We start from the raw sequence: 115,343 nt of genomic DNA, 5'->3' as shown, positions 1-115,343 counted from the left end.
GCGTTGCCGACGAGCTCGGAGACCAGGAGCACCGCGTGCTCGGCGAGCGTGGGCGACAGCGCCCACTGGCGCAGCACCACGGACTGGGTGATCCGGCGGGCGCTCGCGGCGGACTCGGGGCGCGAGGGCAGCCGCACCTCGCCCTCCGTCGGATTCCCGAACAACTCCAGCGCCTTGAGCGCCAGTTCGTCGTCGGCGGACGGCATCCATCGCGCCGCGGTCGCGCTCACGCGCTGCGCCGGTTGTTCCACACCCTCCAGCCCCGCCATGCCACCATCATGGCGGCCCGGGGCGGACTCCGGGGGCGTTCCGAAGGAATCGCCCCTGCGGAACGTGACGTTCCGCAGGGGCGCCATGGCATATGACAGAGGCAGCGGAGAGACGTGCGCCCCACCGTTGACCTGCGATGACGCGACGCGTTCGCATGATCACGAAGCGTTCCGCAGAGGTTTTCCTTAAGGTTGCCTTAAGGCTGTGCTAATCCCCCCACAGGGTGTACACCCCGCCCTCACATGTACAGCGTCCGTTGACGCCGTGCCTCAACTACCCCGCGTTCAGAGGAACTTGGCCTTGCCCGGGCCGTCCTCGACGAAGCTGCGCATGCCCCGCTCGCGGTCCTCGGTGGCGAACAGCGCCGCGAACCAGGTGCGTTCGATGGCGAGCCCGGTGCCCAGATCCGTCTCGAGCCCGGCGTCGATCGCCTCCTTGGCCGCGCGCAGCGCGATGGCCGGGCCCTTGGCGAGCCGCGCGGCCCAGGCGTGCGCCCGCTCGTACACCTCGGCGGCGGGCACCACCTGGTCGACCAGGCCGATGGCCAGCGCCTCGTCCGCCTTGACCTGCCGCCCGGTGAAGATGAGGTCCTTGGCCCTGGAGGGGCCCACCAGGCGGGCCAGGCGCTGGGTGCCGCCCGCGCCGGGGATGAGGCCGAGCAGGATCTCGGGCTGGCCCAGCTTGGCGTTGTCGCCAGCGACACGGATGTCGGCGCAGAGCGCGAGCTCGCAGCCGCCGCCGAGCGCGTAGCCGGTGACGGCCGCCACGACGGGCTTGGGGATGTTCGCCACGGCGGTGAAGGCGTCCTGGAGCGCGCCGCCGCGCGCGACCATGGCCGCGTGGTCCATGGCCCGCATCTCCTTGATGTCCGCTCCCGCCGCGAACAGCTTCTCGCCGCCGTACAGGACCACGGCCCGCACGTCCTCGCGCCGGCCCGCCTCCTCGGCCAACTCGCGCAGCCGGTCCTGCGTCGCGACGTCCAGGGCGTTCATCGGGGGCCGGTCGATGCGGATCGTGCCGACGCCTTCGGAAACTTCGAGGTTCACAGTCATGCAGGCAGGTTAACGGTCACTAACGACGGCGGGCCCGGCGCGTGAGCGATCGGGGTTCTCCCCCGGCCACCGCACGCCCCGGGCCCGTGGGCCGCCGCGCGTCGACGGACTACTTGGTCCACTCCGACCACGACAGGTTCCAGCCGTTGAGACCGTTGTCGGGCTGGATGGTCTTGTCCTTGGAGTTCTTCACGACGACCACGTCGCCGATGAGGGAGTTGTTGTAGAACCAGGCCGCCGGGGTGGACGGGTCGCCCGCGCCGCGCGCGTCCCGCAGACCGACGCAGCCGTGGCTGGTGTTGGCCGAGCCGAAGACCGAGGGGTCGCCCCAGTAGTTGCCGTGGATGAACGTGCCCGAGCCGGACAGGCGCATCGCGTGCGGCACGTCCTTGATGTCGTACTCGCCGCCGAAGCCGACGGTGGCGCCGTTCATCCGGGTCACCTCGAACTTCTCGCTGATGACCATCTGCCCGTTGTACGTGGTGTTCTGCGGGGAACCCGCGCTGATCGGGATGGTCTTGAGGGACTTGCCGTCGCGCTCGACCTTCATCGTGTGGGCGCTCGCGTCGACCGTGGAAACCTGGGAGCGGCCGATGGTGAAGTGGATCGTGCGGGTCTGCTTGCCGTAGACCCCGGGCCGGCCCTCGACGCCGTCCAGGTTCATCTTGACGGTGACCTTGGTGCCGGGCGCCCAATAGTTCTCGGGGCGGAAGTCCAGACGGTCGTTGCCGAACCAGTGGCCCTGAACCGGTACGGAGGGCTCGGCCGTCACGGTGATCGCCTTCTCGACGGCCTCCGGGTTGGTGATGCCCCGGCTGAAGTTGAGCGAGACCGGCATGCCGACGCCGACGGTGGAGCCGTCCTCGGGCACGTACTGCCCGATGAAGGTGTTCTTCGGGACGAGCGTGGTGAAGGTGGTGTCCTTGGCGGACTCACGGCCCTTGGCGTCCTTGGCGACCGCGTGGACCTTGTACTGCGTGGCGGAGGCGAGGTGCTGGTCGGGAACCCAGCCGACGCCGTCGGGGGATATCTTCCCTGCGACCGCGTTGCCCTTGCTGTCGGCCACCGCGACGGCGGTCAGCTTTCCCTTGTCGGCGGATATCTTCAGCGCGCCGTTGGTGGCCACGTCCTTGGCGTTGTCGGCCGGGGCGATGGTGACCACGGCCTCCGAGGCCTTGGTGTCCTCGCCGGCGCCCGCGCTGCCCGCCTTGGACTTGGAGCCGCCGCCACCGCCGCCGCAGGCGGTGACGAGCAGCAGCATCGCCCCGAAGATGAGGGCCAGCAGTGCGCTGCCCCGGCGCCCGCGCCGACCGGATCCGGCCGATGCCCCCGAAATAGGCTGCCCGTTCAAGACTGTTCTCCCCTCGCGCGGCGTGGCCTCGCCACCGCCGCACTCACTCACCCCCGTACGCGTCCTCGCGCGCACACGGCGCTAGATAATCACACCGGATGCGGCCCGATCTCCCTTCCCATGTCACCGTTCAGTCCCAAATCTTCCTGGAACCCTCAGGTGAAACACAGAAACCGTTCCCGGTTGCTTAACCGGGAACGGTTTGAGGGACCGAGAACGGTCGGGGGCCGTGTGCCGTGGGGGCGATGGACGCGCGGACGCGATTCAGGAGAGCGCGGAGCCCGCCTTCCACTTCGCCCAGTCCATGTTCCAGCCACCGAGCCCGTTGTCCGGAGCGACCTGGCGGTCATGGGAATTGACCACCTCGACGACATCGCCGATGAGGGTCCGGTCGAAGAACCAGCCCGCCGGGGTGTCCGAGCTGCCGCCCTTCACATCGCGCAGCCCCACACAGCCGTGGCTGGTGTTGGTGTTGCCGAACGTGCTGGAGGGAGCCCAGTAGTTGCCGTGCAGGAAGGTGCCGGTGTTGGTCAGCCGGATGGCGTGCGGAACGTCGGGGATGTCGTACTCGCCGCCGAAGCCGACGGTTTGACTGTTCATCCGCGTCACGTCGTACATCTCGCTGACCACCATCTTGCCGTTGTACGTGGTGTTCTTCGGCGACCCCGCGGAGATGGGCAGCGTGGACACGAGCTCGCCGCCGCGCCGCACCTCCATGGTGTGCGCCTCCGCGTCCACCAGGGACTGCTGGTCGCGGCCCACGGTGAAGCCGATCGTCTTGTCCTGGATGCCGTACACCCCGGGGGCCGCCAGGACGTCGCGCAGGCGCAGGTCGACGGTGACCTTGGTGCCGGGCGCCCAGTACCGCGCGGGCCGGAAGTCGAGCCGGTCCTTGCCGAACCAGTGGCCCCGCACCTCCACCGGCGGCTGCGAGGTGATCCTGATGGCCCGCTCGACGGCCGCCCTGTCCTTGATCGCCTGGTTGAAGTTGAAGGAGACGATCATGCCGACGCCCACCGTGGAGCGGTTCTCGGGTTTGAAGTAACCGATGAACCGGTGCTCCGGCACGAACGTGGTGAAGGTGGTGTGGCGGGCCTGGCGGTGGCCGTGCCCGTCGAGCGCCACGGAGTCCACCGTGTACAGCGCGGCCAGCTGGAGCGCCCCCGCCGTCGGCGTCCACGTCAGCCCGTCCTCGGAGATCTTCCCGGGCACCTCCTCGGGCTGCGCGTCCTCCGTCTTCATCACCTTGACCCGCTCCAGGCGCCCGCTCGGCACCCGCACCCGCACCTTCTGGTCCGCCGCGACGCCCTTGGCGCCGTCGTCCGGGGTCACCAGGATCGCCTCCCGGGGTGTCAACGGCTTGCCGCCGATGTCACCGATGTCCAGGGCGCCCCCCGAGCACCCGGTCAGCGCGGCCACCAGGACCGCCGTCAGTCCTGCCCATGCCAGGGCGGCGGCCGTGCCCGCCCCTGCCCGCTTCAGTACGTCTGTCACGACCGGCCCAACGACCGCGCCCCGCCCAGGGAAACGTGAGTACGAGGGCTGTTGCGGGAAGAACAGGTGCAGGGACACGCACGGGGAGCCGCGGCCGGGACGCCGCGGCTGCCCTGTGCCAAGCCGCGGGAGGCCGTCAGGTGTCGAGCGCAGCCGAGCAGGAGGCAGTGCGGGGTGGCCCCGAGGGGGTGCCCGATCTCAAGGGCGCGCCCGGCGTGGAGGTGCGCCGGAGGGTGAACGGCCACCGGGGTGAACCGGGGGCCCTGCGCCCCCCTGTGTGGCCGGGCGCGCCCACCCCGCTCGGCGCCCGCTACCGGGTCGGCCCTGACGGGGTGGCGGGCACCAACTTCGCGCTGTGGGCGGGGGGCGCGGAAGCGGTCGAGGTATGCCTGTTCGACGCGGCGGGCACCGAGATCCGGCTCGCGCTCACCGAGCTGACCCACGAGATCTGGCACGGGTTCGTGCCGGGCGTCCAGCCCGGCCGGCGCTACGGATTTCGGGTGCACGGGCGCTGGGACCCGTGGACGGGCGCCCGCTGGAATCCGGCGAAGCTGCTCCTGGACCCGTACGCGCGAGCCGTGGACGGAGACTTCACGCTGCCGCCCGAGGTGTACGGGCACGTGCGCGACTGGCCGCAGCAGCACGTCGCCGACACCGTGCGCGACGACCGCGACTCGGCGCCGCACGTCCCCAAGGGCGTGGTCGTGCAGGACGACGACGACTGGGCCGACGACCACCGGCCCAAGACGCCCTGGTCCGACTCCGTCATCTACGAGCTGCACGTGCGCGGCTTCACCCGGCTCCACCCGGGCGTCCCCGAGCATCTGCGCGGCACCTACGCGGGCCTGGCCCATCCGGCCGCCGTCGAGCACCTGGTGCGGCTCGGCGTGACGGCGGTGGAACTGCTTCCGGTGCACCAGTTCGCCCACGAGGACCATCTGCTGCGGCGGGGGCTGCGCAACTACTGGGGCTACAACTCCATCGGATACTTCGCCCCGCACGCCGCGTACTCGGCGAGCGGGAGCACGGGGCAGCAGGTCGGCGAGTTCAAGCGGATGGTGCGGGCGCTGCACGCCGCCGGCATCGAGGTCATTCTCGACGTGGTCTACAACCACACCGCCGAGGCCGGCGAGCTGGGGCCCACTTTGTCGCTGCGCGGCATCGACAACCGCGGCTACTACCGCCTCCAGGCCGACGCCCGCCGCTACGCCGACTACACGGGCTGCGGCAACACCCTGCACGTGGTCCAGCCCCAGGTGCTGCGGCTGATCACGGACTCGCTGCGCTACTGGGTGACCGAGATGGGCGTCGACGGTTTCCGCTTCGATCTGGCGGCCGCGCTCGCCCGCTCGATGCACGACGTCGACATGCTCTCCCCCTTCCTCGCCGTGATCGCCCAGGACCCGGTCCTGCGCCGGGTCAAACTGATCGCCGAGCCGTGGGACGTGGGCAACGGCGGCTACCAGGTGGGCTCCTTCCCACCGCTGTGGACGGAGTGGAACGACCGCTACCGGGATGCCGTACGCGACTTCTGGCGCGGCGCCCTGCCCGATGTGCGCGACCTCGGCTACCGGCTCTCGGGCTCCAGCGACCTGTACGCCTGGGGCGGCCGGCGCCCGTACGCGTCGATCAACTTCATCACCGCGCACGACGGTTTCACCCTGCGCGACCTCGTCACCTACGAACGCAAGCACAACGAGGCCAACGGCGAGGGCAACCGGGACGGCACCCACGACAACCGGGCCTGGAACTGCGGAGCGGAGGGCGAGAGCGACGACCCCGATGTCACCGCGCTCCGCCGCCGCCAGCTGCGCAACCTCCTCACCACGCTGCTGGTCTCCACGGGCGTGCCCATGCTGGTCGCGGGCGACGAGATGGGCCGCACCCAGGGCGGCAACAACAACGCCTACTGCCAGGACAACGAGGTGAGCTGGGTCGACTGGTCGCTCCTGGACGAGCCCGGCCCCCGCGCGCTGCTCGAACTGACCACGCGGCTGGTGGAGTTGCGCCACCGCCACCCCGTCCTGCGCCGCCGCGCCTTCTTCTCGGGGCGCTCGCAGGGCGCCGACGGGCTGCGGGACCTGGCCTGGTTCACCCCGCTCGGCGAGGAGATGACGGAGCGGGACTGGTACGCGCCGGCCGCCACCATCGGCCTGTACCTGTCCGGCCGTGACATCCCCGGGCGCGACGCCAGGGGCGCCCCGGTGGTCGACGACAGCTTCCTGATCCTGCTGCACTCCGGGGATGGCCCGCGCGAGTGCGTGCTGCCGGGCCCGCCCTGGGCCGGCTCCTACGAGCTGGTGGTGGACACCTCGCTGGAGCAGCAGGACCGGGCGCCCGGACAGGTGCACCGGGGCGGCCGGACGGTGACGCTGCCGGCCCGGTCGCTCCTTGTCCTCAAAGTGGTGGAGTAGATCCCGGGCGCTGGGGCTGGGGCAGGGCCTAGCCGAGGATCTTGCGGTCGTACGCCACCGCGACCGCCGCGGCCCGGTCCTTGACGCCCAACTTGCCGTAGATGTGGGTCAGATGGGTCTTCACGGTGGCCTCGCTGATGAACAGGGCCCGGGCGATCTCCCGGTTCGAGGTGCCCCTTGCGACCAGCTGGAGCACTTCGCGCTCACGGGCCGAGAGCGGTTCGCCGACCGGGACCGAGGGCGTGCGCACCGCCGTGACCAGCCGGGAGGCGACGGCGGGCGAGAGCACGGTGCGTCCCTCGGCGGCGGCCCGCACCGCGGTGAACAGCTCCTCGCGGGGGGCGTCCTTGAGCAGATACCCGGTGGCGCCCGCCTCGATCGCGGGCAGCGTGTCGGAGTCGGTGTCGTACGTGGTCAGGACGAGGACCTTGGAGCGAAGACCGCGCCGGGCGAGCTCGGCGATCGCGGCCACTCCCCCGCCGCCGGGCATCCGCAGATCCATCAGGACGACGTCCGGGTCGAGTTCCTGCGCGAGGTCGACGCCCTGGACGCCGTCGGATGCCTCGCCCAGGACGTCGAAGCCGTCGGCCGAGGCGAACATGCCGCGCAGACCGTCCCGCACCACGGGATGGTCGTCGCAGATCAGGAGGGTGATGGTGGCGTCAGTGGTCATGGGGGACCAACGGTACGCGGGCCGAGACGGCGGTGCCATGGCCGGGCTCGGATTCCACGGTGAGGGCGCCCGCGATGCGTTCGGCGCGGGCCCGCATGCCGTCGAGGCCGAAACCGCCGGCGCCGGAACGGGCCGGCAGGCCGAGCGGGTCGAAGCCCTGGCCGTCGTCGCGGATGTCGAGGGAGACCTCCTCGCCCATGAAGGAGAGGGTGACGCCGACGCGGGAGGCGTGGGCGTGACGGCTCGCGTTGGCCAGGGCCTCCTGGGCGATGCGCAGCAAGGTGGCCTCGATCTCGTCGTGGAGCTGGACGGCGGTGCCGGTCACGGTGAAGTCGGCGCGCGCTGCGTGCCGGGCGCCCCAGTCGGCGACGGTCTTCTTCAGCGCCTCGTGCAGGGCGTCGTGTTCGAGGTCGAGGGGGCTGAGGTTCTGCACCGAGCGGCGGGCCTCGCCCAGACTGTGCCGGGCCAGTGACTGGGCGCTGGCGAGGTGGTCGCGCACGAGGGCGGGGTCGGTGGCGCCCGCGACCACCTGGAGCTGGGCGATGATGCCGGCCAGGCCCTGGGCGATGGTGTCGTGGATCTCGGCGGCGAGCCTGCGGCGTTCGTCGGCGACGCCCGCCTCCCTTGCCTGGAGCAGGAGTTGGGCGTGCAGGGCGGCGTTCTCGTCGAGGGCCTGCTGGAGGCGGGCGTTGGTGGTCTCCAGCTCGGCGATGGTCTCGCCCTGCACGCGGGCCCGCTCGTCCTCCTGGGCGGCGAGGTGGCTGAACACGGTGAGCAGGACGCAGTTGATGACGAGCACCGCGCCGAACACCACCCACCCCATGGTCCCCTTGGGTGGCAGCCCACCGGACTGCGAGCCGGCCATGATGACGGCGGTCGCGAACAGGCCGATCCGCACCAGGCGGCGGGGCAGCAGCGCCTGCGCTCCGAAGTAGCCGCACACGGCGTAGAAGGCGAAGAACGGGTTGAGCCAGGTGAGGGCGAAGGCGAAGGCCCAGCGCAGGAAGTAGTAGACGGCGCCCGCGGCGCTCGGCCCCGGCCGCGTCCGGCGCAGCCGGTCCCAGCCGGTCTGGAGCAGCAGGGCGCCGCCGGCCAGGGCGACGGCGGCCCAGCGGGTGGCGGGGCTCATCAGCAGGTCGGCGGTGGCTGCGGCGGCGAGGCAACCGATGAACAGGAGTCCATAGGGGCCCCAGCGGTGGAACGTCTCCCAGCGTTCCTCCACCATGTCCCGCTTCGCCGTGCTCGCCCCGTCGTTCATGGCCCCAGTCTCGTCCACGGCGCGCCCGGCCACCGTCTCGCCCCATCCGGGCGCCGCCGTCACTGCCACCGGAACCAGCGGGTCGCGGCCACCGAGAGCAGTACGGGCCACAGGGCCAGGATGCCGAGGTGGTCCCAGCCGGGCCAGGTGCCGGCCGCGGCCTCGGTCAGCGCCTGGGCGGCGGCGCCGAAGGGCAGCAGTTCCACGATCCGGCCCAGGGTGTCGGGCATGGCCTGGACGGGCAGCCAGACGCCCGCGCTGAACATCATCGGGAAGAACACCGCGGAGCCGACCGCGTTGGCGATCTTGGAGGTACGCGAGAGCGCGGCGACGAGGGCGCCGAGGGCGAGCGCGCTCAGGACGGCGAGCAGCAGCGCGAGGGCGTACCCGAAGAGCTGGCGGGGCAGTGCCACGTCGAAGGCGAGCCTGCCGACCGTGAGGGACAGGACGGCGGAGACCAGGGCGGCCGCGCCGTGCAGCCCCACCTGCGCGCCGAGCACGGCGGAGGGACGTACGGGGGTGGCCGACATCCGGCGCAGGATGCCGCGTTCGCGGTAGCCGGTGATGACCGGCGGCATCGCCTGGAGCCCGGCCATGATCATGGACAGGAGGACGGCGACGGGTACGTAGGCGTCGACGAAGCGGATGCCGCCGAGCGCCTTGTCGGGGTCGCGGAAGCCCGGGATCGAGCCGAGGACCACCAGCAGGACGGTCGGGAAGACCATGATCCAGAAGAGGCCGGCGGGCTCGCGCCTGAAGAGCGTGGCCTCGGTCCGCAGCACGGCCGCGGCGGCCGGGCGGGCGGGGCGCGGCGGGGTGAGGGTGCTGCTGGTCATGCCGAGGCCTCCGTCAGGTCGAGGAACGCGTCGTCGAGGGTGGCCTCGGACACACGCAGTTGGTGGGCGGTGATGTGGTGCCGGGCGAGCAGGGTGATCACGGCGTTGACGGTGTCGTCGGTGCCGTGGATGGTCACCCGGCCGTGCTTCTCCTCCACGGCGGCGGCCCCCGGCAGCGCGGGGAGCGCGAGGTCGTCCAGGGGCGCGGAGGGCGTGAAGGAGATGATGGTGGAGCCGGCCGCGCGCCGGATCAGACCCGAGGGCGTGTCAAGCGCGGCGATCCGCCCCTGGTCGATGACGGCGACCCGGTCGCACAGCCGCTGGGCCTCCTCCATGAAGTGGGTCACGAGCAGGACGGTGACCCCGCCGCGCCGTACGTCCTCGATCAGCTCCCAGGTGTCGCGCCGGGCCCGGGGGTCGAGCCCGGTGGTCAGCTCGTCGAGCACCACCACGCGCGGGTTGCCGATCAGGGCGAGCGCGATGGACAGGCGCTGCTTCTGGCCGCCCGACAGCTTGGCGAAGCGGGTGGACAACTTCTCGGTGAGCCCAAGCCGTTCGGCGAGCGGGCGCCAGTCGGCCGGGCGGGGATAGAAGGCGGCGTACAGCTCCAGCGCCTCGCGCACGGTGAGCTTGGGCTGGAGCTCGCTCTCCTGGAGCTGGGCGCCGAGGACTTGGGTCACCTCGTCGTGGTCGGCGACCGGGTCGTACCCGGCCACCTCGACCGCCCCGGCGTCCGGGACGCGCAGCCCCTCGACGCACTCGACGGTGGTCGTCTTGCCGGCACCGTTGGGGCCGAGGATCCCGAAGATCTCGCCCTCCTCGACGGTGAAGCTGACGCCGTCGACCGCGGCCCTGCGGCCGTACGCCTTGCGCAGCTCGTTGACTTCGATGATTGCCATGCCTTGAGAATCCCGGTCGGCCGGGGCCCGCCGCATCGGCCATCGCGCTCGACCCGCGATCAACCGATCGGTTGACGGGCGCTACGACCCCGGCGCGGCCCCCGGTCCCAGGACCGGACCAGCGGCACCCGTCCCAGGGCCGGCGGACCAGCGGCGTCGGTCCTAGGACCAGCGGACCAGCGGCACCCGTCCGAAACTCGGTGGGCACTGTCCGTGCCCGTCCGTAGGCTCACCCCTGATGTCCGAAACACACGCAGCCACCCAAGACCAGTCGGCCACGCGCTCGCTCCTGAGGCTCTGGCCGTACGTGCGACCTGTGCGAACGCGCTGGTTCTGCGCGGCCTTCATCGCCGTCGTCGCCTCCTGCCTCGGCCTGGTGATCCCGCTCGTCCTGAAATGGATCGTCGACGGGCCGGTCGCGGAGCGCGACCCCGGCGGCGTGTGGCTCGGCGCGCTGTATCTGCTGCTGCTCGGGCTCGCCGAGGCGCTTCTGTTCGGCTTGCGGCGCTGGCTGGTCGCGCGGCCGCTCGCGGGGGTCGAGGCGGACATGCGGGCCGATCTGTACCGGCGCGTGCAGCGCCTGCCGGTCTCCTTCCACGACCGCTGGTCCTCGGGCCAGCTCCTGTCGCGCGGCACCACGGACCTCATGCTGCTGCGGATGTTCCTGGCCTTCCCGCTGACGTTCCTGATCGTCAACGGAGTCACGATCCTGGCCGGGTTCGCGATCCTCATCTCCCAGGACTGGACCCTCGGCCTGGTGCTGCTGGTCCCAGTCGTCCCGCTGGTGGTCGTCTGCTCGCTCTTCGAGACGCGGTACGCCCTGGTCGCCCGGCAGGCGCAGGACCAGGTGGGCGACGTGACGACGGTGGTCGAGGAGAGCGTGCTCGGCATCCGGATCATCAAGGGGTTCGGCCGGCACCGCGCCCAGGCCGTGGCCTTCGGCGAACTCGCCCGGCGGCTGCGCGGCACCGAGCTCGCCAAGGCGCGGCTGCTGGCCGGGATCTGGGGCCTGATCACCGCGATCCCCGAACTGGCCATCGCAGCGGCGCTGGTGCTGGGCACGGTGCGGGTGGCGGACGGGGAGCTTTCGGCGGGCACGCTGGTGGCGTTCCTGTCCACTGCGCTGGCCCTGCGCTGGCCGGTGGAGTCGATCGGCTTCCTGCTGGCGATGAGCCAGGAGGCGGCGACGGCGACGACGCGGTTCTTCGAGGCGATGGACGAGGACGGGGAGGAGGCCGAGGAAGCGGAGGAATCCGAGGGAGCGGCTGAAGGAGCCCCGCAGGAAGCCCCGCTGGGAGCCGCGTCGGGGCCGGGCGGCACGGGAGCGGCATCGGACGGGGTCCGGTTCGAAGGGGTGGTGTTCTCGTATCCCGACGCGCCGGCGGACAGCGTGCCCGTGCTCGACGGGGTCGATCTGCACATACGGCCCGGCGAGACCATGGCGCTGGTCGGGGGGACCGGATCGGGCAAGACCACGCTCACCGCGCTCGTGCCCCGGCTCTACGAGGTCTGCGGCGGCCGGATCACGCTCGACGGGCAGGACATCGCCAAGATGCCACGTGAGCGGCTGCGGGGGCTCGTCTCCGTGGCGTTCGAGGAACCCACCCTGTTCTCGGCGTCCGTCGGCGCCAATGTGGCGATGGGCGGCGGGAGTTCACCCGATGTGGAGCGGGCCATCGACATCGCGCAGGCCCAGTTCGTACGGCGGCTGCCGCAGGGCCTCGACACCCAGGTCGGCGAGCAGGGGCTGAGCCTGTCGGGCGGTCAGCGCCAGCGGCTCGCGCTGGCGCGGGCGGTCGTGGGGCGGCCCAGGTTCCTGATCCTGGACGACCCGCTCTCCGCGCTCGACGTCCACACCGAGGCCCTGGTCGAGGCCGCGCTGCGCCGCGTGCTCCAGGACACCACCGCGCTGGTCGTCGCCCACCGCCCCTCGACGGTGATGCTGGCCGACCGGGTGGCGCTCCTTTCGCGCGGACGCGTCGCCGCCGTCGGAACCCACCAGGAACTGCTGCGCGACAACGCCGAATACGCCTGGCTGATGTCGGGCGCGGACGACCACCACCACGACGAGCCGGAGGACACCCGATGACCACGACGGTCGGCAAGGAGGTGGCCACCGGCGACGAGGCGGTGGCCGAACCGGGCGCGGGCACCGACCCGTTCGACCGGGACGAGCTGCCCGCGCCGCCCGGCGCGACCGGCGCGCTGCTGCGGTCCCTGCTGGCGCCGCTGCGCCGGCGCGTGGTGCTCGCGACGCTGACGCTCGTGGTGCAGCAGGCGGCGGCCCAGGCGGGCCCGCTGCTCGTGGCGTACGCCATCGACCGGGGCGTACCGGCATTGCGCGCGCACGACTACGGCCCGCTCGTCGGCGTGGGCGCCGGCTATCTGCTGTGCGCGCTGGCCTCGGGGTTCTTCCAGTACGCCTTCATCCGGATCTCCGCCGGCGTCAACCAGGACGTGCTGCTCGACCTGCGGGGGCGCATCTTCCGGCACGCGCAGGCGCTGAGCGTGGACTTCCATGAGCGCTACACATCGGGCCGGCTGATCTCGCGCTCCACCACGGACGTCGAATCGCTGCGGGAACTGCTCAGCGAGGGGCTTCAGGAGCTGATCGGGGTGGTCCTCTCCTCGGTCTACATCTGCGCGATGCTGCTCTGGCTCGACTGGGGCATCGGCGCGCTCGCCGTCGCCTCCTATCTGCCGCTGCACTTCCTGATCCGTGGCTACCGGCGCCGGGCCGGGGAGATCTACGGGGTCCGGTCCACGGCGATGGCCGCCGTGATCGTCAAGTTCGCGGAGACCCTGAACGGCATCCGTCCGGTGCGGGCCTTCCGGCGCGAGCGGGCCAACGACGCCGAGTTCCAGGAGCTGAACCGGCGGCACGAACGCAGCAACGGTGACGCGCTGCTCGAGATGGCGCGCTATGTGGTGGGCTCACGACTCGTCGCCAACACCGCGGTCGCGGCGATGGTGCTGTGGGGTGCGACGAGGGTCGCGGACGGCACCCTCGCCCTGGGTGTGCTGGCGGCGGCGGTCCTGTACCTGCGTCGTCTGTACGACCCCATCGACCGGCTCGGCATGTTCCTCAACTCCTACGAGTCGGCCGCCGCCTCCCTGGCGAAGGTGGCCGGCCTGCTCTCCCAGGTGCCGTCCGTCCCCGAGCCGGTGCGGCCGGCGGCCCTGCCGGAGCGGGCGAGCCATCTGCCGGGCCGGCGCGTCGACTTCGAGGGGGTCGGCTTCTCCTACCGCACCGGCGGCGAAGTGCTGCCCCGGTTCGATCTCGCCATCCCCGCCGGCCAGACCGTGGCGGTGGTCGGCTCGACGGGCGCGGGCAAGTCCACCCTCGCCAAACTCCTGGCCCGCTTCTACGACCCGACCACCGGCCGCGTCCTGCTCGACGGCACGGACCTGCGCGAGCTGTCCGTGCGCGAGCTGCGGCGCGGGGTGGTCATGGTCACCCAGGAGGCGTTCCTGTTCTCCGGCACGGTCGCCGAGAACATCGCCATCGGCCGCCCGGACGCCTCCCGCGAGGAGATCGAGCAGGCCGCGAAGGCGATCGGCGCGCACGACTTCATCGCGGACCTGCCGCAGGGGTACGACACGGACGTACGCAAGCGGGGTGGCCGCATCTCCGCCGGACAGCGCCAACTGGTCGCGTTCGCACGGGCGTTGCTTGCCGACCCGGCGGTGCTGATCCTCGACGAGGCGACCAGCTCCCTCGACGTCCCGGGCGAGCGCGCGGTGCAGCGCGCCATGCACACGGTCCTGGGGGGCCGGACGGCGGTGGTGATCGCGCACCGGCTGTCCACGGTCGAGATCGCGGACCGGGTCCTGGTGATGGAGCACGGTCGCGTCGTGGAGGACGGCGCCCCCGCCGACCTGATCGCGGGCACGGGCCGCTTCGCCGATCTGCACCGGGCCTGGCGGGACAGCCTGGCCTGACACCCCCCGGGACGCGGGTCCGCGGCTTCGTGCGCACTGCCGGCGGATCATGAGCACTGTCCGGGTAGCTCCGGACGATCATGGGCAACGGTCCGTGACGATGGCTGGGGCTAGCCTGGCGGCATGCAAGCAATCCTGGTCAGCGCGTGTCTGCGCGGGGTGCCATGCCGATTCGACGGGCAGCACAAGGCGTCTTCGGAGATCGAGGAAGTGGTGGCAGGTCGCGAAGTCGTCTCCTTCTGCCCCGAAGTGGCGGGTGGGCTCGCGACGCCTCGGCGGCCCGCGGAGCTGGTGGGCGGCGACGGGCACGACGTGCTCGACGGGGCGGCACGGGTCGTTGAGGACACTGGACGTGACGTGACAGCGGAGTTCGTGGACGGAGCGCGGCGCGCACTGGCGGCGGCACGGCACGGAGGCTGCACGGAGGCGCTGTTGATGCCGCGCAGTCCGTCGTGCGGACGTGGCGCGGTCCACGACGGCTCGTTCGCGGGGGAGCTGATGCCAGGAGACGGGGTGACGGCGGCGCTGCTCGAGCGGAACGGGATTACCGTGCGGCCCGCGCCCGGGGTGTGAAGCGATCACGAGCCGGCCCCACCTCAACCGGCCACTGACCGTGAGCAGCAGCGGGAACGACGGTGCCTTCCGGAATGCTCGGCCCCGTCGCCACGCCCGGTCTGCTCAGCGCGCGCGGATTCCGACATTCCCGCAGGACCCGGTGCTCACGGAATCGTGGACCCCACACCGGGCCCCGCCCCAGCCCTCGTCCGCCCCTTCGGACAGGTTGCCGCCCCGCACCCACCTGCCGCCGCGCCGGCCGGGACCGGTTTCGTAGGATCGGGGGGTGGCAACGGCAACGGGGATCAGCTGGGCGGCACCGACGGAGACGGAGTGGCTGCTGCACTCCGCGGGGCTGCGCGGCGACATGGAGGCGCAGCTGCGGGTGCTGGCCCGCGAGGTGCTGTACATCGCCGCGCCGAAAGCCGAGGTCGACGCGAGCCCCGACCGGGTCCGCTGGCCCGCCTACCGGGACGCGGCGGGGCGCCCCTGCAAGCCGGTGCTCACCCGAGGCATGCTCCCGCCGTGGCACCCGGACTGGGTCTTCCACGGGGTCACGCTCGGGTGGATCGCCGGGTCGGGTCTGCTCGGCGGGCGTACGCTGCTCGCGGTCAACGCGGGCACCCCGGCCCAGTTGTTCCTGCCGACGGGCGCCGACCATCTGGACCGGTGGCGCCGCCTCCACGCGGAGGCCGAGCGCCCCGAGCGGCTGACGGGCCTGCGGCACGGCGCGCTGCACGGCCCGCTCGCTTACGGGCTGGCCTGCGGCGCGCATCTGGCGGTCACCCACGACGTGCCGTGGAACGAGGTGGGCTCCCTCTACCAGGAGTACACCGCCGAGGTCCGGATGCTCCGCGACTCCTGGGGCATCACCGACCCGGCGAGCTGGCGCCGGCAGGTGGACGCCCTGCTCGACGCGCGCAACAGCCCGCCCGAGCACGGCTTCGTGCTGCGCGTGCGCGAAGAGCTGCGGGCCGGGCTCGGTGAGGCGCCGCCGCCCGAGCTGTGGCGCGAGACGGCCGCCGGGCACGCCCAGGACATCGGGGTGGGGCACGCCGCCGTCACGGAGATCGAGGAACTGGTGCGGCGCGTCATGCGCTACGAGGCCCGGTTCCGCGCGGACGGCCTGCTCCCGCCGGACGGCCGGGTCACCTCGGTCGTCGCCTACGACTACGGGCGCGCGGTGAACCTGGCGCGCTGGGGGCTCTCGGCCCGGCTGTGCACACCGCACGAGGCGGAGCAGGTGATCGTGCACGCGGGCGCCCTGAGCAAGGCGGCCTACCGCTCCTGGGAGGACTTCTCGGCGGGGTACGCGCTCGGGCGCGTGCTGCGCTTCGACCAGGAGTCGTACGGGAGTTACTACCGGCAGAACGTAACCGCGCACCGGATCCTCACCGACCACGAGGGCAGCCCCTGGCGCAACCTCCCCTGGCGCTGACCCGGGGCCCCGCGCGACGCTCCGTCTCAGGCGCCCACCACTCCGTCGATGCCCTCCCGCACGAGGTCGGCGTGGCCGTTGTGCCGACCGTACTCCAGGATCAGGTGCGGCATCACCATGCGCAGCGACACGTCCTCACCCCAGCGCGGCTGGTGACCGGCGAGGTCGAGGGACGGGGCGTCGCGCTCGATGCGCCGGGAGTGCTCGACCTCGGCGCGCCAGGCCGCGAACGCCTCGTCGGCGGTTGCGCCGGTGGTGTCGTACGCGGCCTGGAAGTCGACCTTGTCCGACCACACCATCGGCACGTCGTGATCCTCGAACACCCGGCGGAACCAGGCGCGTTCGACTTCGGCCATATGCCGGACGAGCCCGAGCAGGGAGAGGGTGGAGGGCGGCATCGAGGGGCGCCGCAGCTCCTCGTCGCCGAGCCCGTCGCACTTCATGGCGAGCGTGGCCCGCTGGTAGTCGAGAAAGGCGCGGAGTGTCTCGCGCTCGGTGCCGAAGTGGGGCGGGCCTGTGCGGGGGTCGGTCATGGGGTGCGCTCCTAGCCGGTCGATACTTCCGGCAGCGTACGCACCCTGCCTCTGGCCTCCCACTCCCCAGGGGCGCGGGGAACTGCGCGAGGAACCCACGGCCACCCGCGCCCGAACGCACCCGAGTTGGACCCTCTCACTTCTGCCGCAGCCGCAACGACAACACCGCCGCCCCCGCCATCAGCACCGCCGCCCCCACCGCCGCCGCATCCAGGCCCCGCGTGAACGACGCGAACGCGACCGTCAGGTCGGCGCCCCGGAGTGACGCCACCGCACCCCCCAGCGTCTCGCGTGCCGACGCCGGCGCGTGGGCCATGCCGTGGCGGTAGACCGCCGCGCCGAGGGAGCCGAGCACCGCCATGCCGAGCGCCCCGCCCAGCTCCTGGCCGGATTCCAGGACCGCCGCCGCCGATCCGGCCCGCTCGGGCGGCGCCGCGCCGAGGGCGAGTTCGTTGGCCAGGGCCATCGCCGCGACGAGCCCGCAGGTGTAGACGGCGCAGGCGGTGAGGGTGAACCACAGCGGCGTGTGGGTGCGGACCTGGGACAGCGCGAGGAATCCGCAGGCGGAGACGGCGAAGCCGGCCGCCATGACGTAACCCCGGTCGAAGCGCCGCGCGAGCGCGGCCCCGCCGGGCGCCCCCGCGAACGCCCCCACCGCGGGCACCAGGCTCCACATCGCCGCGCGCAGGGGGCTGTTGGCGAGCACCGTCTGGAGGTACTGGGTGAGGAAGACCGCCATGCCGACCGTCGCCCCTATGGCGAAGAGGTTGGCCAGCACCGCGCCGCCGAAGGCACGCCGGCGCAGCAGCACCAGGTCGACCAGCGGGTGGGCAAGGCGCGACTGGCGGCGTACGAAGACGTACAGGAGGGCGAGCCCGCCGAGGACGGAGACGGCGGGCAGCAACTCCAGGCCGTCGCGGGCGAGTTCCTTGACGCCCTGGATCACGGGCAGCAGCCCGGCGAGCGACAAGACCGCGCTCGGCCAGTCGAAGCGGCCCGGCGCCGGCTGCTTCACCTCGGGCAGCAGGAACGGCGCGAGGACGAGCAGCAGGAGCATGGCGGGCAGGTTGATGAGGAACACCGAGCCCCACCAGAAGTGTTCGAGCAGCGCGCCGCTGACGACCGGGCCGAACGAGATGCCGACGGTCATGACGCCGGTCCAGGCGGTGACCGCCTTGGCGCGCTGGCGCTCGTCGTGGAAGAGGTTGCGGATCAGCGCGAGTGTGGAGGGCATGAGCGCGGCCCCGCCGACGCCGAGCAACGCTCGCGCGGCGATGAGGAGTTGGACCGAGTCCGCGTAGGCGGCGGCGACCGAGCCAAGGCCGAAGACGGCGGCGCCCGCGAGCACGAGCCGGCGCCGCCCCACACGGTCACCGAGCGCGCCCATCGTGATGAGCAGTCCGGCCAGCACGAAGCCGTACATGTCGAGGATCCACAGCTGCCCGGTGGAGCTGGGCGCGAGGTCCTGGCTGATGAAGGGGATGGCGAAGTAGAGGACGGAGACGTCCATCGAGACGAGGAGCAACGGCAGCATGAGGACGGCGAACGCGGTCCATTCCCGGCGCCCGGCACGCGGCGGGGCGGGGTCGGCGCGGCCCGTGAAGGGGCCGAGGGTGGTGTCCATGCGGGGAGCGAAGCAGGGCCCCGCGTACGCCGCTACCGGCGGCCTAGTGCACCGACCCCGTACCCCGGGTGACGGGCCAGGACGGCGTACGGCGCACTAGTACACTGCCCGCCGTGACCGCGGATCCGCCCTACCTGTCCATCGCCGCCGGCATCCGGCGCCGCATCGCCTCGGGCGAGCTCGCCCCGGGCGACCGGGTGCCCTCGACGCGGGCCATCGTGCGGGAGTCGGGCGTGGCGATGGCGACCGCGACCAAGGCGCTCGCCGTGCTCGCGCGGGAGGGCGCGGTGCGGGCGGTGCCGGGGGTGGGCACGGTGGTGGCGGAGGCCGTCTCGGCGCGCGGCCCGCAGGGGGCGGCGCTCAGCCGCGAGGCCGTCGTGGCCGCGGCGCTCAGGATCGCGGACGCCGAGGGGCTTGCCGGGCTCTCGATGCGCCGGGTCGCCGGGGACCTCGGCACGTCCACGATGGCCCTGTACCGGCATGTGCCGAGCAAGGGCGAGCTCGTACGGCTGATGACGGACGTGGCCTTCGACGAGGCGGACCTGCGGCGCCCCGCCGGCGACTGGCGGGCCCAACTGACGCACGCCTCGCACCAGTTGTGGGGCGTCTACCGCCGCCACCCCTGGATGGCGCGCGCGATGGCCTCCTTCATCCGGCCGGAGCCGATGCCGGAGGCGATGACGTACACCGAGTGGGTGCTGCGGGCCCTGCGCGGTACGCCGTTGAGCGTGCACCAGGTGATGCTCACGCATCTGACGCTCATCGCCTTCGTCCAGGGCCTCGGCATGGCCATGGAGTTGGAGGGCCACGCCCTTGAGGACACCGGCGTGTCCAACGACGAGTGGATGGACCGCAACGGGGGGCGGTTTGCGGCCATCGTGTCGAGCGGCCGCTACCCCGTCCTTGCGACCATTTTCGAACACGAGCCGTTCGGCATGGACTTGGACTCGCTCTTCGCCTTCGGGCTCGACCGTCTCCTCGACGGTATCGCGGTGAGCATCCGCGAAACGTCCGCTTAACGAACGACGACCTTCGGACAACGGACGTTTTTCGGCCAACTTGTTGACGCGCTCCTGACAGACGTTCTCCGCTGCTGGCACTCTTCCCCCGTTCCACGCACACAGTTTTCCCGCACAACATCTCGTTGCCGCACCTGCTCCGCTTTGCTCTGCCCGGCCGACCCCACCCAGTCGGACCGGATCCCCCTCGCAGAAGGAGTTCGCGTGAGATCCACGCATCGTCGTCGTGCCACCGCCACCGGCGCCCTGTTCGCCGCGGCCGCCATGCTCAGCGTCGGCTTCCAGGCCGGGTCGGCCAGCGCACAGCCCGACGACTCCGCGGCCACCGCGGCCCTCAAGGCCCAGGCGGTACGCAATCCGGGCGCCCTGCCCGTGAGCCTCACCCCGTCCCAGCGGGCCGACCTGATACGCAAGGCCAACGCGACCACGGCGGACACCGCCAAGGCGCTCGGCCTCAGCGCGCAGGAGAAGCTCGTCGTCCACGACGTGTCCCAGGACAAGGACGGCACGGTCCACACCCGCTACGAGCGGACCTACCAGGGCCTGCCCGTGCTCGGCGGCGACCTGATGGTCGACTCCGCGGCCGGCAAGACCAAGGACGTCATCAAGGCGAACAGCGCCCAGCTCAAGGGGGTCTCCACCGCCGCGCCGTCCGACGCCGCCGCCACCGCCGGCGCCCAGGCCCTCAAGGCCGCCAAGGCCGCCGGCTCCAAGGCGGACAAGGCCGACAGCGCCCGCAAGGTCATCTGGATGGTCAAGGGCGCGCCGACCCTCGCGTACGAGACGGTCGTGGGCGGGCTCCAGGACGACGGCACCCCCAACCAGCTGCACGTCATCACGGACGCCAAGACGGGCGCCAAGCTGCACCAGTGGCAGGGCATCGAGACCGGCGTGGGCAACACCCACTACAGCGGGCAGGTCACCCTCGGCACCTCGCAGTCCGGTTCCAGCTACACGCTGAACGACACCGGCCGCGGCGGGCACAAGACGTACAACCTCAACCACGGCACGTCCGGCACGGGTTCGCTGTTCACCCAGTCCACGGACACCTGGGGTGACGGCACCAACTCCAACGCCGCGACCGCGGGCGCCGACGCCGCGTACGGCGCCGGGGTCACCTGGGACTTCTACAAGAACGTCTTCGGCCGCTCCGGCATCCGGGGCGACGGCGTCGCGGCGTACTCCCGCGTCCACTACGGCAACTCGTACGTGAACGCGTTCTGGGACGACAGCTGCTTCTGCATGACGTACGGCGACGGGTCCAACAACAACGACCCGCTGACCGCGCTCGACGTGGCCGGCCACGAGATGTCGCACGGCGTCACGGCCGCCACCGCGGGCCTGAACTACGCGGACGAGTCGGGCGGCCTCAACGAGGCGACCTCCGACATCATGGGCACGTCGGTGGAGTTCTACGCCAACAACCCCTCCGACCCCGGTGACTACCTCATCGGCGAGAAGATCGACATCAACGGCGACGGCACCCCGCTGCGCTACATGGACAAGCCGAGCAAGGACGGCGGCTCCGCCGACAGCTGGTACTCCGGCGTCGGCAACCTCGACGTCCACTACTCCTCCGGCCCGGCCAACCACTGGTTCTACCTGGCGTCCGAGGGCAGCGGCGCCAAGGTCATCAACGGCGTGAGCTACAACTCGCCGACCTCCGACGGCCTGCCGGTCACCGGCATCGGCCGCGACAAGGCCCAGCTCATCTGGTACAAGGCCCTCACCACCAAGTTCAACTCCAGCACGGACTACGCCGGGGCCCGCGCGGGCACCATCGCGGCGGCGACCGAGCTGTACGGCGCGGGCAGCGCCGAGGTCAACAACATCACCGACGCGTGGGCGGCCATCAACGTCGGCGCCCGGCACGGCGGCGGCACCGACCCCGGTGGCAAGGTCTTCGAGAACACCGCGAGCGTGGCCATCCCGGACTACCCGGGCAACGCCATCACCGACCCGGTCACCGTCTCCGGCGTCTCGGGCAACGCGCCGAGCACCCTCAAGGTCGGGGTGAAGATCACCCACACCTACATCGGTGACCTCCAGATCGACCTGGTGGCCCCGAACGGCAAGTCGTTCCGTCTCCAGAACTCGTCCTCGGACTCGACGGCGAACATGGACAAGACGTTCACCGTCAACGCCTCCAGTGTCGCGGCCAACGGCGTCTGGAAGCTGAAGGTCCAGGACATGGGCCGGTACGACACCGGCACCGTCACGGACTTCAAGCTCAGCTTCTGAGCCCGTCCGTGACCGCACCGCCCCGAAGGCTCACCTTCTGACCAGGCGGCTGGCCGGAAAGTGAAGGTGCCCGGAGCCCTTGAGGCTCCGGGCACCGCCCATGTCCGCGTCCGCGCGGGGCGGACTCAGCGCATCAGCACACCCGCGCCCTCCCCCGTGGCCTCCGTCGGGCCGGCGACCAGGCCGAGCTCCGCGTGGGTCGCGAGCCGACGATGGGCCGGCAGGATCCGGACGGTGTAGCCGAACGGGCCGGTGCGGTCCAGGGCGAGCGGACCCTCGTAGATCCAGCGGCCCTCCAGGTCGGGGCCGCCCGCCGGTTTCAGCGCGAAGGCCGCCGCGTCCGCGATGGCGTCGGCCGCGTCCACCCGGCCGGCCACCGCCTGCACCTCGACGTCCTCGGGGCCGAGCTCGCCCAGTGCCACCCGCACCCGGAGCGCCAGCGTGGAGCCGAGCTCCGCGGTGCCGTTCGGGGCCGCCGCGTCGGGCGCCACCGCCTCCACGTGGTCGACGGCCACCCGTGGCCAGGCACCCCGCACCCGCGCCTTCCACTGCGCGAGCTCCCGCGCCGTGTCGGCGTCCATGGCGCGGTGGGCGGCGGCGGCCGGCGCGTAAAGCCGGGTGACGTACTCCCGCACCATTCGCCCCGCGAGCACCTTGGGCCCCAGGGTGGTCAGCGTCCGGCGGACCATCTCGATCCAGCGGTCGGGAAGCCCGGAGGGCCCGCGGTCGTAGAAGCGCGGGGCGACCCGGTCCTCGATGAGGTCGTACAGGGCGTTGGCCTCCAGCTCGTCGCGGCGGTCCTCGTCGGTGGCCGCGCCGTCCGCGGTGGGGATGGCCCAGCCGAAGTCCGGCTCGAACCATTCGTCCCACCAGCCGTCCAGGACCGACAGGTTGAGGCAGCCGTTGAGCGCCGCCTTCATCCCGCTCGTCCCGCACGCCTCCAGGGGGCGCAGCGGGTTGTTGAGCCACACGTCGCAGCCGGGGTAGAGCTTCTGCGCCATCCTCATGCCGTAGTCCGGCAGGAACACGATGCGGTGGCGCACCCGGGGGTCGTCGGCGAACTTCACCAGCTCCTGCACGAGCCGCTTGCCGCCGTCGTCGGCGGGGTGCGCCTTGCCCGCCACGACGATCTGCACCGGCCGGGTCGGGTGCAGCAGCAGCTCTGTCAGGCGCTCGCGGTCGCGCAGCATCAGGGTGAGCCGCTTGTAGGAGGGCACCCGCCGGGCGAAGCCGATGGTGAGCACGTCGGGGCTCAACACCGAGTCGATCCAGCCCAGTTCGGCCGAGCCCGCGCCGCGCTGGCGCCAGGAGGCGCGCAGACGTTCACGGGTCTCGGTGACCAGTTGCTCGCGCAGTTCCCTGCGCAGCTCCCAGATCTCCGCGTCCGCGATGCCGCGCACCACGTCCCAGCGATCGGTCGCGCCGACGGTCAGCGCGTCCTCGGTGCGGGCCGCGCCGATCCGGCGGGCGCCGAGCCGGAAGACCTCGGGCGCGACCCACGTGGGCGCGTGCACGCCGTTGGTGACGGAGGTGATCGGCACCTCCTGGGCGTCGAAGCCGGGCCACAGACCCGCGAACATCTCCCGGCTGACGGCGCCGTGCAGGGTGGAGACGCCGTTGGCGCGCTGGGCGAGGCGCAGGCCCATCACGGCCATGTTGAACAGGTTCGGCTCGCCGCCGGGGTAGGTCTCCATGCCGAGCCGCAGGATCTTCTCGACCTCTACGCCGGGCAGTTCGCCGTCGTCGCCCAGATGGCGGGCGACCAGCTCGCGGTCGAAGCGGTCGATGCCGGCCGGTACGGGGGTGTGGGTGGTGAAGACCGTGCCGGCCCGCACCGATTCGAGCGCGGCGTCGAATTCGAGCCCCTCGCCCGCGAGTTCACGGATGCGCTCGAGGCCGAGGAATCCGGCGTGGCCCTCGTTGGTGTGGAACACCTCGGGCGCCGGGTGGCCGGTGAGGCGGCAGTACGTCCGCACCGCGCGCACCCCGCCGATGCCGAGCAGCATCTCCTGGAGCAGGCGGTGTTCGCTGCCGCCGCCGTAGAGGCGGTCGGTGACGTCGCGTTCGCCGGGGCCGTTGTCCTCGACGTCCGAGTCGAGCATGAGCAGCGGCACCCTGCCGACCCGTGCCTGCCAGATGGCGGCGTGCAGGGCCCGGCCCCCGGGCAGCGCGAGCGCGACCTTGGCCGGGGCGCCGTCCGGTTCGCGCAGCAGCTGGACCGGCAGCTCGTTGGGGTCGAGCAGGGGGTAGTGCTCCTGCTGCCAGCCCTCGCGCGAGAGCGACTGACGGAAGTAGCCGTGCCGGTAGAGCAGGCCGACCCCGATGAGGGGTACGCCGAGGTCGCTGGCGGATTTCAGATGGTCGCCGGCGAGGATGCCGAGGCCGCCGGAGTACTGCGGAAGGGCGGCGGTGACACCGAACTCGGGCGAGAAGTAGGCGATCGCGGACGGGAGTTCACCGCTGTGGTCCTGGTACCAGCGGTGGCCGTGCAGATAGTCGTCGAGATCGTCGGCGGCCGCGGTGAGGCGGCGCAGGAAGCGGCGGTCCTGGGCGAGCGAGTCGAGCCGGGCGGCGCTGACGGCGCCGAGCAGCCGGACGGGGTCCTCGCCCGCCGCCCGCCAGCCGTCGGGGTCCAGGGCCTGGAAGAGGTCTCGGGTCTCCGGGTGCCAGGACCAGCGCAGGTTGTGCGCGAGGTCGCTGAGCGGACGAAGGGCGTCGGGCAGGACGGGGCGTACGGTGAATCGACGGATTGCCTTCACGCTTCCACCTTCGCAGGGGACGTACAGAGCGGGGCGGCCACACCGCGATGTGCGCCCCTCCTTCACTCCCGAAGGTAGTGCCGGTGCGCCCCGTACCACGACTGTGCCCCGCGGTCGGGCGCGGCCGGAATGTCCGGCGCCCCGGCGTCGCGCTCTTCCCTGATACGGCGTCACCTCACCTTGGGGGAGGCAAAGTTTGCGCCGTTGTCGGCCCAAGGACGGGCGGATTCCTTGTCTCAACCGTTACGCGCAGGTAGTTAACAACCTGCCGGAATGCCCACCCGTACACCGTGGAAGGCTCACTCGGTAACGCCTTCCCGCAGTGTTTCCCGCACGCCATTCGAGTGAACGCGGACAGGAGCGGCCATGCCCGCAGCCGGTCAGTCGCCAAGGGAGCAGCTAAAAAGGACAGACTCCCGCAAACGCGGCAAACCATACCAATCATCCGCAGGTGAACCCGTGAACCCGAACCCGTCCATCGGACGCATCCCCGTTCTCGACGTGCGCCCCGCCGTCGAGTGCGGCACCAGGCCGGCGAAGGCGGTGGTCGGGGAGACCTTCCAGGTGACCGCCACCGTCTTTCGCGAAGGCCATGACGCCGTGGCCGCCAATGTCGTCCTGCGCGATCCCGGGGGCCGCCGGCGCCCCTTCACCCCGATGCGCGAACTCGCTCCCGGCACCGACCGCTGGGGCGCCGAGGTCACCCCGACCTCCGAGGGCCGCTGGACGTATTCGGTCGAGGCGTGGGGCGATCCGCTCACGACCTGGCGCCACCACGCCCACATCAAGATCCCGGCGGGCCTGGACACCGAGCTCGTCCTGACCGAGGGCGCGGCGCTGTACGAACGGGCGGCGGCCGGGGTGCCCAAGGCCAAGGGGCGGCGCGAGGCGGTCCTCGCGGTGGCGGACGCCCTGCGCGACACCTCCCGCTCCCCCGGTGACCGCCTCGCCGCCGCCGCGTCGCCCGAGGCCGACGCGGCCCTCGCGGCGTATCCGCTGCGCGATCTGGTGACCGCGTCGGCCCCGATGCCGCTGCTGGTGGAGCGCCAGCGGGCCCTGTACGGGTCGTGGTACGAGCTGTTCCCGCGCTCGGAGGGCGCCGTCCTGGCCGAGGGGAAGCCGCCGGTCTCCGGCACCTTCCGCACGGCCGCCGCGCGTCTGCCCGCCGTCGCCGCCATGGGCTTCGACGTTGTCTACCTGCCACCGGTCCACCCCATCGGGACCACCTACCGCAAGGGCCCCAACAACAGCCTGGAGGCCGGGCCTTGGGACGTGGGCGTGCCCTGGGCGATCGGCTCGGCCGAGGGCGGACACGACGCCATCCACCCCGACCTCGGGACGCTGGACGACTTCGACGACTTCGTGGCCGCCGCCCGCGACCTGCGCCTGGAAGTGGCCCTCGACTTCGCCCTCCAGTGCTCCCCCGACCACCCCTGGGTCGACAAGCACCCCGAGTGGTTCCACCACCGGGCGGACGGGACGATCGCGTACGCCGAGAACCCGCCGAAGAAGTACCAGGACATCTACCCCATCGCCTTCGACCGGGACATGCCGGGCCTGATCGAGGAGACCGTGCGGCTGCTGCGGTTCTGGATGGGGCACGGCGTACGGATCTTCCGCGTCGACAATCCGCACACCAAGCCCGTGGTCTTCTGGGAGCGGGTCATCGCCGAGATCAACGGCACCGACCCGGACGTGATCTTCCTGGCCGAGGCGTTCACCCGGCCCGCGATGATGCGCACCCTGGGCACCATCGGTTTTCAGCAGTCCTACACCTACTTCACCTGGCGTACCACCAAGCACGAGCTCACCGACTACGTCACCGAGCTGGCGACCGGGACCGCGCACCGCATGCGGCCCAACTTCTTCGTGAACACCCCGGACATCCTGCACGGCTACCTCCAGGACGGCGGCCGCCCCGCCTTCGAGGTGCGCGCCGTGCTCGCCGCGACGCTCTCCCCCTCCTGGGGTGTATACGCCGGATACGAGCTGTGCGAGAACACCCCGGTCAGGCCCGGCAGCGAGGAGTACCTGCACTCCGAGAAGTACCAGCTGCGCCCCCGTGACTGGGAGGCGGCCGAACGCGAGGGCCGCTCCATCGCCCCGCTGATCACCACGCTCAACCGCGTCCGGCGCCGCCATCCGGCGCTGCGGCAACTGCGCTCGGTCCACTTCCACGACACCGACAACGACGCGTTGATCGCGTACAGCAAACGTTCGGGATCGAACACCGTTGTGGTGGTCGCCAACCTCGACCCCCACCACACCCAGGAGGCCACGGTCTCGTTGGACATGCCGGCGCTCGGCCTCGCCTGGGACGAGTCCTTCCCGGTGCGCGACGAGCTCACCGGAGAGACCTACCACTGGGGCAGGGCCAACTACGTGCGCCTGGAACCGGGCCGAGCGCCCGCGCACATCCTGGTCCTGCGACCGTCCCCGCCGATCGGAGGGTCACCCACACCATGATCGTCAATGAGCCCGTCCACGACACCTTCGAGGACACCCCGGCCAAGGACCGCGACCCCGAGTGGTTCAAGCGCGCGGTGTTCTACGAGGTGCTTGTGCGGTCCTTCCAGGACAGCAACGGCGACGGCGTCGGGGATCTCAAGGGCATCACCGCCAAGCTGGACTATCTGCAATGGCTGGGTGTCGACTGTCTCTGGCTCCCGCCGTTCTTCAAATCCCCTCTGCGCGACGGCGGTTACGACGTCTCGGACTACACCGCGGTGCTGCCCGAGTTCGGTGACCTCGCCGACTTCGTGGAGTTCGTGGACGCCGCCCACCAGCGCGGCATGCGCGTGATCATCGACTTCGTGATGAACCACACCAGCGACCAGCACGAGTGGTTCCAGGAGTCGCGCCGGGACCCGCGGGGCCCCTACGGCGACTACTACGTCTGGGCCGACGACGACAAGCAGTACCAGGACGCCCGGATCATCTTCGTGGACACCGAGACGTCCAACTGGACCTTCGACCCGGTCCGCAAGCAGTACTACTGGCACCGCTTCTTCTCCCACCAGCCCGACCTCAACTACGAGAACCCGGCCGTGCAGGAGGAGATCGTCTCCGCGCTGCGCTTCTGGCTCGACCTCGGCATCGACGGCTTCCGGCTCGACGCGGTGCCCTACCTGTACCAGGAGGAGGGAACCAACTGCGAAAACCTTCCGGCAACGCATGAATTCCTCAAGCGGGTGCGGGCCGAGATCGACGCGAGCTACCCGGACACCGTGCTGCTCGCCGAGGCCAACCAGTGGCCGGAGGACGTCGTCGACTACTTCGGCGACTACGCCAAGGGCGGCGACGAGTGCCACATGGCGTTCCACTTCCCGGTCATGCCGCGCATCTTCATGGCGGTGCGCCGCGAGTCCCGCTACCCCGTCTCGGAAATCCTCGCCAAGACCCCGGCCATTCCGAAGAACGCCCAGTGGGGCATCTTCCTGCGCAACCATGACGAGCTCACCCTCGAAATGGTCACGGACGAAGAGCGCGACTACATGTACGCCGAGTACGCCAAGGACCCCCGGATGCGGGCCAACATCGGCATCCGGCGCCGCCTCGCCTCGCTCCTGGACAACGACCGCAACCAGATCGAGCTGTTCACCGCGCTGCTGCTCTCGCTGCCCGGCTCGCCGATCCTGTACTACGGCGACGAGATCGGGATGGGCGACAACATCTGGCTCGGCGACCGTGACGCGGTGCGCACCCCGATGCAGTGGACCCCCGACCGCAACGCGGGGTTCTCCTCCTGCGACCCGGGCCGGCTCTTCCTGCCCACGATCATGGACCCCGTCTACGGCTACCAGGTGACCAACGTCGAGGCGTCCATGGCCTCGCCGTCCTCGCTGCTCCACTGGACCCGGCGGATGATCGAGATCCGCAAGCAGAACCACGCCTTCGGACTCGGCTCCTACACCGAGCTCGCCTCCTCCAATGCGGCCGTCCTGGCCTTCCTGCGCGAACACGGCGACGACCTCGTCCTGTGCGTGCACAACTTCTCGCGCTTCCCCCAGCCCACCGAGCTGGACCTGCGGGCGTTCAGCGGGATGCACCCGGTGGAGCTGATCGGCGGGGTGCGCTTCCCCGCCATCGGCGAGCTGCCGTATCTGCTCACCCTGGCGGGGCACGGTTTCTACTGGTTCCGGCTGCGGAAGGACCCCACCCCTCCCGTCACCGTCTGACCGGAGCCCGGGCGGAGCGGTTTCCAGCGCTCCGCCCGGGGCACTCTGAACCCCGACCCCCGCGCGCCGCCGGACAGCTTCTGTTGCAATCCGGGACACTCTGCGCAACTTGATTGTGTGCCCGGGGAAAGGACGCGCCGCCATGCCGAAGGCCGCACCGCCCCGTACCACCGGCCTCCCCCTCACCAGGCTGCTGACCTCGCTCGCCCCTCTGCTGCACGAATGGCTGCCGCGGCAGCGCTGGTTCGCCGGCAAGGGGCGGCCCGTCGCCGACTTCGCGCTGCTCACCGCGACGGAGCTGCTGCCGGGCTTCCTCCATCTGCTCGTCCGCACCGAACACTGCGCGCCCCCGCCACCCCACGACGGCGCGGCGCCGCCCGCCGACTGCTACCAGCTCCTCGTCGGTGTCCGCGACCAGCTGCCGCCCCGCCTCGCGCCCGCCCTGATCGGCCGCGCGAGCCAGGGCCCGCTCGCCGGACGCACGGTGTACGACGCGCTCCAGGACCCCCAGTCCGCCGGGCTGCTCCTGGAGCGGCTGCGCAACCCCGGCACCGTGGGCCCGCTGTGCTTCGAGCGCGACCCTAAGGTGACGGTGCCGCCGGGCCTCGCGCCGCGGCTGCTCGGCGTGGAGCAGTCCAACTCCTCGCTGGTGTACGGAGATACGTTCATTCTCAAGGTGTTCCGGCGGGTGCAACCGGGCGTCAACCCCGATCTGGAGCTGCCCTGGGCGCTGGCCCGGCAGGGCTGCGACCGGGTGCCCGCGCCGGCCGCCTGGTTCAGGACCGCCGAGCCCCAGGAGACCACGCTCGGCGTGCTCCAGCCGTATCTGCGCGGCGCCGACGACGGCTGGACGCTCGCGCTCGCCTCGCTCGCCGAGAAGCGCGCCTTCACCGACGAGGCGTACGAACTGGGGCGGGCCACCGCCGATGTGCACCTCGCCCTCGCCGACGCCTTCCCCACCGTCTCGCTCGGTCGCCCCCAGACCGCGCTGATCGCGGCCGCGATGACCGAGCGCCTTGACGCCACCGCCCAGGCGGTGCCCGCGCTCGCGCCCTACGTCCCGGGGCTGCGGGCCGCCTTCGACGCCGTCGCCGGACTCGATTCGGCCGGCACGGCGCAGCGCGTCCACGGCGATCTCCATCTGGGCCAGGCCCTGCGGGCCGGCACGGGCCCCTGGTCGGTGATCGACTTCGAGGGGGAGCCGAGCCGCCCGCTCGCCGAGCGCCGCCGCCCGCAGCCGCCGGTGCGCGATGTCGCCGGCATGCTGCGCTCCTTCGACTACGCGTCCTGTTCCGTCCGTCCGGTGAACCCCGCCTGGGCCGGGGAGTGCCGGGCCGCGTACTGCGCGGGCTACGCGGCGCGCTCGGGCCGCGACCCCCGCGAATCGCCCGAGCTGCTGCGCGCGTACGAGACCGACAAGGCGGTCTACGAAGTGCTCTACGAGGCCCGGCACCGTCCCGACTGGCTGCCCGTGCCGATGGCGGCGATCGACCGCCTGGCCGGCGCCTGAACCCACCCGCGCACGACGCCCTTGAGGAGGCAGTCCCCGTGACCCCCCGCTCCGCCCGCAACTCCTCCGAACCCGCCCCACGCGCCGGGGCCCCCGCGGCCACGGCGGCCAAGCCGGCCAAGGCGCCGCCCGCGCCGCGCCGGGCCGCGAGTCGCGGCGTACGGCCCGCTCCCGCCCTCACCTCGGCGGACCGGGGGCGTCTGCTCTCGGGCGGCCACCACGATCCGCACTCCCTGCTCGGCGCGCACCTGGTGCGCGGCGGTGTGGCGATCCGCGCCCTGCGCCCCTACGCGCAGGCGGTGACCGTGCTCGGCAAGGGACTGCGGGCCGAGCTGCACGACGACGGGGACGGCCTGTTCTCCGGGGTGCTGCCGCTGCGCACGGTCCCGGACTACACGTTGCTCGTCACCTATGACGACAACGAGATCGAGGTCCACGACCCCTACCGCTTCCTGCCCTCGCTCGGCGACCTCGATCTGCATCTGATCGGTGAGGGGCGCCACGAGGAGCTGTGGAAGGCGCTGGGGGCCCGCCCGATGACGCACCAGGGCGTGAGCGGCACCCGCTTCACGGTGTGGGCGCCCAACGCCCAGGGGGTCAGGGTCACCGGCGACTTCACCTACTGGGACGGCGCCGCGCACCCCATGCGCTCGCTGGGCTCGACCGGTGTGTGGGAGCTGTTCCTGCCGGGCGTCGGCGACGGCGCGCTCTACAAGTTCGACATCATGCGCCCCGACGGCAGCCACACCCTGCGTTCCGACCCGATGGCCCGGCGCACCGAGGTGCCGCCGGCCAACGCCTCCATCGTCACCGAGTCCCACCATGTCTGGCGCGACGAGGCGTGGATGGCGCGCCGCGGCGCGCGCCCGGTGCACGAGGCGCCGTTCTCGGTCTACGAGGTCCACCTCGCGTCCTGGCGCCCCCGCCTGACCTACCGCCAGCTCGCGGACCAACTCCCGGCGTACGTCAAGGACTTGGGCTTCACGCACGTGGAGTTCCTGCCGGTGTCCGAGCACCCCTTCGGCGGCTCCTGGGGCTATCAGGTCACCGGCTTCTACGCGCCCACCTCCCGCATGGGAACCCCCGACGACTTCCGCCACCTGGTCGACGCGCTGCACGAGGCGGGCATCGGCGTGATCGTGGACTGGGTGCCCGCGCACTTCCCCAAGGACGACTGGGCGCTCGCGGAATTCGACGGGCGCACCCTGTACGAACACCAGGATCCCACCCGCGCCGAGCACCCCGACTGGGGCACCCTCGAATTCGACTACGGCCGCAAGGAGGTGCGCAACTTCCTGGTGGCGAACGCGACGTACTGGTGCGAGGAGTTCCACGTCGACGGCCTGCGCGTGGACGCGGTCGCCTCGATGCTGTATCTGGACTACTCGCGCGAGGACGGCGAGTGGAGCCCCAACGAGCACGGCGGGCGCGAGAACCTGGACGCGGTGGCCTTCCTCCAGGAGATGAACGCGACGGTCTACCGGCGCTGCCCCGGTGTCGTGACCATCGCGGAGGAGTCCACCGCGTGGGACGGCGTGACCCGGCCCACCGACCACGGCGGTCTCGGCTTCGGCCTGAAGTGGAACATGGGCTGGATGCACGATTCGCTCGGCTACGTCCAGCACGAGCCGGTGCACCGCAAGTACCACCACAGCGAGATGACCTTCTCGATGGTGTACGCGTACAGCGAGAACTACGTGCTGCCGATCTCGCACGACGAGGTGGTCCACGGCAAGCGGGCCCTGGTGTCGAAGATGCCGGGCGACTGGTGGCAGCAGCGCGCCACCCACCGCGCCTACCTGGGGTTCATGTGGGCCCACCCCGGCAAGCAACTCCTTTTCATGGGGCAGGAGTTCGCGCAGGGCGCGGAGTGGTCCGAGGAGCACGGCCCCGACTGGTGGCTGCTCGACCCGTCCTACGGCGCCGAGCCCGACCACCGCGGTGTACGGGATCTGGTGCGCGACCTGAACCGGGTGTACGCGGACCTGCCCGCGCTGTGGGAGCGCGACACCGACCCGGCGGGCTTCTCCTGGATCGCGGGCGACGCGGCGGAGGACAACGTCTTCGCCTTCCTGCGCCACGACGCGGCGGGCTCGCCGCTGCTGTCGGTGTCCAACTTCTCTCCCGTGGTCCGGGCGGAGTACCGCCTGGGTGTGCCGGACACGGTCTCCGCCTGGCAGGAGCTGCTGAACACCGACGACGCCCGCTACGGCGGGGGCGGCGTCGGCAACCCGGGGCCGCTGAAGCCCGAGCCGACGCCGTCCCACGGCCGCCCGGTCTCCCTCGGTCTGACCCTGCCGCCGCTCGCCACGGTGTGGTTCCGGCCGGCGTGAGACCGGCTGACACCGCGCGCCGGGCCTGGCGCGGCGCGCGGTGGACGCGCCGCGCTAGGCCCGGCGCAGCCGCAGCGTGCGCAGCTCGAACGGCCTCAGCTCGACCTCGACGGCGCCTTCCTTCAACTCGCCCTGCGACAAAGGGCGTTCCAGAAGGTCCGTCACGATGACGCTCGCGGCGGCGAACCCGGGTGTCAGCACCGCCCGGGCCCGGCCGCCGTGCGCCTCGTGGAAGCGGACCACCACGTCGCCGCTCCCGTCGTCCGCGAGCTTGACCGCCGTCACCACCACCGCGTCGTTGTCGACGGTGACGAGCGGCGCGACCGGGCCGGCCCCGGGCACGGTCCGCTCGGGCAGGTTCACCCCGTACCCCTCGCGCACGGCGTCACCGATCGTCGCGCCCGGCACGAGGGCGTGCCGGAAGCGGTGCGGGCCCTGGTCGGTCTCGGGGTCGGGGAAGCGGGGGGCCCGCAGGAGCGAGACGCGCAGGGTGGTGGTCGTGCCCGCGTCGGGCCGTACCGTACGCGTCACGTCGTGGCCGTAGGTCGAGTCGGTGACCAGGGCGATGCCCCAGCCCGGCTCCTCCAGGTGCACGAAGCGGTGGTTGCAGGCCTCGAACTTGGCCGACTCCCAGCTCGTGTTGGTGTGCGTGGCCCGGTGGAAGTGGCCGAACTGGGTCTCAGAGGCGTACCGCTCGGCGTGCACGTCCAGCGGGAAGGCCAGTTTCAGGAACTTCTCCGTCTCGTGCCAGTCCACCTCGGTCACGATGTCCAGGCGCGCGGAATCCGGCTCCAGGGTCAGGGTCTGGGTGACCTTCGAGGACCCGAAGGAGCGCGTCACCCGCACCGACGCGCCCTCGCCCGCCACCACCTCGTCCGCCTCGACCAGGTCCGTCACGGTGTTGCGGTAGAACGCGTCGACGTCCCACGCGTCCCACATGTTGGGGAAGTCGGGGTGGATCTGGAGCAGGTTCGCGGGGCGGTCCGGTGCGATCGTCTCGCGTCCGGCGGCCAGGTCGTACGCCGAGACGACCAGGCCACGCCCGTCGATCTCCACCCGCAGCCGCTCGTTGGCCAGGACGAACCCGCCGCCGGGGCGCTGGGAGAGCGCCGGCTTCTCGCCCCTCGCCCGGACCGCCGCGCCGCCCGCCGCCACGCCGTGCCGCCGGTGCGGGGTGGCGTTGAAGACCAGGGCCTGGGTGCCCTCTCCGGCCAGTGCGCGCTGGGCCCGCTCGATGAGGGCGGTCAGTTCGCCGGCGAGCGCCGCGTAGGTCCGCTCGGCCTCGCGGTGCACCCAGGCGATGGAGGAGCCGGGCAGGATGTCGTGGAACTGGTGCAGCAGGACCGTCTTCCAGATACGGTCCAACTGCTCGTAGGGGTAAGGGAATTCGGGCTCCCGCAGGGCGGCGGTCGCCGACCACAGCTCGGCCTCCCGCAGCAGGTTCTCGCTCCTGCGGTTGCCCTGCTTGGTCTTGGCCTGGCTGGTCAGGGTGGCCCGGTGCAGCTCCAGATACAGCTCGCCCACCCATACCGGCGGGTTGGCGTACTCCGCCTGCGCCTTGGTGAAGAAGTCGGCCGGGGTCTCCCAGACCACCCGCGCGCTGCCCTCCAGGTTCCGCAGGCGCGCCGCCTTCGCGATCATCTCGCGGGTGGTGCCGCCGCCCCCGTCGCCCCAGCCGGTCGGCGCGAGCGAGTGCCGGGCGACACCCTTGTCCTTGAAGTTCCTGGCCGCGTGCGCGATCTCGCTGCCCTTCATCGCGCAGTTGTAGGTGTCCACGGGCGGGAAGTGGGTGAAGATCCGGGTGCCGTCGATGCCCTCCCACAGGAAGGTGTGGTGCGGGAACCTGTTCGTCTGGGACCAGGAGATCTTCTGGGTGAGCAGCCACTTCGAGCCGGCCGCCTTGATGATCTGCGGCAGGCCGGCGGCGAAGCCGAAGGTGTCGGGCAGCCACGCCTCCTCGTTCTCCACGCCGAACTCGTCGATGAAGAAGCGCTTGCCGTGCACGAACTGGCGGGCCATCGCCTCCGAGCCCGGCATGTTGGTGTCGGCCTCCACCCACATGCCACCGGCCGGCACGAACCGGCCGTCGGCGACCGCCTTGACGACCTTGGCCCACACCTCGGGCCGGTGTTCCTTGATCCACGCCCACTGCTGGGCCTGCGACATCGCGAAGACGAACTCGGGCTCGTCCTCCAGGAGCGCCGTCATGTTGGAGGTGGTGCGCGCCACCTTGCGTACGGTCTCGCGCAGCGGCCACAGCCACGCCGAGTCGATGTGGGCGTGACCGACGGCGCTGACGCGGTGGGCCGAGGGCTCGGCGGGGCTCGACAGGACCTCGGTGAGCCGGTCGCGGGCCGCGGCGGCCGTGCTGTTGACGTCCTGGAGGTCGAGTGCGTCCAGGGCGCGGTCGACGGCGCGCAGGATGTCCCAGCGCCGTCCCGAGTCGACGGGCAGCTCGTGCATGAGCTCGCCCAGCACCTCCAGGTCGATGACCAGCGCCCACACCGTCTCGTCGAAGACGGCGAGGTCCATCCGGGCCAGCTTGTAGAGCGGGTCCTGGTGCGCGGTCTCGATGTCGCCGAGCCGGGTGGGCACGAAGGGGTGGTAGTCGAGCAGGACCGGGTTGGAGGCGGCCTCGATGTGCAGGCACACCTCTTCGCCGCCCTCGGCGGGGGCGCCGATACGCACCCACTGGTTGCGCGGGTTGAGGCCCTTCACCGGGGTGCCGTCGGGCCGGTAGACCAGGCCCTCGCACTGGAAGCCCGGCATGTTCTCGTCGAAGCCGAGGTCGAGGACGGCCTCGACCGTCCTGCCCGCCCACTCCTTCGGCACCCGTCCCGTCACCCGGAACCAGCTGGTGCCCCAGGGCGCGCCCCACGCGTCACCGACCGCGACCGGCACCACCTCGGCCGCGAGCCCTTCCGCCACCGCCACCGTTCCCCGATCTCTCGACTGCGCTCGATCGGGGGAGGCCCCAACCCCCGGAGCCACCCACACGGCGACCTCGAGCGGCACCGACTCCGGGTACACGGCGGGACGGACGCGCTCGTCCAGAACGCGCTTGAGGCGGGCTTCGACCAAGCCGCGGTCGTCATGCATGGGGGTGCTCCGTTTCGGAAGGGGTGGGACTGCCGGGGGTGGAACTACCAGGGGTGGACGGCTGTGGCGGGAGCGGAGACGGTGTAGAGCTCGCCCACCGCCCGCACTTCGAAGCATGCCGACTTCTCGCCCGGTTCGGGTAGCACGCCCGGCACGAAGTAGGCGCTCTGGCAGGTGCCGCCGGCAAAGCGCCGGGAGCCGTCGGGCAGCACCCGGTGCAGCTCGTAGTGGCGTACGTGACCGGGCGCGGGGCGCCAGGTGAAGCGAAGACCGTCGGAGCCCGCGCCGATTCTCAACTTGGCCGGTTCGCAGGGCACTTGACCGTGGTCGCGGACCGCGAGCGCGCCGATGCGGTAGTCGAGCGCGCCCGGCGCGGTCAGACGCACCCCGATCGCGCGTACGGAGCCGGACAGGCCGGCCAGGGAGACGCGCGCGGTGGTCCAGTCGCCCGCCTTCAACGTCCCGGCGGGCAGCAGGCGGTAGGGGTGCGGTTCGCCCGGCCGGGCGGGCTCGGCGGTCGCGACGGCCAGCTCGACGGTGACATCCGCCTGGGCGCGGTGGGTGAGTTCGACGACCGTACGCCGGGAGAGCGTGAGCCGCGTGGTGTACAGGTCGAGCGTGACCGGGGCGCCCGGCTCCCCCGCGACGAGGACACTGCTCCCGCCGCGCCAGGCGTCCTCGAAGTCGAAGGCGACGGCGGGGTGGTGGCCGCTGGTGCGGGTGACCCAGCGCCGGGCCGGGAGGCGGTCCTGGAGGCCCAGGTGGTTCCACGCGGTAGTGGACGTCACCTTGCCGCCCTCGTACCAGCGCACACCGTGGCCGGTGTTGAAGGTGGTGGCGAAGGGCAGCGCGGTGACGGTGGAGCGGTCGGCGACGAGGGCGGCGGGCGCCCGCCAGGGGCCGTCCGTCGCGGGACGCGAGGGGTCGAGTGACGCGCCGGTCCAGAACCGGTCGTCCGCCGCGTGGAAGTCGCCCGGGGTGTGGCCATCGGGCAGGTGGCCGCGGGTCCACTCGGGCCGGTAGAAGCCGATCGAGGCCGTGTGCGGCTTCCCGGCCGGCGCGATGGCGGCCCAGTCCACGGAGGTGTCGTAGCCGTGGGACTCGACGTCCACACCGGCCCACAACTCGTAGCGGTCCCGGTCCAGTCGCTCCGCCTTGGCGCCGGACGCCGCCAGGGTGGCGGACGTCCAGCGGAAGTCGAGGAACATGGCGTCGGCGGCCCGGAAGAACGTCTCGTTCCGCTCGTTGAGCGCGCCCTGCCAGCTCACGGAGCCGTTCGCGGTCATCGAGTCGTACCAGGTGACGCGCTGCCCCTTGGCGGCGCCGAGCTTCTTCAGCTCGGCCACGAAACCGCGCGCGTCCAGGGCGAGCGCCGTGTTGCCGCCGTCGGTCTCGGCGTTGATGAACCACCCGTCGAAGCCGTACGCGGCGGCGACCGCGACGAGCCGTTCGGCCAGCGGGTAGCGCCCGGCGGCGTCCTTGCGCACGAGGTCGCGGGTCCACTGGAGCTGACCGCCGTAGGCGGCCGGCGGCAGGAAGACGGTGCCGAGCACGGGCACGCCGTGCCGGTGGGCGGCGTCCACGACCGGCGCGTTCGGCGCGAGGATCAGGCCCTCGCCGGACGAGCCGCCCCAGAAGACCAGCTCGTCCAGGTAGGCCCAGTGGGTGAGGGCGTAGTAGTCGGCGGTGGGTGAGCCCTGCGACGGGTTGGAGGCGGTGGGCCCGAAGGAGACCAGCGACTGGACGCGGGCCTGCCCCGCGCGGGCCGCGGTGTTCACCGGGGTGGGTGTGAAGCGCCGCGCCAGCGGGACCGACGCCGCGTTGAACGCCAGGTCGGTGTCGTCCGCCGCCCGCCAGGACGACAGGCTGCGCCAGGTGATGCCCTCGCCCGGGCTCCCCGGGGGCAGCGAGTCCGGGTACCAGTAGGAGGCGTATGGCTGAACTGGCAGGCGACCGGCGGCAGTTGGGGTGTCCGGTGCGGTGGTGTCCATCGGGGTGGCGTGCGCGGGCAGCGCCGGAGCGAGGGCGGCGGCCGCGCCGGCGATGACCACGGCGCGTCTGGTGGGGTGGTGGTGCACGGGGTGCCTCCTGGCGGGAGCGTTACCGGACCTGGTCGGGGGTGAGGACGTCGGTGATGCCGCGCGCGGCGAGGTGGGCCCGGTCCTCGGCGCGGCTCGCGAGGACGGTGGTGGGGCGGGCGCCGTCGGCGGTGAGCCCGAAGAACGCTTCGAAGACGGCGCCGCCGGGGGCGCACGAGGAGCGGGACGCGGGGGCGTCGGGCACCACGAGGGCGGTGGACCGGGGGGCGGGGGCGTAGGCGCGGGCGCCCTCCCGCAGCGCCCTGGCGGTCCCGGCGAGCACCCGCGCGGTGTCCTTGGGGTGCCCGTCGTTGGTCAACAGGCCGAGCCCGTACTCGAGTTCGGGGAAGTCGGCCAGGTCGCGCGAGACGTCGTGCGAGCTCCACCAGGTGATGCCCCACAGGCCCGGGCAGTCCAGGGTGTTCTCGACGGTCGCCTCGGTGAAGGCGGCCGCGTGCGCGGGCGGCACCAGGGGCGCAGGCGCGCCGACCTCCTGGAGCCAGACCGGGCGGTGCGCGTCCAGCGCCCAGGCCTTGGACAGTTCCACCAGGTAGGCGGCGTGGTGCTCGACCGGCACCGAGAGGCGTCCGTGGAGCTGCGCGGTGCCGTTGAAGACCCAGGAGTGCACGGCGGTCACCGCGCCGCGCCGGGCGGCCTGGGCCGGGGTGAACGGCATGTCGTCCTGGTACCAGCACGCGTCGTACTCCGCGTGCAGATGGAGCCGCCCCGGCGCGCCCTCCTCGCAGGCCGCGAGCATCCGTGCGAGCCACGCGTCCACCTCGTCGGGGCCGGCGCGGTCGGGGTCGGGGTGGGGCCCGGCCGAGAACTGGTTGATCTCGTTGCCGACCGTCATGCCGATGAAGTTGGGCCGGCCGGCGAGTGCGGCGGCCAGGGTCCGCAGATAGGCGGCCTGCCCCTCGACCACCTCGGGGTCGGTGAACAGGTTGCGGCGGTGCCAGGTGCGGGTCCAGGCGGGCAGGAAGTCGAAGCTCGACAGGTGCCCCTGGAGCCCGTCCACGTTGACGTCGAGGCCGCGCTCGGCGGCGGCGTCCACGAGGTCGAGCAAGTGCTCGATGGCGCGGGGCCTGATGAGGGTGCGGTTGGGCTGGAAGTAGGGCCACAGCGGGAAGACCCGTATGTGGTCCAGGCCTAGCGCGGCTATCGCGTCGAGGTCGGCGCGCACGGCGTCCGGGTCGTAGTCGAGCCAGTGGTGGAACCAGCCTTGGCTGGGCGTGTAGTTGACGCCGAAGCGCGGGGCTGCCATGGATGGACTCCAAGGTCGGTCTGGGAAAGGTGAGTTGGGGGGCGGGAACGGCGGCGCGGTGGTCAGCCCTTGACCGCGCCCTCGCCGACACCGCGGAAGAAGAGCCGCTGGAGGAAGGCGAACATCACGATCAGCGGGGCGACGGCGATGATGGTGCCCGCCGCGACGACGCGCTGGTTGTCGGAGAACGTGCCGTGCAGGAAGTTCAGGCCGACGGTGAGCGTGAAGTGTTCGGAGTCGGAGAGCACGATCAAGGGCCACAGGAAGTCGTCCCAGGCGCCCATGAAGGAGAAGATCGCGACGACCGCGAGAGTGCCCTTGACGGCGGGCAGCGCGATGCGGGTGAAGCGCTGCCAGACGTTGGCGCCGTCCACGATGGCCGCCTCTTCGATCTCGTACGGGATGGCGCTGAAGGCGTTGCGCATCAGGAGCACGTTCATCGCGCCGATACAGCCCGGCAGCACCACGGCGACCAGGGTGTTGTTGAGGCCGAGCGAGCGCATGGTGGCGAACTGGGCCAGCATCGTGGCCTCCATCGGCACCAGGAGGGCCAGGACGAACACGGTCCTGGCGGCGGCGCGGCCCTTGAAGCGGAGCCGGGCGAGCGCGTAGCCGGCCATCGCGGCGCCGACGACGTTGGTCGCCACGTTGCTGAGCGCGACCTTCACGGAGTTCCAGATGAAGTCCCAGACCGGGATGATCTCGGCGACGTGGCGGTAGTTGTCGACCGTGGGGTGCTGGGGCAGCAGCCGGGGCGGCGAGGTGTAGATGTCCTCGGTGGCGCCCTTGAGCGAGGTGGACAGCTGCCACAGGAACGGGCCGGTCATGACGAGCAGCACGACGACGAGGGCCAGGTAGCGCAGGGCGAAGCGCCAGCGGCGGGCGCGGACGCGGCGGGGCCCGGTGGGGCGCTGGGCGACGGCGGCCATCAGTCCTTGTCCTTCCGGTCGGCCCGCAGCACGAGCAGCATCAGGACCAGGGTCAGCAGGAACAGCACGATCGACAGGGCGGAGGCGTAGCCGGTGCGGCCCTGGAGCCCGGTGCCGGCCCGCTGGATGAGCATGACGAGCGTGGTGTCGGCGCCGCCGGGCCCGCCGGTCGGCCCCGCGATCATGAAGACCTCGCTGAAGACCCTGAACGCGGAGACCGCCGAGAGCGCGCCGACCAGGACCATCGTGGAGCGCACCGAGGGCATCGTGACGGACACGAAGCGCCGCAGCGGCCCCGCGCCGTCGACCTCGGCGGCCTCGTGGAGCTCCCGGGGTACGTTCGCGAGCGCGGCCAGGTAAATGATCATGTAGTAGCCGAGGCCCTTCCACACGGTCAGGGCCATGGAACTGAGCAGCAGCAGCCACTGGTTGGACAGGAACGGCACCGGGTCCACGCCCAGCGCGCGCAGCACGCCGTTGATGAATCCCCGGTCGTCCAGCATCCACACCCACATCAGGGCGACGACGACCACCGACGCCACGACCGGCGTGTAGTAGGCGGACCGGAAGAACGCGATGCCGGGGATGTGCCGCTGGACCAGGAGCGCGAGCAGCAGCGGCAGCAGTACGAGACAGGGCACGACCAGGACCACGTACAGCGCGCTGTTGCGCAGCGCCACCCAGAACTGGTCGTCGTGGAGCAGCGCGGTGAAGTTGTCGAACCCGACGAAGGTGCCGGGGGTCAGGGTGCGGGCGTCGGTGAACGACTTCCACACCGTGGCGAGGAAGGGGTAGAGGTTGAAGGCGAGGGTGACCAGGAGCCCGGGCGCCAGGAACAGCCAGGGGCTGAGGGCGCGATGAGTGCGCCCGGCGGGGCGACGCCGCCCCGGACGCCGCGCGGGGGCGGCGTCGCGGGGAGGGCGCGCGGCGTCCTTGGCGGGGGCGGCCGGCATCGACGCACTCATCGGCGAACCCGGGTCGCGGGGGCGGCGGGGCACACGCCCCGGTCCCGGGTCGCGGGGGCGCCGGGGTTCATATCCGGGTCCCGGGTCGCGGAGGCGGCGGGGCACACGCCCCGGTCCCGGGTCGCGGGGGTGGCGGGGTTCATATCGGGGTCCCGGGTCGCGGGGGCGGCGGGGGTCACGGCCCCGTTCCCGGGCGGGAGTGTCGCGGGGTTCATCCGGGTGCACCGTGTCACTTCTGCTGGATGAGCTTGGTCATCTGGCTCGCCGCGCTGTCCAGGGCCTCCTTGGGCGACTCCTTGCCCTGGAGGCACTTGGCTATTTCGTTGCGCAGGATCGTCTTCATCTCGTCGCTGAACAGCACCGGCGTGTAGTTGACGGCGGTCGGCAGCATCTTGGCCGAGGCGACCCGGATCTTGCCCTCCTCGCTGCCGTCGGCGGTGGTCCAGTACTCCTTGTCCAGCGAACCCTTGGTGCTGGGGAAGACGGCGACCTTGTGGCCGAAGTCCTCCTGGTTCTTCTGGTCGGTGACGAAGTGCGCGAAGGCGAGCGCGGCCGCGGCGTGCTTGCTCTGGGAGTTGACCGAGAGACCCTGCAAGTACATGTTCTGCTTGCCGGTGTTGGTCGGTACGTCGGTGATGCCGAGGCTGCCGTAGAGCGAGGGGGCGTTCTTCTTGAAGGTGTCGAGGTCGTGGGCGCTGCCCGGGTTCATGGCCACCTCCTGCTGGAGGAACTTCTGCCCGGCCGTCTCCGCGGTGAGCGTGAGCGCCTGCTTGTGCAGGCCGCCTTCCTTGAACATCGTCTGATACTTGGTCAGGAACTCGACGCCCTTGGCGTCGTTGAAGGTGAACTTCGTCCCGTCCTTGCTCATGATGTCGACGCCGTAGCGCCCGAAGTCCTCCACGGTCGGCGGCTGGGCCAGCGTGGCCTTGCCGTTCTTCGCCAACTGGGCGGCGTCGGTGAAGAGTTCGTCGAACGTCTTCGGCGCCTTCTCAGGGTCGAGACCGGCGTCCTTGAACATGGTCTTGTTGTAGAAGAGCGGGCCGGTGTTCAGATACCAGGGCAGCGCGTACGAGCCGTCGAGCCCCGGCATGTCGAAGCCGTGCCAGGCTCCGTCCAGGTACTCGGGCTTGAACTTGGCGGCGACCTTGTCCTTGTCCAGGTTGAGCAGGGTGCCCGCCTTGGCCAGCGGATAGGCGAGGTCCGGGGAGAGGTTCACGACATCGGGCAGCGTGCCGGCGGTGGCGTCCGCGCTCAGCTTGTCGGCGTAGTTGTCGGCGGGCTGGTCCACCCACTTCACCGTGGTGCCCGGGTTGGCCTTCTCGAAGTCCTTGATCACGCCTTCGAAGTAGTCCTTGAATTTGGCGCGGAGGTTCCAGGTCTGGAACTTGATCTCGCCCTCGATCTTCCCGTCGGTGGCCGACCCCTTGCCGTCACCGCCGCCCCCGCACGCGGTGAGCAGGGTGAGCGAGAGGGCCGCGCCGAGACCGACGGCCGTCCGGATCGCGACACTGCGATGAATGGACATGAGTGGCTGACTCCTTCGCCTCGTCCCGATGACGTTGCGGCACACCATGCAGCGCGCTTGAAATGGCCGTCAATACCGGACAAGCGACCGAATTCACTAAACTCGCAGGCCAGACCCACTAAAAAGGACTAAAGACCTGAATGTTGGGGACGAACTAAGGCGGTTTAGTGACCTTGCGCTAAACCGCGTTACCATCACGCCATGAGCGAGATCGAAACCGATACGCCGCCACCCCGCCGCCCGACCATGAAAGACGTGGCCAGAGAGGCGGGCGTCTCCACGAGCGCGGTCTCCTTCGCCCTCAACAACCGGCCCGGGGTCTCCGACGCGACCCGGCGCCGGGTCATACGGGTCGCCGACCGGCTCGGCTGGCGGCCGAGCTCCGCGGCGCGGGCGCTGTCCGGCGAGAACGCGGGGGCGATCGGGCTCGTGCTCGCCCGCCCGGCGGACAGCCTGGGCGGGGAGTCGTTCTTCCTCCAACTCGTCTCGGGCATCCAGGCGAGCCTCGCGCCGCGCGACCAGGCTTTGGTGTTCCAGATGGTCGACGACGTCCAGGCCGAGTGCGAGCTGTACCGGCGCTGGTGGGCGGAGGGAAGGGTGGACGGGGTCATCGTGGTCGACCCCCGCGTCTCGGACCCGCGCCCCGAGACCCTGGCGGTCCTCGGCCTGCCGGCCGTGGTCATCGGCGGCATGGAGGCGCCAGGCAGCCCCGACGCGCCCCAACTCCCGCGCCGGGCAAGGATCTCCAACATCTGGGCGGACGACTCCGGCGCGATGGACCTGATCGTGCGTCACCTGTACGCGCTCGGGCACCGCCGCATCGGGCACATCGCGGGGACGCCCGGCTTCGCCCACACGGCACGCCGCATCGCCTCACTGCGAGCGGCGGCGCGGCGCCTCGACCTCGACCACGCGGTGTCCGTGACCACGGACTTCACCGACCGCCAGGGCGCGAAGGCGGCCCGCCGCCTGTTCTCGGCCGCCACCCCGCCCACCGCCCTCATCTGCGACAACGAGGTGATGGCGGTGGCGGCGGTCAGCGTCGCGGCGGAGCGGGGGCTGCTGATCCCCCGGGACGTGTCGGTGGTGTCCTGGGAGGACTCCGTCATCTGCCACACGCTGCACCCCCAGCTGACCGCGCTGGTCCGCGAGGCGGACGAGTTCGGACACCGCGCGGCAACGCAACTCCTGTCTCTCCTGGACGGCGCGTCCCCCCGCCAACTCCAGGACCCCCTGCCGAGGTTGCTCCCCCGGGAGAGCACGGGCCCGGCGCCGACGGGGTGACGGGTTTCCCGTCCCCCACTCGTGCGCCCGGGCCGCCGCCGGATGCTCAGGGGCGCGCGCGACCCGCAGGAGAGACCCAAGGCGTCAGGCCGGCCAGGGCTGTCGGCAGCGCGCCCGCGTGCAGGACGGCCATGCGTCGCGTCGCCCGGGTCAGTGCGACGTACAGGTCGCTCACCCCGTACTCCCCCGGCTCCACCACCAGCACCACGTCGAATTCGAGCCCCTTCGCCTGGCGGGGGTCGAGCAGGGCGACCTCGGATGTGAGGTCCGGCGTGGTTCCGTGTGCCGCGTCGGGCAGCGCGGGCCGGAGCGTCGCGTGCAGGCGGGCCGGGGCGATCACCGCTAGGCGCCCCGTGCCCCGTTCGTCGGCCACCGCCCGCGCAACCGCCGAGGCCAGTTCGCCGGGCTCGACGTGTCGCGCCCACGGCCGCACCCCCGTGGACCGCACCGAGCGTGGCGGCACGAAGGACGGGTCGGCCGACCGGCACACCTCGGCCGCCACCTCCATGATCTCGGCGGGCGTACGGTAGTTGACGCCGAGCCGGGCGTGCTCCCAGTGCCCGGCGGCGACGTACGGCTCAAGGATCCGCTCCCAGGACCCGACGCCCGCCGGGTCCGCGGTCTGCGCCGGGTCCCCGACGAGCGTCATCGAACGGGTCGGGCAGCGCCGCATCAGCAGCCGCCACGCCATCGCCGAGAGCTCCTGCGCCTCGTCCACGATGATGTGCCCGAACGCCCACGTCCGGTCCGCCGCCGCCCGCTCGGCCGCGCTGCGGTGGTCGGCCTCCTCGTGCCGCTCTGCCATCCGCTCGGCGTCGATGATGTTGTGCGCGGCCAGCACTTCGGACTCCTCGTCCTCGAACTCGTAGGACTCCGAGCCCTCGGAGAGGTCGAGCACGCCCTGCGCGTAGGCGATCCGTTCCTGGCGTTCGGCCTCGGCGGCCGCGCGGGCCGCGCTGTCGTCCTCGCCGAGGAGTTCGGCCGCCTCGTCCAGGAGCGGCACATCACCCGGCGTCCACGCGCCGCCCTCGCGCCGGATCAACTCGGCTTCTCCGTCCGGGAGATGGGAGGGGTCGGCGAGGAAGTCCGCCACGAAGGCCGCCGGGGTCAGCTTCGGCCATAGCTCCTCGATGGCCGCGTGGACCTCGTGGCTCATGGCGATCTCCTTGCCCATCTGCGCCGCGTCGTCGGGGCCGAGGAGGTTCGGCCCGCCGAAGGGGTCGGCGCCGACGCGTTCGACGAGCTGCGCGGTGAGCGCGTCGATGATGTGGAAGGCGAAGTGCGGCAGGGCCAGGTTGTGCGGGAGTCCGCTCCCCCGCGCCTTCCACCGGGCGTCCTCGGCCATCGCCCGGTCGAGCGTGAGCGTCCCGTAGCCCTCGTGCGGGATCTCGATGGCCGTCCCGGGCACGGTCTGACGGTCGCGTACGGCCGCCGCGAGCACCTCGGCCATCGAGGCGCGGCCCTTGATCTCGGCCGCCCGAGCGGTGTCGGTGCCGGTGGCGCGTACGCCGGGGAACAGCTCGGCCATGGTCGACAGGAGGACGCCCGTCTCGCCGAGCGAGGGCAGCACGTCGCCGATGTAGCCGAGGAACGCCGGGTTGGGGCCGACGACGAGCACCGCCCGCCGGGCCAGCAACTCCCGGTGCTCGTAGAGGAGATACGCCGCCCGGTGAAGGGCGACGACGGTCTTTCCGGTGCCGGGGCCGCCCTCGACGACGAGTACGCCGCGGTGCGGGGCGCGGATGATGCGGTCCTGTTCGGCCTGGATGGTCCGCACGATGTCGTGCATCCGGCCGGTGCGGGCGGCGTCGAGCGCGGCGAGCAGCACCTCGTCGGCGTCGGCGCCCTCGTGTCCGGTGCGCTCGGTGTCGGTCAGGTCGAGGAGTTCGTCGTGGAGCGCCGTGACGGTGCGCCCCTCCGTGCTGATGTGCCGGCGGCGGCGCAGTCCCATCGGGCAATGCCCGGTCGCGAGATAGAAGGGACGGGCCTTCTCCGCACGCCAGTCGATGACAAGAGGCGTGCGCTCTCTGTCGTTGTCGCGGATTCCGATGCGGCCGATGTGGTGCGTCGCGCCGTCCCGGAAATCAAGCCTCCCGAAGCACAGCCCATTCTCGCCCGCGTTGAGCGCGCCCAGCAGCCCGGACTGCTCCGCGACCAGCACGTCTCGTTCCAGCCGGGCCTGGAGACCCGTGCCGGTCTGCGACAACGCCGAACGCACCGCGCCCTCCGCCTGAGCCCGCAGGTCGTCGAGGCGGGCGTAGAGACCGGTGATGAATTGCTGTTCCTTCCGGAATTCCTCGGTTGACAATTCCACTCCTGACGCGATACACTGCATTCATAAGGCTTGTTCGTGTCCCGGTTGCGCCCGGACGCGAAACATCCAATATACGCAGGAGAATGCCCCGGATGCCAATTCATCCGGGGCATTTTCTTTATGGTTATGGCCTTGTGCGCGCGGGGCGCGGCGCGCGGTGTCGCGCTCAGCGCCCGGGGCGGGCTCAGATCACGTCTGCCAGCTCCTGGAGCAGTCGCCGCTTGGGCCGTGCGCCCACCATCGCCTTCACCGGCTCGCCCGCGCGGAAGACCATAAGGGTGGGCATCGACAGGACGCCGTACCTCGCGGTCGTCACCGGGTTGGTGTCCACGTCCAACTGGACGATCTTCATCCGGTCCGCCTCCTCCACGGCGAGGGCGCTCAGAACGGGCGCGATCTGCCGGCATGGCGGGCACCAGTCCGCCGTGAATTCGACCAGGACCGGAAGCTCGGCCTCCATCACCTCGGCGTGAAAGGTCTCGTCGGTGACCTCGTCCACGTGCGCTGCCTTGATCACTGTCTCGTCTCCCCTGTCGCCGGCCCCGCGTGCGGTGGCGCGTGCCGTTGGCTTTGCCGTTCGGCCGGTGGTTGCGCGTGCCGTTCGGTTTGCGGTTGCGCGTGCTGACGCGTGTGCGGTTCCGCGTGCTGTCGCGTGTGCGGCGGGCTCAGTTCGCAGAGCGGGTCGGGGCCGCCGGGGACCTGCGCCGCCGCCATCACCTCGGCCCGCGCCAGCTCCTCGCCCACCTGGGCGCGCACGGCGGTGAGTTCACCGATCAGCGCGTCGAGATCGCTCAGCTTGCGGCGGTACACGGCGAGCGAGGCGGGGCAGGTGTCCCCGGCCGGGTGGCCGGCCCGCAGGCACTCCACGAAGGGCCGCGTCTCCTCCAGGTCGAACCCGAAGTCCTGAAGCGTCTTGATCTGCTGGAGCAGCCGCAGGTCGTTCTCGTCGTACGTGCGGTAGCCGTTGTCGGTCCGCCGCGCGGCCAGCAGGCCGCGCGACTCGTAGTACCGAAGCGTGCGGGTGGTCGTCCCTGCCCGCGCCGCGAGCTCGCCGATGCGCATGACAAGGACGGTAATCCTTGACGCCGACGGCAAGGCAAGCACGAGGGCAATCCCGGGTGCCGGCGCCCCGCACCGCACCGCACCGCACCGCACCGCACCGCACCGCACCGCACCGGCCCGCCTTACCCCGGCCCGCCTTACCCCGGCCCGCACCGCACCGGCCCGCACCGCACCGGCCCGCGCCGCACCGGCGCCGAGCGTCAGCCCGCCACCGGCGGCAGCAGCGGCTTCCCCTCGCGGCCGCCGACCGGCGACGACAGCACGATCGACGTCGTCGTACGCCCCAGCGCCGACGTCTGCTCCAGGACCTCCTCCAGATGGACCGTGTCGGCGACGGCCACCTTGAGGATCCAGCAGTCCTCCCCCACCACGTGGTGCACCTCGGTGATCTCCGGGCGCTCCATCAGCTCCAGGGTCCTGGGGTGCTTCAGGCTGTAACCGCCGTGCGGACTGACCCGGATGAACGCCTGAATGCCGTAGCCGAGCCGGGCCGGATCGACCCGCGCCCCGTACCCCGTGATCGCGCCGCCCGCCTCCAGGCGGCGCAGCCGCTCGGTGACCGCGGCCGGGCTCAGCCGCACCCGCCGGCCGAGCTCGCTGAGCTTGATCCGGCCCTCCCGCTGGACGACTTCGAGCAACTGCCGGTCCACCGCGTCGAAGCCCGCTGACGAATCGTTGGCGATGGCGCGCGAATGCCGTGGTTGTTTCGGTACCGCCGCGAGATCTCCCATGTTTCCCCCTTCAGTCCATGGGCCGTCAACGTAACACTGGTATCGGGAGAAACCGCAGGTGGGAAGGGGATGGAGAACATGCGTGAGGTTCTGGTCATCGGGGGAAACCGCTACTTCGGCAAGCGGCTCATCGCGCGGCTGCTCGCGGCGGGTGACCGGGTCACGGTCCTGAACCGGGGTTCGACCCCGCCACCGCCGGGCGTGCGGCAGCTGATCGCCGACCGCGACGACGAGGCCTCGCTGGCCGCCGCCGTGGGCGAGCGCGTCTTCGACGTCGTGGTCGACCAGGTCTGCTACACCCCCCGCCAGGCCGCGATCGCCCGGCGGGTGTTCACCGGCCGCACCGCGCGCTACGTCATGACCTCCACGGTCGAGGTGTACGAGTACGAGGACTGCGCGGAGCCGGTGTCCGAGAGCGCGCTCGACGCGTCAACGGTGGTGGTCACCGGGGAACTCCCCTGGCACGAGCCGGAGTTCGTCGCGGAGTACTACGGCGAGGGCAAGCGACAGGCGGAGGCGGTGTTCGCCGCCGACCCCCCGTTCCCTCATGTCGCGGTGCGGGTGGCCCATGTCCTGGGCGGGGCCGACGACTTCACCGGACGCCTGCCGCATTACGCCGACCGGATCCGCGCCGGGGAGCCCGTCGCGGTCGCCGTGCCCAACTGCCCGGCGACGTACATCGACGTCGAGGAGATCGCCGCGTTCCTGTTCTGGGTGACCCGCCAGGACTTCACCGGACCGGTGAACGCCGCCTCGCACGGACCGCTGGGCACCGAGGACATCGTGGCGGCGGTCGCCGGCGCGCTCGGTGGCGGCCACCCCGCCGTCCGCTACCAGCCCGTCGAGGTCGGGGCGGTGTCGCCGTTCTCCTTCGCCCGCTCGTACGCGATGGACAACGCCCGCGCCGAGTCGCTGGGCTTCACCTTCTCCCACACCAAGGACTGGCTGACGCGCGCCGTCGCCGAGACGATCGGAGTCAACTGACATGCTCTACCGCACCATTGGACCCTTCAAGGTCGGCGCGGTCGGATACGGGGCGATGCCGCTGTCCATCGAGGGGCGTCCGGACGAGGCGCGGGCGCTGTCCACCGTGCACGCCGCGCTGGACGCGGGGATCACGCTCATCGACACCGCCGACTCCTACTACGCGCCGGGCGGCGAGCCGGGCCACAACGAGCTCCTGATCGCCCGGGCCCTCGCGGCCTACGGTGGCGCGACCGATGAGGTCCTGGTCGCCACGAAGGGCGGGCGGGGGCGCACCGACGACGGTGACTGGACGGTACGGGCCGACCCGGGCCATCTGCGGCGGGCCGCCGAGGCCTCCCTGAAGCGGCTCGGCGCCGAGGCGATCGGCCTCTACCAGCTGCACAAGCCCGACCCCGGGGTGCCGTTCGCGGAGTCCGTCGGCGCGCTGCGCGAGCTCGCCGAGGAGGGCAAGGTCCGGGCGGTGGGGCTCTCCAATGTGGACAGTGAGCAGATCCGCGAGGCGCGGGAGATCCTGGGCGACCGGCTCGTCAGCGTGCAGAACCGCTTCTCGCCCGCCGTCCGCGACAGCGGGCCCGAGCTGCGGCTCTGCGCGGAACTCGGGCTCGCGTTCATGCCGTGGAGCCCGCTCGGCGGGATCTCCCGCAGCGCGCTCGAGGGTCCCGGCGGCGCTCCCACGCCCGAGTCGCCCTTCCACGCGGTGGCGCGCGAGCGGGGCGTGAGCCCTCAACAGGTGGTACTGGCCTGGCTGTTGAGCCTGGCGCCGGTGGTGCTGCCGATTCCGGGCGGCAGCCGCCCCGCGTCGGTACGGGACTCGGCCGGTGCGGCCGATCTCGTACTGAGCGGGGCGGAGCTGGCGCTGCTGGGCTGAGCCGTACGGGCCGGGCGCCGAGCCGTACGGGCCGGGTACTCAGCCGTGCGGGCCGGGTCCTGAACCGTGCGGGCCGGGCGCTGGGCGGCGCGGGTCAGACCGTGACGCTCTCGCGCTCCTCTGCGCTCTGCCCGGCCTGCTCCTCGCCCTTGCCGCGGCGCGGCAGGAGCACGGCGACCAGGACCGTGCCGACGCCCAGGATCACGGCGCCGACGAGACTGGTGCGGGCGACCGCGTCGGAGAAGGCGGAGCCGACGGCGTGGCTCATCTGCTGGGCCCCGGCGGCCAGTTGCTCGGCCTGGGCCTTGAGCTGGGCGGCCTGCTGCGGGGTGCCCGCGTGCAGGGCCTGAGCGCCGAGCTGCTTGGCCTGGTCGCCGATGCCCTGGGCGACGGCGTATCCGGCGCCGACCGAGTCCTGGGCGGTGCTGAGCGCGGAGGCGGGCAGCTTCGTACCGGCGGTGGCGTCCGCGAGGTGCGAGGAGTACGACTTGGCGAGCACCGAGCCGAGGATGGCGATGCCGAGCGAGCCGCCGAGTTCGAGCGAGGTGTCGTTGACGGCGCCGCCGACGCCGAGTTCGGCCTCGGGGAAGGCGCCCATGATCGCGTCGGTGCAGGGCGACAGGGCGAGGCCGATCGCGACGCCGAGGATGATCAGCGGGGCGAGGAAGTCGCCGTAGCCGGAGGCCGAGTCGACGCGGGTGAGCAGCGCGAGCGCGACGGTTCCCGCGACCATGCCGGCGGTGACCGTGACCTTCATGCCGAGCCGGGGCGTGAGGAACCCGGTCAGGGCCGATCCCACGAAGACCGCGCCGGCCAGCGGCAGCATGCGGACGCCGGTCTCCAGCGGGGTGTAGCCGAGCACGAACTGGAGGTGCTGGGTGAGGTAGTAGAACGCGCCGAAGACGGCGAGGAAGAACAGCGCGACGGCGAGCAGCGAGCCCGAGAACATGCGGTGCGCGAAGCGGCGTACGTTCAGGACGGGCCGGGGGTGGCGCAGCTCCCACACCACGAAGGCCACGAGTCCGAGACCGGCGATGACGGCGGCGCCGATCGCCTTGGCGTCCCAGCCGAAGTGCGGGCCCTGGATGATCATGTAGACCAGGGCGCCCACGGAAACCACCGAGAGCAGGCCGCCGACGTAGTCGATGCGGTCGTGGTGGGCGGCCTTGGACGGCGGTACGAGGACGAACGCGCCGACGACCGCGATCAGCGCGATCGGCACGTTGATGAGGAACGTCGAGGCCCAGCCGTGGTTCTCCAGGAGCGCGCCCGCGACCAGCGGTCCTGCGGCGATGGCGATGCCGGCGGTCGCGGTCCACAGCAGGATCGCCTTGGCGCGCTCGGCGCGCGGGAACGTGGAGGCGAGCAGCGACAGGGTCGCTGGCATGATCAGCGCGGCGCCGACGCCCATGACGGCGCGGGAGGCGATGACACCGGTGGAGCTGTCGACCAGCGAGCCGACCACGGAGGCGCCGGCGAAGACGAGGAGGCCGAGCACGAGCGCGCCCCGGCGGCTGTACTTGTCGCCTATCGCGCCGAGCAGCAGCATCAGGGCGGCGTAGGGGACGGTGTAGCCGTCGATGACCCACTGGAGGTCGGAGCTGCTGAGCCCCAGGTCCTTGGTCATGTCGGGGGCGGCGACGGTGAGGGCGGTGTTCGCCATCACGATGATCAGCAGGCTGAGACAGAGCACGAGCAGCGCCCACCAGCGCCGCCGGTAGGGCGTCCCCATCTGCTCGACGGGCTGATTGATGACGAGACTCACGCGTCTCACCCTTCCTGTGCCTTGCTTCGGTTCGCGTTCCCCGGCCCGGCGTCCGGCGGGACCCGAGTCGGCGTTCGCCGGGACCCGACCAGGGAGATCCAATTGCACATTGATGTGCAATTACACACTGCTGTGCAATTTACGCCCCTGCACGGCGCTGTGCAAAATGGGGCTGTGACTGCTACCCCCGCCGCCGCCCCCTCCCCCTCGGGCGGCCGCGCCGACGCGAACCGCCGCCGCATCATGGAGGTGGCCTTCGCCGAGCTGGTCCGCGACCCGGATGCCTCGATGGACCAGATCGCCCGGTCGGCGGGGGTCGTACGGCGCACGGTGTACGGGCACTTCCCGAGCCGGGACGCGCTGATCGCGGCGCTCGTGGACGAGGCGGCACAGACGGTCGCCGAGGCGCACCGCGAGGGGCGCGAGGGCATCGCCGACCCGGCCGAGGCGCTGGCCCGTGCGACGCTCGCGGTCTGGGAGATCGCCGACCGCTACCGGCTCCTGGTCGCCCTCGCCCAGCGCAGCGTCACCATGGCCGGCATCAAGCAGCGCCTGGCCCCGGTCCGCAAGGAGTGCGTGGACCTGCTCCAACTGGGGCTCCTCAAGGGCGTGTTCGCCTCCCACCTGCCGCCCGCCGCGCTCGCCTACGTCCACGAGCAGTCCCTGTTCGGGCTCATGGAGGCGGTCAACGAGGGCGCCCTGCCCGCGTCCGAGGCGGGCCGCGCGGCGGCCACGACCCTGCTCCTGTCGGCGGGCGTCCCGCCGGAGCGGACGGCCGACGTGGTGGCGGCGGCACTGAGCCGGTAGGCGCACGGAGCGGCCCCGCGCCCGCGCGGGTCACGACCGGCGTGGCCACGACCAGGACGGCCCCCAACGGGCAGGCACCCGGGTGGCGACCGCGACCTTCGCCTGCCCGACATCCGCATTTCAACTGAACCTATGGCGCGCGCATGGCCCGTGGAGCCAGAGTGACGGCACATCAATTGCCGGACACTCCACGGAGGTTCAGGATGCGCCGTCGTACCGCCCTCAGCATGACTGCCGTAACGGCGCTCACGCTCGCCGCACTGGCCACCGCCCCGGCCCAGGCCGCCCCGGCCGACAAGGCGCAGGTGCTCGCCTCCTTCACCCAGACCGACGCGGCCAGCTCGAACGCGTTCCAGGCCGCCCGCGCCGACCAGTCCCGCTGGTCGGCCTACGGCTTCGACTGGTCGACCGACTACTGCTCGAAATCCCCCGACAACCCCTTCGGCTTCCCCTTCAAGTCCTCCTGCGCCCGCCACGACTTCGGCTACCGCAACTACAAGGCGGCCGCCCAGTTCCCCGCCAACAAGCCCCGCCTGGACAGCGCGCCCTGTACGAGGACCTGAAGCGCGTGTGCGGCGCGTACGGCAGCGCGAAGAAGGCGTCGTGCGACGCGACGGCGTGGACGTACTACCAGGCGGTGAAGGCCCTGGGCACGTGACCAGGCCCGGGCGGAGTCGGGCCGGGGTGCGTCCGGCCATGCGTGCCTCCGGCCGTGCGTACCGGGGCCGTGCGTCCCCTACCGTGGACGGCGCAGCCGTCAGCAGGACATCCGCGGGAGGACTCGATGAGCGTCGGCGAGTGGGTCAGCAGTTCGTTGCCGTATCTGGCTGTGCACGGCGGTGGCTCCGCGGCCGACGCCTGGAAAGCCGAGGGTGCCGCCCGGGGCGGCACCGGGCGACAGCGCATCGTGTACGCCGGGGAGGTGGCCGCCCCGGCCGAGGTCTCGGTGGCCTTCGAAGGGCCCGAGGGGATGCCGGTCGTCATCCGGCGCAGGGTGATGTACCTCGATGAGCAGCCTTGCGAACTGACCGACAGCTACTACCCGTTGAGCATTGCCCGCGGTACGCCCCTCGCCGGCACCGCGAAGATTCGCGGCGGCGCGGTACGGCTGCTGGCCGAACTCGGCCACACGGGTGTCAGGGTGCGCGAGGACGTCCTCGCGGCGCTCCCCGACGACGAAGCCCAGGACGTACTGGGGCTCGCCCCCGGCGCACCGGTCCTGCGGATCGTGCGCACCACCATGGACGCGGACGACCGGGCCATCCAGGTCGACATGATGACCATGCCCGCCGCGCTTCAGCGCCTTCGCTACGAGGTCAGGATCGGATGAACCGCGGCAGCCGCCGAACCGGATGCCCCCGTCACGTGCTCCGCACCCTGCGCGCCGCGCACAGTGGGTGGTACACGTACCCGGCCGGTTCCGGCGGGTGAGCCGGGTCGCCGGTCGGGGGGTGGGCGCGGGAGCATGGGGGGCGTGACGCACGTACCGGATGTACCGCAGCCCGAGTCCGATCCCGGGGCCGGCCGGCCCGTGCCTGCCTGGTTGCGGGTGACCCGGGGGGAGTCGCGGTGGGCATCGACTGTTGCCGTGCTCGTCGCGGTCGCGTTGCAGTGGACGCTGCCCGCGCGGCTGACCCTGCGTCCGGGGTGGCTGCTGCCCGGGCTCGAAGTCGCGCTCATGGCCGCCCTGATCGCGGCCAACCCCGTCCGCATCGAGCGGGCCGCGCGGTTCTACCGGCCGGCCGGGCTCGTTCTGATCGCGTGCATCAGCGCCGCCAACGGGTGGTCGGCCGTGCGGCTGGTCGTCGGGCTCGTACGGGGCCAGGAAGGCGCCGATGCCGCCGCCCTCCTCGTGACGGGCGGCGGCATCTGGCTCACCAACGTGATCGTCTTCGCGCTCTGGTACTGGGAGTGGGACCGGGGCGGCCCGCTGGCGCGGATGCGGGCGGACCGCGTCTACCCCGACTTCCTCTTCCCGCAGATGCAGAGCCCCGAACTGGCCCCGCCCCACTGGGAGCCGGCCTTCCCCGACTATCTGTACCTGTCGTTCACCAACGCCACCGCGTTCAGCCCGACGGACGTGATGCCGCTGAACCGGTGGGCGAAGATGCTGATGATGCTCCAGTCCGCCGTGTCGCTCCTGACCGTCGTGCTGGTCGTCGCCCGCGCGGTCAACATCCTCAAGTAGTCGCCGGCGCGGGCGTCTTCGCCTCCTCGCGCGGCTCGGGCACCTCCGGCTCCCCGACCGCCATCATCCGTTCGTCGAACGGGAGCCGGCCCGCCAGGACCTCCGCCACCCGGGCCTTGTCGATCTCCTTCGTCCAGGTCCCGACCAGCACACAGGCCACCGCGTTGCCCGCGAAGTTGGTCAGCGCGCGCGCCTCGCTCATGAAGCGGTCGATGCCGACGATCAGGCCGACGCCGTCGACCAGTTCGGGCCGGTGCGACTGGAGGCCACCCGCCAGCGTGGCCAGGCCCGCACCCGTCACCCCGGCCGCGCCCTTCGACGCGATGATCATGAAGAGGAGCAGCGAGATCTGCTCGCCCGCGCTCAGCGGCTTGCCGAGCGCGTTGGCGATGAACAGTGAGGACATCGTCAGGTAGATCGCGGTGCCGTCCAGGTTGAACGAGTACCCCGTCGGCACCGTGATGCCGGCCACCGAACGGCTCACCCCCAGGTGCTCCATCTTCGCGATCAGCCGCGGCAGCGCCGACTCCGACGAGGACGTGGACAGGATCAGCAGGAACTCCCTGGCCAGGTACTTCAGGAGGCTGAAGATGTTCACGCCGGTCACCAGACGCAGGATCGCGCCGAGCACCACGAACACGAACAGCGCGCAGGTGATGTAGAAGCCGATCATGATGACGGCCAGCGCCTTCAGGGCGTCCACGCCGGTCTCGCCGACCACCCCCGCGATCGCGCCGAACGCGCCGACCGGCGCCGCCCACATCACCATCGCCAGCATGCGGAACACGAGTCGCTGGATGTGTTCGACGCCGCGCAGCACCGGCGCTCCCGCCGACCCGAGCGCCTGGAGGGCGAAGCCGGCGAGCAGGGCGATGAGGAGGGTTTGCAGGACCTGGCCCTCGGTGAAGGCGGAGACCATGGTCTTGGGGATGATCCCGAGCAGGAAGTCCGCCGTGGACTCGCTCGCGCCCGCGGCCTGCTTGGCACCCGCGTGCCGGGCGGCCTCGGTCAGGTGCAGACCGCTGCCGGGCTCAAGGACGTTGCCGACCAGGAGGCCGATGGCGAGCGCCACCGTGGACATGAGGAGGAAGTAGCCGAGCGCGAGCCCGCCCACGGCCCCGACCTTGGCGGCTTTGCGCACCGAGCCGACGCCGAGGACGATCGTGCAGAAGATGACGGGCGAGATCATCATCTTGATCAGGTTCACGAACCCGGTGCCGATCGGCTTCAGCTGGACGGCGACCCCCGGCGCCGCGAAGCCCACGACGATGCCGAGCACCACGGCGCCGATGACGGCCAGGTAGAGGTAGTGGGTGCGGCTCCCCGCCTGGTCCTTTCGGTTTTGCGGGCGTTCCCGGCGGGCGGTGGCGGCTGGCTCTGCCACGGGGTCCTCCTAGATAGCGGCGGCTGCGCCTCGCGGCCAGGTCCCGATGGCCGATTCAGCGATCCCCGCGACTATCCAGCACGCTGTGACGCCGGTCACCGTTACGTGCATTTCGTTCATACGGATCCAGCCAGCACACTTGCCGGATGCGTCTGCCAAGACCCCGCTCCCTCGCCGGCCAGCTCTTCGCCATGCAGGTGGTCCTGGTCGCCGCGATCGTGGCGGGCTGCGCGCTCTTCTCCTACGTCGCCGACCGGCGCCAGGCCGAGGAGACCGCGCGGCGCCAGGCGATTGCGACCGCGACCTCCGTCGCCGCGTCGCCGGCCGTGATCGCCGCGGCCCGCACCGAGGACCCCACGGCCGCCCTCCAGCCGTACGCGGAGACCCTGCGCACCACCACCGGCGTCGACTTCGTCGTGGTCATGGCGCCGGACGGCACCCGCTGGACGCATCCCGTGCCGGGTGAGATCGGCAGGACCTACCTCGGCGACATCGGCCCCGCGCTGCGCGGGCGGACGTTCACGGAGACGCACATGGGGGTGCTCGGCCCCTCCGTACGGGTCGTGGCGCCGGTGCGCGACCCTCATGATCATGGCCGGATCACGGCGCTGGTCAGCGCGGGCATCACCATCGACCGGATCACCGAGCAGGTGCACAAGCAGCTGGCCGCACTCGCCGCGATGGCGGGCGGCGCGCTCGCGCTCGGCGGACTCGGCACCTACGTGATCAACGCGCGGCTGCGCCGGCACACCCACGGCATGAACGCCGCCGAGCTGAGCCGCATGCACGACTACCACCAGGCCACCCTGCACGCCGTGCGCGAGGGCCTGCTCATGCTCGACGGACAGCGCCGGATCGCGCTGATCAACGACGGCGGACGGGCGCTGCTCGGACTCGGCGAGGACGCCGTGGGCCGCACCGTGACCGGCCTCGGCCTGCCCGCCCCGCTCACCGGCGCGCTGCTCGCCGCGGAGCCCAGGGTGGACGAGGTGCACATGACGGCCGACCGGATCGTGGTCCTCAACAGCCGCCCGGTCTCGTCCGGCGGCCGCCGAGGCACCGTGGTGACGCTGCGCGATCACACCGAACTCCAGGCGCTGTCCGGCGAGTTGGACTCCGAGCGCGGCTTCACCCAGGCCCTGCGGGCGCAGGCGCACGAAGCCGCGAACCGGCTGCACACCGTGGTCTCGCTCATCGAGCTGGGCCGGGTCGAGGAGGCCGTGGAGTTCGCGACAGCCGAGCTGGAGCTTGCCCAGGCGCTCACCGACCAGGTGGTCACGGCGGTCGGCGAGCCGGTGCTCGCCGCGCTGCTGCTCGGCAAGGCGGCGCAGGCCAACGAGCACGGCGTGGAGCTGGTCCTGACCAAGGGCAGCGCGATCGGTGACGGCCTGCTGCCGGCGACCCTGCCCGCCCGCGATCTGGTCACCGTCCTCGGCAACCTCCTGGACAACGCGGTGGAGGCGGCGCAGGGCAGCGCGGCCGCCGAGGTCGCCGTCACGCTGGCCACCGAGGACGGCCACCTCCTGGTGCGGGTCGCGGACAGCGGACCCGGCATCGACGCAGGGGCCGCCGAGGCCGTGTTCGAGCGGGGCTGGTCGACCAAGAGCCCGGGGCGCGGCATCGGCCTCGCGCTGGTCCGGCTCACCGCCGCGCGGCACGGGGGCACCATCGCCGTGGAGCAGAGCCCTTACGGCGGCGCCGAGTTCACCGTACGACTGCCTCTGAAACGGCTGGAACAGGAGGTGCCCGCATGATCAGGGTGCTGGTCGTCGAGGACGATCCCGTCGCCGCCGAGGCGCACCGGCTCTATGTCGGCCGGGTGCCCGGTTTCACGGCCGTGGCCCTCGCCCACTCGCGGGCCGAAGCGCTGCGGGCCCTGGAACGCACCGAGGTGGATCTGCTCCTGCTCGACCTGTATCTGCCCGACGGACACGGGCTCCAGCTCGTGCGGTCGCTGCGCGCGGCCGGGCACGGCGCGGACGTCGTCGCGGTCACCTCTGCCCGGGACCTGACGATGGTGCGCGAGGGCGTCTCGCTCGGGGTCGTGCAGTACGTACTGAAGCCGTTCACCTTCCCCACGCTGCGCGACCGGCTCGTGCGGTACGCCGAGTTCCGGGCCACGGCCGGGGAGGCGAGCGGGCAGGAGGAGGTGGACCGGGCGCTCGCCGCGCTGCGCGCCCCGCAGCCCTCGGCGCTGCCCAAGGGGCTCAGCGCGCCCACGCTCCAGGCCGTCACGCGCACGCTGCGTGCGGCGCCCCAGGGGGTGACGGCGACGGAGGCGGGCGTGGCGGTCGGCATCTCGCGGATCACCGCGCGCCGCTATCTGGAGCACCTGGTCACCTCGGGCCGGGCCGAGCGCACCCCGCAGTACGGGCAGATCGGGCGCCCGGAACTCCAGTACCGGTGGATCAACTCATCGCGCGGCCAGGGCAGTTGAGGCGGACGGGAGGGGACGCGGGGCGGGGTTGACCCCGGCGCGGGGCGCCCTTACGTTCACCGGGCAGCCATGTGCGGCCGCCACGTCGGCCGCACGCCCGGCCCGAGGAGGTCGTGCCCGTGCGCCCCACCGCCCCCGCAGCCCTCACCGCCCCGCCGCCCCGGCCCCGCTCGACGGGACACGGACGCCCGCTCCGCCTGCTCCTCGCGGCCCTTCTCACCACCGGCGCGCTCACCGCATGCGGCGGCGGCCCCGCCCACGACGCCGACACCGTCACGATCGCCTACAACCGCTCCACCGACAACAAGATCCGCTTCAAGGACGCGTTCCTTGCGGACGTCAAGAAGCAGTTCGAGCGGGCCCACCCCGGCAAGAAGGCCGAGCTGGTGCCGATCCAGGCCGCCGAGAACGACTACGCGGCCAAGGTCCAGCAGATGATGCGCTCCCCCAAGACCGCTCCCGACCTGGTGTACGAGGACACGTTCCGCGTCAGCGCCGACATCGGCGCGGGCTATCTGCGCCCACTGGACGACTATCTGTCCCAGTGGGACCAGTGGGGCCAGTTCGCCGAGACCGCGAAGGCGGCGGCGAAGGCCGAGGACGGCCGGACGTACGGCGTGCCGGACGGCACCGACACCCGGGGCCTGTGGTTCAACAGACAGATCTTCGCGAAGGCAGGGCTGCCCGCCGACTGGCAGCCCAGGAGCTGGGCGGAGATCCTGGACGCGGCCCGCGCCGTGCGGGCCAAGGTGCCCGGCGTCATCCCGCTCAATGTCTACACGGGCAAGGCGGCCGGTGAGGCGGCCGCCATGCAGGGCCTGGAGATGCTGCTGTACGGCACCGGGCCGAATCCGCTGTACGACCCGGCCGCCAAGAAGTGGGTGACGGGATCGCGGGGGTTCAAGGACGCTCTGGACTTCGTCAGGACCGTGTACGAGGAGAAACTGGGGCCCGATCCCTCCGACGCCCTCGACCCCAATGTGGGTACGCGCCTGGCCACCGACTGGATGCCGAACGGCAAGCTGGCGATCGCCCTCGACGGGTCATGGCTCGGCCAGAACTGGATCGCCGAGGGGCCCAAGGAGTGGCCCGCCTGGTCGGCGACGCTCGGGCAGGCCGCGATGCCGACCCAGTACGGTCAGGCGCCGGGCAAGGTCTCGCTGTCGGGCGGCTGGACGTGGGCGATCCCCGCGAAGGCGGCCAACCCCGCCCTCGCCTTCGACTTCGTCAAGACGCTCCAGACCAAGGACAACGCGGTGAAGTGGGACGTGGTGGACGCCCAGATCGCGGTGCGCCGGGACGTGGCCGCCGACCCGGCGTATCTGCGCTCCATGCCGGGCATCGCCTTCTTCACCGCCCTGGTCCCCTTCACCCACTACCGGCCCGCCCTCGCGGCGTACCCGCAGGTGTCCTCGGCCATCGGCGAGGCGATGGAGGCCGTGACGACCGGCCGGTCCGCCGCCTCGGCGGCCAAGACGTACGACGACCAGCTCGGGTCGGTCACGCCGTGAGCACCCCGGCCACGCGGGCGGGGCGCGGCGGGCGGCGCGCGGCCGGCGCGGCGCGCTGGCTCCCGATCGCCCCCGCCACCCTGCTCCTGCTGCTCTTCCTCGCCGGGCCGATCGGCTACTGCGCCTTCATCGCGTTCACGGACATGCGCCTGACCGGCTCGTCGGCGGTCGACTTCGTCGGCTTCGCCAACTTCCGGCGCGCCCTGGCCGACCCGGCCTTTCGCAACGCGGTGTGGCTCACCATCGTCTTCACGGTGCTGTCCGCGCCGGCCGGGCAGAACACGCTCGGACTCGCGCTGGCCGCCCTCATGCGCCGCGCATCGCGCCCGGTGCGGACCGTGACGGGGGCGCTGGTCATCACGGCGTGGGTGCTGCCGGAGATCGTGGCGGCCTTCCTCCTGTACGCCTTCTTCCGCCGCGACGGCACCCTGAACGCGATCCTGGCCTGGCTCCATCTGCCCACCCAGAACTGGCTGTTCACGCTGCCCGTCCTCGCGGTGTCGTTCGCCAACGTGTGGCGCGGCACCGCGTTCTCGATGCTGATCTACTCAGCCGCGCTCGCCGGGGTCCCCAGGGACGTCGAGGAGGCCGCGGAGGTCGACGGGGCGGGCGGCGCGCGCCGGTTCTGGCACATCACGCTGCCCATGATCCGCCGCTCCATCGCCACCACCCTGATGCTCAACACCCTCCAGACGCTGTCCGTCTTCGGGCTGATCTGGGCGATGACCCGGGGCGGCCCGGGCGACCGCAGCCAGACGCTTCCGGTCTTCATGTACGACCAGGCGTTCTTGAAGAGCCTGATCGGGTACGGCACGGCGGTCGCGCTGCTGCTGCTTCTGGTCGGCGCGCTGTTCTCGGCGGTGTATCTGCGACTGCTCAAGGTGGAGGTGTGAGGGCGGGCCGGGCGCGCCGGGTGCGGCGGCGGCTCGCCGCGGACATGGCGCTGCTCGCGGTGGCGGCCGCGTTCGCGGTGCCGCTCCTGTGGCTGCTGCTGGCGTCCCTGGATCCCGGGGCCGATCTGCGGGTGCGGGTCCCCCGCTCGGTGAGCGCCGACAACTTCTCGGCCGTCCTGACCCCCGACATCACCTGGACGCCCATGCTCAACAGCCTGGTGCTGTGCGGGAGTTCGACGCTCCTGACGGTGGTGTGCGCGGCGCTCGCGGCGTACCCGCTCTCGCGCCAACGCTCACGCGTGACCCGCCCCTACCTGCTGACCATCCTGTTCACGACATGTCTGCCGATCACGGCGGTGATGGTCCCGGTGTACGCGCTCTTCGTGCGCGTCGACCTCATCGACACGGTGTACGGCACGGCCCTGTTCCTCGCCACCGCCCAACTCCCTTTCGCCATCTGGCTGATGAAGAACTTCATGGACTCCGTGCCCCGCGCCCTTGAGGAGGCCGCCTGGACCGACGGCGCCTCGATGCTCCAGACCCTGGTGCGGGTGGTGCTGCCGCTGATGGGTCCCGGCGTGGGCGTCGTGACGGTCTACACCTTCATCATGCTGTGGGGAAACTTCTTCGTCCCCTTCATGCTGCTGCTCTCCCCCGACCAGCTGCCGGCCTCGGTCACGATCTTCACGTTCTTCGGGAATTACGGCTCGGTGGCGTACGGCCAACTCGCGGCGTTCTCGATTCTGTACTCGACGCCGGTCCTGCTCCTCTACGTGCTGATCGCACGGCGGCTCGGCGGAGGTTTCGCGCCGGCCGGAGCGGTGAAGGGTTAGCGTGGGCGAGCGAGCGCTTACCCAACCCTTAGGTAACCCGGACGCCACCAAAACCGTACTTTCCTCCAATTCACGTTCTTTGGTGGAACACACCGTAGGCAGATGTCACTTACCGTCCTACGGTGTGCGCGTGCACCCCACCCCTCCCTTCAACTCGCTTGCGGCCCGCCGACTGCGAGAAGCGCTCGGCATGGCTCCCGGCCACGTCGCGTACGGCATGCGCGCCCAGTACGGCCTCCAGGTCTCCCCGGACACCGTGGTGGCGTGGGAGCGGGGGCTCGCGGCGCCCGAGGCGCGGGAGCTGACGGCGCTCGCGGGGGTCCTGTGGTGCTCCCCCGGCGATCTCATGGCGGCAGCGTCGACCCTGCGCGAACACCGGCTCGCGCGCGGTCTCACCCTGGAGGACATGGCCCGCCGGGTGGGTCTCGACGCCGGGGCCTACCGGCGCATGGAGGACGCGGGACGCTGGCGCGGCAACGAGCGGCAGTCGGCGGCGCTCGCCGACCTGCTGCGGCTGCCGCTGCGCGACTATGTGACGGCGACCGGCCAGAACGCGGACCTCGCCGAGCTGCTGCGCGGCGCGGTCACCACGCGCTGGCAGGCCTACGTCAAGCCGACGGCGAAGCTGCTCCCGCTGTCCAAGCGGCAGCTGGAGACGGTGCTCGACCAGTTGCACAGCGAGTACCAGTCGCACATGGTCGCCACGCTCAACTGGAGCGCGCAGGCCGACACGGGTGACGCGGGGCGGGACTTCCTCGACCGCATCGTGGACCGCTTCTGGGAGCTTGCGCACGGCTGAGCGCCCTCAGAAGGGTGCGGGGAGCAGCCCGGCCGGGCCCGGGCGACCGGCGACCTCGACCCGCGACCCGCGACGGCCTAGAAGACCGACTCGGCCTCGTACATCCGATTGTCCGGCACCGTCTTGAGCGTGGTCACCGCGTGGGCCAGCGGGGCCATCACGATGTCCGTGCCCCGCAGCGCCGTCATGTTGCCGAAGGCGCCGTTGTGCACGGCCTCCACCGCGTGCCAGCCGAACCGGGTCGCGAGCACGCGGTCGTACGCGGTGGGCACGCCGCCGCGCTGGACGTGGCCGAGGATGACCGGGCGGGCCTCCTTGCCCAGGCGCCGCTCCAGCTCGACGGCGAGGCGGTTGCCGATGCCGGCGAAGCGCTCGTGGCCGTACTGGTCGATGGCGCCCTTCTCGTACGGCATCGAGCCCTCGGCGGGGTGCGCGCCCTCGGCGACGCAGATGACCGCGAACTTCTTGCCGCGCGCGAAGCGCTCCTCGACCATCTTGACCAGGTCGTCCACCTCGAAGGGCCGCTCCGGCAGGCAGATGCCGTGGGCGCCGCCGGCCATGCCGGACTCCAGCGCGATCCAGCCCGCGTGCCGGCCCATGACCTCGACGACCATCACGCGCTGGTGGGACTCGGCGGTGGTCTTGAGGCGGTCGATGGCCTCGGTGGCCACGCCCACGGCGGTGTCGAAGCCGAAGGTGCGGTCGGTGGCGGAGATGTCGTTGTCGATGGTCTTGGGCACGCCGACGACGGGCATCCCGGCCTCGGCCAGCATGCGGGCCGCGGTGAGCGTGCCCTCACCGCCGATCGGGATGAGCGCGTCGATGCCGTAGCGCGTCGCCAACTCCGCGCAGTTCTCGGCGGCTTCGCGCAACCGGTCGCGCTCCAGGCGGGCGGAGCCGAGGATGGTGCCGCCGCGCGCCAGGATGCCGCTGACCGCGTTGAGGTCGAGCGGGCGGAAGTGGCCGTCCAGCAGGCCCTTGAACCCGTCCTCGAATCCGATGACTTCGTCGCCGTGGCCGACCACGGCCCGGTGCACGACCGACCGGATCACTGCGTTCAGGCCGGGACAGTCGCCGCCTGCGGTGAGTACTCCGATGCGCATCGTGCTCGATCTCCTGCTTCGCTGGTCCTGGGACGTCACGCCCGTATCCCCCATAACGTGAGCAATTCAGATTGTCCCACGCACCCCGGCCCGGCCGCCCACCCGGCTACTCCCACATCATGGCGGGAAGGCGCCTTCCCGCCATGCCCGCCGGGCCCTGCGTCCGGCGGGCGTCGTATCCATCCACAGAGGTATTGTCAAGAGGGCAAGGCCGCCCCTATAGGGCCTATAGGGCTTATGGGGGCAATTTCCTGCGACGTAGAACCGACGGAGAACAGGAGAGCACGCGTGACGCGCAGCGTGTACGTGACCGGGATCGACCGGGGAGACGGCCGCCAGGTCATCGAGCTGGGAGTCATGGAGCTCCTGACCCGCCAGGTGGACCGGGTGGGCGTCTTCCGCCCCCTGGTGCACGACGGGCCGGACCGCCTGTTCGACCTGCTCAGGGCCCGCTACCGGCTGAGCCAGGACCCGGCCACGGTGTACGGGATGGACTATTACGAGGCGTCCACGCTCCAGGCGGAGCAGGGTACCGACGAACTCGTCTCGCGGCTCGTCGAGCGCTTCCACCGGGTGGCCCGCGCCTATGAGGTCGTCCTGGTCCTCGGTACCGACTTCGCCGACACCCAGCTCCCCGACGAGCTGGCGCTCAACGCGCGGCTCGCCAACGAGTTCGGCGCGTCGGTGATACCCGTGGTCGGCGGCAGAGGCCAGACCACCGAGTCCGTACGGGCCGAGGCGCGCAACGCGCACCGCGCCTACGACGGGCTCGGCTGCGATGTGCTCGCCATGGTCGTCAACCGGGTCGCCCCGGCCGACCGGCACGAGATCGAGGAACGTCTCAAGGCCCGGCTGCCGGTGCCCTGCTATGTGCTGCCGGACGAGCCGGCCCTCTCGGCGCCCACCGTGGCCCAGATCACCGCCGCACTCGGCGGCACGGTGCTGCTCGGTGACGACTCGGGGCTCGCGCGCGACGCCCTGGACTTCGTCTTCGGCGGCGCGATGCTGCCGAACTTCCTGAACGCGCTGACCCCGGGCTGCCTGGTCGTGACCCCGGGCGACCGTGCCGACCTCGTGGTGGGCTCGCTCGCCGCGCACAGCGCCGGCACCCCGCCGATCGCCGGGGTGCTCCTCACCCTGGACGAGCGGCCGGGACCGGAGATCCTGACGCTGGCCGACCGGCTCGCGCCGGGCACCCCGGTGGTGGCGGTGGCCGGGCGCTCCTTCCCGACGGCGGCCGAACTGTTCGCCCTGGAAGGCAAGTTGAACGCGGCGACCCCGCGCAAGGCGGAGACGGCGATCGGCCTGTTCGAGCGGCATGTCGACACCGCCGACCTGCTGGCCCGGGTCTCGGTGGCCCGCAGCGGCCGGGTCACCCCGATGATGTTCGAGCACGACCTGTTGGAGCAGGCCCGCGCCCACCGCCGCCGGGTCGTGCTGCCAGAGGGGACCGAGGAGCGGGTGCTGCGCGCGGCCGACGTGCTGCTGCGCCGCGACGTGTGCGAGCTGACCCTGCTCGGCGACGTGGAGGCGATCCGCAAGAAGGCCGCCGACCTCGGCATCGACGTCGCCAAGTGCCAGATCATCGACCCGGCCACCTCCGAGCTGCGCCAGTCCTTCGCCGAGCGCTACGCCCAGCTGCGCGCCCACAAGGGCGTCACCGTGGAGCTCGCGTACGACGTGGTGGCGGACGTCAACTACTTCGGCACGCTGATGGTCGAGGAGGGCCTGGCCGACGGCATGGTCTCGGGCTCGGTGCACTCCACCGCGGCGACCATCCGGCCGGCCTTCGAGATCATCAAGACCAGGCCCGGAGGCACCTCCCAGGCCCTTGCAGGCTCTGGGGGAGCGTCGATCGTCTCCTCGGTCTTCTTCATGTGCCTGGCCGACAAGGTCCTGGTGTACGGGGACTGCGCGGTCAACCCGGACCCGGACGCCGAACAGCTCGCGGACATCGCCGTCCAGGCGGCCGCCACCGCCCAGCAGTTCGGCGTGGACCCGCGCATCGCGATGCTGTCGTACTCGACGGGCACCTCGGGCTCGGGTGCGGACGTGGACAAGGTGCGCGAGGCCACCAAGCTGGTGCGCCAGGCCCATCCCGAGCTGCGGATCGAGGGCCCGATCCAGTACGACGCGGCCGTGGAGCCCTCGGTGGCCGCGACCAAGCTGCCGGATTCGGAGGTGGCCGGTCAGGCGACCGTGCTGATCTTCCCCGACCTCAACACCGGCAACAACACCTACAAGGCCGTGCAGCGCTCGGCCGGCGCCGTGGCCGTGGGCCCGGTGCTCCAGGGTCTGCGCAAGCCGGTCAACGACCTCTCGCGCGGCGCTCTGGTCCAGGACATCGTCAACACCGTCGCCATCACGGCCATCCAGGCCCAGGCGCAGGGGCAGGAGGCCTCCGCATGACCACCGCAAGCCAGGGCACCCGCGTCCTCGTGCTCAACTCCGGGTCCTCGTCGGTGAAGTACCAGCTGCTCGACATGCGCGACGCCTCGCGCCTGGCCGTGGGCCTGGTGGAGCGGATCGGCGAGCAGACCTCGCGGCTCAAGCACACCCCGCTGGCGACCGGTGGTGAGGCCCGGGAGCAGAACGGTCCGATCGCCGACCACGCGGCGGCACTCAAGGCCGTCGCGGCGGAGCTCGCGGCCGACGGACTGGGCCTGGATTCACCGGAGTTGGCGGCCATCGGCCACCGGGTGGTGCACGGCGGCCTGAAGTTCAGCGCGCCGACCGTGATCACCGACGAGGTGATGACGGAGATCGAGCGCCTGGTGCCGGTCGCCCCGCTGCACAACCCGGCCAACATCACCGGCATCCGCACCGCCCAGGCGCTCCGCCCCGACCTGCCGCAGGTCGCCGTGTTCGACACCGCGTTCCACACCACGATGCCGGAGTCCGCGGCCCGCTACGCGATCGACGTCGAGACGGCGGACGCCCACCGCATCCGCCGCTACGGCTTCCACGGCACCTCGCACGCCTATGTCTCGCGCGAGACGGCCAGGCTGCTCGGCAGGGCGCCCGAGGACGTCAACGTGATCGTGCTGCACCTGGGCAACGGCGCCTCCGCCTCCGCGGTGCGCGCCGGCCGCTGCGTGGACACCTCGATGGGGCTCACGCCCCTTGAGGGCCTGGTCATGGGGACCCGGTCCGGTGACATCGACCCGGCGGTCACCTTCCACCTCCATCGCGTGGCGGGCATGTCGGTGGACGAGATCGACGTACTGCTCAACAAGCGGAGCGGCCTGGTGGGGCTGTGCGGCGACAACGACATGCGGGAGATCCGCCGCCGCTGCGAGGAGGGCGACGAGCGCGCGCGGCTCGCCTTCGACATCTACATTCACCGTCTGAAGAAGTACATAGGCGCCTATTACGCGGTGCTCGGCAAGGTCGACGCGATCGCGTTCACGGCCGGGGTCGGCGAGAACGCCGCGCCGGTCCGCGAGGCGGCGATCGCCGGTCTCGAGGAGCTCGGCCTCGCGGTGGACGGCGAGCTCAACGCCGTACGGTCCGACCGGCCGCGGCTGATCTCGCCGGAGTACGCCCGGGTCGCGGTGGCGGTCGTACCGACGGACGAGGAGCTGGAAATCGCCCAGCAGACGTATGAGCTGGTGCGGCTCTGAATTCCTGACCGTTTGAGGGGTTTTCCGGTTTGCCTGGACGACACCTGAGCGTCATGCCGCCCATTTGTACATTCCACCAGACGGAATATTCCGCAGCGAAACAAACCGATAGGATCCGCCTTATGCGCCGTTCCAAAATCGTCTGCACACTGGGCCCCGCCGTCGACTCTCATGATCAGCTTGTCGCTCTGATCGAGGCCGGCATGAGCGTGGCCCGCTTCAACTTCAGCCACGGCTCCCAGGCCGAGCACCAGGCCCGTTACGACCGGGTCCGCAAGGCCGCCGAGGAGACGGGCCGCGCGGTGGGCGTGCTCGCCGACCTCCAGGGCCCCAAGATCCGGCTGGCGAAATTCGCCGAGGGGCCGGTCGAATTGGTCCGGGGTGATGAGTTCACGATCACTGCCGAGGACGTCCCGGGCGACAAGTCGATCTGCGGCACCACCTACAAGGGGCTGCCGGGCGACGTCGTCAAGGGCGACCCGATTCTGATCAACGACGGCAACGTCGAACTCAAGGTCGTCGCGGTCGAGGGCCCCCGGGTGAAGACCATCGTCATCGAGGGCGGTGTCATCTCCGACCACAAGGGCATCAACCTGCCCGGCGCCGCGGTGAACGTCCCGGCCCTGTCCGAGAAGGACATCGAGGACCTGCGGTTCGCCCTGAACATGGGCTGCGACCTGGTCGCGCTCTCCTTCGTGCGCGACGCGGACGACGTCAAGGACGTCCACAAGGTCATGGACGAGGTCGGCCGCCGCGTGCCGGTCATCGCCAAGGTCGAGAAGCCGCAGGCCGTCGCCAACATGGAGGGCGTCGTCGCCGCCTTCGACGGCGTGATGGTGGCCCGTGGCGACCTCGCGGTGGAGTACCCCCTGGAGAAGGTCCCGATGGTGCAGAAGCGCCTCGTGGAGCTGTGCCGCCGCAACGCCAAGCCGGTGATCGTGGCGACCCAGATGATGGAGTCGATGATCACCAACTCGCGGCCGACGCGCGCCGAGGCGTCCGACGTCGCCAACGCGATCCTGGACGGCGCGGACGCGGTCATGCTCTCCGCCGAGTCCTCGGTGGGCGCCTACCCGATCGAGACGGTCAAGACGATGTCGAAGATCGTCGAGGCGGCCGAGGAGGAGCTGCTGTCCAAGGGCCTCCAGCCGCTGGTCCCGGGCAAGAAGCCGCGCACCCAGGGCGGCTCGGTGGCCCGCGCCGCCTGCGAGATCGCGGACTTCCTCAACGGCAAGGCGCTGGTCGCGTTCACCAAGTCGGGTGACACCGCCCGTCGGCTGTCGCGCTATCGCACCTGCCAGCCGATCCTCGCGTTCACCACGGACGCGGGCACCCGCAACCAGCTGGCGCTGAGCTGGGGCGTCGAGACGCACGTCGTGCCGCACGTGGACTCCACCGACGCGATGGTCGACCTGGTCGACGCCGAGCTCCTGAAGCTCAAGCGCTACAACAAGGGCGACACCATGGTCATCACGGCCGGCTCGCCCCCCGGCGTCCCCGGCACCACGAACATGGTCCGGGTGCACCACCTCGGCGGCTCCGAGCAGGAGTAGCCGTCGCGCTGAACCCGCGTCAACCGCTCGGAGGGCGGCGCCCCGTCTCGTACGGGCGCCGCCCTCCGGCGCGTCCGGCGCCACCCGCCCGCACGGGCGGCGGACGGGCGGCGGACGGTCCTGGGCGCCCGGCCGTTCCACCGGCCGGGCGTGGCGAATTCCACGGGGGGACGACTCCGCTCCGCGCCGGCTCCTGAGGTACGTTCACGTGCATGCGTCTCCCCATATCGCCGCAGGTCCGTCGCGCACTGGTCGCCCTGGCCACCACCGTGGTCGCCGCGGCCACCGCCGCAGGCCCGGCCGTGGCGAGCGGCAGTCCCGCGAAACCGCCCAGGGCGACGCCGGGAGCGCCCGGCGGCGAGGCCAAGAAGGAGCCGCCGGCGGCCATGTCGCAGGCGGGCGGCGCCCAGTTGGGCAAGCCGGGCGATCAACTCGGCGCGGACGCACCGGCGTTGCCACCGGATCTGTCCGCGCTCTCGTGGGTGGTGGCGGACGCCGACAGCGGCCAGGTGCTAGGGGCGAGGAACGCGCACTGGCCGCTCCCGCCGGCCAGCACCCTCAAAATGCTCTTCGCCGACACCGTGCTGCCCGCGGTCCCGCACGACGCGAGCCGCAAGGTGAGCGACGAAGACCTCAAGGGCATGGGCGACGGCAGCAGCGCGGTCGGCATCGTGCCCGGCCAGACCTATCAGGCGGCCGACCTGTGGCGCGGAGTGTTCCTGCGCTCGGGCAACGACGCGGTGCATGTGCTGGCGGCGATGAACGGCGGCGTCGACAAGACGGTCGCCGACATGCAGAAGAGGGCCGACGCCCTCGGCGCCAAGGACACCCATGTGCTGAGCCCGGACGGCTACGACGCGCCCGGGCAGGTGTCATCGGCGTACGACCTGACGCTGTTCCTGCGCGCCGGCCTGAAGAACAAGGACTTCAAGGAGTACTGCGGCACCGCGTCGGCCGACTTCCCCGGCGGCCCCAACACCAAGGGCAAGCCGTTCGGCATCTCCAACACCAACCGCCTGCTGTCCGGCGTCGACGGCGTGGCCAAGTACCCCGGCCTCATCGGCGGCAAGAACGGCTACACCACCAACGCCGGGAACACCCTGGCCGAGGCCGCCCAGCGCGACGGCCACACCATCCTGGTGACCGTGATGAACCCGCAGGAGAACAAGCGGGACAAGGTCTACACCGAGATGCGCCAGCTCCTGGACTGGGGCTTCACGGCGGCCGGCAAGGCCAAGCCGGTCGGCACCCTCGACCCGACGCCGCGGGCCACCGGATACCAGGCGGGCCCCTCGGCGGAAACGGCGTCAGGTTCGGCGGACTCCGGCATCGGAGCGCTCGGCTGGACCGGGATCGGCGCGGCGGTGATAGTGGTCGGGGGTGCGGGGGTGCTGGTGCTGACACGACGGCGGAAGGCCTCGCCCCGGAGCACCCGGGGCATCTGAGCAGCGTGGCCCGCACCCCCTCGGGGATGCGGGCCACGGCTCGACTCGGGCTCGCCCGAGACGACTTGACGTCAGACCTTCGGGTCGCCCTCCGTGATGTAGTTGTGCAGGCCGGGCACGGTCAAGGTGCCGCCGAACTGGCCGGCCTGGGTGATCGTCACGTTCGTGAAGAAGGCGGCCGGGATGTTCACCGGCGGCGGGGTGGCCGGGCTGAAGGTGACCGGGATGAGACCGAGGAGATTGCCCTTCAGCTCCTCCGTGTACATCGTCACCTTGCCGTTGGTGATCGTCGAGGTCGAGCCGGAACGCGCCACGACGTGGGCGGTGGTGGGCTTGCCGTTCACCACGGGCCCGTACACCTGCTGGTCCAGGTTGTCGATGCCCACGTACGTCGCCGTGAACTTGAGGACCTTCTTCGTCGTGTCGCCCGTCCTGACCTCGACGATTCCCTCGTAGTCCAGGCCGGCCAGGGTCAGCAGCGAGCTCTTGAGGATCCACGGCTGCGAGGGCAGCACCGGCACACCGCTGTCCAGCTTCGCCGCCGCGAGCGCCTTCGGGTCGGCGGTCGGGCACGGGAACGGCGGCTTGGCGCCGTCGGGTATGGAGGTGTCCGCCTTCGGGTCCAACCCCTTGGCCGAGTCCGGGAGTTCGGTGACCTTCTGGCCCGCCGCGTCGGCCGCCTTCTTGATCGCCTCGGCCGTCTTGTCGAGCGTCGGGTCGCCTGTCTTGGCGGCGGGCGTGCTCGGCTTGGCAGGCTTCGCGTCCGTCTTCGCGTCCGGCTTGGTGGCGGGCTGCGTGGAGGGCTTCGGCACGGCCGTGCTCGTCGAGGGCTGCGGCGCGGCCGGGGTGGGAGTCGCCGTGCTCTGGGTGGGCGTCGGGGCCGGCGTGTCGTGGATGCCGAACAGACCCTTGAGCGCGTCACCCAGGCCCAGCGGGTCCAGCGGGTTGGTCTTCTTGGCGGGAGGGGGCGTCGGTGCCTGGCTCGCGGGTGCCTTCGCCGTGCTGGGCTGGTCCGTGCTCGGCTGGTCCGTGCTGTGCTGGTCCGAGGGGCCGGTTGCCGGCTTCAGGAGCTTGTCGACGGCGTCACCGGCGGAGCCGGAGGCGGTGGGCGTGGGCGTCTTCGTGTCCGGTGTCGCCTTGTCGTCCGACTTCTTGTCGACCGACTTCGACGCCGACGGGCTCGGCGACGCCTTGCCCGAAGCGCTGCTCGACGGGCTCGGCGAGGCCGAGGGGGCGTCCGAGCGGGTCACACACGGGCCCGGAGCGTACGGGAAGTCCGTCCGCTCATCGGCCATCGCGAGCTTGGGCGTGAGGCTCATCCCGACCAGCACGGCCGTGGGCATGGCGGCGAGCGCCATCGCCTTGCCCGCGGGCATGTGCCACTTGGTCAGCAGCGACTTCCTCGGGGCCGCGTGGCGCGGCCCTCTTCGTTCCCGCGGGTCGCCGCCTCCGGTCGAGTCCAGCTGCGTCTCGTCACCCCGCACTGTTCCTCCCGCCGTTGGCGTCAACTGTCGTTTCGGTGGCGGCGGTTCCGGGGTCCGGAGTGTTCTCGACCTGTTCCACCTTGTCCCCTCGACGCGGCTTGGCCGGCACCCAGGCGCAGGCGAGCGCGCCGCCGAACAGGGAGAGCAGGAAGCCGACGACGAACCCGCCGATGTTGGCGATCGGGATCGATATCAGCGCCAGGAGGATCGCCGCGATGCCCGCGAACGTCCGCACCACGCTGTGGAACCACATGGTCAGACCGAGCGTGACCAGCAGAACGCCGATGATGAGCGATCCCGCGCCGGCCGTGGTCGACATGGCCAGCGTCACGTTGCCGAGGTGCATGTTGGCGTACGGGAAGTACATGATGGGCACGCCGCCGGCGATGGTGAACAGCCCGGCCCAGAACGGCCGACCGCCCCTCCACGCCCGGAAACGAAGCCGCCAGTATCGGAAGTCGCGGGAACCCGTGGTCTCGGCGCTCATGGAAAACAGCTCCCTGGTACCGCAATTGCTGTGAGGTGTAGATGAGGGTCCCGTCGACCGGCGGGCTCTGGAGGACGCGCGCCGGTCGACGGTAGAGGGCCTGGGCCTGCCCTAGTTGCTGGCCTTGAGTTCGCACTCGTGCTTACCCGTGCTCAACCTGAGGCTGAGCCCCGGAAGCTCGAACCGTCCCGCCGTGGTCGCCCACGCACGCTGCGAGACCTGCTTGAGCGTCGCGGTGTCGGCGCGTTGCGCAAAGCCGCCGGGCATGCCGCCGGGCTTTCCATTGGCACCAGGCTGGATCTTCGTCTGGCCGGGGTGCTCCGCGCTGCCCGTCTTGCCCTCACCCGCAGCTACGCCGATGTCGATGTTTTCGAACGTCGCGTCGGTGTCGAGCTGGGAGACATCAAGGTAGAGGTCCTTCGCCGTGATGTCCTTACCGTTCTGACCGGCGTTCAGCGTCATCGTGACGTCACCGATGAACGGCACGTGCTGAACGACCGACTGGCACATGTTGGTGATGGTGGCATCGCTGAAGCCGGAGACGACCACGGGATGCGGCGCGTCGTCCGCGCCTTCCGTGGTCTTACCAGTCGCAACGCTCCCGTACTGCAGAAGGTTGTGCCCGACCAGCTGCGTCGCCGTCACCTTGAAGTCGACACCCGACACACTGAACGACGCCGCGAGCGCGCCCTGTGCAAGGCCGACGCCTATCGCGGCCGTCGCGGCCACGCTCGGCACCATGACCAGAGCGAACCGCTTCCATCTGGTCCCGCCACGTACTTGGGACTCCATGACTTTCCTCCTTCTCGGACGTACATCTCCGGGACGGACCCCTCAAGGGCTGTCACGGGATGGGAGAAGTGCTACGTCCTCGGGAAGGGGAGCGCACGGAGGTCGATCGGGTGCGACTCGCGCACTTCGTCCGACACCGGCGATCACCCCCGAGCGACAACCACTGGCCACGCGTTCGCGCAACCTCCGGACAGGCCCTGCGGGAAGCAGGGACCCCCCTGTCCACGGCCGGTGCCACTGTCACCGGCCGGCCCGGTGGGGACCCAAGTCAGCGGCCGCGCCGAGTGGCTGTCGGGCTGGTGCGTTATTGGACCGAGCGTGGCCGATCGTGGTCCATTCCGGGCCAGGGCACAAGGGGTGTCATTACTAGCCAGTAACGGCCTGATAACCGAGCCACGACCGGCGGGCATCGCGTGGGCACGCAGGGTGCCGCCGGGTGACCGGACAGAAGGGGAAATCGCCGCAGAAAAGCGGACGTAAGAAGGGGCTCAACTTACTGGAAGTAACAGCGGCCGCGTTTACCCAATTTTTGGCAAAACGCGGCCGCCGCTTGTCTCTGTGTCGCCAAATCGCCCGCCGGATACCCCGCTCGGACACTCATTCGGTGACAGGTGGGTGAACGCTCTCGGACGTTCACGCGTAGGTCAGAACAGCACCCTCGCCAGTGCCGTTCGCGCGGCCGTGACGCGCGGGTCGTCCCCGCCGATCACCTCGAAGAGCTCCAGGAGACGGACCCGGGCGGCATCCCGGTCGTCACCGAACGTACGCCGCACGGTCTCGACGAGCCGCCCGAACGCGTCCTCCACATGACCGCCGACCAGGTCGAGGTCGGCCGCCGCGATCTGGGCCGCCACATCGGCCGGGTTCTCGGCGGCGTTCTTGCGGACCTGCTGGGGGTCGAGGTCCTGGACGCGCTGGAGCAGCTCGGCCTGCGCGAGGCCGAGCTTGGCCTCGGGGTTGCCCGGGTCGTCGTTCAGGACATTGCGGTACGCCTGCGTCGCGCCGGCCAGATCGCCCGAGTCGAGAGCGACGACGGCCGCTTCGAGCAGGGCGTCGTAGGGGCCGGCCGGGATCTGCGCCTCGGCGGCGGGGGCCGACGCGTCCGGGTCGACCGCGATGCCGGTCAGGCCGAAGCGCTCCTCGGCGACCTGCACCAGCTGGTCCAGGGTCTCGCGGATCTGCGCCTCGGGAGCCGCGCCCTGGAAGAGCGGGAGCGCCTGGCCGGCGACCACCGCGAAGACAGCCGGGATCCCCTGGATCCCGAACTGCTGCATCAGCATCTGGTTGGCGTCGACGTCGATCTTGGCGAGCAGGAAACGGCCGTTGTATTCGACGGCGAGGCGTTCGAGCAGGGGGCCGAGCTGCTTGCAGGGCTGGCACCACTCGGCCCAGAAGTCGATGACGACCGGCACCTCGGCGGAGCGGGTCAGGACGTCGCGCTCGAAGGAGGCCTCGTCGACATCGATGACGAGCGCGGACGGCGCGACCGCCGGGACCCCGCCCTGCCGGGCGGCCTCGGCTCGCGCCTGCTCCGCCTTGCTCTTGGCCTCACCGGCCGCCTTCACCGCGGCGAGGTCGACGACGCCGCTCATGGACATGTTCCTAGGCTGCATGCGTACATCCTCCCCCTTCCGCGCAGGTGCGTGATGCGCCGGTGGCAGGATCCGGGCACGCCCGAGGTCTCCCGCCGGATTGCGAGACGTCGGGCGGCACGAATGGCGCCGCCGGTTCGTTACGTCGGCGACCGGGTCCCCACCCGGGCGCCTGTGCTGTGGTTGTCGCTGTGGTTGTCGCGGAAGGCCGCTCAAGGCTTTCGCTACGAGTCGTAGCGTAACTGGTCCGGGGCCGGGCGCACAGGGTGATCTCGCGCACAGCGCACGCCCCCTGGCGCGATTGCTACCGGCCGGTATGGTCGCCGTCATGCGTTCTTCATCCCACGCCGCGAGACCTTCCTGTACGGGTCGTACGGGCCGGCCCCGCAGCGCCGAGGCCGACGCCGCGATCCTGCTGGCGACCCGGGAGGCGCTGGTGGAGCTGGGCTGGTCGAAGCTGACGATGGGGGACGTGGCGACGCGGGCCGGGGTGGCCAAGACGACGCTCTACCGGCGCTGGGCGGGCAAGAACGAGCTGGTCGTGGACGCGGTCGCGGTCCTCTTCGACGAACTCGAACTCCCCGACCTGGGCAGCCTGGTGGCCGATGTGGAGGGGGTCGTCCTCCAGTTCGCGGCCCTGCTGGAGCGCCCCGAGGCGAAGACGGCGCTGATGGCGGTGGTGGCCGAATCCACCCGCGACGACGCGCTGCGCGGGCGGATACGGTCGGCCATCGTCGACCGTCAGAAGCGGCTGGTTCTGGTCGGCCGCGAACGCGCCCAGGCCCGGGGTGAACTCCCCTATGAGGCCGACCCGCAGATCTCCGCCCGCCACACCGACCTCATCTTCGACGTGGTGGCGGGCGCGGTGGTGCACCGCGCCCTGGTCAGCGCGGAACCGGTCGACGAGGAGTGGGCCCGCGACTTCACCCTGCTGATCTGCTCGGGGCTGGCGGCGACGGCGTGAGCGGCCGCCGCTCGAGCAGCGAGGGCTCAAGCGACGCCGCCCGGGTCAGCCCGGCGTGGCCGGACCGTGATCCCCCCGGCTCCGCCCCGTGCTCCTTTCCTGCGAAGCTCGGCGGATGGGGAGAACACCGGGGTGGCCCGACGAGCCCGACGGAGTGCACCAGGAGGGCAAGCCGGGCAACGAGGTCGCCTGCTGCCTGATCTCCGTCCTGCTGTTCGTCTTCGGCCTGATGGCGTGGGTGTGGTGGGATCTCGCCCACGCACCCCCCGGATTCGTGTTCTGAGCGCTCAGACCTGGTACCGCCCCGGGGCGAACAGGGCGAGGTTGTCCGCCACCCACTCCGAGGTCCGCTTCAGGCCGTCCTCCAGGGCGACTTCCGGCTGCCAGCCCGCCCACGCGCGGGCCCGGGTGTTGTCCGAAAGCAGCCGTTCCACCTCGCTGCCCGAGGGGCGCAGGCGGGCCGGGTCCACCACCACCGAGGCCTCGCGGCCCGACGCGGCGATGAGCGCCCGCGCCAGGTCGCCGATCGCGATCTCACGGCCCGTGCCGAGGTTCACGACCTCGCCCAGCGCCCGGTCGCACTCGGCGACGGCGAGGAAGCCGCGCGCGGTGTCGGTGACATAGGTGAAGTCCCGCGTCGGGGTCAGTGAGCCGAGCTTGATCTCCCGTACGCCCGCGTGCAGTTGGGCCAGAATGGTCGGGATCACGGCGCGGGCGGACTGACGCGGGCCATAGGTGTTGAAGGGCCGCACGACGGTGACAGGGAGCTCGAAGGCGTGCCAGTGCGAGAGCGCCATCATGTCGGCGCCGATCTTGGACGCGGAGTACGGCGACTGCGGCTGGAGCGGGTGCTGCTCACTGATCGGCGCGGTCAGGGCGGTCCCGTACACCTCGCTGGTGGAGGTGTGCACGAGGCGGCGCACCGCGTGGCGACGGCAGGCCTCGGCGATGTTCTCGGTGCCGACCACGTTCGTCTGCACATAGGCGCCCGGGGAGTCGTAGCTGTACGGGATGCCGATGAGCGCGGCCAGGTGGAAGACGGTGTCGCAGCCGGCGACCGCGTCCGAGACCCGGCCCGCGTCGCGGACGTCCCCGGCGATCATCTCCACCGAGGGGTGGTCCATCAGATGCGCGAGGTGGCCCTTCTCGGCGTACGGCTTGTAGTGCACGAACGCCCGGACGTCGGCGCCGAGTTCGAGGAGCAGGTCGACCAGGGTGGAGCCGATGAAGCCCTCGGCGCCGGTGACCAGGACGGTGCGGCCCTGCCAGACGGTGGTGGTGCTCATGCTGCGTACTCCTTGATGGACGTGGTGGGGTGGGAGGCGAGTTCGAGGACCCGGGCGGCCAGCAGGCCTGCGGCGCGGGCGTGGTTGCCGGGGTCGGCGGCGCCGTTCATCGCGGCGAGCCGGGCCGGGTCGGCGAGCAGGGGCTCGATGACTCCGGCCAGGCGGAACGCGGTGGTCTCGGTGTCCGGGACGAGCAGGCCCGCGCCCGTGTCGGAGAGGACTCGCGCGTTGTGGGTCTGGTGGTCGCCGGGCGCGTGCGGGTAGGGCACGAGGACGGCGGGCACCCCGGTCGTGGCGAGTTCGGCGACGGTGGCGGAGCCCGCCCGGCACACGACGAGATCCGCGGCGGCGTAGGCGAGGTCCATCCGGTCGAGGTAGGGCACGGCGCGGGCGCCGGGCAGGCCGTTCAACTGGTCTGCCGTGTCCGCGAGTTGGGCCGGGCCCGTCTTGATGAGGAGGTGGACGTCGGCCCGGTCGCGCCAGCGGTGCGCGAGGCCGATCGCCGCCGAGGTGAGCCGCGCCGCGCCGAGGCTGCCGCCGTTGACGAGGACGAGCCGCGCCCCTGGCGGCACACCGAGCGCCCGGCGGGCCTCGGCGCGCAGCGTCGGCCGGTCCAGCGTGGCGAGCGAGGCGGCGATGGGCATGCCTGTGGTGAGGGCGTCCTGGCCGCCGGAGAGGTGGGCGCGGCTGCGGTCGAAGGCGACCGCGATGTGGGGTGTGAGCCGGGCGGCGAACTGGTTGGCGCGGCCCGGTACCGCGTTGGACTCGTGGATCAGGCTGGGCAGGCCGGCCAGCTTCGCGCCGACGATGACCGGCGCGCTCGGATAGCCGCCCATGCCGACCGCGACCTGGGCGCCCTGCGCCTTGAGGATGGCCCGGCACTGCGCGCCCGATTTCAAGAGGGCGGCGGGCAGCAGATAGCGCTTGGCGCCGAGCGAGGGGTCGAAGGGGATCATGTCGACGGTGTGCAGCCGGTACCCGGCGCGGGGTATGAGCTCGCCCTCGAGGCCCCGGGTGGTGCCGACGAAGGAGATCACCGCGTCGGGGACGGCCCCCCGCAGTGCCTCGGCGAGCGCGAGCCCGGGGTAGATGTGTCCGCCGGTACCGCCCGCCCCGATCACTACTGACAATGGTGTGCGCATGGCACCGAGGTTCACGGGGCGCCTTAAGAGGGTTCTAAGAGCCGCGTTTGGCAGGCTTTGCCCATGAGCACCACGCGCGCGGTCAGAATTCTCGTCGTCGACGACGAACCGGAGGTACGGGCGGCCGTCGAGGACGGCCTCACGGTGGAGGGGTACGAGGTGCGGGGCGCGGCGGACGGACTCGCGGCGCTCTCCGACGTCGCCGCCTGGCGGCCCGACGCGATCGTCCTCGATGTGATGATGCCGGTCCTCGACGGCCTCGGGGTCTGCCGCCAGCTGCGCGCGATGGGTGACAGGACCCCGGTCCTGGTCCTGACGGCGCTGGACGCGGTGAGCGAGCGGGTGGACGGACTCGAGGCGGGCGCGGACGACTATCTGGTCAAGCCCTTCGCCCTGGACGAACTGATCGCACGCGTACGGGCGTTGCTGCGCCGGGCCGCCCCCGATCCGGACGAGCCGCAGGAGCTGCGGTACGCGGATCTGGTCCTCGACCCCGCGGCCCACACCGCCCGCCGGGGTGAGCGCCCCATCGACTTCACACGCACCGAGTTCGCCCTGCTCGAACTGCTCGTGCGCAACCCGGGGCAGGTCCTGCCGAGGGAGCTGATCCACGAACTGGTCTGGGGCCGCGACTTCGGGCCGGACTCCAACTCCCTTGCTGTGTACGTCGGTTACCTGCGCCGAAAACTGGAGGCGGCGGGCGAGTCGCGGCTGGTCCACACGGTGCACGGCGTCGGCTACCGCCTGGAGGCGTCATGAGCGGGGTGCGGGTGGGTGAGGCGCGGGGGTCGGTGCGGGGCCGGGAATGGGGGCCGGTGCGAGACCGGGCATGGGGGCCGGTGGGGGGCGCGGGGCGGCGCCGCGCGGGGGGCCGGTGAGCGCCCGGCGGCGGCTCGGGGCGCGGTGGCGGCGCCACCGTCCGTTGCGGACCCGGCTGACCATGGCCGCGTCCGCCGCGGTCGCGCTGGTCGCGGTCGGGGTGTGCACGGCCGCGTTCTTCGTGATCCGCTACGAGCTCTACCACCAGCTCAATCTGAACCTCACCCAGTCCGCGACCCTGGCCATCCAGCAGAACCGGGGCGCGGGTCCCGGTGTGCTCGCCGGGGAGTGCCGCTTCCTGTCCGCCCCCGCGTGCGCGCAAATCGTCCCCGCCGACCCGGCGCACGATCCGCGCGAGCCCTATCTCCTGCCGGTGAGCCGGCCCGTGCGGGAGGTCGCCACCGGGGCGCGCCAGCCGTACTTCACCAACATCACTCTGGCCGACGGTGAGCCGGCCCGCATGCTCACCACCCCCTTCGGCGGCGCCAAGTCCCTTCAGGTGGCGCTGCGTTCGGACACCGTACGCGACGGGGTGAGCCAGGCGGCCTGGCTCCTGAGCGCGGTCGGGGCCGCCGGGGTGCTGCTCGCCGCCGGGCTCGGCTACTGGGTCTCGCGGACCGGGCTCGCGCCGCTGGCCCGGCTCACCGGGACGGCCGAGCACATCGCGGCGACCCGTGACCCGAGCCACCGCATCGAGCTGCCGCCGGGGAAGCCCGGCGGGCCCGTCAAGGAGGACGAGGTGACCCGGCTCGCGGCGTCCTTCAACACGATGCTGGGCGAGCTGGAGCAGTCCGTGACGGCCCAGCGCCGCCTGGTCGCGGACGCGTCGCACGAACTGCGGACGCCGCTGACCGCGTTGCGCACCAACGCGGAGCTGCTGGCGCGGGCCGACCGGTTGACCGCGGCCCAGCGCGATCGGGCCTCAGGAGCGCTGGGGCGGCAGATCCGGGAGGTGTCCGTCCTGGTCAACGACCTCATCGACCTGGCGCGTGACGAGGAGCCCGTGCCGCTCCTGGAGGAGGTGCGGCTCGCTCCGCTGCTCGCGCACACCGTGGACAGGGCCCGGGCGCACTGGCCGGCGACGCCGTTTCAGCTGGAGCTGGAGGACGCGGGGGTTACGTTGCCCGGGGTGCCGGGGCGGCTCGCGCGGCTGATCTCCAATCTGCTCGACAACGCGGCGAAGTTCAGCCCGGCCGGGGCGCCGGTCGAAGTCGCCCTCCGGGCCGGTGAGTTGACGGTGCGCGATCATGGGCCCGGGATCGCCGAGGCCGATCTGCCTCATGTCTTCGACCGCTTCTACCGGGCCGAGCAGGCGCGGGCGCTCCCCGGGTCCGGGCTCGGTCTTGCGATGGCGCGGCAGATCGCGCGGGCGCATGGGGCGGAGTTGTCGGCGCATCGGGCGGCAGGGGGCGGCGCCCTTTTCCGGCTGACCCTGCCGCGGGGGTGACCCGGGGGCGGGCTGGGCTGCTGTCCATGCGGGCCGGCACCCGCCCGCCAGGGGCACGCGGAACGGCGCGCCCAGCCACCCACGGCCCACAGCCGGGGCTCGCGGGCCCCGCCCGGCAGGCGGCCGACCGGCCGGACGGGCTGAGGCGGCCCAGGCGGGCCGGCACCGGAATGCCAGGGGCGCGGGGAACGGCGCGGGCAACCACCCCTGGGCCCGCGCCCAGAAGTGCACCGGGGTGCGCGCGGGCCGAGGGGGCCGGATCAGAAGCCCGGGGGTTCGGTGTAGGTGCCCCACTCGTCGCGGAGCACCCCGCAGATCTCGCCCAGGGTCGCCTCCGCCCGCACCGCGTCCAGCATCGGCGCGATCATGTTCGAGCCGTCGCGGGCCGCCGCCAGCATCGCGTCCAGGGCCGCGCGGACCGCCGCGTCGTCGCGGTGCGACTTGCGCTCCGCCAGCGCCCGTACCTGCTCACGCTCCACCTCGTGGCTGACCCGCAGGATCTCCAGGTCACCGGTGACCGACCCGTGATGGCAGTTGACGCCCACCACCCGCTTGTCGCCCTTCTCCAGGGACTGCTGGTAGCGGAAGGCCGACTCCGCGATCTCCCCGGTGAACCACCCGTCCTCGATGCCGCGCAGGATGCCCGAGGTGATCGGGCCGATGGGGTGCTGCCCGTCGGGATGCGCCCGCGTACCCCGCTCCCTGATCTGGTCGAAGATCTTCTCGGCGTCCGCCTCGATGCGGTCGGTGAGCTGTTCGATGTACCAGGAGCCGCCGAGCGGGTCGGCCACGTTGGCGACGCCGGTCTCCTCCATCAGCACCTGCTGCGTGCGCAGCGCGATCTCCGCGGCCTGCTCGCTGGGCAGCGCGAGGGTCTCGTCCAGCGCGTTGGTGTGCAGCGAGTTCGTACCTCCGAGCACCGCCGCGAGGGCCTCGACCGCGGTGCGTACGACGTTGTTGTACGGCTGCTGCGCGGTCAGCGACACCCCGGCCGTCTGGGTGTGGAAGCGCAGCCACTGCGCCTTGTCGGACTGCGCGCCGTACACCTCCTTCATCCAGCGGGCCCAAATGCGGCGCGCGGCACGGAACTTGGCGATCTCCTCGAAGAAGTCGACGTGCGCGTCGAAGAAGAAGGAGAGGCCGGGGGCGAAGACGTCCACGTCCAGGCCGCGGCTGAGGCCGAGCTCGACGTACCCGAAACCGTCGGCCAGGGTGTACGCCAGCTCCTGCGCGGCCGTCGCCCCCGCCTCGCGGATGTGGTAGCCGGAGACCGAGAGCGGCTTGTACGCGGGGATGCCGCGCGCGCAGTGCTCCATGAGGTCACCGATGAGGCGCAGATGCGGCTCGGGCTGGAACAGCCACTCCTTCTGCGCGATGTACTCCTTGAAGATGTCCGTCTGGAGCGTGCCGTTGAGCACCCCGGGGTCGACGCCCTGGCGCTCGGCGGCGACCAGGTACATGCAGAAGACGGGGACGGCGGGCCCGCTGATCGTCATGGAGGTGGTGACGTCGCCGAGCGGGATGTCCTGGAACAGGACCTCCATGTCGGCGGCCGAGTCGATGGCGACGCCGCAGTGGCCGACCTCGCCGAGCGAGCGGGGGTCGTCGGAGTCGCGGCCCATGAGCGTGGGCATGTCGAAGGCGACGCTCAGGCCGCCGCCGCCGGCGGCCAGGATCATCTTGTAGCGCTCGTTGGTCTGCTCGGCGTTGCCGAACCCGGCGAACTGCCGGATCGTCCACGTGCGGCCCCGGTAACCGGTCGGGTACAGGCCTCGGGTGAAGGGGTACTCGCCGGGCCAGCCGATCCGTTCGAACCCGTCATAGGTGTCGCCGGGGCGGGGCCCGTACGCGGGGTCGACGGGGTCCCCGGAGAGAGTGGTGAAGTCCGCGTCGCGCTTGCGGGCCTTGTCGTAACGGGCCTGCCAGCGGCGGCGGCCTTCCTCGATCGCGTCAGCGTCCATGACTCAAATTTACTTGGACGTCCTAGTAAATGTCGATGGCCGACCGCCACGCGTTGCCCGCGTGGCGGCGGGTGGGCTGTGGCCTGCCGCTTTGCGCGTCGGGCTGTCGCGCCCCCGGCCTTCGCGTCCGGCTTGCGCGTCGGGCTTTCAAGATGGTGCTGGGGGCGATGGTCTTCCGTACCCCTGACCTGCCCGTTCCCAGTGTTCATCGAACTTGGGGGCACGCGTGCGTGGCGGCACCTGAGCGGTCCGACGCGGGTTCTACCGCCATGGCCCTTGGCAGGCGAGTATTCCGCCCAGGCAGGTGACACTGAATGCGCCTTCCGCTTGAATGGTCTCGTTGACCCGCTCTCGCGCGCGCTCGACCGTCTTCCGGAACGGGACGCCCATCTTGTCCGCCCAGGCTTCGTACGAGGCCAAGTGCGCGACGACTGGTTCAGCGTCGGTCACCTCGATCACTCCTGGCAGAGGGATCGTACGGATCTCGCTGAAGACCGTACCGAGGATCGCGGGCGCGTCCTCCAGGGCGAAGCGAGCAGAGAGCCGCACTCGGGCCGGGCCCTCCTGGATGCCCAGCACGTCGCCCGCGGCCTGGCGCCAAAGGTGCTCCAGTTCCAGCTTGTCGGTCCTGCTGTTGGTGGAGACGATCGCGATTCCGCCGGGCGCTAGTACACGGGCCAGCTCCCGCATGGCCTGGGCCTGGTCCTCGACGTGGTACAGCATGTGGAGCGCAAGAACCGCACTGAGGGCTCCATCAGTGATAGGGAGCTGTTGGACATCCGCGACGAGGGCCCCCGGAATGGCACCGAGGATTCCGTGAGACACGTCCATGGGAAGCACCACCAGGTCGGGACGTTCCTCCCGCACCCGGGCGACGAACTTCCCGTTTCCGCATCCCACATCCGCAACCGCACCGCGTACGCCGGCCAGTTCGTTCACAACGATGCCCGGCAGATCGTGGTTGGGGGTCTGCCATTGGTAGAGGGATTGGCGGGCGGCCAAGTGCTGACCCGTGCCGTACGCCTTGGTGGAAAGAAGGCTGCGGTCGGTGACCAAATGATCAGGTGTGGGCCGAGCGGTCATCGGGGCTCCGTGGGGTTGCTGGCGAGAGCGGGCCGGACGGTCACCTCCTGAATGTGCGCGCGGAGATCGACCGCCGACTGTGTGCCACGGTACGGCTCGCTTCCCAGGAGCGCGGCCAGATTGCGGAGCCTGATGGTGATGCTCGCCGTGAACACCTCGGCGGTGCACACTTCCGAGAGCTTCGCACCGGCTCTCTCGACCTGGCCGCTCGCAAGGTAGGCCGTGGCCAGGTCCAGGTGGGCGGCTTGTAGATCGCCGGGGGAGCGGTCGCCCTCTGGCCCAGCGTGGTACAGCTCCACGGCACGATGGGAAGCGCCTATGGCTTGCCGGGTCTGCTCGTCGCCCCCGACGGCCAACAAGGTGGTACCGGCGTAGGCCCATTGTTTGGCCTCGGGAAACGAGAAGACCCCGGGCAATTCGTCGGGTCCCGCAGTGTTCCGTGCCTCATGCGCCAACGCGAGTACCCGCAGCGCGCTGCGATGGTCCCCTTCGGCCGCGCGGGCTCGGGCCTCCAAGCTCAGAAGCCGGGCCTTGATCGTGCCCGCGCCGGGACCTGGACCCTCGCTGTGCCCGGCCAGCGCGAGGTCTCCCGCCCGCCGATAGTCCCCGGCCCAGTAAGCGGCCAGGGACTGGAACGACCGTGCCCACGCGCGTAACGATGAGTGCTCCGAGATCTCCGCGCACTGCGCCACGGTGCGGGCGTGAGTAGCCGCGCCGGAGCGGTCCCCCAGGTCCAGCGACACATGCGCCGCGAGACCGGACAACCAGCCCGCGATCACGTAGAGGTGACGGGTCTGTCTGGGGTGCTGGCGCCCCTCCAGCAACCGGAACACCGCACCCCGAGCCGTGCGAATCTCCGGGATCAGGAGAGGCAGAGGCCGGCTGACGAATTCCCGGGCGAGTCGTTCAACATCAGCGTCGAACTGCTCCAGTACGAGCGCGTTGACGTTGGTCTCCGCCACGTGGCGAGCAAGCCTGGCAGAGATCTCCGTATCGGCGGCCAGGGATCGGGCACCTTCTTCCGCCCCTGGTAGTGCGGCAACCCGATACTCCACGGCTGACGCCGGCACCTCGGCCGGTTCGCGGGGCGTGACCGTCAGGCTGGGCGGCGTCTCCCAGGAGCGTCGGGCAAGGCCGAGCAGGTGGCCAGGGATGCGTAGCCCGTCCGAGATCCGTTCGATCACGTCCATGTGCAGCAGTTGCCGCCGCCCGGCGATCACCTCGCCAACGCGGCTCGGGGTCAGGTCGCAGCGTCGCGCGATCATCGACGGATAGATGCCTGCTCGCACCCTGACCAGCTCAAAGATACGGCCGAAGTCTCTGGCCTGGCATGCCTCGATCATCACTGGGTGCGTGAGCAGGCCGACCGGGAGCTCCTTCGAGCGGGATGGCTCAGGCATCGGGCACGCTCCGGCACGAGGACTACGGATCGCTGCACTTGGTCAACCGAGGGTGATGTTACCCAGGTTGGGTAATCCGCTTGGCCTTTCCGGCCGAGTCCACGGATCGCGATGCTCCTGGCCATGGCGAACGGACAGGACGACGTACGGATGACACTGCGGGTCTCCCGCGACTCCGGCCAGACGTGGGGGCCTCGTACAGAGGTACGTGTCGGCGAGAACCCGACGGTCCCGGAGAGCCCGGGCCGCTACCCCCCGTGCGTCTGCCCCCGGTGCTCGCGGCAGGCCCGGAACGCCGTCGCATCCTTCCGGATGGTGTCGTGATGCGGTGCGCGCACTGGCGCCGGGTGCCCCTCGACCTGGCGCGGGAGGCACGGGAGAAGTCGGCCGCCCCGTACATCGACAGGGCGGTGCAGTGCCAGCTGTCCGCGCACGAGGAAGGTGAGCACTTCGGTCTCCTCGCCGACGCCGGTGCGTACGGGAGCGCGCTGTGGCTCCGCTGGCACGGGGCGGACCAGGCGGAACTTCAAGTACTGACCGACTGCCCGGTGGCCGGCCCTGGTCCTGACGGTGAGGGCTGCTGTCTGTTCGCCGGCCACGCCAAGCAGCACACCTGGGAAGACGCCGTGGAGGAGGTCTCGTACACCGACTGATCGCGAGCCCGCACCCCGCCAGGAGTCCCGTGTGCTGTCCCGCTCCGTGGGCCGGAAGGAGGGCCACCGATGGCCCACGCGAGGCGCGGGGCCAGGGCCTGGGCCGCGCTCTGCGGCGAGCCGCCATGCACTGGGGCCAGTCCCACGGCGCCGCCTACCAGGGATGAGCAGAGCCCCATGCGGAAGGGGTGCCCTGGTCGGAGCACACGCCTTCTGATCAGCGCGTTCGCCGAGCTGGCGGTGGGTGTGGGCGGTGAACCCACGGTGGCATCGCTGCCACGACGGTTTTCGAGTCCGGCCCTGGCGTCAGGCCCGGGCGCCGGCGGGGACGGCGTCCGCGACCTTGGGCTCCAGCTCCTTGGAGACCTTGCGCTCCACGAAGAAGGCGGCGGTCGGGATCGTGCCGGCGATCAGCACCCACAGCTGCTTGCCAACCGGCCACTTCGCCTTGGAGCCCAGGTCGAAGGCGAAGACGAGGTAGATCACGTACAGCCAGCCGTGGGCGATGCCGATGATCTTCGTGAAGTCGGCGGCGCCGTTCATGTCGAGGATGTACTTGGCGATCACGCCCAGGGTCAGCAGGACCAGCAGCACGCCGGTGACGTACGCCATCACGCGGTAGCGGGTCAGCACGCTCTTTTTCATGCGGTCGAGCGTAACCGGACATGGGGGGCGATCTTCGCGCGGGTCGCCTGCGGCGAGCCACCCCGGCCGATCCCACGCCGGCCGGACCCGGGCCCCTCCGCGCCCCGCCCGCCTACCGGAGTGCGCAGTTCCCCGCGCCCCTGAACCCGCTTTCACCTGCGGACCGTGGTCGGTTCTCGCGCAGTTCCCCGCGCCCCTGGCAGGGCTCGTGCCGGCCCGCATCGGCAACTTCAGCCTGTCATGGGGTCCCCCCTGGCCCTTATTAAGGCGGGGTGGGGAGGGGCACCCCCCGAGGTCTGGGGCGGAGCCCCAGCGGCCCGGCTCGCACGTGCGGACCGTGGGTGGCTGGGCGCGCAGTTCCCCGCGCCCCTGGCAGGGTTGCTGTCGGCCCGCGTTGGGATACCTCGGCCCGTCCGGCGATTGAGGGCGGGCCCGGGTTACTCCTCGAAGTCGCTCGCCGCCACCCGCAGGGGACGCAGCATCGCGAAGATCTCGGCGCACTCCTCCGCGTCGTAGACGCCGAGCCCGAACTCCATCGCCATCAGATCGCGCGTGGCCGCCTCGACCACCTCACGCCCCTTGTCCGTGATGGACGCCAACGTGCCCCGGCCGTCGTTGGGATTGGGGCGCTTGTCGACCAGGCCCGACCGCACCAGGCGGTCCACCGTGTTGGTGACCGACGTCGGGTGCACCATCAGCCGCTCGCCGATCTTGGACATCGGCAGCTCCCCCTCCTTGGAGAAGGTCAGCAGCACCAGCGCCTCGTACCGCGCGAAGGTCAGCCCGTACGGCTTCACCACCGCGTCGACCTCGGCGAGCAGGATCTGGTGCGCCCGCATGATCGAGGTGATCGCCCCCATCGAGGGCACGGGGCCCCAGCGCTGCTGCCAGAGTTCGTCGGCGCGGGCGATGGGATCGAAGGGGAGGCTGAGCGGCTTGGGCACGCGTCGACCTTACCCACTGGTCACATGCCGGTCAGCTCCGTCTCGGAGTTCGGTACCCGGGCGTTCACGCCGCCGCCCTGCGGCCCGGGTGCGCGGTGCCCGACGCCCGACGCCCGGCATGGCGCTCCCTCGCCCCAAGTGCCTCATATGTCAGGCTTGCCCGGTCCCGTGCCCTCCCCCACGACCTCGAGGTGGCCGGATGTCCCGGTACCGCGTCCCGCACACCGCCGTCCTCAGGACCGCCCTCCTCAAGTACGCCGTCCTCAAGTCCGTCGCCCCGCTGGCCGCCGTGCTGCTCACCGCCCTCACCGGGTGCTCGTCCGGCGCCGCACCCGGCGGGGCCCCGCCGGCCCGAGTCCGCTCGCACACCCCGCCCGCCCCCGCCCCCGGTTCCCCCTTCTGGGTGGACCCCGAGAGTGACGCCGCGCGGCAGATCAAGCTCTGGCAGGGGCAGGGCCGTACCGCCGACGCCCAGGCCCTGCGGCGGATCGCCGAGCGGCCGGTCGCCACCTGGCCCGCCGGGGACGACCCTGTGCCGCGCATCCGCAAGGCCGTCGCCGGGGCCGCCGAGGAGAAGCGGACCGCGCTGTTCGTGGCGTACGACATCCCGCACCGCGACTGCGGCAAGTACTCGGCGGGCGGCGCGGAGGGCGCCGAGGGCTACCGCGCCTGGACCGAACGGTTCGCCGAGGCGGTGGGGAACGCTCCGGCCGTGATCGTCCTCGAACCCGACGCGGTCGCCCACATGGTCGACGGATGCACCACGCCCGACCACCACGCCGAGCGCTACCAGCTCCTGGACGAGGCGATCGAGACGTTCAAGAAGCTCCCGCGCACCAAGGTCTATCTGGACGCGGGGAACCCGTCCTGGATCCCCGACCCCGCCGGCCTGGTGGAGCCGCTGCGGCGGGCCGGCGTCGACAAGGCGGACGGCTTCGCCCTGAACGTCTCCAACTTCCAGACCGACGCGGCCGTACGGGCGTACGGGGCGAAGGTCTCCCAGGAGCTCGGCGGCAAGCACTTCGTCATGGACACCAGCCGCAATGGCGAGGGACCCCTGTCCGACGGCCGCGACCAGGCCTGGTGCAACCCGCCCGGCCGCTCCCTCGGCGCTCCCCCGACCCTCAGCACGGGTGACCCGCTCGTGGACGCGTTCTTGTGGATCAAACGGCCGGGCGACTCGGACGGACCCTGCCGCGGGGGCCCGTCCGCCGGGACCTGGTGGCCGGAGTACGCGCTCGGGCTCGCCAAGCGCGCCCGGTTCTGAGGCCGGGCCACGACCCATGGACGTCAGTTCACGTCACGACCCGTGGACATGAGTCCACGGCACAGCCCGTTGACGTCAGTCCACGCGGAGCCACTTCGCCTCGGACGGGGTGCCCTCCTGGTCGGTCACGAAGACCATGTACCAGCCGGGCGGCACCAGCGCCCGGTCCTCGGGGACGGTCACGGTGACCGCGCCCTTGTCCTTGGTCAGGCCCAGTTCGATCGAGCGCTGCTCCACGTCCGTGGTGTGGGTCACCGCGCTCGGCCGCATCAGGCGGGCCTTGACCACGCGTTCGGGGTGGTCGGTGCGGTAGGTGGCCCTGCCGCCCGCCGCCACCGACTCGGGGCCGTCGCCGAGCGCGGGACGCTTGTTCTTGTCGCGGTAGAGGTAGGGCGGGGTGTAGATCTCCATGCGCTGCTCGAACTTGCCGAGCTTGGTGTTGTTCTTGTCGCTGAAGAGCGAGTCGGAGCCGAAGGTGGCGACCCGGCCGTCGGGAAGCAGCAGCGCCTCGGAGTGGTAGTTGCGGCCGATGGTGGGGTCCGCGGCCTCGCGGAAGGCGTTCGCCTTGGGGTCGTAGAACTGGGCGCGGAAGATGTTGGAGCCGCCCCTGCCCCGGTAGTCGGAGGAGCCGCCGGTGGTGAAGACGGAGTCGTCCGGCATCAGCACGCTGTTCAAGTACCGCGTTCCCTGCGGGAGTTCGGGGCCGGACTTGAAGACGGGGTTGTCCTGGTTGAGGTCCACCACGGCGGTGCGCGGGGTGGCCTTCTTGGATTCGCCGATGCCGCCGCCGCCCAGCAGCATGAACCGCTGGTCCTGCGCGGGCGGCAGCAGCAGGGAGCTCGCGGTCTCCAGCTGGTCGGCCGCGTTCAGGCCGCCGATCTTGGTGAAGGTGTTCTTCTCGACGTCCCACAGACCCGGCTCGCGGCCCTTGTTGGCCGGCCCGTACCCGGAGTTGGCACCCGAGTAGAAGAGCTTGCCGCCCTTGGTCAGGAAGAGCGAGGGGTAGGTCGGGAAGTAGCGGAAGGGGCCGGGGGACCACTTCTTGGTCTTCGGGTCGTAGATCTCGTTGTTGCCCGCGAGGATGACGCCCACGTCGTCGAGCCCGGAGACGGCGAGCACCCGGCCGTCCTTGAGCGTGGTGAGCGTCGGGTACCAGCGGGCCTCCTTCATCGGGGTGACGGGCACGTACTTCTCGGCCTTCGGGTCGAACTCGTAGGCCGCTCTGATCCCCTGGTAGTCCTGCTTGTCCAGGGTGATCTTCTCGGCGAGCCCGTACACGTTGTCGGCGTCCTTGCCCGTCAGGCCCTCGACCTCGTACTGGGCGCGGTCGGTGGCGACCGACCGGGGGCCCTCGGCGACCGCCTCGACGAAGACCCGCGCCTCGGCGGCGGTGGTCTTCGTCTTCCAGGGCTTCATCTGCCCGCTCGCGTAGTACGAGACCTCGAACTCGCGCTTGGCGCGGGGCACCGTGACGTCGAATTTCGACACGTACTCGACGCCCGCGGGTGAGCGGAACTTCGTGCCCTTCTTGAGGGTGACGGTCTTGTTCGGGTCCTCGTTCTTGACCCGCATGCCGCCGCCGGCCCGCTTCACCTGGCCGTCGAGGACTTCGTAGCGCGCGGTGCCGCCGGCCACCAGGAGCTTGCCGTCCGGGAGCTGGGCGTGGCCGCCGCAGAAGAAGTCCTCGGGGGTGTGGATCTTCTTGAAGGTGTTGTCCTTCGGGTTCCACAGCACGGTGTCGAAGGTGCCCGCGTCGAAGTGGTCCTGCTTGTTGCCCGAGCCCGCGATGATCAGCACCTTGCCGGTGTGCAGGAGGGCCGCGTGAATGGCGTTGGTGCGGTACTCCTTGGGGATCTCGGCGTCGTGCCAGGCGCCGTACTTCCGCATGTACCCGGGCTGGGAGATCTTGTACGCGTGGTACTGGTCGGTGGCGAAGGAGAGCGCGGCGGGCGCGTTGAGACCCGCCAGGACTACGACGGCGCCACCGCCGAACAGGGTCTTCTTCATCCGTTTCGAAGGCCGGTAGGCCATGACTCAGTTCCCTCCGGTCGTCGTGGCGACGGCGGGTTCGGCCTCGCCGCCGGGCTGCTGTCGCGCGGCCGGCTCGGCCGCGCGGGTCCCCGCTCGCTCGCGCCGTGACGTCCAGGCCCAGATCGCGGCCGGCGCGAGCGCGATGCACAGGGCGAGCACGGCCCAGGTGCGCATGGCGGCGTGCGTGTGGCGGAAGTGGACGGAGGCGATCAGGGACGCGGCGAGGACCCCCGCCCAGAACAGGTGGATCCGGAACGTCCACAGCCGGTCGGGGCTGGCGCGGCCGCCCTTGGGGGTGACGACGAACCGCCCGCGCGTGCGCAGCACGGCCGAGCCGAGCGACTTGAGGTAGATGGGCGCGGAGAGCGCCGACATGCCCATGCCGGCGAGTCCGCCGGAGCCCTCGGGTTCGTGCGGCGAGACGTTGTGCCGCCGGTTCCACAGATACAGGCCGATCTGGAGGGCGGCGGCGTCGCTGTAGAGCATCAGCCAGACGGAGGCCGTGACCTCGGTCCCGGACGCGCCGAACCAGAGGAAGAGTACGCAACTGACAATGCCAAGGAGCCAGTTGATGGCCGTCATGGGGTAGTAGACGAGCATCAGGGTGTACGAGAGCAGCCGGCCGGGCGGCATGGTCAGGGGCGCCTTCCAGTACTGCTTGACCAGCGTCTCGTAGGTGCCGCGCGACCATCGCATCTGCTGGGTGAAGAAGTCGGTCCAGGAGGCCGGGCCCTCGCCGACGGCCAGCACGTCCGGGGTGTACACGGAGCGCCAGTGGTGGCCGGTGCTCGGGTTCTTGTGCCGGTGCAGTTCGAAGCCGGTGGCCATGTCCTCGGTGATCGAGTCGTACAGGCCGCCGATCTGGCGCAGCGCCGAGATGCGCACCACGTTGTTGGTGCCGACGAACATGGGCGCCTGGTAGCGGTTGCCGGCCCGCTGGATCAGCGCGTGGAAGAGGAACTGCTGGGACTCGGCGGCCTTGGTGACGGGCGAGTCGTAGTTCCCGTAGACCTGCGGTCCCACGACGAAGGCGACGTCGGGGTCGCGGAAGTAACCCATCATCCGTTCAAGGAAGTTGGGGAGCGGGGCGTGGTCGGTGTCGACGGAGGCGAAGAAGTCGTAGCGGCCGCCGTGCCGGGCGAGCCAGGCGTTGTAATTGCCGTGTTTGGTGCGGGCCCGGTGGGCGCCCTTGGCGCGGTTCCACTCGGGGACGCCCTTGCGGGTGAAGTGGCGTACACCCAGTTCCGCGCAGAGCGCCTTGGCCTGTTCGTCGTCACCCTCGTCCAGGAGCCAGATGTCCAGGGGCCCGGTGTGGGTGAGCCGGACGGCCGCCTCCAGGGTGGCCCGCACCATGGATATGGGTTCCTTGCCCGGCACGTACGTGGTGAGGAAGGCGACCCGGGTGCCCTCCTCGGGCGTGACGGGGACGGGGTCGCGGGCCACCAGCGTGGCGTGGGCGACCGAGGCGACATTGGTGACCATGAAGAGCTCGATCAGACCGATCGAGACGAGCATGGTGATGTCGAGGTCCACGAGCCAGCGGTCGCCGCCCTCGCGCTCGACCCAGTGGCTGGGCCACACGAGGTAGACGAGCAGCAGGCCGGTGAGTATCGGCGCCAGGGTCATCAGCAGGACGGCGCGTATGCGGTGCGGCTCCCGGGAGAGCAGGCTGCGGTACTGCACCCGGTAGGGCTTGGCGCCCGGCTCCGTGAGCGGTCCTGCCAGTCGGCTGTGGGTGTCGTATTCGTAGCCCTCGGGGCGCACGTGCCCTCCAGCTGATCGTCGAGCGGGGTTTCCGTATGGGGTGATAAATCCACAAAAGTGGAGAAAGCCCGGCGTGTCGACTGGAGTACTCCGAGTGAGGGGTTCTGCGGCGGACCGCGTTTTCGCCGCCCCGGGGCCCGCTTCGGCGGCCGGTGCGCACACCCGGGAGCCCCCGGCCGGGGCGGCCGGGGGCTCCAGGGGGTGCCCTCGCGCGGTGCGGGGACGAGGTCGCCTACTCGGCGGACAGGTGGCGCTCCACCGTCTCGACCTTGGAGGTCAGGCCGTCGGTGACGCCGGGGCGGATGTCCGCCTTCAGGACGAGGGAGACCCGGTTCGAACGGGCCTCGACGGCGGCGACGGCGCGCTTGACGACGTCCATGACCTCGTCCCACTCGCCCTCGATGGAGGTGAACATGGCATCGGTGCGGTTGGGCAGGCCGGACTCACGCACGACGCGCACCGCGTCGGCCACGTACTCCCCCACGTCCTCGCCGGCCCCGAGCGGGCTGACGGAGAAGGCGACGATCACGCGTTGACCACGCCTTCCTTGCGGGCGCGGGTGGCGATCACCGCGTCGTCCAGCTCACGCCGGATCTTGCGCTCGGCGAAGAACCCGCCGAAGGGCAGGACGGCGAGCACGAAGTAGAGGATGCCGGTCCTGGCGGACCACTTGGTGCGGTTCCAGGCGTCGAGCCAGAAGAGCACGTACAGGGTGAACAGGATGCCGTGGACCATGCCCATCACCATCACCCCGTCGAAGGACGTGGTGCGCTTGAGCACGGAGCAGACCAGCAGGATCGGGAACGAGATGGCCTCCGGGAGCGAGATCAGTCGGAGGCGGTGCAGGGCGGAGGCTGTCTTGAGGTCCACGTGAAGGGCACCTTCGCTGGGAGGAAGCGGGCGGCAGTGATCAAGGGAAGGCTGTCACCGGTCGGTGATCGTTTGTGAACGCGTGCACAAACATCCCTCATTCTGTCATCGCCCCTCCGCCCCTGTCGGGGCGGGTCCCCGGCCCGCTAACGTCGGGTCCGTGGCAATGTTCCGGCTCCAGGGCAGCAAGGTGCTCGCCGTCGACATGACGGGCGACGCCGTCAAGGCGAAGAACGGCTCGATGGTCGCCTATGACGGCCAGATGGCGTTCAAGAAGATGACCGGCGGCGGTGAGGGTCTGCGCGGCATGGTGACCCGCCGCCTCACCGGCGAGCAGATGACCGTGATGGAGGTGAAGGGGCACGGCACGTGCTTCTTCGCCGACCGCGCGAGCGAGATCAACCTCGTCAGCCTCCAGGGCGACAAGCTCTACGTCGAGGCGAGCAATCTGCTCGCCACCGACGCGGGCCTTCGCACCGGCACGACCTTCACCGGCCTGCGCGGCGCGAGCCAGGGCAACGGCCTGTTCACCACGACGATCGAGGGCCACGGCCAGGCCGCGATCATGTCGGACGGGCCCGCCGTGGTGCTGCGGGTCAGCGCCCAGTACCCGCTCTGCGTCGACCCGGGCGCCTACATCGCGCACCAGGGGAACCTGCGCCAGCACTTCCAGTCCGGGGTGACCTTCCGCACCTTCATGGGTGAGGGCTCGGGCGAGGCCTTCCAGATCCGGTTCGAGGGCGAGGGCCTGGTGTACGTGCAGCCGAGCGAGCGCAACACGATCGGCGGTGACGTCTGATGCCGTTCCGCGAGATCAACTCCAAGATGGTCGAGGCGACGGTGCTGCCCGGCCAGAAGATGTACAGCCAGCGCGGTGCGATGCTCGCCTACAAGGGCGAGGTGTCCTTCACGCCCAACATCCAGGGCGGCCAGGGCGGCCTGATGTCGATGATCGGCCGGCGGGTGGCCAACGAGGCGACGCCTCTGATGACCGTCGACGGCAGCGGCACGGTGATGTTCGGCCACGGCGGCCACCACATCCAGGTCATCAACCTCCAGGGCGACACCCTGTACGTCGAGGCCGACCGGCTGCTCGCCTTCGACGGCACCCTCCAGCAGGGCACGATGTTCCTGGGCTCGCAGGGCGGCGTCATGGGCATGGTGCGCGGCCAGGTGAGCGGCCAGGGCCTGTTCACCACCACCCTCAAGGGACACGGCGCGGTCGCGGTGATGGCCCACGGCGGCGTGATCGAGCTGCCGATCACCCCCCAGCGTCCGGTCCACGTGGACCCGCAGGCCTACGTCGCCCACCACGGCGACGTACGCAACAAACTCTCGACCGCGCTCGGCTGGCGCGACATGGTGGGCCGGGGCTCCGGCGAGGCCTTCCAGCTCGAACTGTCCGGCCAGGGCGCGGTGTACGTGCAGGCCTCGGAGGAGAAGCTGTGAACGCCCCGGTGATCTTCGACCCGTACTCCCTGCCCAGCGACGACAACGTCAACAAGTACACGTTCTGCGTGGAGCTCAAATCGAGCCAGTGGTTCCTCCAGAAGGGCAAGATGATCGCCTACTACGGGCGGATCGAGTTCAACGGCATCGGCCACGGCCGGCTAGACCGGCTGCTGCGCACGAGCTTCCACTCGCCGCTGCACGCGGCCGACTGGGTGGTGGCCGACGGCAGCGGAAAGATGCTGCTCGCCGACCGCGCCTTCGATGTGAACAGCTACGACCTGGACGACGGCAATCTGACCATCCGCTCCGGCAACCTCCTGGCCTACCAGCCCTCGCTCGCGCTCAAGCAGTCGATCGTGCCCGGCTTCCTGACGCTGATCGGCACCGGCAAGTTCGTGGCCGCCTCCAACGGGCCCGTCGTCTTCATGGAGCCGCCGATCCGGGTGGACCCGCAGGCGCTGGTCGGCTGGGCGGACTGCCCATCGCCCTGCCACCACTACGACCACGGGTACATGACCGGCGTCCTGGGCGGAATCCGGTCACTGACCGGGCTCGGCGGCACCTCGGGCGAGGAGCACCAATTCGAGTTCGTGGGGGCCGGTACGGTCCTGTTGCAGTCCACCGAAGTGCTCATGGCGGAGCAGGCGACCGGGCAGGTCGACGCGGAGCCGGGCGTGCCCGGTGGCGGCCAGGGCGGGCACGGGCCGGGCGCGGCGGGACCGCGCCTTCCCGGCCAGCTGGGGGACCTGCAACGTCGCTTCGGCCTGTGAGCGGTAGTCTGCGGAGTGTGACGTCGAACGCCTGAGCCCCTGCGGCGACGGTCGCGCCGACGCGTGTGCCCGGATGCCGGGTGCCGGGCGTCACACACCCACACTTGGTTCAGAATTCAACTTCTTAGGTAGAATCCACATATGGAGACCGAGACGGCCACGAACTGGCTGAGCGACGACGAGCAGTGCGCCTGGCGCACCTATCTGGACGTCAACAGGATGCTGACGTACCAGATGGAGAAGGATCTCCAGCCGTTCGGCCTGACCAACAACGACTACGAGATCCTGGTGAACCTCTCGGAGTCGGCGGACAAGCGGATGCGGATGAGCGACCTCGCGGCGGCCACCCTCCAGTCCAAGAGCCGTCTCTCGCACCAGATCACCCGCATGGAGACCGCCGGCCTGGTGCGGCGCGAGAACTGTGAGTCGGACCGGCGCGGGCTCTTCGCCGTCCTGACCGAGCAGGGCACACAGACCATGGAGAAGGTCGCCCCGCACCATGTGGCGTCCGTGCGGCGCCACTTCATCGACCTGCTGTCCGGCGAAGCGCTCGCGGATCTACGCGAGTCACTGACGCCGGTCGCCGAGCACCTGCGCGGGCACCGCGGCAAGCTCTGATCCCGGCGGCTGCGGGTTGCGCCAGGCCCCGACTCCCGGAGCCCGCCGGTCGGTTGACGGCGGGCCCGGGGCTGTCGCGGGAGCGGGGCCAGGGGGTCAGGCGGTCTCGGTGAGGCTCGCCACGAGTTCGTCGGCGGCCGCGTACGGGTCGAGTTCGCCGTCGACGATGCGCTGGGCCAGCGCGTCAAGACGCCGGTCGCCGTGGAGGGATCCGATGCGCTCGCGCAGGGCGGTGACCGCGATGGTCTCGACCTCGCGGGCCGCACGGGCCCTGCGGCGCTCACCGAGAACGCCGTGCTCGGCCATCCACGCGTGGTGCTTCTCCAGGGCCTCCACGACCTCCTCGACGCCCTCGGCGCGGGCCGCCACCGTCTTGACGATGGGCGGGCGCCAGTCGCCGGGGCCGCGCGCTTCGCCGAGGCCCAGCATGTGGTTGAGCTCGCGCGCGGTGGCGTCCGCGCCGTCCCGGTCCGCCTTGTTGACCACGTACACGTCGCCGATCTCCAGGATGCCGGCCTTGGCCGCCTGGATGCCGTCGCCCATGCCGGGCGCGAGCAGCACCACCGAGGTGTCGGCCTGCGAGGCGATCTCGACCTCGGACTGCCCGACGCCCACCGTCTCGACGAGGATCACCTCGCACCCGGCCGCGTCCAGGACCCGGATCGCCTGCGGCGCGGCCCACGCGAGCCCGCCCAGATGGCCACGGGTGGCCATCGAGCGGATGTAGACGCCGGGGTCGGACGCGTGGTCGGACATCCGGACCCGGTCACCGAGCAGGGCGCCGCCGGAGAAGGGCGACGAGGGGTCGACCGCGAGCACGCCGACCCGCTTGCCCGCCCTGCGGTAGGCGGTCACCAGCGCCGAGGTGGACGTCGACTTGCCGACACCGGGCGATCCGGTCAGGCCCACCACGTACGCGTTGCCGGCGAGCGGGGCCAGCGCCGCCATCACCTCGCGCAGCTGTGGGGACGCCCCCTCGACCAGCGAGATCAGCCGGGCGACGGCCCGGGGCCTGCCCTCTCGCGCCTGGGCCACCAGCTGGGGGACGTCCACCATTGCCGCTCCGTTCACTCGCGTACGCACCGCAGGGATCAGGGAAGTGCTCGTCCGTGACTACTTGCCCGGGACGCGCACGATCAGCGCGTCGCCCTGGCCGCCGCCGCCGCACAGCGCGGCCGCGCCCACACCGCCGCCGCGCCGCTTCAGTTCGAGAGCGAGGTGCAGCACCAGGCGGGCGCCCGACATGCCGATCGGGTGGCCGAGCGCGATCGCGCCGCCGTTGACATTCACCTTTTCCAGGGACACTCCGAGGTCCTTCATTGACTGCACGGCGACCGCGCCGAAGGCCTCGTTGATCTCGATCAGGTCGAGGTCGCCGACCGTGATGCCCTCCTTGGCGACCGCGTGCTTGATCGCGTTCGAGGGCTGCGAGTGGAGCGAGCTGTCGGGGCCCGCCACATTGCCGTGGGCGCCGATCTCGGCGATCCACTCAAGGCCCAGTTCCTCGGCCTTGGCCTTGGACATCACGACCACCGCGGCCGCGCCGTCGGAGATCTGTGAGGCGGTGCCGGCCGTGATGGTGCCGTCCTTGGCGAAGGCCGGGCGCAGCTTGGCGAGCGAGGCGACGGTCGTGTCCGCGCGGATGCCCTCGTCCTTGGCGAACAGGACCGGGTCGCCCTTGCGCTGCGGGATCTCGATGGGGGTGATCTCGGCCTCGAAGACGCCGTTCTTCTGGGCGGCCGCGGCGCGCTGGTGGGAGGCGGCGCCGACCTCGTCCTGCTCGGCGCGGGCGATGCCGAGGTGGACGTTGTGCCGCTCGGTCGCCTCGCCCATCGGAACGTGGTCGAAGGGGTCGGTCAGGCCGTCGTGCGCCATCGAGTCCAGCATCTCGATCGCGCCGTACTTGAAGCCCTCACGGGACCCCGGCAGCACGTGCGGGGCGTTGGTCATGGACTCCTGGCCGCCGGCCACCACGATCTCGAACTCACCGGCGCGGATCAGCTGGTCGGCCAGCGCGATCGCGTCCAGGCCCGAAAGGCACACCTTGTTGACGGTGAGGGCGGGCACGCTCATCGGGATGCCGGCCTTGACCGCGGCCTGGCGCGCGGGGATCTGGCCGGCGCCTGCGGTGAGCACCTGCCCCATGATCACGTACTGCACCTGGTCGCCGCCGATGCCGGCCCGGTCCAGGGCCGCCTTGATGGCGAAGCCGCCGAGGTCGGCGCCGGAGAAGGACTTGAGGGAGCCGAGGAGGCGGCCCATGGGCGTACGGGCGCCCGCGACGATCACTGAGGTGGTACCGGTCGTTCCAGACATGAGGCACGGCCCTTAGGGAGGTGGGGTGTGAACGAGAGGGGGTCTGGGGGGATACCCCCAGGCAGGAGGTGCACTGCGAATGTACTGAGCGGTACTGCCCGCGTCACCGGGCAGCCGGTGTGATCGCGCGCACGTTGCGTAACCGCCCTTGAGGGCGCTGCACTGGACCCATGCTGACGCGAATCGACCACATCGGGATCGCCTGTCTCGACCTCGACAAGACCGTCGAGTTCTACCGTGCCACCTACGGCTTCGAGGTGTTCCACACCGAGGTCAACGAGGAACAGGGCGTGCGCGAGGCCATGCTCAAGATCAACGAGACGTCCGACGGCGGCGCCTCCTACCTCCAGCTCCTCGAACCGACGCGCGCGGACTCCGCGGTCGGCAAGTGGCTCGCCAAGAACGGCGAGGGCGTCCACCACATCGCCTTCGGCACCGGGGACGTCACCGCCGACTCCGAGGCCATCCGGGACAAGGGCGTACGGGTCCTCTACGACCGGCCGCGCACCGGATCCATGGGCTCGCAGATCACCTTCCTGCACCCCAAGGACTGCCACGGCGTGCTCACCGAACTCGTCACGTCCGCCCCCCAGGACAGCACGGACACCACCGCCCACTGAGCCCGCACCGATGGAGGCCGGACCTCCGGATACTCGGCCCGGTACAGTGGGCGGTTCCGGGCCGGGGTCGGGTCGGGGCCTGGGACCCACGCCCCTGCTGTGATCTGACACCATTCACCGGGGGCCCCGTCCGTCGTGAGCGGTCGGACGGTGCTCGTTGGGGCAGTGTTCGCGACCAGGGGACGGATGGGACCGCGCAGTGCGGGGCTACGAACGCCAGGAGAGCCAGAGCCACCGGCCTGACGACCACCTCTCGCGGTTCGAGGCCGAGATGGAGCGGCTGAAGACCGAGCGGGAGAAGGCCGTTCAGCACGCCGAGGATCTCGGCTACCAGGTCGAAGTGCTGCGCGCCAAGCTCCACGAGGCGCGCCGCAATCTCGCGACCCGTCCCGCCTACGACACGGCGAACGTCGGCTACCAGGCCGAACAGCTGCTGCGCAACGCCCAGATGCAGGCCGAGCAGTTGCGCACCGACGCCGAGCGCGAACTGCGCGACGCCCGCGCCCAGACCCAGCGCATCCTCCAGGAGCACGCCGAGCACCAGGCGCGCCTCCAGGCCGAGCTGCACGCCGAGGCCGTCAACCGCCGTCAGCGCCTGGACCAGGAGCTGGCCGAGCGCCGCGCCACCGTCGAGTCGCACGTCAACGAGAACGTGGCGTGGGCCGAGCAACTGCGCGCCCGTACCGAGGCGCAGGCCCGCCGGCTCATGGAGGAGTCGCGCGCCGAGGCCGAGCAGTCCCTCGCCGCCGCCCGCGCGGAGGCCACCCGGATCGCCGAGGAGGCCCGTCAACGCCTCGGCGCCGAGGCCGAGTCGGCGCGCGCGGAGGCCGAGGCCACCCTGCTGCGCGCCCGCAAGGACGCCGAGCGGCTGCTGACCGCCGCCTCCGCGCAGGCCCAGGAAGCCACCGCGCACGCCGAGCAGTTGCGTACGACGACCACCGCAGAGGCCGACCAGGCACGCCAGCACGCGGCCGAGTTGAGCCGCGCCGCCGAGCAGCGGATGCAGGAGGCGGAGGCCGCGCTGCGCGAGGCGCGGGCCGAGGCCGAGCGCGCGGTCAGCGAGGCGAAGGAGGCCGCGGCCAAGCAGGTCGCGAGCGCCGAGTCCGCCAACGAGCAGCGCACCAGGACCGCGAAGACCGAGATCGCGCGTCTGGTCGCGGAGGCCACCAAGGAGTCCGAGACCCTCAAGGCGGAGGCCGAGCAGGCGCTCGCGGACGCGAAGGCGGAGGCCGAGCGGCTGCGCACCGAGGCCGCCGAGTCGGCCCGCACGAGCGCGGCCGAGGACACCGCGGCCCAGCTCGCCAAGGCGGCGCGCACGGCCGAGGAGGTCCTGACCAAGGCGTCCGAGGACGCCCGTGAGACCACCCGCAAGGCGTCCGAGGAGGCCGAGCGGATCCGCCGGGAGGCGGAGGCCGAGGCCGAGCGGCTGCGCGGCGAGGCGGCCGAGCAGGCCGACGAACTCAAGGGCGCGGCCAAGGACGACACCAAGGAGTACCGGGCCAAGACGGTCGAGCTCCAGGAGGAGGCCCGCCGGCTGCGCGGCGAGGCCGAGCAGCTGCGCGCCGATGCGGTCGCCGAGGGCGAGCGCATCAGGGGCGAGGCGCGGCGCGAGGCCATCCAGCAGATCGAGGAGGCGGCCAGGACCGCCGAGGAGCTGCTGGCCAAGGCGAAGGCGGACGCGGAGGAGCTGCGCACGACGGCGGGCAACGAGTCCGAGCGGGTGCGCAATGAGGCCGTCGAGCGGGCCGGCACGCTGCGCAAGCAGGCCGAGGAGACCCTGGAGCGCACCCGCGCCGAGGCCGAGCGGCTGCGCGCGGAGGCCGAGGAGCAGGCCGAGCAAACCACTGCGGACGCCGAAGAGGGCGCCGCGCGCCTGCGCGAGGAGACCGAGCGGGCGATAGCGGCCCGTCAGGCCGAGGCCGCCGAGGAACTGGCCCGGCTGCACACCGAGGCCGAGCAGCGCCACGCCGCCGCCGAGCAGGCCCTCACCGACGCCCGCGCCGAGGGCGAGCGGATCCGGCGCGAGGCCGCAGAGGAGACCGAGCGCATCCGCACGGAGGCCGCCGAGCGGATCCGGGCGCTCCAGGCGCAGGCCGAGCAGGAGGCCGAGCGGCTGCGCGCCGAGGCCGCCGCCGACGCCTCGACCGCGCGTTCGGAGGCGGAGAACGCGGCCGTGCGGCTGCGCACGGAGGCCGCGACGGAGGCCGAGCGGCTGAAGTACGAGGCGCAGGAGGCCGCCGACCGGATGCGCGCCGAGGCAGCGGCCGCCGCCGAGCGGGTCGGCGCCGAGGCCGCGGAGGCACTTGCCGCAGCGCAGGAGGAGGCCGTACGGCGCCGCCGCGAGGCCGAGGAGACGCTGGGCTCGGCGCGCGCCGAGGCCGATTCGGAGCGTGCCCAGGCCCGCGAGCAGAGCGAGGAGCTGCTTGCCTCCGCCCGCAAGCGGGTGGAGGAGGCGCAGGCCGAGGCGCAGCGGCTCGGCGAGGAGGCCGACCGGCGCGCCACCGAGCTGGTGTCGACGGCCGAGCAGACCGCCAAGGACGTACGGGACTCCGTGGCCGGGCTCCGCGAGGAGGCCGAGCAGGAGATCGCCGGTTTGCGCAGCGCCGCCGAGCACGCGGCCGAGCGCACCACGAGTGAGGCGCAGGAGGAGGCGGACCGGGTCCGCGCCGACGCGCACGCCGAGCGGGAGCGCGCGGGCGAGGACGCGAGCCGGGTCAGGGCCCGGGCCCAGGAGGAGTCCGAGGCCGCCAAGGCGCTGGCCGAGCGGACCGTCGCGGACGCCATGGCCGAGGCACAGAAGGCCCGTTCGGACGCCGCCGAGTACGCCCAGCGCATGCGGACCGAGGCCTCCGACGCGCTGGCCTCCTCCGAGCAGGACGCGGCCCGCACCCGGGCCGAGGCCCGCGAGGACGCCAACCGGATCCGCTCCGACGCCGCGAGCCAGGCCGACCGTCTGGTCACCGAGGCGACGGCGGAGGCGGAGCGGCTCGCCGCGGAGTCCACCGCAGAGGCGGAGCGTCTGGTCGGCGAGGCCCAGCAGGTCCGCGTGGAGGGCCAGGCCGAGGCCGACGCGCTGCGCGCCGAGGCGCGCGAGGAGGCCGAGCGGGTCACCGCCGCCGCGATCGCCGAGGCCGACGCGGTCACGACGGCCGCCCGCGAGGAGGCCGAGCGCGTCACGAGCAAGGCGCACGCGGACGCCGAGCGCACCACCAACGAGGCGAACGCGTATGCCGAGTTGGTCACCACCGAGGCGCGCGCCGACGCCGGCTCCACGCTCGGCGCGGCCAACGCCGAGGCGGAGCAGACCATAAGCGAAGCCCGTGCCGAGGCCGAGCGGCTGCTCGACGAGGCACGCCGGGCCGCCGACAAGCGGCGCTCGGACGCGGCCACGCAGGCCGACCAGCTCATCGCGGAGGCGAGCGGCGAGGCCGAGCGGCTGCGCGCGGAGGCCGCGGAGACGGTGGGTTCGGCCCAGCAGGCCGCCGAGCGCATCAGGGCCGAGGCCGAGAAGAACCGTGCCCGCGCGGACGAGGCCGCGGAGAAGACGCGTACCGAGGCGCGCGAGGAGGCGGACCGGCTGCTCGACGAGGCACGCACCGCCGCCGCCAAGCGCCGCGCCGACGCCGCCGAGCAGGCCGACCAGCTCATCAACAAGGCGCGGGAGGAGGCGCTGCGCGCCGCCACCGAGGCCGAGGAGCAGGCCGACACGATGGTCGGCGCGGCCCGCAAGGAGGCGGAGCGGATCCTCGCGGAGTCCACCGTGGAGGGCAACACGCTGGTGGAGAAGGCCCGTACGGACGCGGACGAGCTGCTGGCGGGCGCCCGTCAGGACGCCACCGCCATAAGGGAGCGCACCGAGGAGGTGCGGGCGCGCACCGAGGCGGAGATCGAGGAGCTGCACGACCGGGCCCGCCGCGAGAGCGCCGAGCAGATGAAGACGGCGGGCGAGCGCGTCGACAAGCTGGTGAAGGCGGCGACCGAGCAGGCCACCGAGGCGGAGGCCAAGGCCAAGGCGCTGATGTCGGACGCCAACACCGAGGCGGGCAAGGTCCGTATCGCCGCGGTGAAGAAGGCGGAGGCGCTGCTCAAGGAGGCCGAGACCAAGAAGGCCGAGCTGATCCGCGAGGCGACCGCGCTGCGCGACGAGGCCGAGGCCGAGGCGCGCCGCACGGTGGAGGAGGGCAAGCGCGAACTGGACGTACTGGTGCGGCGCCGGCAGGACATCAACGCCGAGATCTCCCGTGTCCAGGACGTACTTGAGGCGTTGGAATCCTTCGAGGCACCGGCCGGGGGCGGCAAATCCGGCTCGGGCGGCGGTTCCTCCGCAGGTGTCAAGGCTGGTGCGGCGGCCGGAGCAACACGTTCGAGTGGCAAGTCCTCCGAGGGCTAGCCACTCAAAAGGCTGGACATTCTCCAGATCAAACGGGCATCCGCTCGATGACACGCCGCTTGGGCCCCTAGGATTCCCTTATCACCTCACCGGTCTCATTCGACAGGAACCCCATGAGCGACACTTCCTCCCCCTTCGGCTTCGAGCTCGTGCGGCGCGGTTACGACCGCGGTCAGGTGGATGACCGCATTACCAAGCTCGTCGCCGACCGTGACAGCGCTCTGGCACGGATCACTTCTCTGGAAAAGCGCATCGAGGAGCTTCACCTCGAAACGCAGAACGCCCAGGCCCAGGTGAACGACGCGGAGCCGTCGTACGCGGGACTCGGCGCGCGGGTCGAAAAGATCCTGCGGCTCGCCGAGGAAGAGGCCAAGGACCTGCGCGAGGAGGCCCGCCGGGCCGCCGAACAGCACCGCGAACTGGCGGAGTCCGCCGCCCAGCAGGTGCGCAACGACGCCGAGTCGTTCGCCTCCGAGCGCAAGACGAAGGCCGAGGACGAGGGCGTACGGATCGTCGAGAAGGCGAAGGGTGACGCCTCTCAGCTCCGTTCCGAGGCGCAGAAGGACGCGCAGTCCAAGCGCGAGGAGGCGGACGCGCTCTTCGAGGAGACCCGCGCCAAGGCCGCCCAGGCCGCCGCGGACTTCGAGACCAACCTGGCCAAGCGCCGCGAGCAGTCCGAGCGCGACCTGGCGTCGCGTCAGGCCAAGGCCGAGAAGCGTCTCGCGGAGATCGAGCACCGCGCGGAGCAGCTGCGCCTGGAGGCCGAGAAGCTGCGTACGGACGCGGAGCGCCGGGCGCGCCAGACGGTGGAGACGGCGCAGCGCCAGGCCGAGGACATCGTGGCCGACGCCAACGCCAAGGCGGACCGCATCCGTTCGGAATCCGAGCGGGAGCTCGCGGCGCTCACCAACCGCCGCGACTCGATCAACGCGCAGCTCACCAACGTCCGCGAGATGCTGGCGACGCTGACCGGCGCGGCCGTGGCCGCCGCCGGTTCCCCGGTCGACGACGAGCCCGTCTCGCGCGGCGTTCCGGCGCAGCAGTCCCGCTAGTTCGCGGCCCTTCCCCCGTGGGCCGCGAAAAAAACGTGAAGCCCCCTGCCATTCCAGTGGCGGGGGGCTTTGTCGACGTCTAGCGTGGCCGCATGATCGAGCTTGAGGGCCTTACCAAGCGCTACGGCCGCAAGGTCGCGGTCGACCAGCTCTCCTTCCAGGTCAGACCGGGTGTGGTGACCGGCTTCCTGGGGCCCAACGGAGCCGGCAAGTCGACGACCATGCGCATGCTGCTCGATCTGGACAACCCGACCAGCGGCACCGTGCGCATCGACGGCAAGCACTATCGCGAGCTGGCCGAGCCGCTGAAGTACATCGGGGCGCTGCTCGACGCCAAGGCGATGCACGGCGGCCGCACCGCCTACAACAATCTACTGTGCCTGGCCCAGTCCAACCGGATCCCGGCCTCGCGGGTCTGCGAGGTCCTGGACACGGTGGGTCTGACGGCGGTGGCGAAGAAGAAGGCGAAGGGGTTCTCGCTCGGCATGGGCCAGCGCCTGGGAATCGCCTCCGCGCTGCTCGGCGACCCCGAGATCCTGATGTTCGACGAACCCGTCAATGGTCTGGACCCCGAGGGAATTCACTGGATCCGCAATCTGATGAAGCAACTCGCGAGTGAAGGGCGGACGATCTTCGTTTCGTCCCACCTGATGAGCGAAATGGCCCTCACGGCGGATCACTTGATCGTTATCGGGCAGGGCCGACTGCTCGCCGATACATCGATGGCCGATTTCATCCGGCAGAACTCGCGGAGTTTCGTACGGCTGCGTTCCCCGCAGTGGGAACGGCTCCTGGACGTGCTCGGCGAGGCCGGCATCGCCTTCGTCCAGACCGGCGACGGCGCCATCGAAGTCGACAACGGCAGGATCGAGGCACTGGGTGAACTGGCCGCCCGCCACCAGCTCGTCCTGCACGAACTGTCCGGCCAGCAGGCCTCGCTCGAAGAGGCGTTCATGCAGATGACGGCGGGTTCGGTGGAGTACCACGCGCACGGCGCCACCACAGCGGGCGGGCCGCCCGCGGCGCCGCCCGACTGGGGCGCGGGGCAGCCGACGCCGCGCTGGGGCGCGACCGACCAGGGCAAGGGGGTCTGAGCCATGGCAGCGGTAGCCGCGGTGCTCAAGTCCGAGTGGACCAAGATCCGTACGGTCTCCTCCACCATCTGGACGCTGGCCAGCGCCCTGATCGCCACGGTCGCGATCGGCGCGGCGCTCTGCGCCCTGATGCGGGCGCAGTTCGACGACCTCAAGCCCGCCGAGCGGCTGACCTTCGACCCGACGCTCATCAGCTTCTCCGGAATGATCCTCGGCCAGCTGGCGATGGTCGTCTTCGGTGTCCTGGTCGTCGGCACCGAGTACAGCTCGGGCATGATCCGGTCCTCGCTCGCCGCCGTACCCCGGCGCGCCACCTTCCTCTTCTCCAAGGTCACGGTGGCCACCGCGCTGGCGCTCGTGGTGGGCCTGGTGACCAGCTTCCTGACCTTCTTCCTCGGCCAGGCGCTGCTCGGCCCGCACAGGACCACGATCGGTGAGCCCCATGTGCTGCGCGCGGTCATCGGCGCCGGGCTCTACATGGCCCTGATCGCGTTGTTCTCGATGGGCGTGGCCGCGATGCTGCGCAGTTCCATGCTCTCGCTCGGCATCCTGATGCCGTTCTTCTTCCTCGTCTCGCAGATCCTGTCCGCCGTGCCGGGCGCCAAGGACGTCGCCCGCTACTTCCCGGACCGGGCCGGCTCGAAGATCATGCAGGTGGTCCCGGACGCCATGAACAGCGACCCGGCGCCGTACGGGCCCTGGGCCGGTCTCGGCATCATGGCGCTGTGGGTGATCGCGGCGCTGGCCGGGGGCTATCTGGTCCTCAGGCAGCGGGACGCCTGAGGCACGCGATGGTCGTGGGGTCGGCGATCACGACTGAGCCGGAACCGTCAAGGCCTGGATAAGCTCCTCACTCATACGGGGGCATGCCGGCCGTGCGCCGGACACCGCCCCGACGACCACACCGTCGATGGGGCTGGAGAATGATCGAGGCAATCGGCCTGACGAAGCGCTACGGCGCCAAGACAGCCGTGCACAACCTTTCCTTCGAGGTGCGGCCGGGCGCGGTCACCGGCTTCCTCGGGCCCAACGGCTCCGGGAAGTCCACGACCATGCGCATGATCCTCGGCCTCGACCAGCCGAGCGCAGGACACGTCACCATCGGGGGCCACCCCTTCAACCGCCTGCCCAACGCCCCGCGCCAGGTCGGCGCCCTGCTCGACGCCAAGACGGTGCACGGCGGCCGCAGCGCCCGCAACCACCTCCTCTCGCTCGCCCAGCTCTCCGGGATCCCGGCCCGCAGGGTCGACGAAGTGCTCGGCGTGGTCGGGCTCCAGGACGTCGCCAACCGGCGCTCGAAGGGCTTCTCGCTCGGCATGGGCCAGCGCCTGGGCATCGCCGCCGCCCTGCTCGGCGACCCGGCCGTGCTGCTCTTCGACGAGCCGGTCAACGGCCTCGACCCCGAGGGCATCCTGTGGGTGCGCAACCTGATGAAGCGGCTCGCCGCCGAGGGCCGCACCGTGTTCGTCTCCTCGCACCTCATGAGCGAGATGGCCCTGACCGCCGACCACCTCATCGTGATCGGCCGGGGCCGGCTCCTGGCGGACCTGAGCGTCACCGAGTTCATCTCGCGCAACTCCGCGGACTTCGCGCGCGTCCGCACCCCCGCCACGGAACCCGCCCAGCGCGAGAAGCTGACGGCCGCGCTGACCGAGGCCGGCGGCCAGGTGCTCCCCGAGCCGGACGGCGCGCTGCGGGTGGCCGGGCTCGCGCTGCCCCGCATCAGCGAGGTGGCCCACGAGGCGGACGTACGCCTGTGGGAGCTCTCGCCGCACCAGGCCTCCCTGGAGGAGGCGTACATGCGGCTGACGCAGAGCGCGGTCGACTACCGCTCCACCACGGACGAGAAGGCGGGCCTGCGGACCGAGTCGCCGCCCGGGTACGCGCCGCCGCCGGTGATCCCCGAGGTGCCGACGCGGGGCTGGTACGCCCCGCCGCCGCCCGGCCCGAGCCCGTACGCGGACCCGTCGGGCACCCAGCGGCCGGCGACCGGGGCGCCCGAGCCGCAGCCGCCGCTCCCGGGGGCCGCAGGGCTCCCGATCGCTCCCCCGGTCCCCCAGGAGCCCGCCGGCCCCGCCGACGCCGCACCGACCACGCCCGAGGACACCCGATGACCACCCCTCACCAGCAGCAGCCGCCCCTCCCGCAGGGGCCGGGCGGACCGCTCGGCACGTACACCTCCCCGATCGCCGTGCGGCCCGCCACCTTCCGCGACGCGCTCGCCTCCGAGTGGACCAAGATCCGGTCGGTGCGCTCCACCCTGTGGACGCTCGGCATCCTCCTCGTGCTCCTGCTGGGTCTCGGCCTGCTCATCGGCTTGGTCGTCAGGTCCACGAGCCACGACACCGAGGACACCTCGGTCCTGGTGCTCGGCGCCTACGGTGTGCTGCTCGGCTCGCTCTGTGTGATGACGCTCGGCGTGCTGACGATCACCTCGGAGTACGGCACAGGGATGATCCGTACGACGTTCACGGCCTGCCCGAGCCGGGGGCGGATCCTGGCCGCGAAGTCGGTGGTGTTCTTCCTGATCGCGTTCGCCATCGTGACGGCGGGCGCCACGATCGTGGCCGTCTGCCAGAACGCGATGGTGCCGTACGGATCGACGCCATCCGGCGGGGAGTGGCTGCGCGCCACCGTCGGCATCGGGCTCTACGTCGCGATGCTCGGCCTGCTCTCGCTCGCGGTGGGAACGGTGATCCGGCACTCGGCGGGGTCGATCACGATCATGATCGGGGTGGTGCTGCTCCCCATGGTCCTGGCGCTGTTCATGTACACCGATTCACTGACCCATGTGCGGAACTTCCTGATGGCCTACTCGATCCCCAGCCAGATGATCTCCTTCTACGGTGGCTACGTCACGAGTTCGGGGCCGAGCGGCTGGGGCTCCCTGGGGATCATCACCGGGATCACCGCCGTCGCGCTCGGCGGGGCCTACCTCTCGCTCAAGACCCGGGACGTATAGGCGCGTTCGGCGCCCGCCGCCCCGGCCGGCTCTCAGTACCGGGGCGCGTTCCTGGACCGCTGCACCCGCGTGGTGCGGCGGTCCTTCGCGTTCCAGCAGGCCTTGTGCCAGTGCCTGCGCTCGTCCACGCCCCCGTACTCGGGCCAGGCGACCAGGTGCGGCGCGCCCGAGGGGATCTCCTGGTCGCAGCCCGGGCAGCGGTAGCGCTTGCCGGCGGCGCTGGCGCCCGCCACGTGCCGCACCGACCACTCCTCGCCCTGCCAGAACTCGGTGCCCTGGAGGCCGAAGCGGTCACCGGCGACCGCCCGGCTCTCGGACTCGGACGGCTTGTCGCCGCCCTTGGGGCGGTTGCGGCGCGGGGACACGTGGACACCTCATGGGGCGGGCGGACGTTTCTCTCCAGCCTAGGCCCACGCGGTGCGGGTACCCGTCCGGGGAGGACCTGCGACGGTCACCCTTTCGAGGGGCTTTTAGCGGACAATCGCAAGAAGTTGGCGCCTGGCCGTGCCCTTGGCACTTGTCAGACGTTCTTGCCGGTAAGAGGGGGAAGCCGCGTCGGCCGCAAGGAGGCAGAAGGCGATGCGTGTGGGCACTTTTGTACTGGCAGCCCAGTTCCCGGGCCAAGGGCAGGGAGAAACGCTCCACCGGGCGGTCCGGTCCGTCGAAGTGGCCGAGGAGGCCGGGCTCGACGCGGTGTGGCTGGCCGAGCACCACTTCGTACCGTACGGCGTGTGCCCGTCCGCCGTGACGCTGGCGGCGTTATTGCTCGGGCGCACCCGGCGGATCAGGATCGGCACCGCGGTCTGCGTGCTGCCGACGTCCCACCCGGTGACGCTCGGCGAGCAGGCCGCGCTGTTGCACCTCACCTCCGGCGGACGGTTCTCGCTCGGCGTGGGGCGGGGCGGGCCCTGGGTCGATCTGGAGGTGTTCGGCTCCGGACTCCCGGCGTACGAGCAGGGGTTTCCCGAATCGCTCGATCTGCTCCTGCGCTGGTTGCGCGAGCCCCGCGTCGGCGCCCAGGGGGAACGATTCGCCTTCCGGGAGGTCGCGGTGGTGCCGCGACCGGCCGAGATTTTGGACGGCGGGCCGGACGACGCCTGCCCCGAGGTGATCGTGGCCTGCACCTCCCCCACGAGCGTGCGGCTGGCCGCCCGGCGCGGGCTCCCGATGCTGCTCGGGATGCACTGCGGCGACGAGGAGAAGGCGGAGATGGTCGCGCTGTGGCGCGGGGAAGCGCTCGCGGCCGGTCACGCGCCGGAGCGGGTCGCGGCGGCGGGCCATGTGTCGGCGGGCGTCGCGCAGATCGGCGACCGGGGCGCCGGGGCCGCCGAGACGGTTCTCAAGTCGATGCCGGGATGGCTGAAGCAGGGGCTTGACGCCCATGTGACGGTGGACGGCCGCCGGCGCGCGATGCGCGACCCGGTCGCGTACACCGAATTCCTCTGCGGCATCCATCCGGTGGGCACCCCCCGGCTGGCCGCCGACCGGCTGGCCGCCACATCGGAACGCACGGGCATCACCCGCTTCGCCCTCCTCGTCGAGGGCTCGGGCGACCTGGCCGCCACGGAGGAGAACGTCCGCAGGCTCGGCTCGGAGGTACTGCCGCTGCTCGCCTAGGCACACTAGGGGTGAGCGGCGCCGGCTCTCAACCGGCCCCCGCCCCGCGTCAGTTGTGCCTCCCGCGACGCGGAGCGGCGGCGAGCCCGTCAGCAGTCCCGAAGCTCCGGGGACTGGTTGAGCAGCTGACCCCTGATGGAGGTGAAGCGGGCAAGCCGCTCATCGGACGAGGGGTCCAGAGGGAACACCGCGACACGGTGGCAGTTCTGGAACGCCAGACGGACACCGAAGTGCCGCTGGAGCGCACCGCGAATGGCGTCACTCGCAAGAGCGCGCAGCAGCTGGCCGCGCGCCTGCTCGTCCGGCGGTGGCGTCTGGTTGTCGGCGAACGCTCCGCCGTCGACCTTCAGCTGGGCCACCAGAGAGCTGATCATCTCCCACGCGTAGGGCAGGGAGGTCCGGACGCAGTCGACGAAGGCGGCTTCGTCGACCTCGCCTCGCTCGGCCTGTTCGAGTAGGGCCGGTGAGACGTCGAGCGACATGGTTTCTCCTCTCGCGACCCCGGGGAGCGGGGCCTTACGGGCAGGGAAAGGGAGCATGACGGCCGTCTCTTTCGACAACGCAGCGTGCGCGGCCGACAACCTCCCGCGTCCACGGTAGGCGCGATACGGGGCCGGTGGCAGGTACTTGGCACATAACCGGCCAATAACGAACAGTGCACTCCTGGGCGAATCGCGTTCGACGGGGGGAGTCGAGTAGCGTTGCGCCCCATGCGTCTCGTCATCGCCCGCTGCTCCGTCGACTACGCGGGCCGGCTCACCGCCCACCTCCCCTCCGCCCCCCGTCTCATCCTGGTGAAGGCGGACGGCAGCGTGTCCATCCACGCTGACGACCGGGCCTACAAGCCTCTCAACTGGATGTCTCCGCCCTGCACCCTCAAAGAGGGGACCGGGGACGACGAAGGCGTCTGGACGGTCGTCAACAAGGCGGGCGAGAAGCTCATCATCACGATGGAGGAGATCCTTCACGACTCCGCCCACGAACTGGGCGTCGACCCGGGCCTGATCAAGGACGGCGTGGAAGCACACCTCCAGGAACTGCTCGCCGACCGCATCGACACCCTCGGCGAGGGCTACACCCTGATCCGCCGCGAGTATCCGACGGCCATCGGCCCGGTGGACATCCTGTGCCGGGACGGCGACGGCAGGACGGTGGCGATCGAGATCAAGCGGCGCGGCGAGATCGACGGCGTCGAGCAGCTGACCCGGTATCTGGAACTGCTCAACCGGGACCCGCACCTCGCTCCCGTCCAGGGCGTCTTCGCGGCCCAGGAGATCAAGCCGCAGGCCCGCGTGCTCGCCACCGACCGCGGCATCGGCTGTGTGGTGCTGGACTACAACGCCCTGCGCGGCATCGAGGACGACAAGCTCCGCCTGTTCTGAGCCCTGTCCGGCCCCTGTCCGGCCCCGGTCCGGAGCACGGCAGAAGGGGCCCGCGGAGTGCCGCGGGCCCCTTCTCGCATGCGTATGGCTTTTCGTGCGCGTACGGCGCCGAGAATCTGTGCGTGGTCTACGTCGACGGCTGCGAGGATCCGGCTGCCGCGGCGGACGTGGGAGAGGTGGAGCCCGGGTTCGCGGGCGGCGGACTGGTGCCTCCGGTGCCCGGCGACGACGGGGTGGAGGGGGTCGGGGGAGAGTCCGTCGGCGTCACGGACTTGGTCGCCGTCGGATCCGGAGACGCCGAGTGCGGGGGCGTATTCGTACCGGACTTGCCCGGGGTCGGTGACTTCTTCGAACCCGGGGACGACGCCCCGGGCGACGGGCGGCCCGTGGCGCCCGGGCCGCTCGGGGTGACGCTGGTGTCCGGGGCGGGCTGGCCCGAGGTGCCGGGCCTTGGGGTGGCGCCCGGCTTCCTCGGGCTCGCCGTGCCGCGTCCCTTGGGGGCGCCGGGCTTCGTGCCGGCGCTCGGGCTGTCGGGGCTCGTGTCCGCGTCGCCGCCGCCGTCGCCCTCGTTCGCGGACTGCTGCTGTTTGACGTCGTCGCCCTGGCCGTCGCCGCCACTGTTGGAGGTCGCGCCGAGGGTGACCACCGTGCCGAGCACCGCGACGAGCAGCGCGCCCGCGCCGGCCGCGACGAGGTTGCGCCGGGCGCCGCCGAACAGGGCGCGGCGCGCCTTGGGCATGGCGGCGCCGACCGGGGTGTCCCTGCGGGTGGTCAACGGGCCCGCTTGGCTGGGGAGTTGGGCGGTCACCACCGCCGACGACGGGTCCGTGTGCGGCGTCCGGGGCTCCTGTGGAGGTACCGGCGGCGGCTCCTGCCCGAAGAGGGCGCGCCCGCCCGGCAGCGGCCCGCCGGATCGGTCCTCGACCAGGGCGAGGGCCCGGCGGCCCGCGACCGTGCCGCGCTTGTCGGAGAGCGCGCCGCGCAGGCCGATGGAGGCCTCCAGCTCGGCGCGGGCCCGGTCGAGCCCGCCGTTGCAGAGCGCGAGGACGCCCAACTCGTGGTGGAAGTACGCCTCTTCGGCGACCTCGCCGGTCAGGCGGGCCGCCTCGGAGCCGACCCTGAGGGCCCGTTCCCACGCACCCCAGTGCAGTCCCGCGGCGAAAACGGGCGCGGCGGTGCGGGCCAGTTCGACCGCGGCGGCGGGGTGGCCCGGCTCGTCGCCCGGCACGAGCGCGCTCATCGCGGCGAGCACCGCGTCCGCCTCCATGGCGGCCCGTTCGGGGGCGACCGAGGGGTGCCCGGTCCACCAGGTGTAGTGCCGGGCGGCGCTCTGGGCGAGCTCACCCGCCTCTGCGGCGTAACCGCTGTTCTCCAGCTGGGTCAGGACGCCCGCCGCGAGCCGGTAGCGGGAGCCGGCCGGGGAGAGGAGTCCGCTGTCGAGGAGTTCGCCGAGGCTGGCGTCCGCGTGGGTGTCGCCGACGAGCGCCGGCAGGTGCGCCTGGTGCGGCACCTCGCCACCGAGCGCGACGGCGAAGCGCAGGGTGGCCCGCGCGGCCTCGCTCAGCCGGGAGGCGAGCAGGGCGGCGGGGGCGGCGCCTTCGCCGAGCGAGGGCAGCGGCACCTCGCGGCCCTCACCCGTGAACACCGACGCCTCGGCGGCCTCGTCCTTGGGGAAGCCGTACGGGTCACGGGAGTTGGGCTCGCCGCGCAGCCGGTCACGCCGGCGCAGCAGGGCGCCGGCCTGGACGAAGCGCAGCGGCAGGCCCTGGGACTCGAACCAGAGGTCGCCGGCCCAGTTGGCCTCCTCGTCGGTGAGCGGCCGGTCGACGGCCTGCTCCAGGAGTTCGAGCGAGGCGTTACGGCCGAGGCCCGCGAGCGGGACCTCCTCGACGCCCGACTCGGTGTGCGGGGCCTGCACATCGGGCGTGGCGGCGAGCAGATAGGCGCACTCCGGGGTGGCAAGGAGCAGTTCTTCGAGAGTGGACCCGCCGAACTCCAGGTCGTCGAGCACCACGACCGCGCCGATGTCACGGACCCGGCCGAGCAGGGTGGCACGGTCGAGCCGGTGCAGGGGGGCGTCGAAGACCGTGGCGTACAGCTCACGCAGCAGCTCGGTGGGGCCGCGCCGGTGGCCCGAGAGGCGTACGACGCCGTCGGGGGCGAGCTCGGCGCAGTCGGCGGCGACGGCGTCCAGCAGGGCGCTGCGGCCGGAGCCGGCGGCCCCGGTGAGCCGTACGGAGCGGCCCCGGCCGAGGAGGCGTACGAGCCTGGCGCGCTCCTGGGCCCGTTCGAGCAGGGCGGGGGTGGGGCTCATGAGCCCCGGCGGCAGGGGCGGCAGCGCGGCCCTTTGGTGCTCGGCCCGGTCGGCGGCGGCGCGGCGGGGCGCGCGCCGGGGTATCGCGCCGGGCGGGCAGTTCTCGATCTCGCTGCCGTCGACCGGGTTGACGGTCAGCAGGAAGTCGCCGGCGACGAGCTGGACGGTGCGGGCCTGGGTGGCAGCGCGCGGGGTGAACTCGGCGGAGGCGGGCTCCTTGTCGCGCGGCGAGCGCTGCGGCCCGGCGCCCGGTTGCGCGTGTGCGCCCGCAACGCCTGCCGTGTCGTCGGCACGGTTGAACTCTTCCGGTCCCCGGCTCGTCGGGTCCATGGTGAAAGCCCCCCAGATGCGTGGTGCGTAAGGAATGCCCCTCCGGCCCTTACGCACTTCGCTCTTCGCTGTCGCTTCTGGTCCGGTGCCCGCCGTGTGGGTTCGTCGATCGGCGGGAAGCCGAACCCTAGACCGTGGGACAGTATCTCCGAACGGCCGGGGTGCCGCCCCGTCCAGGACGTCATGGTCTCGTGAGGATTGCGTGCGGAGTCCGTTTACCGCACCCCTGTCATGACAACACCCGTCTTCGGTAAGGGGGTAGGCCCCCGCGCCCGACGCATCCGGGTCGTACGAGCGCTCGCGCGCCGCGTGCAGCCGCCTTCGCGCTCGCGGCCCGCTACACGCGCGGCAGGGCCTCCGCCACGATGCCGCCCTCGATCGCGAGGATGCGGTGCAGCCGGGTGGCGACCAGGAGGCGCTGCATCTGGGGCGGCACGCCGCGCAGCACGAGGCGCCGGCCGCACCGCCCGGCCCTGCGGTGCGCGCCCATGATCACGCCGAGCCCGGTGGCGTCCCACGAGTCGAGTTCGGTGAGGTCGAGCACGAGATCACCGGCCCCGTCGTCGACCGCCGAGTGCAGGGCCGTACGGGCGTCCGCCGCGCTGCGGACGTCGAGGCGGCCCCCGACGACCAGCTCGACGTGGTCGCCCCTGATGTGCATATGCGCTCCTGACAGATGCTCTGGCTTTTACGACAACCGACTCAACAACTGACTGCCGCACGGGCATGGAAGTTGCCGCCCGTGAGCGAACCGATACCTAATTCACCCCATGGGGTGAGGTCGGGGGTGCCGGGCGGTTCAGTGCTTGTAGAAGCCCTGCCCGCTCTTGCGGCCGATGTCACCGGCGTCCACCATCCGGCGCATCAGCTCCGGCGGGGCGAACTTCTCGTCCTGGGACTCCGTGTAGATGTTGCTGGTGGCGTGCAGCAGGATGTCCACGCCGGTGAGGTCGGCGGTGGCGAGCGGGCCCATGGCGTGGCCGAAGCCCAGCTTGCAGGCGAGGTCGATGTCCTCGGCGCTGGCCACGCCCGACTCGTACAGCTTGGCCGCCTCGACGACGAGCGCCGAGATGAGGCGGGTGGTGACGAAGCCGGCCACGTCGCGGTTGACCACGATGCAGGTCTTGCCGACCGACTCGGCGAACTCCCGGGCGGCGGCGAGCGTTTCGTCGCTCGTCTTGTAGCCACGCACCAGCTCGCACAGCCGCATCATCGGCACCGGCGAGAAGAAGTGGACGCCGACGACCCGCTCGGGGTGCTCGGTGGCGGCCGCGATCTTGGTGATCGGGATGGCGGATGTGTTGGAGGCGAGCACGGTCTCCGGGCGCACGATCTTGTCGAGCGTGCGGAAGATCTCGTGCTTGACCTCAAGCTTCTCGAAGACGGCCTCGACGACGATGTCGGCGTCGGCGGCGGCGTCCAGATCGGTGGTCGTGGTGATGCGGGCGAGCGCGGCCTCGGCGTCCTCGGCGGCCAGCTTGCCCTTGCTCACGAACTTGTCGTACGAGGCCTTGATGCCGTCGGTGCCCCGGGTGAGGGCTTCGTCGGTGACGTCGCGCAGGACGACGTCCCAGCCCGCCTGGGCAGAGACCTGCGCGATACCGGACCCCATGAGTCCGGCTCCGATGACGGCGAGCTTCCTGGCCACGACACTTCCCTCCAACAGGTTTCCACCCAAGCCTTCTTGGCGGAGGCTATCGGCCGAGCGGCCTTCTGGGAGGGCGAAGAGATACGCGTCACGCCCGCCCGTCTTCCGGCCGCCGCCCCTTTACGAGGCTCTTCGAGCCGCCCACGCCTTTTTTCATGACGGACATCACACCGTCCGGCGTGAGGTGGGTCTCAGCGGGCGCCCCGTACGGCGTAGTTGAGCACACCGTCCCCGAGCAGCCCCTCCATCTCGTCGATCAGGACCAGCACCTCGCGGGAGACCTCCCTCGGATCGCGGCCGGCCATCATCTCGCGGCCGATG

At 71.5% G+C, this 115,343-nt stretch carries 92 protein-coding genes and 3 pseudogenes (2 of these 95 running past the window's edge); 48 read left to right on the top strand and 47 right to left on the bottom strand.

The features are described from left to right. From ABR738_RS28290 to ABR738_RS28275, 4 genes are all read right to left on the bottom strand, one after another. Positions 1–269, bottom strand: the 5' portion of a protein-coding gene (locus ABR738_RS28290) for an ATP-binding protein (RefSeq protein ID WP_350232770.1). The gene continues 235 nt to the left of window position 1, outside the view; the window shows 269 of its 504 coding nt (coding positions 1–269); it begins with the start codon at positions 267–269; its stop codon lies off the left edge, out of view. Between the two features lie 285 nt (positions 270–554). After that, the gene (locus ABR738_RS28285; protein WP_350232769.1) at positions 555–1,322 is read right to left on the bottom strand and encodes an enoyl-CoA hydratase/isomerase family protein; all 768 of its coding nucleotides are present in this window, start codon (positions 1,320–1,322) and stop codon (positions 555–557) included. A 109-nt stretch (positions 1,323–1,431) separates the two neighbouring features. Next, the gene (locus tag ABR738_RS28280; RefSeq protein ID WP_350232768.1) at positions 1,432–2,673 is read right to left on the bottom strand and encodes a L,D-transpeptidase; all 1,242 of its coding nucleotides are present in this window, start codon (positions 2,671–2,673) and stop codon (positions 1,432–1,434) included. 264 nt (positions 2,674–2,937) lie between these two features. Then, positions 2,938–4,167 (bottom strand): L,D-transpeptidase, encoded by a 1,230-nt coding sequence (locus ABR738_RS28275; RefSeq protein ID WP_350232767.1) that lies wholly within the window; start codon positions 4,165–4,167, stop codon positions 2,938–2,940. Positions 4,168–4,307: 140 nt separating this feature from the next. Here ABR738_RS28275 and glgX point away from each other — a divergent pair, with 140 nt between their 5' ends. Continuing rightward, positions 4,308–6,581, top strand: coding sequence for a glycogen debranching protein GlgX (gene glgX, locus ABR738_RS28270; protein WP_502964159.1), 2,274 nt, complete (start codon positions 4,308–4,310; stop codon positions 6,579–6,581). Positions 6,582–6,609: 28 nt separating this feature from the next. Here glgX and ABR738_RS28265 read toward each other — a convergent pair whose 3' ends face one another. The 4 genes from ABR738_RS28265 to ABR738_RS28250 are packed head-to-tail and all read right to left on the bottom strand — an operon-like array spanning position 6,610 to position 10,247. Continuing rightward, on the bottom strand, positions 6,610–7,254 hold the full coding sequence (locus ABR738_RS28265; protein ID WP_350232766.1) for a response regulator: 645 nt from the start codon (positions 7,252–7,254) through the stop codon (positions 6,610–6,612). Beyond that, the gene (locus tag ABR738_RS28260; protein ID WP_502964247.1) at positions 7,244–8,512 is read right to left on the bottom strand and encodes a sensor histidine kinase; all 1,269 of its coding nucleotides are present in this window, start codon (positions 8,510–8,512) and stop codon (positions 7,244–7,246) included. The genes ABR738_RS28265 and ABR738_RS28260 overlap by 11 nt, the downstream gene beginning before the upstream one ends. Positions 8,513–8,571: 59 nt before the next feature. Continuing rightward, positions 8,572–9,348, bottom strand: coding sequence for an ABC transporter permease (locus ABR738_RS28255; protein WP_350232765.1), 777 nt, complete (start codon positions 9,346–9,348; stop codon positions 8,572–8,574). After that, positions 9,345–10,247: an ABC transporter ATP-binding protein gene (locus ABR738_RS28250; protein WP_350232764.1), complete on the bottom strand. Its 903-nt coding sequence runs from the start codon at positions 10,245–10,247 to the stop codon at positions 9,345–9,347. The genes ABR738_RS28255 and ABR738_RS28250 overlap by 4 nt, the downstream gene beginning before the upstream one ends. Before the next feature lie 238 nt (positions 10,248–10,485). On the opposite strand from ABR738_RS28250, the gene ABR738_RS28245 reads away from it, so the two are divergent. The 4 genes from ABR738_RS28245 (at position 10,486) to ABR738_RS28230 (ending at position 16,182) form a co-directional block, all read left to right on the top strand. Then, positions 10,486–12,336 carry an ABC transporter ATP-binding protein gene (locus tag ABR738_RS28245; RefSeq protein WP_350232763.1) on the top strand — a complete coding sequence of 617 codons (1,851 nt, stop codon included), beginning with the start codon at positions 10,486–10,488 and terminating at the stop codon, positions 12,334–12,336. Continuing rightward, positions 12,333–14,189, top strand: a complete 1,857-nt coding sequence (locus ABR738_RS28240; protein WP_350232762.1) for an ABC transporter ATP-binding protein — start codon at positions 12,333–12,335, stop codon at positions 14,187–14,189. Before ABR738_RS28245 ends, ABR738_RS28240 begins: the two co-directional genes overlap by 4 nt. 123 nt (positions 14,190–14,312) lie before the next feature. After that, complete coding sequence (locus ABR738_RS28235) at positions 14,313–14,762, top strand: 2-thiouracil desulfurase family protein (protein ID WP_350232761.1); 450 nt, start codon at positions 14,313–14,315, stop codon at positions 14,760–14,762. Positions 14,763–15,030: 268 nt separating this feature from the next. Further along, on the top strand, positions 15,031–16,182 hold the full coding sequence (locus tag ABR738_RS28230) for a DUF1266 domain-containing protein (RefSeq protein ID WP_350232760.1): 1,152 nt from the start codon (positions 15,031–15,033) through the stop codon (positions 16,180–16,182). 26 nt (positions 16,183–16,208) lie between these two features. Here ABR738_RS28230 and ABR738_RS28225 read toward each other — a convergent pair whose 3' ends face one another. Together ABR738_RS28225 and ABR738_RS28220 are read right to left on the bottom strand one after the other, a co-directional pair. Next, positions 16,209–16,715 (bottom strand): DinB family protein, encoded by a 507-nt coding sequence (locus tag ABR738_RS28225; protein ID WP_350232759.1) that lies wholly within the window; start codon positions 16,713–16,715, stop codon positions 16,209–16,211. A gap of 136 nt (positions 16,716–16,851) precedes the next feature. Beyond that, positions 16,852–18,339, bottom strand: a complete 1,488-nt coding sequence (locus ABR738_RS28220) for an MFS transporter (RefSeq protein ID WP_350232758.1) — start codon at positions 18,337–18,339, stop codon at positions 16,852–16,854. A gap of 113 nt (positions 18,340–18,452) precedes the next feature. On the opposite strand from ABR738_RS28220, the gene ABR738_RS28215 reads away from it, so the two are divergent. After that, positions 18,453–19,358 carry a TetR/AcrR family transcriptional regulator C-terminal domain-containing protein gene (locus ABR738_RS28215; RefSeq protein WP_350232757.1) on the top strand — a complete coding sequence of 302 codons (906 nt, stop codon included), beginning with the start codon at positions 18,453–18,455 and terminating at the stop codon, positions 19,356–19,358. A 204-nt stretch (positions 19,359–19,562) separates the two neighbouring features. After that, positions 19,563–21,599, top strand: coding sequence for a M4 family metallopeptidase (locus ABR738_RS28210; RefSeq protein WP_350232756.1), 2,037 nt, complete (start codon positions 19,563–19,565; stop codon positions 21,597–21,599). A gap of 125 nt (positions 21,600–21,724) precedes the next feature. Here ABR738_RS28210 and glgP read toward each other — a convergent pair whose 3' ends face one another. Further along, complete coding sequence (glgP, locus tag ABR738_RS28205) at positions 21,725–24,358, bottom strand: alpha-glucan family phosphorylase (RefSeq protein ID WP_350232755.1); 2,634 nt, start codon at positions 24,356–24,358, stop codon at positions 21,725–21,727. A gap of 366 nt (positions 24,359–24,724) precedes the next feature. Between glgP and ABR738_RS28200 the strand changes: the two genes are divergently transcribed. From ABR738_RS28200 to glgB, 4 genes are all read left to right on the top strand, one after another. After that, a complete protein-coding gene (locus tag ABR738_RS28200; protein WP_502964158.1) occupies positions 24,725–26,824 on the top strand; it encodes an alpha-1,4-glucan--maltose-1-phosphate maltosyltransferase in 2,100 nt (699 codons plus the stop codon). After that, positions 26,821–28,536, top strand: a complete 1,716-nt coding sequence (treS, locus tag ABR738_RS28195; RefSeq protein WP_350232753.1) for a maltose alpha-D-glucosyltransferase — start codon at positions 26,821–26,823, stop codon at positions 28,534–28,536. The genes ABR738_RS28200 and treS overlap by 4 nt, the downstream gene beginning before the upstream one ends. 142 nt (positions 28,537–28,678) lie before the next feature. Continuing rightward, on the top strand, positions 28,679–30,046 hold the full coding sequence (locus ABR738_RS28190; RefSeq protein ID WP_350232752.1) for a maltokinase N-terminal cap-like domain-containing protein: 1,368 nt from the start codon (positions 28,679–28,681) through the stop codon (positions 30,044–30,046). Between the two features lie 38 nt (positions 30,047–30,084). After that, positions 30,085–32,379 (top strand): 1,4-alpha-glucan branching enzyme, encoded by a 2,295-nt coding sequence (gene glgB, locus ABR738_RS28185; protein WP_350232751.1) that lies wholly within the window; start codon positions 30,085–30,087, stop codon positions 32,377–32,379. 54 nt (positions 32,380–32,433) lie between these two features. On the opposite strand, the gene ABR738_RS28180 is transcribed toward glgB, so the two are convergent. The 6 genes from ABR738_RS28180 to ABR738_RS28155 all read right to left on the bottom strand — a co-directional run bounded on the left by ABR738_RS28180 (position 32,434) and on the right by ABR738_RS28155 (position 42,239). Further along, complete coding sequence (locus ABR738_RS28180) at positions 32,434–35,478, bottom strand: alpha-mannosidase (RefSeq protein ID WP_350232750.1); 3,045 nt, start codon at positions 35,476–35,478, stop codon at positions 32,434–32,436. 44 nt (positions 35,479–35,522) lie between these two features. Continuing rightward, complete coding sequence (locus ABR738_RS28175) at positions 35,523–37,556, bottom strand: endo-beta-N-acetylglucosaminidase (protein WP_350232749.1); 2,034 nt, start codon at positions 37,554–37,556, stop codon at positions 35,523–35,525. 22 nt (positions 37,557–37,578) lie between these two features. After that, the gene (locus ABR738_RS28170) at positions 37,579–38,820 is read right to left on the bottom strand and encodes a glycoside hydrolase 5 family protein (protein ID WP_350232748.1); all 1,242 of its coding nucleotides are present in this window, start codon (positions 38,818–38,820) and stop codon (positions 37,579–37,581) included. Between the two features lie 62 nt (positions 38,821–38,882). Then, positions 38,883–39,749, bottom strand: a complete 867-nt coding sequence (locus tag ABR738_RS28165; protein ID WP_350232747.1) for a carbohydrate ABC transporter permease — start codon at positions 39,747–39,749, stop codon at positions 38,883–38,885. Continuing rightward, the gene (locus ABR738_RS28160; protein ID WP_350232746.1) at positions 39,749–40,702 is read right to left on the bottom strand and encodes a carbohydrate ABC transporter permease; all 954 of its coding nucleotides are present in this window, start codon (positions 40,700–40,702) and stop codon (positions 39,749–39,751) included. The genes ABR738_RS28165 and ABR738_RS28160 overlap by 1 nt, the downstream gene beginning before the upstream one ends. A gap of 241 nt (positions 40,703–40,943) precedes the next feature. Further along, positions 40,944–42,239, bottom strand: a complete 1,296-nt coding sequence (locus tag ABR738_RS28155; RefSeq protein ID WP_350232745.1) for an ABC transporter substrate-binding protein — start codon at positions 42,237–42,239, stop codon at positions 40,944–40,946. Between the two features lie 210 nt (positions 42,240–42,449). Between ABR738_RS28155 and ABR738_RS28150 the strand changes: the two genes are divergently transcribed. Beyond that, positions 42,450–43,523, top strand: a complete 1,074-nt coding sequence (locus ABR738_RS28150; protein WP_502964246.1) for a LacI family DNA-binding transcriptional regulator — start codon at positions 42,450–42,452, stop codon at positions 43,521–43,523. 46 nt (positions 43,524–43,569) lie between these two features. Here the strand turns inward: ABR738_RS28150 and ABR738_RS28145 are convergent, their stop codons facing one another. The 4 genes and pseudogenes from ABR738_RS28145 to ABR738_RS28130 form a co-directional block, all read right to left on the bottom strand. Further along, positions 43,570–45,858: a HelD family protein gene (locus ABR738_RS28145; RefSeq protein WP_350232743.1), complete on the bottom strand. Its 2,289-nt coding sequence runs from the start codon at positions 45,856–45,858 to the stop codon at positions 43,570–43,572. A gap of 163 nt (positions 45,859–46,021) precedes the next feature. Next, complete coding sequence (trxA, locus tag ABR738_RS28140; protein ID WP_350232742.1) at positions 46,022–46,354, bottom strand: thioredoxin; 333 nt, start codon at positions 46,352–46,354, stop codon at positions 46,022–46,024. A gap of 149 nt (positions 46,355–46,503) precedes the next feature. Beyond that, positions 46,504–46,899: pseudogene (locus tag ABR738_RS28135) on the bottom strand (MerR family transcriptional regulator); the annotation flags it as partial. Between the two features lie 200 nt (positions 46,900–47,099). After that, positions 47,100–47,630, bottom strand: coding sequence for an Lrp/AsnC family transcriptional regulator (locus tag ABR738_RS28130; protein ID WP_350232741.1), 531 nt, complete (start codon positions 47,628–47,630; stop codon positions 47,100–47,102). Positions 47,631–47,708: 78 nt separating this feature from the next. On the opposite strand from ABR738_RS28130, the gene ABR738_RS28125 reads away from it, so the two are divergent. Both ABR738_RS28125 and ABR738_RS28120 read left to right on the top strand, forming a co-directional pair. Further along, entirely contained in the window at positions 47,709–48,614 is a 906-nt protein-coding gene (locus tag ABR738_RS28125) for an NAD-dependent epimerase/dehydratase family protein (protein WP_350232740.1), read from the top strand. A gap of 1 nt (position 48,615) precedes the next feature. Continuing rightward, positions 48,616–49,485 (top strand): aldo/keto reductase, encoded by an 870-nt coding sequence (locus ABR738_RS28120; RefSeq protein ID WP_350232739.1) that lies wholly within the window; start codon positions 48,616–48,618, stop codon positions 49,483–49,485. A 94-nt stretch (positions 49,486–49,579) separates the two neighbouring features. On the opposite strand, the gene ABR738_RS28115 is transcribed toward ABR738_RS28120, so the two are convergent. Then, on the bottom strand, positions 49,580–51,217 hold the full coding sequence (locus ABR738_RS28115; protein WP_502964245.1) for an MFS transporter: 1,638 nt from the start codon (positions 51,215–51,217) through the stop codon (positions 49,580–49,582). Positions 51,218–51,493: 276 nt separating this feature from the next. Here ABR738_RS28115 and ABR738_RS28110 point away from each other — a divergent pair, with 276 nt between their 5' ends. The 4 genes and pseudogenes from ABR738_RS28110 to ABR738_RS28095 all read left to right on the top strand — a co-directional run bounded on the left by ABR738_RS28110 (position 51,494) and on the right by ABR738_RS28095 (position 54,245). Beyond that, positions 51,494–52,057 carry a TetR/AcrR family transcriptional regulator gene (locus ABR738_RS28110; RefSeq protein WP_350234778.1) on the top strand — a complete coding sequence of 188 codons (564 nt, stop codon included), beginning with the start codon at positions 51,494–51,496 and terminating at the stop codon, positions 52,055–52,057. 203 nt (positions 52,058–52,260) lie between these two features. Further along, a pseudogene (locus ABR738_RS28105) lies at positions 52,261–52,715 on the top strand (phospholipase). 126 nt (positions 52,716–52,841) lie between these two features. Next, complete coding sequence (locus ABR738_RS28100; RefSeq protein WP_350232737.1) at positions 52,842–53,387, top strand: GntR family transcriptional regulator; 546 nt, start codon at positions 52,842–52,844, stop codon at positions 53,385–53,387. 258 nt (positions 53,388–53,645) lie between these two features. After that, positions 53,646–54,245 carry a hypothetical protein gene (locus ABR738_RS28095; protein WP_350232736.1) on the top strand — a complete coding sequence of 200 codons (600 nt, stop codon included), beginning with the start codon at positions 53,646–53,648 and terminating at the stop codon, positions 54,243–54,245. Here the strand turns inward: ABR738_RS28095 and ABR738_RS28090 are convergent. Further along, positions 54,238–55,545, bottom strand: coding sequence for a cation:dicarboxylate symporter family transporter (locus ABR738_RS28090; protein WP_350234777.1), 1,308 nt, complete (start codon positions 55,543–55,545; stop codon positions 54,238–54,240). The two genes, ABR738_RS28095 and ABR738_RS28090, sit on opposite strands and share 8 nt — an antisense overlap. 230 nt (positions 55,546–55,775) lie before the next feature. Between ABR738_RS28090 and ABR738_RS28085 the strand changes: the two genes are divergently transcribed. From ABR738_RS28085 to ABR738_RS28060, 6 genes are all read left to right on the top strand, one after another. Beyond that, on the top strand, positions 55,776–57,383 hold the full coding sequence (locus ABR738_RS28085; protein WP_350232735.1) for a sensor histidine kinase: 1,608 nt from the start codon (positions 55,776–55,778) through the stop codon (positions 57,381–57,383). Beyond that, positions 57,380–58,066, top strand: a complete 687-nt coding sequence (locus tag ABR738_RS28080; protein WP_350232734.1) for a response regulator — start codon at positions 57,380–57,382, stop codon at positions 58,064–58,066. The genes ABR738_RS28085 and ABR738_RS28080 overlap by 4 nt, the downstream gene beginning before the upstream one ends. 119 nt (positions 58,067–58,185) lie before the next feature. Further along, positions 58,186–59,577: an extracellular solute-binding protein gene (locus ABR738_RS28075; RefSeq protein WP_502964157.1), complete on the top strand. Its 1,392-nt coding sequence runs from the start codon at positions 58,186–58,188 to the stop codon at positions 59,575–59,577. Further along, the gene (locus tag ABR738_RS28070) at positions 59,574–60,470 is read left to right on the top strand and encodes a carbohydrate ABC transporter permease (protein WP_350232733.1); all 897 of its coding nucleotides are present in this window, start codon (positions 59,574–59,576) and stop codon (positions 60,468–60,470) included. Before ABR738_RS28075 ends, ABR738_RS28070 begins: the two co-directional genes overlap by 4 nt. 44 nt (positions 60,471–60,514) lie before the next feature. Then, positions 60,515–61,303 (top strand): carbohydrate ABC transporter permease, encoded by a 789-nt coding sequence (locus ABR738_RS28065; RefSeq protein WP_350234775.1) that lies wholly within the window; start codon positions 60,515–60,517, stop codon positions 61,301–61,303. Between the two features lie 130 nt (positions 61,304–61,433). Then, positions 61,434–62,102 (top strand): helix-turn-helix domain-containing protein, encoded by a 669-nt coding sequence (locus tag ABR738_RS28060; RefSeq protein ID WP_502964156.1) that lies wholly within the window; start codon positions 61,434–61,436, stop codon positions 62,100–62,102. A gap of 77 nt (positions 62,103–62,179) precedes the next feature. Here the strand turns inward: ABR738_RS28060 and ABR738_RS28055 are convergent, their stop codons facing one another. After that, complete coding sequence (locus ABR738_RS28055; RefSeq protein WP_350232731.1) at positions 62,180–63,205, bottom strand: ATP-dependent 6-phosphofructokinase; 1,026 nt, start codon at positions 63,203–63,205, stop codon at positions 62,180–62,182. 288 nt (positions 63,206–63,493) lie between these two features. On the opposite strand from ABR738_RS28055, the gene pta reads away from it, so the two are divergent. The 4 genes from pta (at position 63,494) to ABR738_RS28035 (ending at position 69,826) form a co-directional block, all read left to right on the top strand. Then, positions 63,494–65,614: a phosphate acetyltransferase gene (pta, locus tag ABR738_RS28050; protein WP_350232730.1), complete on the top strand. Its 2,121-nt coding sequence runs from the start codon at positions 63,494–63,496 to the stop codon at positions 65,612–65,614. Next, positions 65,611–66,828: an acetate kinase gene (locus ABR738_RS28045; protein WP_350232729.1), complete on the top strand. Its 1,218-nt coding sequence runs from the start codon at positions 65,611–65,613 to the stop codon at positions 66,826–66,828. Before pta ends, ABR738_RS28045 begins: the two co-directional genes overlap by 4 nt. Positions 66,829–66,950: 122 nt before the next feature. Further along, the gene (gene pyk / locus ABR738_RS28040; RefSeq protein WP_350232728.1) at positions 66,951–68,381 is read left to right on the top strand and encodes a pyruvate kinase; all 1,431 of its coding nucleotides are present in this window, start codon (positions 66,951–66,953) and stop codon (positions 68,379–68,381) included. 212 nt (positions 68,382–68,593) lie between these two features. After that, complete coding sequence (locus ABR738_RS28035; protein ID WP_350232727.1) at positions 68,594–69,826, top strand: D-alanyl-D-alanine carboxypeptidase family protein; 1,233 nt, start codon at positions 68,594–68,596, stop codon at positions 69,824–69,826. A 71-nt stretch (positions 69,827–69,897) separates the two neighbouring features. Here the strand turns inward: ABR738_RS28035 and ABR738_RS28030 are convergent, their stop codons facing one another. From ABR738_RS28030 to ABR738_RS28015, 4 genes are all read right to left on the bottom strand, one after another. Further along, positions 69,898–71,310, bottom strand: coding sequence for a RodZ family helix-turn-helix domain-containing protein (locus tag ABR738_RS28030; RefSeq protein WP_350232726.1), 1,413 nt, complete (start codon positions 71,308–71,310; stop codon positions 69,898–69,900). Continuing rightward, positions 71,300–71,797, bottom strand: coding sequence for a DUF6114 domain-containing protein (locus tag ABR738_RS28025; RefSeq protein WP_350232725.1), 498 nt, complete (start codon positions 71,795–71,797; stop codon positions 71,300–71,302). The genes ABR738_RS28030 and ABR738_RS28025 overlap by 11 nt, the downstream gene beginning before the upstream one ends. A 111-nt stretch (positions 71,798–71,908) precedes the next feature. Beyond that, positions 71,909–72,589 carry a DUF6230 family protein gene (locus ABR738_RS28020; RefSeq protein WP_350232724.1) on the bottom strand — a complete coding sequence of 227 codons (681 nt, stop codon included), beginning with the start codon at positions 72,587–72,589 and terminating at the stop codon, positions 71,909–71,911. Positions 72,590–73,233: 644 nt separating this feature from the next. Beyond that, positions 73,234–74,202: a tetratricopeptide repeat protein gene (locus tag ABR738_RS28015; protein ID WP_350232723.1), complete on the bottom strand. Its 969-nt coding sequence runs from the start codon at positions 74,200–74,202 to the stop codon at positions 73,234–73,236. A 295-nt stretch (positions 74,203–74,497) separates the two neighbouring features. Between ABR738_RS28015 and ABR738_RS28010 the strand changes: the two genes are divergently transcribed. Together ABR738_RS28010 and ABR738_RS28005 are read left to right on the top strand one after the other, a co-directional pair. Continuing rightward, positions 74,498–75,145, top strand: a complete 648-nt coding sequence (locus ABR738_RS28010; protein WP_350232722.1) for a TetR/AcrR family transcriptional regulator — start codon at positions 74,498–74,500, stop codon at positions 75,143–75,145. A 115-nt stretch (positions 75,146–75,260) separates the two neighbouring features. Continuing rightward, on the top strand, positions 75,261–75,428 hold the full coding sequence (locus ABR738_RS28005; protein WP_350232721.1) for a hypothetical protein: 168 nt from the start codon (positions 75,261–75,263) through the stop codon (positions 75,426–75,428). A 4-nt stretch (positions 75,429–75,432) separates the two neighbouring features. Here the strand turns inward: ABR738_RS28005 and ABR738_RS28000 are convergent, their stop codons facing one another. Next, entirely contained in the window at positions 75,433–76,431 is a 999-nt protein-coding gene (locus ABR738_RS28000; RefSeq protein ID WP_350232720.1) for an SDR family NAD(P)-dependent oxidoreductase, read from the bottom strand. Next, positions 76,428–77,573, bottom strand: coding sequence for a UDP-N-acetylglucosamine--N-acetylmuramyl-(pentapeptide) pyrophosphoryl-undecaprenol N-acetylglucosamine transferase (locus ABR738_RS27995; RefSeq protein WP_350232719.1), 1,146 nt, complete (start codon positions 77,571–77,573; stop codon positions 76,428–76,430). Before ABR738_RS27995 ends, ABR738_RS28000 begins: the two co-directional genes overlap by 4 nt. Positions 77,574–77,636: 63 nt before the next feature. Here ABR738_RS27995 and ABR738_RS27990 point away from each other — a divergent pair, with 63 nt between their 5' ends. Continuing rightward, complete coding sequence (locus ABR738_RS27990) at positions 77,637–78,332, top strand: response regulator transcription factor (protein WP_350232718.1); 696 nt, start codon at positions 77,637–77,639, stop codon at positions 78,330–78,332. 115 nt (positions 78,333–78,447) lie between these two features. Next, positions 78,448–79,839 carry a sensor histidine kinase gene (locus ABR738_RS27985; protein ID WP_350232717.1) on the top strand — a complete coding sequence of 464 codons (1,392 nt, stop codon included), beginning with the start codon at positions 78,448–78,450 and terminating at the stop codon, positions 79,837–79,839. A gap of 260 nt (positions 79,840–80,099) precedes the next feature. On the opposite strand, the gene icmA is transcribed toward ABR738_RS27985, so the two are convergent. The 3 genes from icmA to ABR738_RS27970 form a co-directional block, all read right to left on the bottom strand. After that, on the bottom strand, positions 80,100–81,800 hold the full coding sequence (gene icmA, locus ABR738_RS27980; protein ID WP_350232716.1) for a coenzyme B12-dependent isobutyryl-CoA mutase large subunit: 1,701 nt from the start codon (positions 81,798–81,800) through the stop codon (positions 80,100–80,102). A 261-nt stretch (positions 81,801–82,061) separates the two neighbouring features. Next, positions 82,062–82,883, bottom strand: coding sequence for a class I SAM-dependent methyltransferase (locus ABR738_RS27975; RefSeq protein ID WP_350232715.1), 822 nt, complete (start codon positions 82,881–82,883; stop codon positions 82,062–82,064). Next, positions 82,880–84,283 (bottom strand): NsdA family TPR-like regulatory protein, encoded by a 1,404-nt coding sequence (locus ABR738_RS27970; protein ID WP_350232714.1) that lies wholly within the window; start codon positions 84,281–84,283, stop codon positions 82,880–82,882. Before ABR738_RS27970 ends, ABR738_RS27975 begins: the two co-directional genes overlap by 4 nt. A gap of 257 nt (positions 84,284–84,540) precedes the next feature. Between ABR738_RS27970 and ABR738_RS27965 the strand changes: the two genes are divergently transcribed. Beyond that, positions 84,541–84,936, top strand: coding sequence for a hypothetical protein (locus ABR738_RS27965; RefSeq protein WP_502964155.1), 396 nt, complete (start codon positions 84,541–84,543; stop codon positions 84,934–84,936). An 80-nt stretch (positions 84,937–85,016) separates the two neighbouring features. Then, positions 85,017–85,097 (top strand): annotated as a pseudogene (locus ABR738_RS27960) (GNAT family N-acetyltransferase); the annotation flags it as partial. Positions 85,098–85,242: 145 nt separating this feature from the next. On the opposite strand, the gene ABR738_RS27955 reads toward ABR738_RS27960, so the two are convergent. Together ABR738_RS27955 and ABR738_RS27950 are read right to left on the bottom strand one after the other, a co-directional pair. Then, entirely contained in the window at positions 85,243–85,581 is a 339-nt protein-coding gene (locus ABR738_RS27955; RefSeq protein WP_350232713.1) for a DUF3817 domain-containing protein, read from the bottom strand. Positions 85,582–86,018: 437 nt separating this feature from the next. Continuing rightward, entirely contained in the window at positions 86,019–86,525 is a 507-nt protein-coding gene (locus ABR738_RS27950; RefSeq protein WP_350232712.1) for a MarR family winged helix-turn-helix transcriptional regulator, read from the bottom strand. Positions 86,526–86,724: 199 nt separating this feature from the next. On the opposite strand from ABR738_RS27950, the gene ABR738_RS27945 reads away from it, so the two are divergent. Continuing rightward, a complete protein-coding gene (locus tag ABR738_RS27945) occupies positions 86,725–87,792 on the top strand; it encodes a glycoside hydrolase family 6 protein (RefSeq protein ID WP_350232711.1) in 1,068 nt (355 codons plus the stop codon). Positions 87,793–87,867: 75 nt separating this feature from the next. Here ABR738_RS27945 and glxA read toward each other — a convergent pair whose 3' ends face one another. From glxA to ABR738_RS27925, 4 genes are all read right to left on the bottom strand, one after another. Then, positions 87,868–89,823, bottom strand: coding sequence for a radical copper oxidase GlxA (glxA, locus tag ABR738_RS27940; protein WP_350232710.1), 1,956 nt, complete (start codon positions 89,821–89,823; stop codon positions 87,868–87,870). 3 nt (positions 89,824–89,826) lie between these two features. Beyond that, positions 89,827–91,587: a glycosyltransferase family 2 protein gene (locus ABR738_RS27935; RefSeq protein ID WP_350232709.1), complete on the bottom strand. Its 1,761-nt coding sequence runs from the start codon at positions 91,585–91,587 to the stop codon at positions 89,827–89,829. A gap of 232 nt (positions 91,588–91,819) precedes the next feature. Next, the gene (locus ABR738_RS27930) at positions 91,820–92,116 is read right to left on the bottom strand and encodes an MTH1187 family thiamine-binding protein (RefSeq protein ID WP_350232708.1); all 297 of its coding nucleotides are present in this window, start codon (positions 92,114–92,116) and stop codon (positions 91,820–91,822) included. Next, complete coding sequence (locus ABR738_RS27925) at positions 92,113–92,457, bottom strand: DUF3817 domain-containing protein (RefSeq protein WP_350232707.1); 345 nt, start codon at positions 92,455–92,457, stop codon at positions 92,113–92,115. The genes ABR738_RS27930 and ABR738_RS27925 overlap by 4 nt, the downstream gene beginning before the upstream one ends. A 166-nt stretch (positions 92,458–92,623) precedes the next feature. On the opposite strand from ABR738_RS27925, the gene ABR738_RS27920 reads away from it, so the two are divergent. From ABR738_RS27920 to ABR738_RS27905, 4 genes are all read left to right on the top strand, one after another. Next, on the top strand, positions 92,624–93,256 hold the full coding sequence (locus tag ABR738_RS27920; RefSeq protein ID WP_350234772.1) for an AIM24 family protein: 633 nt from the start codon (positions 92,624–92,626) through the stop codon (positions 93,254–93,256). After that, complete coding sequence (locus ABR738_RS27915) at positions 93,256–93,906, top strand: AIM24 family protein (protein ID WP_350232706.1); 651 nt, start codon at positions 93,256–93,258, stop codon at positions 93,904–93,906. The genes ABR738_RS27920 and ABR738_RS27915 overlap by 1 nt, the downstream gene beginning before the upstream one ends. After that, positions 93,903–94,679: an AIM24 family protein gene (locus tag ABR738_RS27910; RefSeq protein WP_350232705.1), complete on the top strand. Its 777-nt coding sequence runs from the start codon at positions 93,903–93,905 to the stop codon at positions 94,677–94,679. The genes ABR738_RS27915 and ABR738_RS27910 overlap by 4 nt, the downstream gene beginning before the upstream one ends. Before the next feature lie 141 nt (positions 94,680–94,820). Continuing rightward, positions 94,821–95,297 (top strand): MarR family winged helix-turn-helix transcriptional regulator, encoded by a 477-nt coding sequence (locus tag ABR738_RS27905; protein WP_350232704.1) that lies wholly within the window; start codon positions 94,821–94,823, stop codon positions 95,295–95,297. Positions 95,298–95,393: 96 nt separating this feature from the next. Here ABR738_RS27905 and meaB read toward each other — a convergent pair whose 3' ends face one another. After that, the gene (meaB, locus tag ABR738_RS27900) at positions 95,394–96,353 is read right to left on the bottom strand and encodes a methylmalonyl Co-A mutase-associated GTPase MeaB (protein ID WP_350232703.1); all 960 of its coding nucleotides are present in this window, start codon (positions 96,351–96,353) and stop codon (positions 95,394–95,396) included. Between the two features lie 57 nt (positions 96,354–96,410). Next, complete coding sequence (locus ABR738_RS27895) at positions 96,411–97,613, bottom strand: acetyl-CoA C-acetyltransferase (protein WP_350232702.1); 1,203 nt, start codon at positions 97,611–97,613, stop codon at positions 96,411–96,413. 170 nt (positions 97,614–97,783) lie between these two features. Between ABR738_RS27895 and mce the strand changes: the two genes are divergently transcribed. The 7 genes from mce (at position 97,784) to ABR738_RS27860 (ending at position 107,731) form a co-directional block, all read left to right on the top strand. Beyond that, complete coding sequence (gene mce / locus ABR738_RS27890) at positions 97,784–98,233, top strand: methylmalonyl-CoA epimerase (protein ID WP_350232701.1); 450 nt, start codon at positions 97,784–97,786, stop codon at positions 98,231–98,233. A gap of 199 nt (positions 98,234–98,432) precedes the next feature. After that, positions 98,433–102,623, top strand: coding sequence for a polarized growth protein Scy (gene scy / locus ABR738_RS27885; RefSeq protein ID WP_350232700.1), 4,191 nt, complete (start codon positions 98,433–98,435; stop codon positions 102,621–102,623). 113 nt (positions 102,624–102,736) lie between these two features. Next, positions 102,737–103,675 (top strand): coiled-coil domain-containing protein, encoded by a 939-nt coding sequence (locus ABR738_RS27880; RefSeq protein ID WP_350232699.1) that lies wholly within the window; start codon positions 102,737–102,739, stop codon positions 103,673–103,675. A 92-nt stretch (positions 103,676–103,767) separates the two neighbouring features. Beyond that, a complete protein-coding gene (locus tag ABR738_RS27875) occupies positions 103,768–104,769 on the top strand; it encodes an ABC transporter ATP-binding protein (RefSeq protein WP_350232698.1) in 1,002 nt (333 codons plus the stop codon). Between the two features lie 3 nt (positions 104,770–104,772). Continuing rightward, positions 104,773–105,552 (top strand): ABC transporter permease, encoded by a 780-nt coding sequence (locus ABR738_RS27870; protein ID WP_350232697.1) that lies wholly within the window; start codon positions 104,773–104,775, stop codon positions 105,550–105,552. Positions 105,553–105,692: 140 nt separating this feature from the next. Next, positions 105,693–106,883: an ABC transporter ATP-binding protein gene (locus ABR738_RS27865; RefSeq protein ID WP_350232696.1), complete on the top strand. Its 1,191-nt coding sequence runs from the start codon at positions 105,693–105,695 to the stop codon at positions 106,881–106,883. Beyond that, entirely contained in the window at positions 106,880–107,731 is an 852-nt protein-coding gene (locus ABR738_RS27860; protein ID WP_350232695.1) for an ABC transporter permease, read from the top strand. Before ABR738_RS27865 ends, ABR738_RS27860 begins: the two co-directional genes overlap by 4 nt. A gap of 32 nt (positions 107,732–107,763) precedes the next feature. Here ABR738_RS27860 and ABR738_RS27855 read toward each other — a convergent pair whose 3' ends face one another. Further along, a complete protein-coding gene (locus ABR738_RS27855; RefSeq protein WP_350232694.1) occupies positions 107,764–108,096 on the bottom strand; it encodes an Rv1322 family protein in 333 nt (110 codons plus the stop codon). A 214-nt stretch (positions 108,097–108,310) separates the two neighbouring features. On the opposite strand from ABR738_RS27855, the gene ABR738_RS27850 reads away from it, so the two are divergent. Beyond that, complete coding sequence (locus tag ABR738_RS27850) at positions 108,311–109,348, top strand: LLM class flavin-dependent oxidoreductase (RefSeq protein ID WP_350232693.1); 1,038 nt, start codon at positions 108,311–108,313, stop codon at positions 109,346–109,348. An 89-nt stretch (positions 109,349–109,437) separates the two neighbouring features. Here the strand turns inward: ABR738_RS27850 and ABR738_RS27845 are convergent, their stop codons facing one another. After that, positions 109,438–109,830, bottom strand: coding sequence for an SCO5389 family protein (locus ABR738_RS27845; RefSeq protein ID WP_100577461.1), 393 nt, complete (start codon positions 109,828–109,830; stop codon positions 109,438–109,440). A gap of 228 nt (positions 109,831–110,058) precedes the next feature. Between ABR738_RS27845 and nucS the strand changes: the two genes are divergently transcribed. Further along, positions 110,059–110,730: an endonuclease NucS gene (nucS, locus tag ABR738_RS27840; protein ID WP_350232692.1), complete on the top strand. Its 672-nt coding sequence runs from the start codon at positions 110,059–110,061 to the stop codon at positions 110,728–110,730. A 127-nt stretch (positions 110,731–110,857) separates the two neighbouring features. Here the strand turns inward: nucS and ABR738_RS27835 are convergent, their stop codons facing one another. The 4 genes from ABR738_RS27835 to ABR738_RS27820 form a co-directional block, all read right to left on the bottom strand. Next, a complete protein-coding gene (locus ABR738_RS27835) occupies positions 110,858–113,374 on the bottom strand; it encodes an amino acid adenylation domain-containing protein (protein WP_350232691.1) in 2,517 nt (838 codons plus the stop codon). 337 nt (positions 113,375–113,711) lie between these two features. Further along, positions 113,712–114,035, bottom strand: coding sequence for an STAS domain-containing protein (locus ABR738_RS27830; RefSeq protein ID WP_100577458.1), 324 nt, complete (start codon positions 114,033–114,035; stop codon positions 113,712–113,714). A gap of 138 nt (positions 114,036–114,173) precedes the next feature. Beyond that, positions 114,174–115,022: a 3-hydroxyacyl-CoA dehydrogenase family protein gene (locus ABR738_RS27825; protein ID WP_350232690.1), complete on the bottom strand. Its 849-nt coding sequence runs from the start codon at positions 115,020–115,022 to the stop codon at positions 114,174–114,176. A 191-nt stretch (positions 115,023–115,213) separates the two neighbouring features. Beyond that, positions 115,214–115,343, bottom strand: partial view of a TetR/AcrR family transcriptional regulator gene (locus ABR738_RS27820; protein ID WP_350232689.1) — the 3' portion only. It continues 512 nt past the right edge of the window; only the last 130 of its 642 coding nucleotides appear in the window; the start codon falls outside the window, past its right edge; the stop codon is at positions 115,214–115,216.

It is taken from the genome of Streptomyces sp. Edi4, assembly GCF_040253615.1.
In the GTDB taxonomy this organism is placed as follows: domain Bacteria; phylum Actinomycetota; class Actinomycetes; order Streptomycetales; family Streptomycetaceae; genus Streptomyces.
Note: the sequence above shows the minus strand (reverse complement) of the source record. Positions and strands in the feature narration are given on the sequence as shown.

Bases quoted from the DNA above. Each gene is read 5' to 3' on its own strand.
- ABR738_RS28200 (WP_502964158.1), top strand. From the start codon at position 24,725: ATGCCCGCAGCCGGTCAGTCGCCAAGGGAGCAGCTAAAAAGGACAGAC.
- treS (WP_350232753.1), top strand. From the start codon at position 26,821: ATGATCGTCAATGAGCCCGTCCACGACACCTTCGAGGACACCCCGGCC.
- ABR738_RS28240 (WP_350232762.1), top strand. From the start codon at position 12,333: ATGACCACGACGGTCGGCAAGGAGGTGGCCACCGGCGACGAGGCGGTG.
- ABR738_RS27875 (WP_350232698.1), top strand. From the start codon at position 103,768: ATGATCGAGCTTGAGGGCCTTACCAAGCGCTACGGCCGCAAGGTCGCG.
- ABR738_RS28130 (WP_350232741.1), bottom strand. From the start codon at position 47,630: ATGGGAGATCTCGCGGCGGTACCGAAACAACCACGGCATTCGCGCGCC.
- icmA (WP_350232716.1), bottom strand. From the start codon at position 81,800: ATGGACGCTGACGCGATCGAGGAAGGCCGCCGCCGCTGGCAGGCCCGT.
- ABR738_RS28120 (WP_350232739.1), top strand. From the start codon at position 48,616: ATGCTCTACCGCACCATTGGACCCTTCAAGGTCGGCGCGGTCGGATAC.
- ABR738_RS28180 (WP_350232750.1), bottom strand. From the start codon at position 35,478: ATGCATGACGACCGCGGCTTGGTCGAAGCCCGCCTCAAGCGCGTTCTG.
- ABR738_RS28225 (WP_350232759.1), bottom strand. From the start codon at position 16,715: ATGACCGACCCCCGCACAGGCCCGCCCCACTTCGGCACCGAGCGCGAG.
- ABR738_RS27905 (WP_350232704.1), top strand. From the start codon at position 94,821: ATGGAGACCGAGACGGCCACGAACTGGCTGAGCGACGACGAGCAGTGC.
- ABR738_RS28000 (WP_350232720.1), bottom strand. From the start codon at position 76,431: ATGAGCACCACCACCGTCTGGCAGGGCCGCACCGTCCTGGTCACCGGC.
- ABR738_RS28065 (WP_350234775.1), top strand. From the start codon at position 60,515: ATGGCGCTGCTCGCGGTGGCGGCCGCGTTCGCGGTGCCGCTCCTGTGG.
- ABR738_RS27835 (WP_350232691.1), bottom strand. From the start codon at position 113,374: ATGGACCCGACGAGCCGGGGACCGGAAGAGTTCAACCGTGCCGACGAC.
- ABR738_RS27990 (WP_350232718.1), top strand. From the start codon at position 77,637: ATGAGCACCACGCGCGCGGTCAGAATTCTCGTCGTCGACGACGAACCG.
- ABR738_RS28265 (WP_350232766.1), bottom strand. From the start codon at position 7,254: ATGACCACTGACGCCACCATCACCCTCCTGATCTGCGACGACCATCCC.
- meaB (WP_350232703.1), bottom strand. From the start codon at position 96,353: ATGGTGGACGTCCCCCAGCTGGTGGCCCAGGCGCGAGAGGGCAGGCCC.
- ABR738_RS28110 (WP_350234778.1), top strand. From the start codon at position 51,494: ATGGAGGTGGCCTTCGCCGAGCTGGTCCGCGACCCGGATGCCTCGATG.
- ABR738_RS27975 (WP_350232715.1), bottom strand. From the start codon at position 82,883: ATGACCGCTCGGCCCACACCTGATCATTTGGTCACCGACCGCAGCCTT.
- ABR738_RS27880 (WP_350232699.1), top strand. From the start codon at position 102,737: ATGAGCGACACTTCCTCCCCCTTCGGCTTCGAGCTCGTGCGGCGCGGT.
- ABR738_RS28190 (WP_350232752.1), top strand. From the start codon at position 28,679: ATGCCGAAGGCCGCACCGCCCCGTACCACCGGCCTCCCCCTCACCAGG.
- ABR738_RS28285 (WP_350232769.1), bottom strand. From the start codon at position 1,322: ATGACTGTGAACCTCGAAGTTTCCGAAGGCGTCGGCACGATCCGCATC.
- ABR738_RS28100 (WP_350232737.1), top strand. From the start codon at position 52,842: ATGAGCGTCGGCGAGTGGGTCAGCAGTTCGTTGCCGTATCTGGCTGTG.
- ABR738_RS28005 (WP_350232721.1), top strand. From the start codon at position 75,261: ATGGGGAGAACACCGGGGTGGCCCGACGAGCCCGACGGAGTGCACCAG.
- ABR738_RS28045 (WP_350232729.1), top strand. From the start codon at position 65,611: ATGACCACCGCAAGCCAGGGCACCCGCGTCCTCGTGCTCAACTCCGGG.
- ABR738_RS28250 (WP_350232764.1), bottom strand. From the start codon at position 10,247: ATGGCAATCATCGAAGTCAACGAGCTGCGCAAGGCGTACGGCCGCAGG.
- mce (WP_350232701.1), top strand. From the start codon at position 97,784: ATGCTGACGCGAATCGACCACATCGGGATCGCCTGTCTCGACCTCGAC.
- ABR738_RS27955 (WP_350232713.1), bottom strand. From the start codon at position 85,581: ATGAAAAAGAGCGTGCTGACCCGCTACCGCGTGATGGCGTACGTCACC.
- ABR738_RS28145 (WP_350232743.1), bottom strand. From the start codon at position 45,858: ATGCAGTGTATCGCGTCAGGAGTGGAATTGTCAACCGAGGAATTCCGG.
- ABR738_RS28055 (WP_350232731.1), bottom strand. From the start codon at position 63,205: ATGCGCATCGGAGTACTCACCGCAGGCGGCGACTGTCCCGGCCTGAAC.
- ABR738_RS28260 (WP_502964247.1), bottom strand. From the start codon at position 8,512: ATGAACGACGGGGCGAGCACGGCGAAGCGGGACATGGTGGAGGAACGC.
- nucS (WP_350232692.1), top strand. From the start codon at position 110,059: ATGCGTCTCGTCATCGCCCGCTGCTCCGTCGACTACGCGGGCCGGCTC.
- ABR738_RS28080 (WP_350232734.1), top strand. From the start codon at position 57,380: ATGATCAGGGTGCTGGTCGTCGAGGACGATCCCGTCGCCGCCGAGGCG.
- ABR738_RS28125 (WP_350232740.1), top strand. From the start codon at position 47,709: ATGCGTGAGGTTCTGGTCATCGGGGGAAACCGCTACTTCGGCAAGCGG.
- ABR738_RS27865 (WP_350232696.1), top strand. From the start codon at position 105,693: ATGATCGAGGCAATCGGCCTGACGAAGCGCTACGGCGCCAAGACAGCC.
- ABR738_RS28255 (WP_350232765.1), bottom strand. From the start codon at position 9,348: ATGACCAGCAGCACCCTCACCCCGCCGCGCCCCGCCCGCCCGGCCGCC.
- ABR738_RS27970 (WP_350232714.1), bottom strand. From the start codon at position 84,283: ATGCCTGAGCCATCCCGCTCGAAGGAGCTCCCGGTCGGCCTGCTCACG.
- ABR738_RS28015 (WP_350232723.1), bottom strand. From the start codon at position 74,202: ATGCAGCCTAGGAACATGTCCATGAGCGGCGTCGTCGACCTCGCCGCG.
- ABR738_RS27915 (WP_350232706.1), top strand. From the start codon at position 93,256: ATGCCGTTCCGCGAGATCAACTCCAAGATGGTCGAGGCGACGGTGCTG.
- ABR738_RS28160 (WP_350232746.1), bottom strand. From the start codon at position 40,702: ATGCCGGCCGCCCCCGCCAAGGACGCCGCGCGCCCTCCCCGCGACGCC.
- ABR738_RS28025 (WP_350232725.1), bottom strand. From the start codon at position 71,797: ATGAGCGCCGAGACCACGGGTTCCCGCGACTTCCGATACTGGCGGCTT.
- ABR738_RS28020 (WP_350232724.1), bottom strand. From the start codon at position 72,589: ATGGAGTCCCAAGTACGTGGCGGGACCAGATGGAAGCGGTTCGCTCTG.
- ABR738_RS27850 (WP_350232693.1), top strand. From the start codon at position 108,311: ATGCGTGTGGGCACTTTTGTACTGGCAGCCCAGTTCCCGGGCCAAGGG.
- ABR738_RS27995 (WP_350232719.1), bottom strand. From the start codon at position 77,573: ATGCGCACACCATTGTCAGTAGTGATCGGGGCGGGCGGTACCGGCGGA.
- ABR738_RS28220 (WP_350232758.1), bottom strand. From the start codon at position 18,339: ATGGACACCACCCTCGGCCCCTTCACGGGCCGCGCCGACCCCGCCCCG.
- ABR738_RS28010 (WP_350232722.1), top strand. From the start codon at position 74,498: ATGGTCGCCGTCATGCGTTCTTCATCCCACGCCGCGAGACCTTCCTGT.
- ABR738_RS28245 (WP_350232763.1), top strand. From the start codon at position 10,486: ATGTCCGAAACACACGCAGCCACCCAAGACCAGTCGGCCACGCGCTCG.
- ABR738_RS28170 (WP_350232748.1), bottom strand. From the start codon at position 38,820: ATGGCAGCCCCGCGCTTCGGCGTCAACTACACGCCCAGCCAAGGCTGG.
- ABR738_RS28165 (WP_350232747.1), bottom strand. From the start codon at position 39,749: ATGGCCGCCGTCGCCCAGCGCCCCACCGGGCCCCGCCGCGTCCGCGCC.
- ABR738_RS28155 (WP_350232745.1), bottom strand. From the start codon at position 42,239: ATGTCCATTCATCGCAGTGTCGCGATCCGGACGGCCGTCGGTCTCGGC.
- ABR738_RS27860 (WP_350232695.1), top strand. From the start codon at position 106,880: ATGACCACCCCTCACCAGCAGCAGCCGCCCCTCCCGCAGGGGCCGGGC.
- ABR738_RS28035 (WP_350232727.1), top strand. From the start codon at position 68,594: ATGCGTCTCCCCATATCGCCGCAGGTCCGTCGCGCACTGGTCGCCCTG.
- ABR738_RS27870 (WP_350232697.1), top strand. From the start codon at position 104,773: ATGGCAGCGGTAGCCGCGGTGCTCAAGTCCGAGTGGACCAAGATCCGT.
- ABR738_RS27845 (WP_100577461.1), bottom strand. From the start codon at position 109,830: ATGTCGCTCGACGTCTCACCGGCCCTACTCGAACAGGCCGAGCGAGGC.
- pyk (WP_350232728.1), top strand. From the start codon at position 66,951: ATGCGCCGTTCCAAAATCGTCTGCACACTGGGCCCCGCCGTCGACTCT.
- glxA (WP_350232710.1), bottom strand. From the start codon at position 89,823: ATGGCCTACCGGCCTTCGAAACGGATGAAGAAGACCCTGTTCGGCGGT.
- ABR738_RS27945 (WP_350232711.1), top strand. From the start codon at position 86,725: ATGTCCCGGTACCGCGTCCCGCACACCGCCGTCCTCAGGACCGCCCTC.
- ABR738_RS27895 (WP_350232702.1), bottom strand. From the start codon at position 97,613: ATGTCTGGAACGACCGGTACCACCTCAGTGATCGTCGCGGGCGCCCGT.
- ABR738_RS28085 (WP_350232735.1), top strand. From the start codon at position 55,776: ATGCGTCTGCCAAGACCCCGCTCCCTCGCCGGCCAGCTCTTCGCCATG.
- ABR738_RS27920 (WP_350234772.1), top strand. From the start codon at position 92,624: ATGTTCCGGCTCCAGGGCAGCAAGGTGCTCGCCGTCGACATGACGGGC.
- ABR738_RS28235 (WP_350232761.1), top strand. From the start codon at position 14,313: ATGCAAGCAATCCTGGTCAGCGCGTGTCTGCGCGGGGTGCCATGCCGA.
- ABR738_RS27830 (WP_100577458.1), bottom strand. From the start codon at position 114,035: ATGCACATCAGGGGCGACCACGTCGAGCTGGTCGTCGGGGGCCGCCTC.
- ABR738_RS28115 (WP_502964245.1), bottom strand. From the start codon at position 51,217: ATGGGGACGCCCTACCGGCGGCGCTGGTGGGCGCTGCTCGTGCTCTGT.